Annotated in this window: 103 protein-coding genes and 1 pseudogene (1 of these 104 running past the window's edge); 53 read left to right on the forward strand and 51 right to left on the reverse strand. The window is 69.2% G+C overall.

Translation table 11 applies throughout. From position 1 onward, the window contains the following. Both NC595_RS00005 and tsaD read right to left on the reverse strand, forming a co-directional pair. The coding region (locus tag NC595_RS00005; protein ID WP_343214894.1) for an IS110 family transposase at positions 1-146 on the reverse strand (146 nt) is incomplete at its 3' end. A gap of 332 nt (positions 147-478) precedes the next feature. Continuing rightward, complete coding sequence (tsaD, locus tag NC595_RS00010) at positions 479-1,558, reverse strand: tRNA (adenosine(37)-N6)-threonylcarbamoyltransferase complex transferase subunit TsaD (RefSeq protein ID WP_425493030.1); 1,080 nt, start codon at positions 1,556-1,558, stop codon at positions 479-481. A 54-nt stretch (positions 1,559-1,612) separates the two neighbouring features. Between tsaD and rpsU the strand changes: the two genes are divergently transcribed. From rpsU to NC595_RS00025, 3 genes are all read left to right on the forward strand, one after another. Continuing rightward, positions 1,613-1,828 carry a 30S ribosomal protein S21 gene (gene rpsU / locus NC595_RS00015; RefSeq protein WP_017463750.1) on the forward strand — a complete coding sequence of 72 codons (216 nt, stop codon included), beginning with the start codon at positions 1,613-1,615 and terminating at the stop codon, positions 1,826-1,828. Between the two features lie 181 nt (positions 1,829-2,009). Continuing rightward, positions 2,010-2,456, forward strand: a complete 447-nt coding sequence (locus NC595_RS00020) for a GatB/YqeY domain-containing protein (protein ID WP_253564092.1) — start codon at positions 2,010-2,012, stop codon at positions 2,454-2,456. A gap of 135 nt (positions 2,457-2,591) precedes the next feature. After that, positions 2,592-2,762, forward strand: a complete 171-nt coding sequence (locus NC595_RS00025) for a DUF1328 domain-containing protein (RefSeq protein WP_253564093.1) — start codon at positions 2,592-2,594, stop codon at positions 2,760-2,762. On the opposite strand, the gene NC595_RS00030 is transcribed toward NC595_RS00025, so the two are convergent. Further along, positions 2,759-4,570: a S41 family peptidase gene (locus tag NC595_RS00030; RefSeq protein ID WP_253564094.1), complete on the reverse strand. Its 1,812-nt coding sequence runs from the start codon at positions 4,568-4,570 to the stop codon at positions 2,759-2,761. The two genes, NC595_RS00025 and NC595_RS00030, sit on opposite strands and share 4 nt — an antisense overlap. 81 nt (positions 4,571-4,651) lie before the next feature. On the opposite strand from NC595_RS00030, the gene dnaG reads away from it, so the two are divergent. After that, a complete protein-coding gene (gene dnaG / locus NC595_RS00035) occupies positions 4,652-6,385 on the forward strand; it encodes a DNA primase (RefSeq protein WP_253564095.1) in 1,734 nt (577 codons plus the stop codon). 39 nt (positions 6,386-6,424) lie between these two features. Beyond that, positions 6,425-7,039, forward strand: coding sequence for a DedA family protein (locus NC595_RS00040; RefSeq protein ID WP_253564096.1), 615 nt, complete (start codon positions 6,425-6,427; stop codon positions 7,037-7,039). 36 nt (positions 7,040-7,075) lie between these two features. On the opposite strand, the gene NC595_RS00045 is transcribed toward NC595_RS00040, so the two are convergent. Then, positions 7,076-9,829: an Ig-like domain-containing protein gene (locus NC595_RS00045; RefSeq protein ID WP_253564097.1), complete on the reverse strand. Its 2,754-nt coding sequence runs from the start codon at positions 9,827-9,829 to the stop codon at positions 7,076-7,078. Positions 9,830-10,019: 190 nt separating this feature from the next. Between NC595_RS00045 and NC595_RS00050 the strand changes: the two genes are divergently transcribed. After that, a complete protein-coding gene (locus NC595_RS00050) occupies positions 10,020-11,000 on the forward strand; it encodes a bile acid:sodium symporter family protein (protein WP_253564098.1) in 981 nt (326 codons plus the stop codon). Between the two features lie 97 nt (positions 11,001-11,097). Here NC595_RS00050 and NC595_RS00055 read toward each other — a convergent pair whose 3' ends face one another. The 13 genes from NC595_RS00055 to NC595_RS00115 form a co-directional block, all read right to left on the reverse strand. Beyond that, positions 11,098-11,757 (reverse strand): hypothetical protein, encoded by a 660-nt coding sequence (locus tag NC595_RS00055; RefSeq protein WP_253564099.1) that lies wholly within the window; start codon positions 11,755-11,757, stop codon positions 11,098-11,100. 21 nt (positions 11,758-11,778) lie between these two features. Continuing rightward, positions 11,779-14,433, reverse strand: coding sequence for a magnesium-translocating P-type ATPase (gene mgtA / locus NC595_RS00060; protein WP_253564100.1), 2,655 nt, complete (start codon positions 14,431-14,433; stop codon positions 11,779-11,781). Between the two features lie 159 nt (positions 14,434-14,592). Next, complete coding sequence (locus NC595_RS00065) at positions 14,593-14,766, reverse strand: hypothetical protein (protein WP_253564101.1); 174 nt, start codon at positions 14,764-14,766, stop codon at positions 14,593-14,595. 292 nt (positions 14,767-15,058) lie between these two features. Further along, the gene (locus NC595_RS00070) at positions 15,059-16,411 is read right to left on the reverse strand and encodes a TolC family protein (RefSeq protein ID WP_253564102.1); all 1,353 of its coding nucleotides are present in this window, start codon (positions 16,409-16,411) and stop codon (positions 15,059-15,061) included. Next, positions 16,408-16,719 carry a DUF3240 family protein gene (locus NC595_RS00075; protein WP_253564103.1) on the reverse strand — a complete coding sequence of 104 codons (312 nt, stop codon included), beginning with the start codon at positions 16,717-16,719 and terminating at the stop codon, positions 16,408-16,410. Before NC595_RS00075 ends, NC595_RS00070 begins: the two co-directional genes overlap by 4 nt. A gap of 21 nt (positions 16,720-16,740) precedes the next feature. Continuing rightward, positions 16,741-19,809, reverse strand: a complete 3,069-nt coding sequence (locus NC595_RS00080) for an efflux RND transporter permease subunit (protein WP_253564104.1) — start codon at positions 19,807-19,809, stop codon at positions 16,741-16,743. A gap of 1 nt (position 19,810) precedes the next feature. Next, positions 19,811-20,866 (reverse strand): efflux RND transporter periplasmic adaptor subunit, encoded by a 1,056-nt coding sequence (locus NC595_RS00085; protein ID WP_253564105.1) that lies wholly within the window; start codon positions 20,864-20,866, stop codon positions 19,811-19,813. Between the two features lie 61 nt (positions 20,867-20,927). Beyond that, complete coding sequence (locus NC595_RS00090) at positions 20,928-22,346, reverse strand: ATP-binding protein (protein WP_253564106.1); 1,419 nt, start codon at positions 22,344-22,346, stop codon at positions 20,928-20,930. Next, positions 22,330-22,995: a response regulator transcription factor gene (locus tag NC595_RS00095; RefSeq protein WP_253564107.1), complete on the reverse strand. Its 666-nt coding sequence runs from the start codon at positions 22,993-22,995 to the stop codon at positions 22,330-22,332. Before NC595_RS00095 ends, NC595_RS00090 begins: the two co-directional genes overlap by 17 nt. Positions 22,996-23,020: 25 nt before the next feature. Beyond that, the gene (gene cyoE, locus NC595_RS00100; RefSeq protein WP_253564108.1) at positions 23,021-23,923 is read right to left on the reverse strand and encodes a heme o synthase; all 903 of its coding nucleotides are present in this window, start codon (positions 23,921-23,923) and stop codon (positions 23,021-23,023) included. Next, positions 23,920-25,086 carry a COX15/CtaA family protein gene (locus NC595_RS00105; RefSeq protein WP_253564109.1) on the reverse strand — a complete coding sequence of 389 codons (1,167 nt, stop codon included), beginning with the start codon at positions 25,084-25,086 and terminating at the stop codon, positions 23,920-23,922. The genes cyoE and NC595_RS00105 overlap by 4 nt, the downstream gene beginning before the upstream one ends. After that, positions 25,086-25,682: a hypothetical protein gene (locus NC595_RS00110; RefSeq protein ID WP_253564110.1), complete on the reverse strand. Its 597-nt coding sequence runs from the start codon at positions 25,680-25,682 to the stop codon at positions 25,086-25,088. The genes NC595_RS00105 and NC595_RS00110 overlap by 1 nt, the downstream gene beginning before the upstream one ends. Before the next feature lie 10 nt (positions 25,683-25,692). Then, positions 25,693-26,430: an SURF1 family protein gene (locus tag NC595_RS00115; protein WP_253564111.1), complete on the reverse strand. Its 738-nt coding sequence runs from the start codon at positions 26,428-26,430 to the stop codon at positions 25,693-25,695. A 59-nt stretch (positions 26,431-26,489) separates the two neighbouring features. Here NC595_RS00115 and NC595_RS00120 point away from each other — a divergent pair, with 59 nt between their 5' ends. Then, the gene (locus NC595_RS00120) at positions 26,490-26,708 is read left to right on the forward strand and encodes a twin transmembrane helix small protein (RefSeq protein WP_063673129.1); all 219 of its coding nucleotides are present in this window, start codon (positions 26,490-26,492) and stop codon (positions 26,706-26,708) included. A 125-nt stretch (positions 26,709-26,833) separates the two neighbouring features. On the opposite strand, the gene NC595_RS00125 is transcribed toward NC595_RS00120, so the two are convergent. From NC595_RS00125 to NC595_RS00140, 5 genes are all read right to left on the reverse strand, one after another. After that, positions 26,834-27,721 (reverse strand): cytochrome c oxidase subunit 3, encoded by an 888-nt coding sequence (locus NC595_RS00125; protein ID WP_063673130.1) that lies wholly within the window; start codon positions 27,719-27,721, stop codon positions 26,834-26,836. A 77-nt stretch (positions 27,722-27,798) separates the two neighbouring features. Beyond that, complete coding sequence (locus tag NC595_RS20305) at positions 27,799-27,924, reverse strand: hypothetical protein (RefSeq protein ID WP_017463548.1); 126 nt, start codon at positions 27,922-27,924, stop codon at positions 27,799-27,801. A 54-nt stretch (positions 27,925-27,978) separates the two neighbouring features. After that, positions 27,979-29,592 carry a cytochrome c oxidase subunit I gene (gene ctaD, locus NC595_RS00130; RefSeq protein ID WP_063673131.1) on the reverse strand — a complete coding sequence of 538 codons (1,614 nt, stop codon included), beginning with the start codon at positions 29,590-29,592 and terminating at the stop codon, positions 27,979-27,981. 61 nt (positions 29,593-29,653) lie between these two features. Further along, complete coding sequence (gene coxB, locus NC595_RS00135) at positions 29,654-30,586, reverse strand: cytochrome c oxidase subunit II (protein WP_253564112.1); 933 nt, start codon at positions 30,584-30,586, stop codon at positions 29,654-29,656. 20 nt (positions 30,587-30,606) lie between these two features. Continuing rightward, entirely contained in the window at positions 30,607-31,047 is a 441-nt protein-coding gene (locus NC595_RS00140) for a DUF2244 domain-containing protein (protein WP_063673133.1), read from the reverse strand. A gap of 378 nt (positions 31,048-31,425) precedes the next feature. Between NC595_RS00140 and putA the strand changes: the two genes are divergently transcribed. The 6 genes from putA to NC595_RS00170 all read left to right on the forward strand — a co-directional run bounded on the left by putA (position 31,426) and on the right by NC595_RS00170 (position 42,279). After that, positions 31,426-34,581 carry a bifunctional proline dehydrogenase/L-glutamate gamma-semialdehyde dehydrogenase PutA gene (putA, locus tag NC595_RS00145; protein ID WP_253564113.1) on the forward strand — a complete coding sequence of 1,052 codons (3,156 nt, stop codon included), beginning with the start codon at positions 31,426-31,428 and terminating at the stop codon, positions 34,579-34,581. Between the two features lie 131 nt (positions 34,582-34,712). Continuing rightward, positions 34,713-35,792, forward strand: coding sequence for an AraC family transcriptional regulator (locus NC595_RS00150; RefSeq protein WP_253564114.1), 1,080 nt, complete (start codon positions 34,713-34,715; stop codon positions 35,790-35,792). Between the two features lie 125 nt (positions 35,793-35,917). Further along, complete coding sequence (locus tag NC595_RS00155) at positions 35,918-37,150, forward strand: parallel beta-helix domain-containing protein (RefSeq protein ID WP_253564115.1); 1,233 nt, start codon at positions 35,918-35,920, stop codon at positions 37,148-37,150. A 10-nt stretch (positions 37,151-37,160) separates the two neighbouring features. Further along, positions 37,161-38,303 (forward strand): SO2930 family diheme c-type cytochrome, encoded by a 1,143-nt coding sequence (locus tag NC595_RS00160; RefSeq protein WP_253564116.1) that lies wholly within the window; start codon positions 37,161-37,163, stop codon positions 38,301-38,303. 84 nt (positions 38,304-38,387) lie between these two features. Continuing rightward, on the forward strand, positions 38,388-40,862 hold the full coding sequence (locus NC595_RS00165; RefSeq protein WP_253564117.1) for a TonB-dependent receptor: 2,475 nt from the start codon (positions 38,388-38,390) through the stop codon (positions 40,860-40,862). Between the two features lie 7 nt (positions 40,863-40,869). Beyond that, positions 40,870-42,279 carry a coniferyl aldehyde dehydrogenase gene (locus NC595_RS00170; RefSeq protein WP_253564118.1) on the forward strand — a complete coding sequence of 470 codons (1,410 nt, stop codon included), beginning with the start codon at positions 40,870-40,872 and terminating at the stop codon, positions 42,277-42,279. Positions 42,280-42,348: 69 nt separating this feature from the next. Here the strand turns inward: NC595_RS00170 and NC595_RS00175 are convergent, their stop codons facing one another. After that, complete coding sequence (locus NC595_RS00175) at positions 42,349-43,848, reverse strand: OmpP1/FadL family transporter (protein WP_253564119.1); 1,500 nt, start codon at positions 43,846-43,848, stop codon at positions 42,349-42,351. Between the two features lie 265 nt (positions 43,849-44,113). On the opposite strand from NC595_RS00175, the gene NC595_RS00180 reads away from it, so the two are divergent. Both NC595_RS00180 and NC595_RS00185 read left to right on the forward strand, forming a co-directional pair. Then, positions 44,114-44,404 (forward strand): YcgL domain-containing protein, encoded by a 291-nt coding sequence (locus NC595_RS00180; protein ID WP_253564120.1) that lies wholly within the window; start codon positions 44,114-44,116, stop codon positions 44,402-44,404. A gap of 70 nt (positions 44,405-44,474) precedes the next feature. Then, complete coding sequence (locus NC595_RS00185) at positions 44,475-47,897, forward strand: ankyrin repeat domain-containing protein (RefSeq protein WP_253564121.1); 3,423 nt, start codon at positions 44,475-44,477, stop codon at positions 47,895-47,897. Positions 47,898-47,933: 36 nt separating this feature from the next. Here the strand turns inward: NC595_RS00185 and NC595_RS00190 are convergent, their stop codons facing one another. After that, on the reverse strand, positions 47,934-49,772 hold the full coding sequence (locus NC595_RS00190) for a monovalent cation:proton antiporter-2 (CPA2) family protein (RefSeq protein WP_253564122.1): 1,839 nt from the start codon (positions 49,770-49,772) through the stop codon (positions 47,934-47,936). A gap of 99 nt (positions 49,773-49,871) precedes the next feature. Between NC595_RS00190 and NC595_RS00195 the strand changes: the two genes are divergently transcribed. After that, positions 49,872-50,648, forward strand: a complete 777-nt coding sequence (locus NC595_RS00195) for a glutaminyl-peptide cyclotransferase (protein ID WP_253564123.1) — start codon at positions 49,872-49,874, stop codon at positions 50,646-50,648. Positions 50,649-50,690: 42 nt separating this feature from the next. Here NC595_RS00195 and hemB read toward each other — a convergent pair whose 3' ends face one another. The 6 genes from hemB to NC595_RS00225 all read right to left on the reverse strand — a co-directional run bounded on the left by hemB (position 50,691) and on the right by NC595_RS00225 (position 57,966). Continuing rightward, entirely contained in the window at positions 50,691-51,680 is a 990-nt protein-coding gene (gene hemB / locus NC595_RS00200; protein ID WP_253564124.1) for a porphobilinogen synthase, read from the reverse strand. 90 nt (positions 51,681-51,770) lie between these two features. After that, positions 51,771-53,006, reverse strand: a complete 1,236-nt coding sequence (locus NC595_RS00205) for an ABC transporter permease (protein ID WP_253564125.1) — start codon at positions 53,004-53,006, stop codon at positions 51,771-51,773. After that, the gene (locus NC595_RS00210) at positions 53,003-54,232 is read right to left on the reverse strand and encodes an efflux RND transporter periplasmic adaptor subunit (RefSeq protein ID WP_253564126.1); all 1,230 of its coding nucleotides are present in this window, start codon (positions 54,230-54,232) and stop codon (positions 53,003-53,005) included. Before NC595_RS00210 ends, NC595_RS00205 begins: the two co-directional genes overlap by 4 nt. Then, positions 54,229-56,145, reverse strand: coding sequence for an HlyD family secretion protein (locus tag NC595_RS00215; protein ID WP_253564127.1), 1,917 nt, complete (start codon positions 56,143-56,145; stop codon positions 54,229-54,231). The genes NC595_RS00210 and NC595_RS00215 overlap by 4 nt, the downstream gene beginning before the upstream one ends. Continuing rightward, positions 56,129-56,803 (reverse strand): ABC transporter ATP-binding protein, encoded by a 675-nt coding sequence (locus tag NC595_RS00220; RefSeq protein WP_253564128.1) that lies wholly within the window; start codon positions 56,801-56,803, stop codon positions 56,129-56,131. The genes NC595_RS00215 and NC595_RS00220 overlap by 17 nt, the downstream gene beginning before the upstream one ends. 74 nt (positions 56,804-56,877) lie before the next feature. Further along, positions 56,878-57,966, reverse strand: coding sequence for an ABC transporter ATP-binding protein (locus NC595_RS00225; RefSeq protein ID WP_253564129.1), 1,089 nt, complete (start codon positions 57,964-57,966; stop codon positions 56,878-56,880). A gap of 127 nt (positions 57,967-58,093) precedes the next feature. Here NC595_RS00225 and NC595_RS00230 point away from each other — a divergent pair, with 127 nt between their 5' ends. From NC595_RS00230 to NC595_RS00245, 4 genes are all read left to right on the forward strand, one after another. Continuing rightward, positions 58,094-59,446 (forward strand): GH1 family beta-glucosidase, encoded by a 1,353-nt coding sequence (locus tag NC595_RS00230; RefSeq protein WP_253564130.1) that lies wholly within the window; start codon positions 58,094-58,096, stop codon positions 59,444-59,446. Positions 59,447-59,527: 81 nt separating this feature from the next. Beyond that, complete coding sequence (glk, locus tag NC595_RS00235) at positions 59,528-60,547, forward strand: glucokinase (protein ID WP_253564131.1); 1,020 nt, start codon at positions 59,528-59,530, stop codon at positions 60,545-60,547. A 73-nt stretch (positions 60,548-60,620) separates the two neighbouring features. Continuing rightward, positions 60,621-61,304: an HAD family hydrolase gene (locus NC595_RS00240; protein WP_253564132.1), complete on the forward strand. Its 684-nt coding sequence runs from the start codon at positions 60,621-60,623 to the stop codon at positions 61,302-61,304. Positions 61,305-61,388: 84 nt separating this feature from the next. Then, positions 61,389-61,715 (forward strand): hypothetical protein, encoded by a 327-nt coding sequence (locus NC595_RS00245; protein ID WP_253565671.1) that lies wholly within the window; start codon positions 61,389-61,391, stop codon positions 61,713-61,715. An 80-nt stretch (positions 61,716-61,795) separates the two neighbouring features. Here NC595_RS00245 and NC595_RS00250 read toward each other — a convergent pair whose 3' ends face one another. The 3 genes from NC595_RS00250 to secB all read right to left on the reverse strand — a co-directional run bounded on the left by NC595_RS00250 (position 61,796) and on the right by secB (position 66,463). Then, positions 61,796-64,819: a DEAD/DEAH box helicase gene (locus NC595_RS00250; RefSeq protein WP_253564133.1), complete on the reverse strand. Its 3,024-nt coding sequence runs from the start codon at positions 64,817-64,819 to the stop codon at positions 61,796-61,798. 104 nt (positions 64,820-64,923) lie between these two features. Beyond that, a complete protein-coding gene (locus NC595_RS00255) occupies positions 64,924-65,949 on the reverse strand; it encodes an NAD(P)H-dependent glycerol-3-phosphate dehydrogenase (RefSeq protein WP_253564134.1) in 1,026 nt (341 codons plus the stop codon). Positions 65,950-65,956: 7 nt separating this feature from the next. Continuing rightward, positions 65,957-66,463 carry a protein-export chaperone SecB gene (gene secB, locus NC595_RS00260; protein WP_017463576.1) on the reverse strand — a complete coding sequence of 169 codons (507 nt, stop codon included), beginning with the start codon at positions 66,461-66,463 and terminating at the stop codon, positions 65,957-65,959. Positions 66,464-66,788: 325 nt separating this feature from the next. On the opposite strand from secB, the gene rpmB reads away from it, so the two are divergent. From rpmB to NC595_RS00280, 4 genes are all read left to right on the forward strand, one after another. Further along, positions 66,789-67,025, forward strand: coding sequence for a 50S ribosomal protein L28 (gene rpmB, locus NC595_RS00265; protein ID WP_253564135.1), 237 nt, complete (start codon positions 66,789-66,791; stop codon positions 67,023-67,025). 11 nt (positions 67,026-67,036) lie between these two features. Continuing rightward, a complete protein-coding gene (gene rpmG, locus NC595_RS00270; protein WP_017463578.1) occupies positions 67,037-67,204 on the forward strand; it encodes a 50S ribosomal protein L33 in 168 nt (55 codons plus the stop codon). A 74-nt stretch (positions 67,205-67,278) separates the two neighbouring features. Then, on the forward strand, positions 67,279-67,833 hold the full coding sequence (locus tag NC595_RS00275; protein ID WP_253564136.1) for a DUF4166 domain-containing protein: 555 nt from the start codon (positions 67,279-67,281) through the stop codon (positions 67,831-67,833). Then, positions 67,823-68,230 carry a thiol-disulfide oxidoreductase DCC family protein gene (locus NC595_RS00280; RefSeq protein ID WP_253564137.1) on the forward strand — a complete coding sequence of 136 codons (408 nt, stop codon included), beginning with the start codon at positions 67,823-67,825 and terminating at the stop codon, positions 68,228-68,230. The genes NC595_RS00275 and NC595_RS00280 overlap by 11 nt, the downstream gene beginning before the upstream one ends. A gap of 12 nt (positions 68,231-68,242) precedes the next feature. Here the strand turns inward: NC595_RS00280 and NC595_RS00285 are convergent, their stop codons facing one another. Next, positions 68,243-69,361 (reverse strand): saccharopine dehydrogenase family protein, encoded by a 1,119-nt coding sequence (locus NC595_RS00285; RefSeq protein WP_253564138.1) that lies wholly within the window; start codon positions 69,359-69,361, stop codon positions 68,243-68,245. Between the two features lie 99 nt (positions 69,362-69,460). Here NC595_RS00285 and NC595_RS00290 point away from each other — a divergent pair, with 99 nt between their 5' ends. Then, positions 69,461-69,985 (forward strand): DUF3016 domain-containing protein, encoded by a 525-nt coding sequence (locus NC595_RS00290; RefSeq protein WP_253564139.1) that lies wholly within the window; start codon positions 69,461-69,463, stop codon positions 69,983-69,985. Positions 69,986-70,058: 73 nt separating this feature from the next. Here NC595_RS00290 and NC595_RS00295 read toward each other — a convergent pair whose 3' ends face one another. Then, positions 70,059-71,249 carry a DesA family fatty acid desaturase gene (locus tag NC595_RS00295; protein WP_253564140.1) on the reverse strand — a complete coding sequence of 397 codons (1,191 nt, stop codon included), beginning with the start codon at positions 71,247-71,249 and terminating at the stop codon, positions 70,059-70,061. Between the two features lie 158 nt (positions 71,250-71,407). On the opposite strand from NC595_RS00295, the gene NC595_RS00300 reads away from it, so the two are divergent. The 6 genes from NC595_RS00300 (at position 71,408) to mutM (ending at position 77,229) form a co-directional block, all read left to right on the forward strand. Beyond that, positions 71,408-72,148, forward strand: coding sequence for an ABC transporter ATP-binding protein (locus NC595_RS00300; protein WP_253564141.1), 741 nt, complete (start codon positions 71,408-71,410; stop codon positions 72,146-72,148). After that, positions 72,145-72,930 carry an ABC transporter permease gene (locus NC595_RS00305; RefSeq protein WP_253564142.1) on the forward strand — a complete coding sequence of 262 codons (786 nt, stop codon included), beginning with the start codon at positions 72,145-72,147 and terminating at the stop codon, positions 72,928-72,930. The genes NC595_RS00300 and NC595_RS00305 overlap by 4 nt, the downstream gene beginning before the upstream one ends. Beyond that, complete coding sequence (locus NC595_RS00310) at positions 72,930-74,279, forward strand: GldG family protein (RefSeq protein WP_253564143.1); 1,350 nt, start codon at positions 72,930-72,932, stop codon at positions 74,277-74,279. Before NC595_RS00305 ends, NC595_RS00310 begins: the two co-directional genes overlap by 1 nt. A 3-nt stretch (positions 74,280-74,282) precedes the next feature. Continuing rightward, positions 74,283-74,777 (forward strand): DUF4340 domain-containing protein, encoded by a 495-nt coding sequence (locus NC595_RS00315; RefSeq protein WP_253564144.1) that lies wholly within the window; start codon positions 74,283-74,285, stop codon positions 74,775-74,777. Between the two features lie 70 nt (positions 74,778-74,847). Then, positions 74,848-76,257, forward strand: a complete 1,410-nt coding sequence (gndA, locus tag NC595_RS00320) for an NADP-dependent phosphogluconate dehydrogenase (protein WP_253564145.1) — start codon at positions 74,848-74,850, stop codon at positions 76,255-76,257. Between the two features lie 144 nt (positions 76,258-76,401). Then, positions 76,402-77,229, forward strand: coding sequence for a bifunctional DNA-formamidopyrimidine glycosylase/DNA-(apurinic or apyrimidinic site) lyase (gene mutM / locus NC595_RS00325; protein ID WP_253564146.1), 828 nt, complete (start codon positions 76,402-76,404; stop codon positions 77,227-77,229). A 117-nt stretch (positions 77,230-77,346) separates the two neighbouring features. On the opposite strand, the gene NC595_RS00330 is transcribed toward mutM, so the two are convergent. The 5 genes from NC595_RS00330 to NC595_RS00340 all read right to left on the reverse strand — a co-directional run bounded on the left by NC595_RS00330 (position 77,347) and on the right by NC595_RS00340 (position 79,939). Continuing rightward, positions 77,347-78,114 (reverse strand): hypothetical protein, encoded by a 768-nt coding sequence (locus tag NC595_RS00330; RefSeq protein WP_253564147.1) that lies wholly within the window; start codon positions 78,112-78,114, stop codon positions 77,347-77,349. 61 nt (positions 78,115-78,175) lie between these two features. Continuing rightward, complete coding sequence (locus NC595_RS00335) at positions 78,176-78,802, reverse strand: thymidine kinase (protein ID WP_253564148.1); 627 nt, start codon at positions 78,800-78,802, stop codon at positions 78,176-78,178. Between the two features lie 70 nt (positions 78,803-78,872). Beyond that, positions 78,873-78,998 carry a hypothetical protein gene (locus NC595_RS20310; RefSeq protein WP_256488825.1) on the reverse strand — a complete coding sequence of 42 codons (126 nt, stop codon included), beginning with the start codon at positions 78,996-78,998 and terminating at the stop codon, positions 78,873-78,875. Next, on the reverse strand, positions 78,999-79,133 hold the full coding sequence (locus NC595_RS20315; protein ID WP_256488826.1) for a hypothetical protein: 135 nt from the start codon (positions 79,131-79,133) through the stop codon (positions 78,999-79,001). Between the two features lie 149 nt (positions 79,134-79,282). Continuing rightward, complete coding sequence (locus tag NC595_RS00340; protein WP_253564149.1) at positions 79,283-79,939, reverse strand: hypothetical protein; 657 nt, start codon at positions 79,937-79,939, stop codon at positions 79,283-79,285. 164 nt (positions 79,940-80,103) lie between these two features. Here NC595_RS00340 and NC595_RS00345 point away from each other — a divergent pair, with 164 nt between their 5' ends. Beyond that, positions 80,104-82,083, forward strand: a complete 1,980-nt coding sequence (locus tag NC595_RS00345) for a UvrD-helicase domain-containing protein (protein WP_253564150.1) — start codon at positions 80,104-80,106, stop codon at positions 82,081-82,083. 17 nt (positions 82,084-82,100) lie between these two features. Continuing rightward, a complete protein-coding gene (locus NC595_RS00350) occupies positions 82,101-83,669 on the forward strand; it encodes a tetratricopeptide repeat-containing sulfotransferase family protein (protein ID WP_253564151.1) in 1,569 nt (522 codons plus the stop codon). Positions 83,670-83,673: 4 nt separating this feature from the next. On the opposite strand, the gene NC595_RS00355 is transcribed toward NC595_RS00350, so the two are convergent. Next, the gene (locus tag NC595_RS00355) at positions 83,674-84,708 is read right to left on the reverse strand and encodes an AI-2E family transporter (RefSeq protein WP_253564152.1); all 1,035 of its coding nucleotides are present in this window, start codon (positions 84,706-84,708) and stop codon (positions 83,674-83,676) included. 132 nt (positions 84,709-84,840) lie between these two features. Between NC595_RS00355 and NC595_RS00360 the strand changes: the two genes are divergently transcribed. The 7 genes and pseudogenes from NC595_RS00360 to NC595_RS00390 form a co-directional block, all read left to right on the forward strand. Next, a complete protein-coding gene (locus NC595_RS00360) occupies positions 84,841-85,749 on the forward strand; it encodes a 5'-nucleotidase, lipoprotein e(P4) family (protein WP_253564153.1) in 909 nt (302 codons plus the stop codon). Positions 85,750-86,002: 253 nt separating this feature from the next. Beyond that, a complete protein-coding gene (locus tag NC595_RS00365; RefSeq protein WP_253564154.1) occupies positions 86,003-86,959 on the forward strand; it encodes a hypothetical protein in 957 nt (318 codons plus the stop codon). A 10-nt stretch (positions 86,960-86,969) separates the two neighbouring features. Beyond that, on the forward strand, positions 86,970-89,642 hold the full coding sequence (gene plsB / locus NC595_RS00370) for a glycerol-3-phosphate 1-O-acyltransferase PlsB (protein ID WP_253564155.1): 2,673 nt from the start codon (positions 86,970-86,972) through the stop codon (positions 89,640-89,642). 62 nt (positions 89,643-89,704) lie between these two features. Next, positions 89,705-91,069, forward strand: coding sequence for a metal-dependent hydrolase family protein (locus NC595_RS00375; protein ID WP_253564156.1), 1,365 nt, complete (start codon positions 89,705-89,707; stop codon positions 91,067-91,069). A 53-nt stretch (positions 91,070-91,122) separates the two neighbouring features. Further along, positions 91,123-91,890 (forward strand): bifunctional demethylmenaquinone methyltransferase/2-methoxy-6-polyprenyl-1,4-benzoquinol methylase UbiE, encoded by a 768-nt coding sequence (gene ubiE, locus NC595_RS00380; protein ID WP_253564157.1) that lies wholly within the window; start codon positions 91,123-91,125, stop codon positions 91,888-91,890. Between the two features lie 44 nt (positions 91,891-91,934). Then, complete coding sequence (locus NC595_RS00385) at positions 91,935-92,348, forward strand: hypothetical protein (RefSeq protein ID WP_253564158.1); 414 nt, start codon at positions 91,935-91,937, stop codon at positions 92,346-92,348. Between the two features lie 10 nt (positions 92,349-92,358). Next, positions 92,359-92,982, forward strand: a pseudogene (locus NC595_RS00390) (Pr6Pr family membrane protein); the annotation flags it as partial. Between the two features lie 41 nt (positions 92,983-93,023). Here NC595_RS00390 and NC595_RS00395 read toward each other — a convergent pair. Beyond that, the gene (locus NC595_RS00395; protein WP_253564159.1) at positions 93,024-93,704 is read right to left on the reverse strand and encodes a glutathione S-transferase family protein; all 681 of its coding nucleotides are present in this window, start codon (positions 93,702-93,704) and stop codon (positions 93,024-93,026) included. 128 nt (positions 93,705-93,832) lie between these two features. Between NC595_RS00395 and acpA the strand changes: the two genes are divergently transcribed. Further along, complete coding sequence (acpA, locus tag NC595_RS00400; RefSeq protein ID WP_253564160.1) at positions 93,833-95,554, forward strand: acid phosphatase; 1,722 nt, start codon at positions 93,833-93,835, stop codon at positions 95,552-95,554. A gap of 185 nt (positions 95,555-95,739) precedes the next feature. Here the strand turns inward: acpA and NC595_RS00405 are convergent, their stop codons facing one another. Next, the gene (locus tag NC595_RS00405; RefSeq protein WP_253564161.1) at positions 95,740-96,657 is read right to left on the reverse strand and encodes a DMT family transporter; all 918 of its coding nucleotides are present in this window, start codon (positions 96,655-96,657) and stop codon (positions 95,740-95,742) included. A 124-nt stretch (positions 96,658-96,781) separates the two neighbouring features. On the opposite strand from NC595_RS00405, the gene NC595_RS00410 reads away from it, so the two are divergent. From NC595_RS00410 to NC595_RS00450, 10 genes are all read left to right on the forward strand, one after another. After that, positions 96,782-97,276: an Lrp/AsnC family transcriptional regulator gene (locus tag NC595_RS00410; protein ID WP_253564162.1), complete on the forward strand. Its 495-nt coding sequence runs from the start codon at positions 96,782-96,784 to the stop codon at positions 97,274-97,276. 29 nt (positions 97,277-97,305) lie between these two features. Then, positions 97,306-98,283 carry a prolyl aminopeptidase gene (pip, locus tag NC595_RS00415; RefSeq protein ID WP_253564163.1) on the forward strand — a complete coding sequence of 326 codons (978 nt, stop codon included), beginning with the start codon at positions 97,306-97,308 and terminating at the stop codon, positions 98,281-98,283. Positions 98,284-99,211: 928 nt separating this feature from the next. After that, a complete protein-coding gene (locus NC595_RS00420) occupies positions 99,212-99,454 on the forward strand; it encodes a hypothetical protein (protein WP_253564164.1) in 243 nt (80 codons plus the stop codon). A 101-nt stretch (positions 99,455-99,555) separates the two neighbouring features. Next, a complete protein-coding gene (locus NC595_RS00425; protein WP_253564165.1) occupies positions 99,556-99,912 on the forward strand; it encodes a transposase in 357 nt (118 codons plus the stop codon). After that, a complete protein-coding gene (locus NC595_RS20520) occupies positions 99,909-100,112 on the forward strand; it encodes an IS3 family transposase (RefSeq protein ID WP_425493033.1) in 204 nt (67 codons plus the stop codon). Before NC595_RS00425 ends, NC595_RS20520 begins: the two co-directional genes overlap by 4 nt. Positions 100,113-100,324: 212 nt before the next feature. After that, positions 100,325-100,639 (forward strand): EF-hand domain-containing protein, encoded by a 315-nt coding sequence (locus NC595_RS00430; RefSeq protein WP_253564166.1) that lies wholly within the window; start codon positions 100,325-100,327, stop codon positions 100,637-100,639. A gap of 85 nt (positions 100,640-100,724) precedes the next feature. Then, a complete protein-coding gene (locus tag NC595_RS00435; protein ID WP_253564167.1) occupies positions 100,725-101,366 on the forward strand; it encodes a glutathione S-transferase family protein in 642 nt (213 codons plus the stop codon). Between the two features lie 80 nt (positions 101,367-101,446). Then, positions 101,447-103,300 (forward strand): M1 family metallopeptidase, encoded by a 1,854-nt coding sequence (locus NC595_RS00440; protein ID WP_253564168.1) that lies wholly within the window; start codon positions 101,447-101,449, stop codon positions 103,298-103,300. 96 nt (positions 103,301-103,396) lie between these two features. Beyond that, complete coding sequence (locus tag NC595_RS00445; RefSeq protein ID WP_253564169.1) at positions 103,397-104,419, forward strand: alpha/beta fold hydrolase; 1,023 nt, start codon at positions 103,397-103,399, stop codon at positions 104,417-104,419. A 71-nt stretch (positions 104,420-104,490) separates the two neighbouring features. Continuing rightward, positions 104,491-104,823, forward strand: a complete 333-nt coding sequence (locus NC595_RS00450) for a hypothetical protein (protein ID WP_017463354.1) — start codon at positions 104,491-104,493, stop codon at positions 104,821-104,823. A 48-nt stretch (positions 104,824-104,871) separates the two neighbouring features. Here NC595_RS00450 and NC595_RS00455 read toward each other — a convergent pair whose 3' ends face one another. The 5 genes from NC595_RS00455 to ttcA all read right to left on the reverse strand — a co-directional run bounded on the left by NC595_RS00455 (position 104,872) and on the right by ttcA (position 109,737). Then, positions 104,872-105,450 carry a methyltransferase family protein gene (locus NC595_RS00455; protein WP_253564170.1) on the reverse strand — a complete coding sequence of 193 codons (579 nt, stop codon included), beginning with the start codon at positions 105,448-105,450 and terminating at the stop codon, positions 104,872-104,874. 108 nt (positions 105,451-105,558) lie between these two features. Then, a complete protein-coding gene (locus NC595_RS00460; RefSeq protein ID WP_253564171.1) occupies positions 105,559-106,329 on the reverse strand; it encodes a M48 family metallopeptidase in 771 nt (256 codons plus the stop codon). A 137-nt stretch (positions 106,330-106,466) separates the two neighbouring features. Next, positions 106,467-107,384 (reverse strand): recombination-associated protein RdgC, encoded by a 918-nt coding sequence (locus tag NC595_RS00465; protein WP_253564172.1) that lies wholly within the window; start codon positions 107,382-107,384, stop codon positions 106,467-106,469. A gap of 232 nt (positions 107,385-107,616) precedes the next feature. Further along, positions 107,617-108,816, reverse strand: a complete 1,200-nt coding sequence (locus NC595_RS00470; RefSeq protein WP_026107481.1) for an amino acid aminotransferase — start codon at positions 108,814-108,816, stop codon at positions 107,617-107,619. Between the two features lie 39 nt (positions 108,817-108,855). Continuing rightward, a complete protein-coding gene (gene ttcA, locus NC595_RS00475) occupies positions 108,856-109,737 on the reverse strand; it encodes a tRNA 2-thiocytidine(32) synthetase TtcA (protein WP_017463349.1) in 882 nt (293 codons plus the stop codon). A 97-nt stretch (positions 109,738-109,834) separates the two neighbouring features. Here ttcA and NC595_RS00480 point away from each other — a divergent pair, with 97 nt between their 5' ends. Both NC595_RS00480 and NC595_RS00485 read left to right on the forward strand, forming a co-directional pair. Then, positions 109,835-110,041, forward strand: coding sequence for a YdcH family protein (locus NC595_RS00480; protein ID WP_017463348.1), 207 nt, complete (start codon positions 109,835-109,837; stop codon positions 110,039-110,041). 7 nt (positions 110,042-110,048) lie between these two features. After that, positions 110,049-110,651 (forward strand): GNAT family N-acetyltransferase, encoded by a 603-nt coding sequence (locus tag NC595_RS00485; RefSeq protein WP_253564173.1) that lies wholly within the window; start codon positions 110,049-110,051, stop codon positions 110,649-110,651. A 6-nt stretch (positions 110,652-110,657) separates the two neighbouring features. On the opposite strand, the gene pssA is transcribed toward NC595_RS00485, so the two are convergent. The 3 genes from pssA to NC595_RS00500 form a co-directional block, all read right to left on the reverse strand. Further along, the gene (gene pssA, locus NC595_RS00490; RefSeq protein WP_253564174.1) at positions 110,658-112,058 is read right to left on the reverse strand and encodes a CDP-diacylglycerol--serine O-phosphatidyltransferase; all 1,401 of its coding nucleotides are present in this window, start codon (positions 112,056-112,058) and stop codon (positions 110,658-110,660) included. A gap of 96 nt (positions 112,059-112,154) precedes the next feature. Further along, positions 112,155-112,748, reverse strand: coding sequence for a hypothetical protein (locus NC595_RS00495; protein ID WP_253564175.1), 594 nt, complete (start codon positions 112,746-112,748; stop codon positions 112,155-112,157). Next, positions 112,745-112,829, reverse strand: the 3' end of a protein-coding gene (locus NC595_RS00500; RefSeq protein WP_253564176.1) for an RNA polymerase sigma factor. It continues 413 nt past the right edge of the window; the window shows 85 of its 498 coding nt (coding positions 414-498); the start codon falls outside the window, past its right edge — the gene reads right to left on this strand; its stop codon occupies positions 112,745-112,747. Before NC595_RS00500 ends, NC595_RS00495 begins: the two co-directional genes overlap by 4 nt.

Genomic DNA, 112,829 nt, shown 5'->3' on the forward strand with positions numbered 1-112,829 from the left:
TGTGGTGCGTGCTGGCGCAGCCATGCCAGCAGTTCGGCGAATCCGGCTGGCGTATTGGGCAGCTTGCCCTTGGTGCGGTATTTCCCCGGCCGGTCCAGCGGAACGGCCACATCGAAGCTGGCCTTGGCCACGTCGATGCCTACCATCGGTTCGGTCATGTCACGTCTCCTGGCAGTCGTTTCAGACGCTGACCATCGACGATCCGCACGGCCGATCCTTACGCGTTCAGGCTCTCGCCGACCGGCGGGCCTCCGATACCGTTCAGGCGCTGGCGGATGAAACGGAACGAGGGCGCGAATCTACTCGGCAGGCGCAAAGCCTCGGGAGCCCGTCGGCGTCACCTCGTCCCCTCCGATGATCAGTCGGGGATTCTCGTCCGTTGCCGGACCAGAATCGAGACATAAGGAGCCCGCTCGCGGGCGATGCTCTTGGCTTTGGTGTCGGATCAGAGCGAAGAGCATCGCCCGCGAGCGGGCTCCTACGATGCTGGCGGCAGGCTTTCCAGATCCCAGCGCGGAAACACCTGCACGGTGGCATCCTGGTGCTGGCCGTGGGCCAGCCGGATCGCTCCGGCCAGCGCGATCATCGCGCCGTTGTCGGTGCAGAACGCCAGCCGTGGGAAGTAGGTGCGGAAGCCGTCCTTGTCGCCGGCCGCGGCCAGTTCGGCGCGCAGGCGGTGGTTGGCGCCCACGCCGCCGGCGATCACCAGTCGATGCGCGCCGCTGGCCTCCAGCGCACGGCGGCACTTGATCACCAGCGTGTCGACGATCGCCTCCTCGAAGGCCAGCGCGATGTCGGCGCGGGTCTGCTCGCTCTGATCGCTGGCCTGCCAGGCCAGCAGCACCTGGGTCTTCAGGCCGGAGAAGCTGAAATCCAGGCCGGGGCGATCGGTCATCGGGCGGGAGAAGCGGAACGCGCCCGGTCGGCCCTGCCCGGCCAGCGCCGCCAGCGCCGGGCCGCCGGGATACGGCAGGCCCATCAGCTTGGCGGTCTTGTCGAAGGCCTCGCCGGCGGCGTCGTCCAGCGTGTCACCGAGAATGCGGTACTGGCCGATGCCGGCCACCTCCACCAGCATCGAATGGCCGCCGGAAACCAGCAGCGCCACGAACGGCGGCTCGGGCGGATCGGCCTCCAGCAGCGGCGCCAGCAGGTGGCCTTCCATGTGGTGTACGCCGATCGCCGGCACGCCCAGCGCCCAGGCCATCGCCCGCGCCGCCGAGGCGCCCACCAGCAGGGCGCCGGCGAGGCCGGGACCGGCGGTGTAGGCCACGCCGCCGAGATCGGCCGGGGTCAGCCCGGCCTCGGCCAGGGTCTCGCGCACCAGTGGCAGCAGCTTGCGCACGTGGTCGCGGCTGGCCAGCTCGGGCACCACGCCGCCGTAATCGGCATGCAGCTTGATCTGGCTGTACAGGGTGTGGGCCAGCAGGCCCTCGCCGGGAGCCTCCGGCTGCCAGCGCAGCAGGGCCACGCCGGTCTCGTCGCAGGAGGTCTCGATGCCGAGCACCGGGCCGGTGACGGCCCGCCCCGCGGCCACCTTTGAAAATTCTGTGGTACCCACGTTATACTTCGCGGCTCGCCCGATCAGACGGGCAGATTACCACCCGGAGATTCCATGCCCAACGTTAAAGTTCGCGAGAACGAGCCGTTCGAGCTTGCTCTGCGCCGTTTCAAGCGTACCTGCGAAAAGGCCGGTGTGCTTGCCGAGACCCGCAAGCGCGAGTTCTATGAAAAGCCGACCCAGGAGCGCAAGCGCAAGCGCGCTGCCGCGGTGAAGCGTCACCTGCGCCGCCTGTCGCGCGACACCACGCGCCGTACCCGCCTGTACTGAGCCACGGCGTCCGCCCCGCGCGGACGTCCGGACCGCGGCGCCTCAAGCGCCAGACGCGGTCCCTCGGCAGCTGGCGCGTCGATCCGCCGCCGCTGCGACAGCACCAAGCACTGGCCGACGCTGCTCCGCGCAGCGCCGGCCTTGTGCATTTGTGCCCTTTCCTCTGAACGGAGCCACCCGCATGTCGATCAAGCAACAGCTCACCGAGGACATGAAGGCCGCCATGCGCGGCGGCCACAAGCACAAGCTCGGCGTGGTCAGGCTGGTCCTGGCCGCGATCAAGCAGCGCGAGGTGGACGAGCGGATCGAGCTGGACGACGCCCAGGTGCTGGCCGTGCTGGAAAAGATGGTCAAGCAGCGCAAGGACTCGATCAGCCAGTACGAAGCCGCCGCCCGCGAGGACCTGGCCGAGGTCGAGCGCGCCGAGATGGCGGTGATCGAGACCTACCTGCCGGCCAAGCTCGACGACGCCGAACTGGACGCCCTGATCGACGCCGCCATCGCCGAAACCGGCGCCAGCTCCGCCCGCGACATGGGCAAGGTGGTCGGCGTGGTGAAGACCCGGGCCGCCGGTCGGGCCGACATGGCCGTGGCTTCGGCCCGCATCAAGGCGCGCCTGGCGGGTTGATCCCCGCCGCCCCGCGGGCCGGCGCACCCTCGTGAGCCGGTCCGTCACATGCCCCAGCGCCGGCCTTCACGGCCGCTCCCCTAAAAAGACGACTTTGTCGAACTATGATCGGCCCCCGGCCGAAGGGAGAGTTGCATGCTGAAGTGGGCAATCATTTTCGCCGTCATCTCGCTGATTACCGGCCTGATGGGCTTCCGCGGCGTCGCCGGCGTCACCGGCACCATCGCCAAGGTGCTGTTCGCGATCTTCCTGATCCTGTTCCTGATCGCCCTGCTGGCGGTGATCGGGGTGTTCCACATCCTCTAGGGTCCGCGCGCCCGGTCACCCGCGATCCGTGAGGCTCCCGGTTCGTCCGGGGACGGCCTCAAACGCCCCGCCCTGGCACGTAACAGCTGCGCGGCGCGCTCGATCACCGGATCGCGACCGCCACGGATATCCGCGACCGAGGGCGCCACCGGGACGTCCGGCGCAATGCCCTTACCGACGAACTCGCGACCGTCCGGATAGCTGTCCCACTTCACACAGATGCGGGCCGAGCCGCCGCCGGGCAGGTTGAATGACATCGGCATGCCGGTACTGCCACCGGTGCGCTGGCCCACCAGGATGCCGCGCTTGAGCGCGCCGAACGCCATCACGAAGTCCTCGGCGGCGGAAAAAGTGCGCGCGCTGGTCAGCACCGCCACAGGGCCATTGAAGATCGGACGGGTCCGGTGGGGATAGGAGGCGCCACTGCCGTCGAGCGGCCGCCACTCCATGCTCAGATGGCCATTGGCGCGCTCCACCGGCTCCACCGAAAGCTCGGTGGAGCGGGGGCCGGGAATCGGCGCGGCGGTCAGATGGGAAAGGATCTCGAATCCGTAGCGGTCCGAACCGCCACCATTGTTTCTCACATCCAGGATCAGCGCCTTGGCCTGCATGATCTGCGACAGGTGCTGCGTGAACGCCTCGCTGGAGGCCTTGGTCTCGAACTGGTCGAGCGAGAGATAGGCCACACCGCCAGGCAACTGCCGGAACACGAATGAAGGTGGCGAGCGGCGGTCCGGGTAGTTGTCGCGTGCGACGACCAGCGTCCGGTGGTGACCGCGCCCATCGTCCAGGTCGAGCTTCAGCGGCGCGTCCTTGTCCCCGGCCAGCAGCCCGTAGGTGTACATGCGCACCGCCATGTCCTGCGGCGTCGAGCTGCTCTCGTACGGCGCGACCCGCTCGCGTGCATAACGCTTCACCTCGATCCCATCGATCGCCGTGATCTCGTCGCCGACGCGGATCCCCTGCTTCGCCAGCAGCCCGCTTCCGACGAACGTCACCAGGACCTTGCCGCCGATCAGGGCCGTGCGCAGCGGAGGGCGCGCGTAGAAGCGCGGCTGCAGTTCCTTCGGCGGGTAGACGTTGGTGTGCCCGTCATGCAGCAGCGGGGCGAACCGCATCAGTACCTCGTAGTACTCGCGGGTGTCCCGGGACGCGATCACCTGAGGCAGGAAGTCGAGATAGGCACGGTCCCAGTCGAGCCCGGGAACGTTGTTGAAGTGCGCGAAGTTGTACTTGACCTCCGACCAGAACAGGGACAATCCGGCGATACGCTCGGCCTCGCTCAGGTAGTCGGTGTAGGGCGTGGCGATCGCCCGGGCTTGCCACAGGCGGCCCATCGCATCGGCCCGCTCCAGCATCGCCCGGTAGCGCGGCTCGCCCTGCAGCAGCGCCTGCGCCCGCTTGCTGCGATAGACGAGGTCCAACGGGGCGCTGTCCTCGGCCAGCATCTGCGCCATGACGTCGAGCGCCTGGGCCTTGTCGCCCTCGGCCAGGTACAGCTCGAACAGATCGGCGCGGAGGTTGTAGGCCCGGTAGCGGAGGAATTTGTTGCCCTCGGCCAGGTCGCGGATGTCCGGCCGCTGCATGCTCTCCAGCGCATCGCGCAGGATGGTCTCGGCCTGTTTGCGGGAAGCCGGCGAGTCCTTGTCCTGGTCACGCACGGCCTCGGCCTGTTCGCGTGCGGCACTGAGCCGGTCGTAGGCCTGCATCGCCGGCCCTTTTTGCGCCTGCGCCATGCCGGACGCAAGGCAGGCCAGTGCGAAAGCCGCCGCGGCGATCCCGCCATTCCATCGGTCCGGTCGTGACATGTGCGCCTCCGTGCGTTGATGTCCCAGCTTACCGGGCATCGGGCGCTGGCAGGACGCCCTATCGTCTAAACTTGCACGACTATGCGCGGCCGTATCCCCGACAGCTTCATCGATGAACTGCTTGCCCGCGTCGACATCGTCGACGTGATCGAGCGGCGCGTGCCGTTGAAGAAGGCCGGGCGCGAATGGACCGCCTGCTGCCCGTTCCACGACGAGCGCTCGCCGTCGTTCTACGTCAGCCCGGCCAAGCAGTTCTATCACTGCTTCGGCTGCGGCGTGCACGGCAGCGCGGTGAAGTTCCTGATGGAGTACGAGCGGCTGGAGTTCCCCGACGCGGTGGAGGAGCTGGCCCAGTCGGTCGGCCTCACCGTGCCGCGCGAGGGCGGCCGCGACGAGCGCCCGCGCGAGGACAAGACCGATCTCTACGCCCTGCTCGACGCCGCAGCGAACTGGTACCAGCAGCAGCTGCCGAAGAGCCCCGACGCACAGGCCTACTGCAGGAAACGCGGGCTCGACGCCGACACCATCGCACGCTTCCGCCTCGGCTGGGCGCCGGCCGGCTTCGACGGCGTGATCAAGGCGCTGGGTACCAACGAGAAGCGGTTGCAGCTGCTCAACGAAGCCGGCATGGTCGCCAGCAACGAGCGCGGCAACAAGTACGACCGCTTCCGCGAGCGGCTGATGTTCCCGATCCTCGACCGCCGCGGCCGGGTGATCGCCTTCGGCGGCCGCGTGCTGCAGAGCGAACAAGGCCCGAAATACCTCAACTCGCCCGAGACGCCGCTGTTCCACAAGGGCCGCGAGCTGTTCGCGCTGTGGCAGGTGAAGCAGGCCAACACGAAGCTCGAGCGCATCGTGGTGGTCGAGGGCTACATGGACGTGATCGCCCTGCACCAGGCCGGCCTGCCGATCGCGGTGGCCACGCTGGGCACGGCGACCACGCCCGAACACACCGAGGTGCTGTTCCGCGCCGCGCCCGACGTGGTGTTCTGCTTCGACGGCGACCGCGCCGGCCGCGCCGCCGCGTGGAAGGCGCTGGACGCCGCGCTGCCGCGCCTGCGCGACGGCCGCCAGGCCTACTTCCTGTTCCTGCCCGACGGCGAGGACCCGGATTCGCTGGTGCGCAAGGAAGGCAGGGACGGCTTCGAGAAGCGCATCCGCGAGGCCACGCCGCTGTCGGACTACTTCTTCGGCGAGCTGTCGCACGACGTCAACCTGTCCAGCCTCGACGGGCGCGCCCGGCTGGCCGAGCGCGCCCGCCCGCTGATCGCCCGTCTGCCCGACGGCGCCTTCCGCGACCTGATGGCGCAGGAGCTGGAGAAGCGCAGCGGCGCCCGAGCGCAGTTCGAAACGCCCGCGCCGCAGCGCGCGGTGCAGCGACCGGTGGCGGTACAGCGCTCGCTGGTACGCAGCGCGATCGCCCTGCTGCTGGGCCAGCCCGGCCTGGGGGACGAGGTGACCAAGCCGTATGGCTTCCTGCGACTGGACAAGCCGGGCGTGGAGCTGCTGGCCGAGCTGGTCGACCTGGCGCGCAGCCGGCCCGGCGCCAACCCGGTGAGTCTGGTCGAGCACTTCGCCGGCCGCCCGGAATACGCCGCCCTGCAGAAGCTGCTGGCCGCCGCCACGGTGGGCGAGCCGGAGGCGCAGCGGATCGAGTTCCTGGACGCGCTGGCGCGGATGGAGCAACAGGCGGTGGCGCAGCGTCGCGATGCGCTGGTGGCGAAGAGCCGGGACGGCGGCCTGAGCGACGCCGAAAAGACCGAGCTGCGCGCCCTGCTCGCGGCCAAGCATGTTCCCGTGGCTGCACCGGAATGAGTCCGGGGATGCCGGTGCCGGGCGGGCGATGGAGCGCTGATGAATCTGCTTGAGCGGCTGGTCGGCATCTTCGCCGAACACGGTTACCTGTCGGTGTTCATCGCGCTGCTGCTGTGCGGCGCGGGGGTACCGTTGCCGGAGGACATTACCCTGGTCGCCGGCGGCATCATCGCCGGCCTCGGCTACGCCAACGTGCACGTGATGGTGGGCGTGACCATGGTAGGCGTGCTGGTGGGCGACGCCACCATGTTCATGCTCGGCCACCATTTCGGCGGACGCATCCTGCGCCTGCGCCTGTTCGCCTGGCTGCTGCCGCCGGCCCGCTACGCCAAGGTGCAGCAGAAGTTCGAGCGCTACGGCAACCGCCTGATGTTCGTGGCGCGCTTCCTGCCCGGCATGCGCACTGCGGTGTTCATCACCGCCGGCGCCACCCATCGCGTTTCGTTCTGGCGCTTCCTGCTGCTGGACGGCCTGGCCGCACTGATCAGCGTGCCGCTGTGGGTATATCTGGGCTACCTGGGCGCCGACAACCGCGCCTGGCTGACCACCTGGATCCATCGCGGCCAGGGCGGCCTGTGGATCGTGCTCGGTGTCGTGCTGGTGCTGGCGGCATGGCTCTGGTGGCGCCGCCGCCAGCGCTGCAACGGAGAGTGAGGCGGGAGGCTGTCCACAGCCTCCCGCCCGAACCGCTTACTGCGTCTTCACGCTGACGTCGTCGACCACGAACGAGGTCTGCAGCGAACCGTCTTCCACGCCGTAGAAGTTCACCTGGATGGTCTGCCCCTTGTAGGCGGCCAGGCTGATCGTGTGCAGCGTGTAACCGCTGGCTGCGTTGGCGTTGGAGTAGGTCGCCAGGGTGACGTACGAGCCCGAGGCGGTGATCGCCTGCACCTTCAGCGTGTCGTAGGCGCTGCTGCCCGACTCGGCGGTGTCGATGTGCAGGTAGAAGCTCAGCGTGGCCGAGCTCACGCCGGACGGGATGGTGATGCTCTGCCGCACATAGTCGGTATGGCTCGAGCCGTAACCGTCCAGCCAGGCCTTCCAGCTGCCGCTGTGGGCAGCCTCGTTGCTGCTGCTGGTGATCACGCCGCTGGTCTGGGTCCACACCGTGGCACCGCCCTCGAAGTCGCCGTTGCCGATCAGCTCGGTGCTGCCGCCGCCGGTGCTGTTGGACACGCTGAAGCTCACCGTGCTGCTGGTACCGACGTTGCCAGCGGCGTCGTAGGCCTTGGCCACCAGGCTGTGCGAGCCATTGGCCAGCGTGGTCGAGTCGAGGCTGGCGCTGTACGGTGCGCTGGTGTCGGTGGCCTGCAGCGTGCTGTCGACGTAAAACTCCACCTTGGTCACGCCGACGTTGTCGCTGGCGCTGGCCGACAACGTCACCGTGCCGCTGCTGCCGCTCTCCGCGGCACTCACCGTCGGCGGCGTGGTGTCACCCCCACTGCCGCCGTTGGAGACGCTGAAGCTCACCGTGCTGCTGGTGCCGACATTGCCCGCGGCGTCATAGGCCTTGGCCACCAGGCTGTGCGAGCCGTCGGCCAGCGTAGTCGAGTCGAGGCTGGCGCTGTAGGGCGAGCTGGTGTCGGTCGCCTTCAGTGCGCCGTCGACGTAGAACTCCACCTTGGTCACGCCGACGTTGTCGCTGGCGCTGGCCGACAGGGTTACCGTGCCGCTGCTGCCGCTCTCCGAGGCGCTGACCGTCGGCGGCGTGGTGTCGCCACCGGTCCCTTCGGTCACCCATACCGGCGCCGACCACAGGCGCAAGCCGTCGTCCTGGGTGATCTTGGCGTAGTAGAAATGGTCGCCCGTGCTCGGTGTGATGGTGGTGGTCGCCGTCTGCGACAGCGTGCTGACGGTACCGTTGCTGCCCGGCACGCCCTCGAACACCTGCACGCGCTGTGCGGTATGGCCGGAGCTGCTGGCGTAGTTCACGGTGAGCGTCAGCGGACCGGAGTTGCTAAAGCGCTCGCCCATCACGTGGCCGTTGGCGGTGAGCACGATCTGCGCGGTCTTGTCCTCGGTGGCGAACACGCGGCGGGCGCGCAGCGCGTCGAGGAAATCTGCCAGGTTCAGTGCGGCGCCGTTGGGCAGCAGCACGCCGGTGCGGTTGGTAAAGCTGGCACCCCAGTTGGCGCAGTGGTTGTCCTGGTCCGAACTCGGCGCGACGTGGTAGCCGCGCTCCAGGATGGTGTCGAAGGCCGTCTCGTAGCTGGTACGGCTGCTCTCGGTCTCGGTGGTGTTGTTGGAGAACGCCGAGCTGTTGAGCACCTCGGCCAGCACCATCACGGCATCGCCGTCGGCGGTATAGCCGAAGTTGGTGCCGTTGACCACGAACTGGCCCGAGCTGGCCGGGTGGTTGAACTGGCCGATCCAGCCGTTCGTGTGCATCAGCGTATACAGCGACGCGTAGTCGCTCTTGGCGGTGTAGATGTCGCCGATCAGCTGGTTGGAGGAGTTGTATTCCCACTCCAGCAGGCTCGGCGTGTTGAAGATGTTCATGTGCCCGCCGTTGCTGATCACGCCCCACTCCAGGCCGTAGATGGCGAGGAAGTTGGCGTGCGCGGCGTTGAACGTGCTGGCCGCCTGCAGGCCCGACTGGAACAGGTTGTGCGCGGTGGTCGGGCTGGCCGAGCTGTTGGTGCCGGTCGAGCCGTCGTACATGTGGTTGTGCTCGGACGTCATCAGGAAGTCCAGGCCTTCGTTCATCGCGTACTGGTAGGCATCGGCCGGACCGTACGGGGCGCTCTGCGGCGGCTGCGCGTCCTTGCAGGTGGACACCACGCCGCCGCCGTCGCTGTGGTTGGTCTGGCTGTGCAGGTTGCCGTAGTAGATCGTGTACGGCAGGCCGCCGGTGGTGCTCACCGACTGCATGCTCGCCGCCTGGGTGACGATGCCCTGGGTGGCGGGCCGGTGCATCGGCAACGCATGGAAAGCCGGCATCGCCGGCTTGGCCACGCTGCCGACCATCACGTCGTAGCGCTGCTGCTCGATCAGCTCCGGCGCCTTCACGTGGGCCAGGTCCAGCGCCTGGCCGACCAGGCCGGAGCCGATCCGCGCGACCACCGTGTCGTCCATCGCCAGCGCGCGCAGGCGCACCGTGTAGTAGCCGGGCGCAAGCGCCTGGCGCTGGGCATCACGGCCATCCCAGTTCATGTGCACCAGGGTGTCGCGAGCCTTCGCCAGGGTGGTGCTGCCCTGCCAGTGCCGGCGCACCTGGCCACTGGCATCGAGCACGTCCACTTCCCAGGCAATCGGCGTTCCGGGGGCCGCGCCCGGGTACTCGAAGTGCAGGGTGATCGGGCGCGTGGCCGAGGCCGTGAACGGCACCTGCAACGCAACGCCGAATTCCTGGTGGTCCGGCAGCGGCATCGTCGCCAGCGCCGGGGTACAGAACACCGCGCCGGCCAGCACGAGGCTGCCAGCTATCCATGATTTTCTCTGCATGACTCCCTTTCCCCTACGTCAATGTAAGAAGTTCCCCCGCGCGGCGTTATATGGCAGTCCGACATGGCGCCGGTATGACCAAAGTTCCTAGGACGCCCGCAAGGGCTTGCGCTTTGGCGCCAGTGCGCGGCCTGCGCGGCACGGCGCCGGCCGGATAGACTTGCGGTTTTGCCAAACGCATCACGAGCGCATGCGCCGCCTGCCCATCGATCCGTTCACCCAGGCCCTGCTGGTCACCGTCGCACTGGCGTCGCTGCTGCCGTGCCGCGACGCGTGGGCCGTCGCCTTCGATCGCATCACCGATGCCGCGATCGCACTGCTGTTCTTCCTGCACGGCGCCAAGCTCTCGCGCGCAGCGGTGCTGCACGGCATGACCCACTGGCGCCTGCATGCCAGCGTGTTCGCCTGCACCTTCGTGCTGTTTCCGCTGCTGGGCTGGGTACTGCGGCCGCTGCTTGGCGCCATGCTGACGCCCGCGCTGCTGCTGGGCGTGCTCTACGTGTGCACCTTGCCTTCCACGGTGCAGTCGTCGATCGCCTTCACCTCGATGGCCGGCGGCAACGTGCCGGCAGCGGTGGTCAGCGCCTCCACTTCCAGCCTGGTCGGCACCGTGCTGACGCCGCTGCTGGTGGGGCTGACGGTGGCCACGCACGGCAGCGGCCACGGCTTCTCGTGGCACGCGGTGGAACAGATCCTCACCCTGCTGCTGTTGCCGTTCGCGGCGGGGCATCTGTTGCGCCCGTGGATCGGCGGCTGGGTGGACCGCCATCGACCGCTGCTGCGCTACACCGACCAGGGCACGATCCTGCTGGTGGTCTACACCGCCTTCAGCGCGGCGGTGGTGGAGGGCCTGTGGAAAACCACGCCGCCGCTGGCGCTGCTGGCCACGCTCGGCGCCGACGCCCTGCTGCTGGCGCTGGTGATGCTCGTGGCCTGGTTCGGTTCCGGCGCGCTGAAGTTCGCGCGCGAAGACCGCATCACCATCTTCTTCTGCGGCTCCAAGAAAAGCCTCGCCACCGGCGTGCCGATGGCCAAGCTGCTGTTCGTTGCCCTGCCCGGTGGACTCGGCGGCATCGTGCTGCCGCTGATGATCTTCCACCAGTTGCAGCTGATGGTCTGCGCAGTGATCGCGCGGCGCTTGGCGCGGGGCGCCAATATCGCCTCCATGTAGGAGCGCACCCTGTGCGCGACGCTTTCCGTCACGCGACGAAGAGCATTCGCGCACAGGGTGCGCTCCTACAGGCGAACAGGCAGCCGCCCGAAGGCGCTCAGCCTTCGCCGGGCGAATAGTTGAGGCCGAGCGTCAGCCAGCGGCCGTGCGGGTCCGTTCCCATCAGCAGATCGGCTGTGACACTGCGGCCAAGCGTCCGCCGCAGGCCGGCTTGCCACGCCGGGCCGGCGCCGCGCTGGACATAGCCTTCGGCGAGCAGCAGCCAATGCGAACCCAGCGGGTGTTCCAGGCCCGTGCCAAACGTTGGCGCGGGTGCGTGCCGCCGCGCCACGCTCCAGCCGGCATTGAGGTGGACCAGCCCAAGGCCCGGCACCGGCAGGCTGGCGATCAGGTTGGCGACCGCCGCGCCCGGCGCGCCGGCATGGCCGCTCCAGGCCGAGCCCACGGAGACTGCGAAACCGGGCGTTGCCTCGGCCACGTCGCGCAGCGTGTGTTTCAGACCGAAGCTCAGCTCGGCAGGCGTCGCCGTGGACACCACCGATCCGCCAAGGCTGTATTCGACGCCGCCCAGCGCACAGGCCGGGACGGCGCTGGCGTCAGCAGCGCCGGTCGGTGCCAGGCGCAGCCAGGATTCCAGCTGGCAGTGGCCATCCGGCGTGGTCCCGGCGTCGTCGACCAGCAGGCTGGCACCGGCCCGTGCAGCCAGCGACGGCAGCAGGGCGGATGCCAGTACGAGCGTACCGGCGAGGCGGCGCATGATCGGTTTTCCCGACCATCGTCACAGCCAGCGCCCGAAGCGCCGGATGTACAGCCGCTTCACCAGCTGGGTCAGCACGCTGTAGCTGACCAGGGTGAGCACCAGCCAGCCGAAGTAGGCCGGCGGCAGCGGCACCATGCCGAGCTTGGCGCCGATCGCGGTGAACGGGATCACCAGCCCCAGCGTGATGATCGCGGCGGTGAGCGCCAGCACCGGCGCCGAAGCCATGCTCTGCAGGAACGGGATGCGCCGGGTGCGGATCATGTGCACGATCAGCGTCTGCGACAGCAGGCCCTCGATGAACCAGCCGGACTGGAACAGCGACTGGTGCGCCGGCGAGTTCGCGCCGAACACGTGCCACATCAGCCAGAACGTGGTGATGTCGAAGATCGAGCTGATCGGCCCGATCCAGGCCATGAAGCGGCCGATGTCGCTGGCGTCCCACTTGCGTGGGCGACGCAGGTATTCCTCGTCGAGCCGGTCGAACGGGATCGACAGCTGCGAGATGTCGTACAAGAGGTTCTGCACCAGGATCTGCAGCGGCAGCATCGGCAGGAACGGCAGGAACGCGCTGGCCACCAGCACGCTGAACACGTTGCCGAAGTTCGAGCTGGCGGTCATCTTGATGTACTTCATGATGTTGCCGAAGGTGATCCGCCCCTCGATCACGCCCTCCTCCAGCACCATCAGGTTCTTTTCCAGCAGGATGATGTCGGCCGACTCCTTGGCGATGTCGGTGGCGGTGTCCACCGAGATGCCCACGTCCGCCTCGCGCAGCGCCGGCGCGTCGTTGATGCCGTCGCCAAGGAAGCCCACCGTGTGGCCCTGGCGCTGCAGCGACTTCACCACCCGCGCCTTCTGCAGCGGCGACATCTTGGCGAACACGGTGGTGCGCGCGACCAGCGCGTCCAGCGCCGCGTCGTCCAGCGGTTCGATATCGCGCCCCTGCGCCGAGTGCTCCACGTCCAGCCCCACTTCGCGGCAGATCTTGCGCGTCACCGCCTCGTTGTCGCCGGTGATCACCTTCACTGCCACGCCGTGCTGGTTGAGCGCGCGGATCGCGGTGGCAGCCGAATCCTTCGGCGGGTCGAGGAAGGCCAGGCAGCCGACCGCGGTCAGCCCGGCCTCGTCGGCCACGCCGTAGGGACGGCCGGTCGCCGGCTGCTGGCGGATCGCCACCACCAGCACGCGCAGGCCGTCGTGGTTGAGCTCGCGCGTCATCTCCTTGATCGCGGTGCGGCGCTCGGCCGTCATCGGCACCAGCTCGCCGCCGATGCGCGCGTGATCGCAGATCGCCAGCATCTCCTCCACCGCGCCCTTGCACACCAGCAGGTGCTCGCCGCCGGCGTCGCCCAGCACCACCGACATGCGCCGGCGCTGGAAGTCGAACGGAATCTCGTCCACCAGCCGGTACATGCCGGCGGCGGGCTCCAGATCGCGATGCTCCAGCACCGCCTTGTCCATCAGGTTCTTCAGGCCCGTCTGGAAGCGGCTGTTGAGGTAGCCGAACTCCAGTGCCTCGTCGGACTCCTCGCCAGCCAGGTCGAGGTGGCGCTCCAGCACGATCCGGTCCAGCGTCAGCGTGCCGGTCTTGTCGGTGCACAGCACATCCATCGCGCCGAAGTTCTGGATCGCGTTGAGGCGCTTGACCACCACCTTGCGCTTGGACATCGCCATCGCGCCCTTGCCCAGGTTGGCGGTGACGATCAGTGGCAGCATCTCCGGGGTCAGGCCCACTGCCACCGACAGCGCGAACAGCAGCGCCTCGAAGAAGTTGCCCTTGTCCCACCAGTTCAGCGCGAACACGATCGGCACCATCACCGCCATGAAGCGGATCAGCAGCCAGCTGACCGACTTCACGCCGCGGTCGAAGCTGGTCTGCACGCGCTGGCCGGTGAGGCTGCGCGAGATCGAGCCGAGGTAGGTGCGGCTGCCGGTGGCCACCACCAGCGCGCTGGCGGTGCCGCTGATCACGTTGGTGCCCATGTAGCAGACGCTGGAGAGATCCAGCGGGTTGGCGCTGCCGGCATCGAGCAGGTCGCGGCCGCTGGGCGCGGCCTTCTCCACCGGCAGCGATTCGCCAGTGAGGATCGCCTGGCTGATGAACAGGTCCTTGGCGCTGAGCAGGCGCAGGTCCGCCGGCACCATGTCGCCGGCGGCCAGATGCACGATGTCGCCGGGCACCAGCTCGACCACCGGCACCTCGATGCGCTCGCTGTGGCCGTCCGAGGCGCGGCGGGTGACGCTGGCGGTGTTGCGCACCATCGCCTTGAGCTTTTCCGCCGCCTGCGAGGAGCGGTATTCCTGGGTGAAGCTCAGCAGCACGCTGATCGCCACCATCACCATCACGATCACCGGACCGGTGAGGTCGCTGGCGTCGGTGGCCAGCTGCACCACGGCCAGCGACAGCAGCACGATGATGAACGGGTTGAGGAAGGCGTGCAGCAGCTGGCGCGACCAGTGCGGCGGCTTTTCGTGCGACACCTCGTTGGGGCCGTCGGCCTGCAGGCGCGCCTGGATCGCCTCTTCGTCGAGGCCGTCATGGCCGGTGGCAAAGCTGGCGAACAGCGCGTCCACCGGGCGCCACGCCTCGGCGGCAGCGGCGACGGTGGTCGGCAGGGGGGAGGTCTTGCCCGCGGTCTTGCGTGCCGCGTGGAGGGGGGGCTGCCGGGTCATAAAGAGGCTTCCGTGGTTGCGAGTCTGCGCTACGCCGGAAGCCCATGAGGAAGGATCAGCTGGCCGCCGGCACGAGAGGGCTCGGCCGCGATCGCCAGAGCGACCGCGGCGTTCGAGAGCCTGGCGGAGGCCAGCCCTTGCGGATGAAGCAGCAGCGCATCAGCGCAGGCCCGGCATCGCTGACGGGGTGATCACGGCGCGCTCGGCGACACGCGCCGTGAGGTTGCGCGGGGCCGGTACGGTCACGGTGTAGCGGCGCTCGGAACGCGCACGCACGCCGAACAGCTGGGGACGCAGCACACGCCAGCGGAGGGAATCGCGAAGGAGCTTCATGGGCCCATCTCCTCGGGTTACGGTGCCTGGCGCACCGTCGGGAGTGGGCCGGACGTTTCCTAGCGGAAAGCGTCGGCCGACCGCAGGCGGTCGCCGCAGGCGTTCGACTTGTTATGCAATGCCGGCACCCGATGCTCGCGGGAGTCGGCGCTGCGACTAGGGTAGACGTCCATATGCCTTGGGTTGGTAGGACTTGGGTTCCGTGACAGCGCAGCGCGCCGGACGGCGCGCGGATTGTTGTGCTGCAGCAGGCGGCTGTCAATGCCTGCGGCGACGAAAGTTTCTGCGCCGCTCAGCCGCCGGACGGCAACGCCGGCAGCGGCGGGTTGAGCGAGGCGTTCGCCGCTGCGCCGGCGGCCGGCGCATCCTCGTCGTGATCGCCCGGATCGTGGCGGTGCCACACCGCGTGCGCGTCGACCTTGACCCGGGTGACCGCCTCGATCGCGTCGATCTCGGCGCGGCTGGCCGCCAGCGCCGCCTCCTGCGCGGCGCGGCGCGCGATCAGCATTTCATCCAGCCCCAGCTCGCCGAGCGCGTAGCCGCGTTCGGCCTTGTCGGCGCTGCTCGCGGTGGCCGCAGCGGCCTGCTGCTGGCGCTGCCAGATGGTGTAGCGCGCGCGGGCCAGCGTCACCACCTGACGCGCGTCGCGGCCGACGTCGCGGCGGGTCATCGCCAGATCGGCCTCGGCGCCCATCGCATCGGCGCCGGCGGCGGCCGCTTCCGCGGCGCGGTAGGACACGCCCAGCGGCATCGTCACGGTGACCCCGAACGCCTGCTCGCGACCGCCGCGGTCGCTGATCATGCGCAGGCCGATCTGCGGATCGGGCAGGCGATCGGCGCGCGCGCGGCGCGCCTCGGCGTCCTTCTTGCGGGCGATCGCCGCGGCGGTGCCGATCTCGTGGCTGCGCTGCTGGATCAGTTCGACCCACGCGGTATCGCTGCCATCCAGCGCGGTCGGCGCGGCCGGCAGATGCACCGTTGCCGGCAGCGGCAGATCGGGAAAGGCAGAGGACAGCGCCAGCTTCGCGGTATCCGCGTCGGCCTGCGCCTGCGCCACCGCCGCCTCGGCCTGCGCCACCGCGGCGTCGAGCGTGATCCGGTCGCGCGCCGCCGCGTCGCCCAGCTGCACGCGGCGCGCGACGGCGCTGCGCTCGCGCTGCCACGCCGCCAGTTGGGCTTCGTGGAGCGCCGTGGCGGCGGCCGCGCGCTGCCAGTCCGACCACAGCGCGAGCAGGCGGCGCGCCGCCGCGTGGTGCGCATCCTCGAACGCGAGGCTGGCCGCCTCGCGACCGGCCGCACCGATCTCGCGATCCAGCCGCGCCTTGCCCGGCCAGCGCACGCCGCGGGAGAGATCGACTTCCCACTCGCGGTAGCGGCGGTCGCCGTCGATGCGGCGGGTCTGCGGGATCAGCGACAGCTGCGGCTCGTGCGGGCCGACCTGACGCATGCGCGCTTCCGCCTCGGCACGGCCCAGCCGCGCCTGCGCCGCCTGCACCTCGGGAGTGCCCTGGATCACCTTCAGTACCAGCTCCTGCGGCGGCAACGAGGTATCCGCGAGCGAGCTGTCCGCGGCGGCCGACTGCGCGAACGCCGCCGGAGTAGTGAGCGCGCCGGCCAGCGCGAGGGCAAGCAGTATGCGCTTCATGCCAGCTCTCCCATCGCTTCGACCGGCTCGACCCACCAGCGCAGCCGGCTGTGCGCGAAGCGCGCGGCCAGCAGATCGAGCACGCGCTTGACGTCGCCCTCCGGCAGCACGATCCACAGTTGCAGGCGGTCGATGCGACCGCGCACGCTTTCCTGCACCGAGGCGCGCGCGAAGCCCTCGCCGTGGCCGGCGACGAGCGCGGTGGTGAAGCCGGGCAAGGCCGGCTGCAGGTCGAGCAGGGCTTCGACCAGGGTCTCTTCCAGTTCACGCGCGGCGAGCAGGGTCAGCCGCTTGAGGATGAGCGTCATGGGAATCTCCTAGCGGCCCGGTCAGGCCTTCGACTCGCCGTAGCGGCGGAACAGCACCGGCAGCAGCAGCAGGGTGAGCGCGGTGCAGGTGACCAGGCCGCCGATCACCACGATCGCCAGCGGGCGCTGCACCTCCGAACCGGGGCCGCTGGCGAACAGCAGCGGCACCAGGCCCAGCGCGGTGATCGAGGCGGTCATCATCACCGGGCGCAGCCGGCGCAACGCGCCCTCGTGCACCGCCTCGGCCAGCGCCATGCCGGTGGCGCGCAGCTGGTTGAAATGGGTCACCAGCACCAGGCCGTTGAGCACGGCGATGCCGAGCAGCGCGATGAAACCCACCGAGGCGGGCACCGACAGGTACTGCCCGGTAACCCACAGGGTGATTACGCCACCGACCAGCGCGAACGGCACGTTGCACAGGATCAGCACCGCCTGGCGTACCGAGCCGAAGGTGGAGAACAGCACCAGGAAGATCAGCCCCAGCGCGATCGGCACCACCACTGCCAGCCGCGCGGCGGCGCGCTGCTGGTTCTCGAACTGGCCACCCCAGGTCACCGAGTAGCCGGCCGGAAGGTGTACCTGCTGCTGCACGCGCTGGCGCGCTTCCTCGACGAAGCCGACCAGGTCGCGCCCGGCCACGTTGGCCTGCACCAGCGCGAAGCGCGAGCCGTTTTCGCGGCGCACCTGCACCGGGCCCGTGCCGGGCTCGATCGTCGCCAGCTGGTCCAGCGGCACCTCGCCGGCGTCGCCGCGGGCCAGGCTCAGGCGCTCGAACTGCGCCGGCGTCTGCGCCACCCACGGCGCGCCGCGCACCAGCAGGGGCGTACGCCGCTGCTGTTCCAGCACCACGCCGGCGCCCTGCCCTTCCAGCTGGCCGCGCAGCTCGTCCTGCACGGCGGACACGTCCAGGCCGTAGCGGCCGGCGAGCATGCGGTCGACGCGCACGCGCAGGTAGCGCACGCCTTCCTGGGTCTGCGCGATCACGTCCTGGCTGCCCTGGGTCTGCTGCATGATCGCGGCGATGCGGTTGGCCAGCTGATTGAGCGTGGACAGCTCCGGGCCGAACACCTTCACCGCCACGTCGCCGCGGCTGCCGGTGAGCATCTCGGACACGCGCATCTGGATCGGCTGGGTGAAGCCGTACTCGATGCCGGGGAAGTCGGCCATCACCGCACGCAGTTGCTCCTCCAGCCAGGCATTGCTGGGCTCGCGCCACTCGGACTTGGGCTTGAGCTGCAGGAACATGTCGGTCTCGTTCAGGCCCATCGGGTCCAGGCCCAGCTCGTCCGAGCCGAGCCGCGCGATGACGTGCTCCACCTCGGGCAGCTTCGCCCTGATCGCGCGCTCGATCGCCAGATCCTGGTCGCGCGAGGCCTCCAGGCTGATCGACGGCTGCTTGACCAGCTGCACCAGCATGTCGCCCTCGTCCATGGTCGGCATGAAGGTCTTGCCGGTGCCCAGGTACGCGCCCACGCCGAGCAGCAGCACCACGCCGGCGCCGAGGCCCATCGCGCGGCCGTGGCCCAGCGACCAGTCCAGCAGCGGCCGGTAGCCGCGCTCGATCTGGCGCATCAGCCACGGCTCGCCGTGCGCCTGTTCGCGCAGCAGCAGCGAGCACAGCACCGGGATCACCGTCATCGACAGCGCCAGCGAGGAGGCCAGCGCAAACACGATGGTCAGCGCCACCGGCCCGAACAGCTTGCCCTCCAGCCCCTGCAGGGTCAGCAGCGGCACGAACACCAGGCAGATGATCACGATGCCGGCGGTGACCGGCTTGGCCACCTCGACCACGGCGCGGTAGATGCGGTGCAAGCGCGGCAGCTGCGCCGCACCGCTGGCCGGAGCGAGCTGGCTGACGGTGTTCTCCACCACCACCACGGCCGCGTCCACCAGCATGCCGATGGCGATCGCCAGGCCGCCCAGGCTCATCAGGTTGGCGCTCATGCCGAACAACTGCATCAGCATGAAGCTGCACAGCGCGGCCATCGGCAGCGTGAGCGACACCACCAGCGCGGCGCGCACGTCGCCGAGGAACAGCAGCAGCAGGATCACCACCAGCACGGTGGCCTCGATCAGCGCGTCCTTCACCGTACCGACCGCGCGCTCGATCAAGGCGCTGCGGTTGTAGAACGGCTCGATCATCACGCCGGAAGGGAAGCTGGCCTGCAGTTCGGCCAGCTTCGCCTGCACCTGGCCGACCACGCGCTGCGCATCGGCGCCGCGCAGGCCGACCACCAGCCCTTCGACCGCCTCGCCCTCGCCGTCGCGGGTCACCGCGCCGTAGCGGGTGAGCGCGCCGTAGCGCACCTCGGCCACGTCGCCCACGCGCACCGGCACCCCGTCGCGGCTGGCCACCACCACCTCACGCACATCGTCGAGCGAGCGCAGCGCACCCTCGGCGCGCACGATCAATGCGTCGTCGCCGTCGCGCAGGCGGCCGGCGCCGTCGTTGCGGTTGTTGCGCTGGAGCGCGTCGATCACGTCCTTGAAGTGCAGGCCGGTGGCCGACAGCCGTGCGCGATCGGGTTCGACCAGGAAGCTGCGCACCTGGCCGCCGAGCGCGTTGAGGTCGGCCACGCCGGGGATCGTGCGCAGCGCCGGGCGGATGGTCCAGTCCAGCAGCGTGCGCCGCTCGGCCAGGCTCAGGCCACCGCCCTCGATGGTGAACATGAACATGTCCGACAGCGGCGTGGCGATCGGTGCGAGGCCGCCGGAGATGTCCGGCGGCAGCGAGCCGGAGGCCGCAGCGAAACGCTCGGCGACCTGCTGGCGCGCCCAGTAGATGTCAGTGCCGTCGCGGAAGTCGAGGGTGACGTCGGCGATCGCGTACTTGGCGGTGGAGCGCAGCATCACCGCGTCGGGGATGCCGAGCAGCTCCATCTCCAGCGGCGTGACCACGCGCGCCTCCACTTCCTCCGGGGTCATGCCCGGCGCTTTCAGGATCAGCTTCACCTGGGTCGGCGCGATGTTCGGATAGGCGTCGATCGGCAGGCGCATGAAGGCCCACACGCCCCCGCCGGCCAGGGCCAGTGCGGCCAGCAGCACCAGCAGGCGCTGCGACAGCGAGAATTCGATCAGCCGGCGCAGCATGTCACTGGCCTCCGGCCGGCATCGCGTCCAGCCGTGCGGCGCCGCGCACCACCAGCTCGCTGCCGGCGGCGATCGGGCCGGTGATCACGCTCTCACCGGTGGTGGTCTGCGCCAGGCGCTGCACCGGCACGGCGACGAAACCGTTGCCGCGGGCCACGTACACGCGGGTCTGCCCCTCGCGCTCGACCACCGCCTCGGACGGCACCCGCACCGCGCCGGCCGGCGCCGGCAGCAGCAAGCTGGCGCGCACCTGCTGGCCGACCAGCAGGCGGCCCCCGTCGACCTCGGCGCGCACGCGCACGGTCTGGCTGGCCGGATCGACCGCGCCGCCGATCTCGCTGACCTGGCCCTCGCCGCCGCCAGCCACCCGCACCGGCAGGCCGGCGCGCAGGGTGCCCGCGTCGCGGGCGGGCACCTGCATTTCCAGCATCACCTGGCTACCCGCGGCCAGCACGTAGGCCTTGGCGAACATCGCCACCGGCTCGCCCAGCTGCAGCGCGCGCTCCAGCACGCGGCCGGCGATCGGCGCGTGCAGCTCGTAGGTGCCGGGCGCGGCACCCGACGGCGCCATCGCGCGCGCGGCCTGCAACTCGCGCAGGCGGGCCGCGGCGGCGGCGCTCCGGGCATCGTCGGCCTGCGCCCGCGCCGCCGGGATGATGCCCTCGGCGAGCAGCTGGCGATCACGCTCGGCCTGGGCACTGGCGACGCGGTACTCGCCCTGCGCGGCGGCGAGATCGGCGCCCAGCGTCATCGCCTCGCGGCTGCGGATACGCGCCAGCGGCTGGCCCTGTTTCACCGTCTGGCCCTCGCGCGCAAGCAGCTCGACCACCACACCCTCGTAGGGCGCGGTGACCACCGCGCTGCCGGTCAACGGCACGCTGACCCGGGCCGGCAGGCCGTCCAGCGGCACGTGTTCGGCGGGCTGGGCGGTACCGGTGCGGATGTCGAGCGCCTGCTTCTGCGCCGGGGTCAGGATCTTCACCACCTCGGCGGCCGTGGCCGGCGCGCTGGCCAGGACGGACAGGAGGATCAGCAGCGGCAGCAGCCGACGGGACATGGCGCACTCCAGGGCGTGACGGGTCTTCCGCCAAGCGTGGGGCGCGAAACTTCAGGGATGCTTAAGAGCCCGGGTCTTCCGGCAGGGCAATCGGTCGCAGGGGGCCGAGGCTGGCCCACAGCACGCCCTGCTCCAGCGTGAAGTCCAGGCGCTGGCCCAGCAGCCCGGCCAGCGTGCCGGAGAGCGCCAGGCCCAGGCCACCATGATTGCTCGCTTCGCGCGCGGCGGACTTGCGCCAGAATCGCTCGCCGAGACGGGCCAGGTCCTCCGCCGACAGCTCGGGCGCGGCGTTGCCGATGCGCAGGTTCCAGCCATCGGCGACCGACGCCAGTTCCACCCGCACGTCGCTGCCGGCCGGGGCGTACTCGGCGGCATTGAGCAGCAGGTTGTCGACGATGCGCTCGAGCAAGGCCGGATCGGAGATCACCCAGCACTCGTCCGGCAGTTGCGCCGCAACCGTCACTTCGCGCTTGCCAGCCGGCCCCGCGACCATCGCCAGCGAACGACGCAGCAGGTCCGCCAGCTCCAGTGGCTCGACCTGCGCCTGGTCGATCCCCGCCTCGTAGCGCGACAGCGACAGCAGGCCGTCGATGCAGCGCTGCATGCGGTCGATCGACGCGATCGCCCCGGCCAGCACCCCGGGCGAGGGCGCGCCACGACTGGCCAGTTCCACCGCCATGCGGGTCTCGGCGAGCGGCGTGCGCAACTCGTGGGCCACATCGCGGGCGAAGCGGCGCTCGCGCCCCAGGGCGGCCTGCAGCCGCGCGAACGCCGAATTGAGGGTGTTGGCGAACGGCTTCAGTTCGCTCGGCATGCGCGCCACCGGCAGCGGTTCCACGCGCGGCGCGCCGTCGGGCCCGGTATCGGCGGCAAACGCGAGCAGCGGACGCAACCCGCCGCGCACCGCCAGCACGGATAGCAGCGCCGCGAGCAGCCCCATGCCGAGTACGCCGATCACCAGCGCCAGGTGCACGTGGCGTTCGAGCTGGTCGACCTGCTCGCGCTCTTCGGCCACCACCAGGATCGCTTCATCGGCGCGCCCGAGCATGGAGAATCGCAAGCCGACCGCACGACCGCGATGGCCGTCCGGCAGGCGCAGGTCGTAGAACAGCGGCGCGTTCGCCGGCACCGGCGCCGGCGGGGGCTGCAGGTTGTTCGCCGCATTGCTGGCCGAGCTGAGCAGCGTGCCGCCGGCGGCATCCCAGATCTGCACGAAGTCGGTGTGGCCACCGGTGGCGTACTCCGGGCTCAGCTCGTGCAGCTCCTGCCAGGCGTCATCGCGCGGGTGCGATTCCAGCAGCACCACCACGCCGCGCGCGCGGCCGAGCAGGGTGGCATCGAGGCGACCGAAAATCTGCTTGTCGATGCTGAAGTCCAGCAGCAGGAACAGCGCGAACATCAGCGTACCCAGGCCGCCGAGCATGAGCAGCAGCAACCGCGCGCGGATCGAGCCGAACAGCAGGTTACGCGGCCACGACATAGCCGAAACCCCGCCGCGTCTCGATCAGCTGCTCGATCCCTGCCTGCGCGAGCTTGGCGCGAAGCGTGCTCACCAGCACCTCGATCACCTTGTCCGACGCCTCGCTGCGTGCGTCATACAGACCCTCGAACAGCGCGGTGCGCGAAAGCACGCGGCCACGGTGCGTCAGCAGCATCTCCAGCAGCGCGTATTCCTTCGGCGACAGCGGCAGCGGCGTGTCGCCGACGCGCGCGGTGCGTGCGCGGGGATCGACCACCAGCCGCCCGGCCCCCAGCAGCACCGGCGCACTCTCACCCCGGCGCATCAGCGCATGCAACCGGGCCAGCAGCTCGGCATAGGCGAATGGCTTGACCATGAAGTCGTCGGCGCCGAGGTTCAGCACATCAACGCGGTCCTCCACCTGCCCGCGGGCCGAGAGCACCAGCACGCGCGGGCGATCCGGCCGATCGCGCAGGCTGCGCAGGACGGTCCAGCCGTCGGCACGCGGCATCATCAGATCCAGCGTGACCACGTCGTAGCTGAAGCTGGCCAGGAAATGCATGGCCTGCTCGCCGTCGGTGGCCAGATCCACCACGTGGCCGTCGCGCACAAGCGCATCGCGCAGGTCGCGTCCCAGGGTGGGTGAGTCTTCGGCGATCAATATCCGCATGACCTCCCCCTTTCGCTCGCGCCGCTCAGCCGACCGGCTGCAACACCAGGCCGGACGAGGGCGCCGGCAGCAGCCAGTGATCGGCCAGCAGCAGGGCGAACAGCGCCATCAGATAGACGATGGAGTAATGGAACACGCGCATCGCGAAGTACTCGTCCGGTGGATTCATCAGGCGGATCGCGTAATACAGGAACACCACGTCGAGCACCGCCGCGCCACCAAGATAGACCAGGCCGGTGTAACCGGTGAGCGCTGGCAGCAGCGTCACCACTACCAGCAGCACCGTGTACAGCAGCACGTGCCAACGGGTGTAGGCCACGCCGTGGGTCACCGGCAGCATCGGCACCTGCGCGCGGGCGTAGTCCTCGCGGCGGAAGATCGCCAGCGCCCAGAAGTGCGGCGGCGTCCAGACGAAGATGATCAGGCAAAGCTGCAGCGCGAAGGCGTGCAGGTGGCCGGTCACCGCGGTCCAGCCGAGCACCGGCGGGATCGCGCCGGCCAAGCCGCCGATCACAATGTTCTGCGGCGTGGCCCGCTTGAGGTAAGCGGTATAGACCAGCGCATAGCCGATCAGGCCGCCGAAGGTGAGTACCGCGGTGAGTGTGTTCACCAGCAGCCCCAGCACCAGCATCGAGGCGATGCCCAGCAGAACCGCGAACACCAGCACCTGGCGCACGCTAAGCGCGCCGGTGGCCAGCGGGCGGCGTGCGGTGCGCGCCATCAGCTTGTCGATGCGCTCGTCGATCAGGTGGTTGAACGCCGCGGCGGAGCCGGAGGCCATCCAGATGCCCAGCGTACCGAACACCAGCGCCCGCCACGGCGGGATGCCGGGCACTGCCAGGAACATGCCGATGACGGCGCAGAACACCAGCAGCGCGACGACGCGGGGCTTGGTGAGCTGCAGGTACTCTCTGAAATGGGCGGTCATCCGGTCGATTCTACCAGCGGCGAACCGTCCACCCGGCGGCGCTGCGTGCGCGCCAGCGTCGCCAGCAGGGTGAACAGCAGCACCGCGGCGACGCCGTTGTGCGCGGTCGCCACCCACAACGGCAGGCCGAAGTGCACGTTGCTGATGCCCAGCAGCACCTGGGTCACCAGCGCCGCGCCGATGGCGATGCCGAACGGGCGCAGACCGGCGCGCGCCACCTTGTGCACCAGCCAGCCGAGGTAGCAGAACACCACCAGTGCGCCGATCCGGTGGGCGATCTGGATCGCGCTGCGGGCGGCCAGGTCCAGCACGCCACCCTCGTAGTTCACGCCGATCTCGCGCCACAGGACGAAGCCCTGGTGGAAATCCGTCGGCGGCATCCACTGGCCAAGGCACTTCGGGAAGTCCGTGCCGCAGGCCAGCGCGGCGTAATTGGACGAGGTCCAACCGCCCAGCGCGATCTGCACGGCCAGCAGCACCAGGCCCAGCACCACGAAACGACGCAGGCCGGCAAACCGGTCATCGTCGGAACCGACGCCGGCATAACGCAAGGCGGACCAGGCGAGCAGCGCGAAGGTGGTCAGGCCGCCCAGCAGGTGCCCCATCACCACGATCGGCTTCAGCAGCAGGGTCACCGTCCACATGCCGAGCATGGCCTGGAAGATGATCACCGCGAACGCCAGCACGCTGGCCCGCCAGGCGCCGGGCCGCGGCAGGGTCAGCGCCACCGCCAGCGGCAGGCCGATCGCCAGTGCCGATGCGGCGGTGGACCAGAGGAAGTCGTGATGCATGTAAAGCGTGATGCCGACCACGGCGAACCCGGCGGCCAGCAGCACCCCCACCGCCCGGGTGCGCTGGCGCCAGGCGGCGATCAGCGCCATCGCGAACACCGCGCAACCCAGCGTGCCCGCCAGCATGCGGTGCACCTGCTCGCGCCAGGCCTTGTTGTCCTCGAACGGACGCTGGGGGAACGCCGCGTCGGCCTTGGCCACCTCGTGCGGCGCGGTCGGCCAGGTCGCCTGGCCGTAGCAGGTCGGCCAGTCCGGACAGGACAGGCCGGCATTGGACAGGCGCACGAAAGCGCCGAACATCACCAGCCCGAAGGCGAATACCGCGGCCAACAACGACAGGCGGCGGAGCACGAGGGTCGAACGATCGGTCATCAGCGGATCACCTTCTGCAGGTCCTGGGCGAGCCCGGCGGCATCGAACCCGGTCGGATACAACGACAGCGCGGTGCCATTGGATTCCACCAGCAGCGCACTGACGCTGTCCGGCGTGCCGGGAGCGAATGCGGCGAGCTTGCCGCCGGTGTCGTGCCCGACGAGATACGAGGCATCCGGATTCGCACCGAGCTGCAGGCGATTGCCGTCCACCGCCTGTCCCGCCGGCAACGCACCGACCAGCAGCAGGCGCAGACGCGGCTGGTTGCGGTTGAGCATCACCCGGGCCTTGGCGATCGCCTCGAGCTGGCGCAGGCACCGGGCGGCGCACTGCGGCCCGGTAAGCGCAACCAGGGTCATCCGCGGCTTTGCATCGCGCCAGGCATACGCGGAGCCGTCGTCGAGCGTGACCGGCAGCGCTTCGTCGGCGAAATTGCGCTGCGGCAGGATCGGTTCGCCGTGCCCCTTGGTGCCGGGCTGCCAGCCGCCGAGCGTAAGCAGGCCGGCGGCCAGCATCGGCGCGGCGAACACCGCCGCGATCAGCAGGAGCTTGAGGCGACTGTTGCGCACGGCGCGGTCGGAAGAAGGAAGCGTCATGGTTCGGCTCTCAGGAGGATCGCGGCCGCGGTCGGCGCTTGCGGTGGAGCACCAGGAAGATCACCACTGCCGCGAGGGCAAAGGTGAACCACTGGAAGGCGTAGGCGCGATGCCGCGAGGGCGGCATCGAGGAGAAATCGGGCGTGCGCTTGCGCTCGTAGATCGCCGCCGGGTCCGGGTCCAGCGCCAGCAGGCGGGGATAGAGCGGGCGGCCGAGGTCGCGGGAGACCTGTCCAAGATCGAGATAGATTGTCTTCTTCGGGTACGCCTGCTGTCGGGCCAGCGCATCGCCGCCCATCTCCAGCGCCACGCCCGGAGGCGGCACGTACAGCCCTTGCAGGTCGACCTCGCCGGTAGGTAGCGGCGGCACCTGCGGTGTGGCGTCGGTGCCGTTGCCGCGCAGGAAACCGAGGTCGGCCAGCAGCAAGGGTGCGTGACCATCGAGCTCGACCGGCGCGTACACCTCCACGCCGCCGAGCGCGTCGTGCCTGGGGTTGTCCAGCAGATAGACACGGCCGGCCAGGTAACGACCGTGCACCTGCACGCGCGGATACGCCGTGGCCGGCGGCGATTGCGCCACACTATCGAAATCTTGCAGGGGCGCGGTGGCCGCCGTGGCATAGCGCCGCAGCAGGGCCTCCTTTTCCGCGGCACGGTGCAGCTGCCAGACGCCCAGGCGCACGAAAAGCAGCGCTCCGGCCACGGTCAGCAGCACCGACCACCAAGCGGGACGGCGAAACGCACTCACGCAGACGTCCCGCGGACGAACGCTATACTCGGGGCGTCGAAATCGTACGAGTCAGTCACGTGGAAACCGTCTACAAATATGCGCTGGTGGTTCTGCTGCTGGTAGTGCTGTTCAATCTCGGGCAGGCCCTGTACTTCATGATGACCGACCGGGACGGCAGCAGTCGTCGTACCGCCTGGGCACTCACCCGCCGCATCGGCCTGTCGGTGCTGCTCATCCTGATGGTGATCCTCGGTATCTGGATGGGCTGGCTGCATCCGCACGGGGTGAATGGCTGATACCGGTCCGGCATTGTAGCTGGAGCGTGTCTTCCAAACCCGGCCGATGCGGCGATGCGCCCGTCGCCTGCGTAAGAAAAAGCCCGCCATTCGGCGGGCTTTTTCATTTCCGGATCGCGGGCGACTCAGAGGATGTAGACGAACATGAACAGCCCCAGCCAGACCACGTCGACGAAGTGCCAGTACCAGGCGACCGCCTCGAAGCCGAAGTGGTGTTCCTTGTTGAAGTGGCCCTTGAGCACGCGGAACCAGATCACCGCCAGCATGATCGTGCCCAACGTCACGTGCATGCCGTGGAAGCCGGTCAACATGAAGAAGGTCGAGCCGTACACACCGCTGTGCAGCGTCAGATTCAGCTCCCTATAGGCCTCCATGTACTCGTGCGCCTGGCAGTACAGGAAGGTCGCGCCGAGCAGCACGGTCAGGCCCAGGAACACCAGCACGCGACCGCGGTGCGCCGACTTCAGCGCATGGTGCGCAATAGTCACGGTGACGCTGGAGGTCAGCAGGATCAGCGTATTGAGCAGCGGCAGGCCCCAGGCCGCCACCGTCTCGAAACCGCCACCGATGTGCGCCGGGCCGTTGCCGCCGGCCGCGCCCCAGCCGCCAGTGTAGGCCGGGTACAGGAACTGGTTGGTCAACACGCCATGGCCTTCGCCGGAGAGCCACGGCACCGCGAACATGCGGGCGTAGAACAGCGCGCCGAAGAATGCCCCGAAGAACATCACCTCGGAGAAGATGAACCACATCATGCCCATGCGGAACGAGCGGTCCACCTGGTCGTTGTAGCTGCCGGCCAGCGATTCGCGGATCACCGAGCGGAACCAGCCGAAGAACATCGCCAGCACGCCGACGATGCCGATGGTCAGCACGGTCTTGCCGAACGAGGTGTCGCTCGGCTGCGCGCTGAGCCAGTGGCTGGCGCCGAACATGGTGACGAACATCACCACGGCGGCGATGAACGGCCACGAGCTCTTGGTTGGTATGTAGTAAGCGCCTTGCTGCTGACCCATCGTGAAGGTTCCCGTGGATGTCTCTCTAACGACCACCCCGCCATGTCGCGCGGGGAACTTGCTCTAACAGGCCGGGCTCAACGCACCATCTGCAGGAACGACAAGGCGAATATCGCCAGGGCGATCCCCGCCACGATCAGCGCGGTACGCCGGGCGCCCCGGCGGCGCGCATCCATCATGGCCTGCTGCGAAGTCTCTTGCATGACCGGCTAACTCTCTCCGGTGCCGCCACCAGTGGTGACGGCACCCTGGCTGTTTCAGTGGTCGACGTGGCCGTGCGCCAGTTCGTCGTCGTTGATCACCGGCGGCACATCGAAGGTATGGAACGGCGCCGGCGACGGCACGGTCCACTCCAGGCCCTTTGCGCCTTCCCACACGCGGTCGGTGGCCTTCTTCTTCGAGCCCCACACCGCGTGGATCACCACGCCCACGAAGATCAGCTGCGAGGCGCCGAACAGGAAGCCGCCGATCGAGCTGATCATGTTGAAGTTGGCAAATGCCACGTTGTAGTCGGGAATGCGGCGCGGCATGCCGGCCAGGCCCAGGAAGTGCTGCGGGAAGAACAGCACGTTGACCCAGATCACCGAGTTCCAGAAGTGCATCTTGCCCCAGAACTCGGAGTACATCCGGCCGGTCCACTTCGGCAGCCAGTAGTAGGTGCCGGAAATGATCGCGAACACCGCACCGGTGACCAGCACGTAATGGAAGTGCGCCACCACGAAGTAGGTGTCGTGGTACTGGAAGTCGGCCGGGGCCAGCGCCAGCATCAGGCCGGAGAAGCCGCCGATGGTGAACAGGATGACGAACGCGATGGCGAACAGCATCGGCGTCTCGAAGGTCATCGAGCCACCCCACATCGTGGACACCCAGTTGAATACCTTCACGCCGGTCGGCACCGCGATCAGCATCGTGGCGTACATGAAGAACACCTCGGCGCCCAGCGGCAGGCCGACGGCGAACATGTGGTGCGCCCATACGATGAACGACAGGAAGGCGATCGAGGCGATCGCGAACACCATCGCCTTGTAGCCGAAGATCGGCTTGCGCGCGAAGGTCGGGATGACCTCCGAGATGATCCCGAACGCCGGCAGGATCATGATGTACACCTCGGGGTGCCCGAAGAACCAGAAGATGTGCTGGTACAGCACCGGGTCACCGCCACCGGCGGCATTGAAGAAACTGGTGCCGAAGTACTTGTCGGTCAGCAGCATGGTCACCGCGCCGGCCAGCACCGGCATCACGGCGATCAGCAGGAACGCGGTGATCAGCCAGCTCCACACGAACACCGGCATCTTCAGCAGGTCCATGCCCGGCGCGCGCATGTTGAGGATGGTGGCGATGATGTTGATCGCGCCCATGATCGAGCTGATGCCCATCAGGTGGATAGCGAACACCATCTGCGCCACCGAACCGCCCTGCAGCGCCAGCGGCGGGTACATCGTCCAGCCGCCCGCCGGCGCGCCACCCGCGGTGAACAGGGTGGACAGCAACAGCGCGAACGCGAACGGCATGATCCAGAACGAGAGGTTGTTCATGCGCGGCAGTGCCATGTCCGGCGCACCGATCATCAGCGGGATCATCCAGTTGCCGAGGCCGACGAAGGCCGGCATCACCGCGCCGAAGATCATCACCAGCGCATGCATGGTGGTCATCTCGTTGAAGAAGTACGGCTGCACCAGCTGCAGGCCGGGCTTGAACAGCTCGGCGCGGATCACCATGGCGAAGCTGCCGCCGATGAAGAACATCGTCAGCGCGAACACGAGGTACAGGGTGCCGATGTCCTTGTGGTTGGTGGACATGCACCAGCGCACGAAGAAGTTGCTCGGGGCACCGTGATGATCGTGGTGGTCGTGGGTGGCTGCGTGGGCCATGGCCTTGCACCTCTACCTGATACGTAATGACGTGGGACCGCGCCAGGCGCGGTCCGGAAAATCAACCCTGGTTGCCCTGGGCCGGAGTGGTTGCCTGTGCGGTGGCTGGAGCCGCAGCAGCCGGCTTCGGCGCATTGGCGGCCTCCTGCTGGGCCAGCCACTGCTCGAACTCGGCTTTCGGCAACGCCTTCACCACGATCGGCATGAAGCCGTGGTCCTGGCCGCACAGCTCGGCGCACTGGCCACGGTACACGCCCGGCTTGTCGATGTTGGTCCAGGCCGCGTTGACGATGCCCGGGATGGCGTCCATCTTCCAGCCCAGCGCCGGCACCCACCAGGAGTGGATCACGTCGCCGGCGGTGATCACGAAGCGGATCTTGGTGCCCACCGGCACCACCAGCGGCTTGTCGACATTCAGCAGATAGGTGTTCTCGCCGTCGGTCTGCACGGCGTTCGGATCCATGCCCGAATCCAGCTGGCGGGTTTCGTCGGAGAGACGGTCGAGCTTGGACATGAAGCCGACGTGGTCGATCGCCTTGCCCTTGTAGTCGACGTAGTCGTAGCGCCATTTCCACTGGTAGCCGGTGACCTTCACGGTCATCTGCGAGCCAGTGGTGTTGGCGAACGAGGTCAGGCCGCCGGTAGCCAGGTAGGCCAGCGTGATCAGGATGATCACCGGGACGGTGGTCCACACCACCTCGAGCATGGTGTTGTGCGTCCACTTCTCGGCCACGGCGCCGCGCGACTTGCGGAAGCGGAACATGGCAATGAACATCGCGCCGAACACCAGGATGCCGATGCCGACGCACACGCCCAGGGCGATGTTGTTCAGGTGGTAGGGCACCGACGACCACTCGCTGGCGCCGCGCGTCATGTTGAGCTGCCATGGCTTCGGATTGGCCATCGCCGAGCCGCCGAACAGGGCAAGCGCCCCGCCGAGGCCGACCAACACCGCGCGCTTGATACCGTGAGGCTTGATGCCGCCAGATGTCATGTCTTGCACCTTTGTTGAACCTACCTGCGCCACGGAGCCGTGGATTCGGCCAGCAGCACCTTGAGTTTCCCTGACAGCTCGGCACGCTCCTCTTCGGCGAGGAAAGCCCCGATTTCCAGCTCGCGACCATGCGATGCCAGCAGCAGACGTCGGCGCCCCGCACCCGGAACCAGCTTCACCCGCACCCAGTGCGACTGGAAACGGATGCGCCGCTGCCCCGGCAGCGATCGCACCTCCAGCGACGATTCGTCGAGGGTGATGCGCTCCCCACGGTCGCCCGCCCGCCAGGCCACGCTCAGCGCAACGGCCATCGCCACGGACTCGATCAGCGCGAACAGCGGAGCGAAGACATTCCCCTGCCACGCCCCCAGAGCGGCGGTCGTCAGCGCCAGCGCAGCCAGCACCAGGATCAGTCGACGCAAACCCTTGCGGCTCAGCACGCGATTGGGACGAAGCCACATCGCGCACGGCAAGCCTTCGGAGGCGGGTCGAAGCACGATCATGGCGAAACCGGCGTGCCTGGAACGCTCGAATCATAGGCCGCCCCCGTCCGGTGGGCAACATTGCCGCAGGGGACTGACGCGGATCAGCACGCGCATCCACGCCCGCCCGCAACAGCTGCGGCAAGGGCCCGCAGGACATGTCTATGCCCCGCATCCCCATCCGCGACGGAGGGATGGACGCGGGGTGCGACACTTTGCCCTATCGACGACACGCACTGCGTTGCGACGCAGCATCAGACAAGGCCTGGCGGCTTGGGTGGGGCCGGGACACACGCGTACAATGCGGCGCTTTCGCCTCTCCCCCACCCGCCCGTCAACCAACGGATCGAACGACCCGTGACCGCTCCCATCCTGAGTCCCGAACTCCCCGATCGCACCACGCCCGCGCGTGCGCGCATCACCGCCGCCTGGCTGCGCGACGAGACCGAGGCCGTGCTCGACCTGCTCGACCAGGCCAGCCTGCCCGACGACGAACGCGAGCAGGTCGTCGACCGCGCCGCCGCCCTGGTCACCCGCGTCCGCGCGCGGGCCAAGGACCAGAGCGTGGTCGAGTCCTTCATGCGCCAGTACGACCTGTCCAGCGAGGAAGGCGTGCTGCTGATGTGCGTGGCCGAGGCGTTGCTGCGCATCCCCGACACGCGCACCGCGGACAAGCTGATCCGCGACAAGCTCGGCGACGCCAACTGGCGCAAGCACCTGGGTCGCAGCGAATCGCTGCTGGTCAATGCCTCCACCTGGGGCCTGCTGCTCACCGGCCAGCTGGTGAACCTGGCCGACGGCACGCGCGACGACTTCACCGGCGCACTGCGCCGGCTGGTCGCGCGCATCGGCGAACCGACCATCCGCGGCGCGGTGCGCCAGGCCATGCGCATCATGGGCCACCAATTCGTGATGGGGCGGACCATCGAGGAGGCGCTGGACCGCTCGGTCAAGAAAGAGAACGCGGCCTACCGCTATTCGTTCGACATGCTGGGCGAGGCCGCACTGACCGCCGCCGATGCCGAGCGCTACCAGCAGGCCTACCGCGACGCCATCGCCGCGCTGGGCAAGCGGGGACCCTTCGCCAACCATACCGACGCGCCCTCGATCTCGGTGAAGCTGTCGGCGCTGTTCCCGCGCTACGAGGTGGCGCAGCGCGAGCGCGCCCGCGTGGCGCTCACCGAAAAGCTGCTGGAGCTGGCCCAACTGTCGATGAAGGCCGGCATCGCGCTGTCGGTCGACGCCGAAGAGGCCGACCGGCTGGAGCTGTCGCTGGACATCATCGGCGACGTCTTCGCGCACCCGTCGCTGGCCGGCTGGAACGGGCTCGGCATCGTGGTGCAGGCGTATGCCAAGCGCACCCCGTTCGTGATCGACTGGCTGGTCGAGATGGCGCTGATGCACGACCGCCGCTGGTACGTGCGCCTGGTCAAGGGCGCCTACTGGGACGCGGAGATCAAGAAGGCGCAGGAACAGGGCCTGTCCGGCTATCCCGTCTATACCCGCAAGCCCAACACCGACGTCTCCTACCTGGCCTGCGCGCGACGCCTGTTCGCCGCCGGCAGCCATCTGATCTACCCCCAGTTCGCCACGCACAACGCCCACACCATCGCCTCGGTGCATCACATCGCGCAGGGCCGTCCGTTCGAGTTCCAGCGCCTGCACGGCATGGGCGCGGACTTGTACGCCGAGGTGATCGGGCCGAAACGCTTCGACGTGCCGTGCCGCGTCTACGCACCGGTGGGTTCCCACGAGGACCTGCTGCCCTACCTGGTGCGCCGCCTGCTGGAAAACGGCGCCAACACCAGCTTCGTCAACCGCGTGGTGGACGAGGACGTACCGGCCCGCGACCTCGTCGCCGATCCCTGCGACACCGTGCGCGCGTTCGAATCGATTCCGCATCCGCGCATCCCGCTACCGGCCAATCTCTACGGTGAACTTCGGAAGAATTCCATGGGCGTCAACTTTGCCAACGACAACGAACTGACCGCGCTCGCCGAGGCAGTCAACGCATGCACCGGCCCCTGGACCGCCGGCCCGCTGGTGCCCGGTGCGGCCAGCCAGGGGGCGATGGTCGAGGTCACCAACCCGGCCGACCGTCGCCAGCGCGTGGGCAGCTATCTCAGCGCCGACGACGCCACCGTGCAGCAGGCGCTGGCCAATGCCCACGCCGCGCAGGATCGCTGGAACAACATGCCGGTATCCAACCGCGCCGCGATGCTGGAATACGCCGCCGAGCAGCTGGAGACGCGCCGCGCCGAGTTCATCGCGCTGTGCGTGCGCGAAGCCGGCAAGAGCCTGCCCGACGCGATCGCCGAGATCCGCGAGGCCGCTGACTTCCTGCGCTACTACGCCACCATGGCGCGGCGCCTGTTCGCCGAGCCGGAGCAGCTGCCCGGGCCGACCGGCGAGAGCAACCGCCTGTACCTTGAAGGTCGCGGTGTGTTCGTCGGCATCAGTCCGTGGAACTTCCCGCTGGCGATCTTCGTCGGCCAGATCAGCGCCGCGCTGGCCGCCGGCAACCCGGTGATCGCCAAGCCGGCCGAGCAGACCAGCCTGATCGGTTACCTCGCCACCCGCCTACTGCACGAGGCCGGCGTGCCGGAGGACGTGCTGCAGTTCGTGCCGGGCGACGGCGCCACCGTCGGCGCCGCACTGACCCGCGATCCGCGCGTGGCCGGCGTGGTGTTCACCGGCTCGACCGACACCGCCTGGGCGATCAACCGCGCGCTGGCCGCGCGCAACTCGCAGATTGCCGTGCTGATCGCCGAGACCGGCGGCCAGAACGCGATGATCGCCGACTCCTCGGCACTGCCCGAGCAGATCGTCAAGGACGTGATCGCCTCGGCGTTCCAGTCCGCCGGCCAGCGCTGCTCGGCCGCGCGCGTGCTGTACGTGCAGGACGACATCGCCGACAAGGTGATCACCATGCTGGCCGGCGCGATGGCCCAGCTGAAGGTCGGCGATCCCGGCCTACTCTCCACCGACGTCGGCCCGGTGATCGACGAAGACGCCAAGGCGATCCTGGTCGAGCACGCCGCGCGCATGGACAAAGAGGCGAAGAAGATCGCCGAGGCGCCGATGGATGCCGAGGTCGCCGCGCACGGCACCTTCTTCGCCCCGCGCGCCTACGAGATCCCCTCGCTCGACACGCTCAAGCGCGAGGTGTTCGGCCCGGTGCTGCACGTCCTGCGCTGGAAGGCCAGTGAACTGGATCAGGTGATCGCCGCGATCAACGCCACCGGCTACGGCCTCACGCTGGGCGTGCACAGCCGCATCGACGCCACCATCGACTACATCAGCCGTCATGCGCGGGTGGGCAACTGCTACGTCAACCGCAACCAGATCGGCGCGGTGGTCGGCGTGCAGCCGTTCGGCGGCGAAGGCCTCTCGGGCACCGGTCCGAAGGCGGGCGGTCCGCACTACCTGCTGCGCTTCGCCGGCGAGCGCACGCTCACCATCAACACCACCGCGGCCGGCGGCAACGCCTCGCTGCTGACCATCGGCGAGTGACACGCCCCGTACGGGCCGGCCTCCCGGTCGGCCCGTGCATGGTGCGCCGCGCCAACGCGGCAACGACGTGCGTGCTATAGAAATGGCTCCCACCTGGCCACGGCAGGCCACGACTCCGGAGCGATTCCACCATGGCTCGACCCGCCGGCATGCTCGGCATCCACCAAGGCGCCGTCCTGGCCGCCGACGATCCGCGCTACACCGCCGCCGAGTTTCCGCCGAACAAGCTGCTCTACCTGGTGCAACTGGCCGATGCTCGCGGCATCGATTGCCGCCCCTGGTTCGCCGGACTCGCACTCACGCGGGCACAGGTGGCCGATCCGGCGCTGCGGGTCTCCTACCGCCAGGCCAGCGTGCTGGTGCGGCGCGCGCTCGCGGCGCTGGACGTGCCCGATGCGGGGCTGCTGATCGGCAGGCAGGGCACGATCGGCGGCTTTGGCCTGCTCGGTCTGGCGATGATGACCTCGCGCACGCTGGGCGAGGCGATGCTCGCCGGCATCACCCACCACAAGATCTGCGGTTGCCTGCTCGATCTCAACTTCGAGGCTGTCAGCGAACGCGAGGCGGCGCTGGTCGCCTGGCCGCAGTTCGGCGACACCGAACTGCTGCCGTTCTTCTGCGAAGAGCTGTTTGCCAGCTGCCTGATGATCGCGCGTGAGCTGGTCGGGCCGGAGCTGCGCCCGCTGCGCGTGGAGCTGACCTATCCGGAGCCGCGCTACGCGCACGAGTACGTCCGGCTGTTCGACTGCGAGATCCGCTTCGGGATGCCGCAGAACCGCCTGCTGATCGATACCCACTGGCTGGCCCGGCCGCTGCCTGGATTCAACCCGCTCACCGCCAGGCAGGCACTGGCCCTGTGCGCCCAGCAGCGCACGCCGGACGGCGGCGAGCCGCACCAGGAGATCGTCGCCGCGGTCGAGCGCCTGCTGCGCTGCCAGCTGCGCCAGCAGCCGCGCCTCTACGACGTCGCGCGCGGACTCAACCTCAGCGAGCGCTCGCTACGCCGCAAGCTGGCCGAGAGCGGGCGCATCTTCCGCGAGATCCACGACCGGGTGCGCGCCGAGCGGGCGCTGCAGTTGCTGCAGGCCGGCAGCCTCAGCGTGGCCGAGATCGGCAGCGAGGTGGGTTTCAGTGATCCGCGCGAGTTCCGGCGCGCCTTCAAGCGCTGGACCGGCATGGCGCCCCAGGACGCCCGCCAGCCCGCCGGCTGAGGTCGTACGGCGAAAGCTGGCCGACTTGCCCCCCCTGCATTGGCCGTTTCCCCCTCCCCGGCCGGACCGGCTTGCGGGACAGTGAGCCATCCGCGGCATCCGCGTCGGGGGCAAGGGGACAACACATGCGCAAGACCATCATCACCGCCGCGCTGGCCGCGGCGCTCGCCGGTTGCGGCCAGCAGCCGGCCCAGCAGAGTGCCGGCGACGCCAGCTTCGAGGCGAGGCTGCAGGAGCAATTCCTCGACGCCAAGCCCGGCAGCGTGATCGAGATCCCCGCCGGCCACTACGCGCTCAGGCGCGGCCTGAGCCTGCGCACCGACGGCGTCACCATCAAGGGCGCCGGCATGGACAAGACCGTGCTCTCGTTCAAGGGCCAGGTGGTCGGCCCCGAAGGCCTGCTGGTCAACGCCAACGACTTCACCATCGAGAACCTGGCGATCGAGGACACCAAGGGCGATGCGCTGAAGATCAACCAGGGCCGCAACATCACCATCCGCGGCGTGCGCATCGAGTGGACCGGCGGCCCGAAGACCACCAACGGCGCCTACGGCCTGTACCCGGTGAAGACGCAGAACGTGCTGGTGGAGGATTCGGTGGTGATCGGCGCCTCCGACGCCGGCATCTACGTGGGCCAGTCCAACAACATCGTGGTGCGCAACAACCGCGCCGAGCAGAACGTGGCCGGCATCGAGATCGAGAACTCGGTCAACGCCGATGTCTACGGCAACACCGCCACGAAGAACACCGGCGGCATCCTGGTGTTCAACATGCCCAACCTGTCGCAGGCCGGGCACGCCACGCGGGTGTTCAAGAACAAGGTATTCGCCAACGACACGGAGAACTTCGCCGCCAAGGGCGCGGCCGTGGCCAGCGTGCCGGCCGGCTCGGGCGTGGTGGTGAACTCCAACGACAAGGTGGAGATCTTCGACAACGACATCACCGACAACCAGACGGCGAACATCATCATCTCCAGCTACTTTTCCACCAACTACTACAACACCCGTGGCGTGGCCGCCGACTACAACCCGTACCCGAAGGGCATCTACATCTACGGCAACCGCCTGAAGGGTGGTGGCGACTCCCCCGACGGGCTCAAGCTGAAGACACTCAAGACCGCCGTGTACGGGCTGGGTGGCCATTTCCCCGACGTACTGTGGGACGGCTACGTCGACGCCAAGTCGCTGGTCGACGGCCTGCCGCCGCCGAACGACCGCATCTGCATCCACGACGTCAACGGCGTGCTGAACGCCGACGGCCCGCACGACTACAAGAACCCCAGCACCGATACCAAGCCGTACCAGTGCGACCTGCCCAAGCTGCCCGCGGTGCTGCTAGACCCGGCACCGAAGGCCTGAGGGGGTGGGAATGACGTACCGCGCGATCCTCCTCGTCGTCGGACTGGCGGCACTGCTGGGCGGCTGCGATCGCCCGATGCAAGCGGTCGCCTTCCATGCCGAGGGCCGGCCGGCGAAGCTGAGCGACTGGCACGTGGTCGAAGTGCACGACGGCAAGCTCGAGCTCAACCAGGGCGTGGTGCCCTACGACCTCAACACGCCGCTGTTCACCGACTACGCGCACAAGCTGCGCACGATCTGGATGCCGAAGGGGGAATCGGCCAAGTACCAGCCGGTCGACACCCTCGACTTCCCGGTCGGCACGGTGATCAGCAAGACCTTCTACTACCCGCGCGCCGCCGACGGCACGTTCACTGACGTGCTGCGCACCGACGACTACTCGCACGATTTCGCCGGCCAGGGCCTGGACCTGTCCCGCGTGCACCTGGTCGAAACGCGGATCCTGGCGCGCCGCAAGGACGGCTGGGTGGCCTTCCCCTATGTGTGGAACGATGCGCAGACCGAGGCCACCCTGCAGCGTACCGGCGCGGTCGAACCGCTGACCCTGGTCGCCGCCGACGGCAGCCGCGAGGACTTCAACTACGTGGTGCCCGACGAGAGCCAGTGCGCCAGCTGCCACGCGCAGGATTGGGTCAGCCGCCAGGTGCACCCGATCGGACCCAAGGCACGGCACATCAACAAGGACTACGCCTATGCCGACGGCACGCAGAACCAGCTCGAGCACCTGGTCAAGGTCGGCTACCTGAGCGGCCTGCCGGCGATGGCCGAGGTGCCGCGCGACGCCGTGTGGAACGACCCGAAAACTCCGCTCGACGCCCGCGCCCGGACCTACCTCGACATCAATTGCGGGCATTGCCACAACATCCACGGCGCCGCCAACACCACCGGCCTGTCGCTGATCTACGGCACGCCGGAGGACCGCCACCTGGGCATCTGCAAGCCGCCCACCGCGGCCGGGCGCGGCACCGGCGACCACCTGTTCGACATCGTGCCGGGGCAGCCCGACGACTCGATCATCCCGTACCGCCTGTCGTCGACGGAACCGGGGGTGATGATGCCCGAGCTGGGGCGCAGCACGGTGCACCGCGAGGGCCTGGCGCTGATCAGGGCCTGGATCGCGGCGCAGTCGGGGAGCTGCACGCCGATCCACTGACACCGCCGGTCGTCGCGACCGGTCCATCGCGCGGCAGTGGGTAGCCGCGCGCATCCGATGCGTTGCATTAGGGGAGAGCAGGGCATGAGCATGCGTCCACGTCCACTGACCGTCAGCCTGCGCCGGCTGCTGCCGGGTATCGCACTGCTGGCGATGGCACCGGCGGTCGCGTTGGCAGACGAACCGCCCAGCGGCCGGCAGAGCGATGGCAACACCACCCAGGCCGCCAGCCCGGCCAAGGCCAAGCTGCTGGGCAACATCACGGTGACCGCACAGAGCCGCTCGCAGGAAATGCAGTCGGTACCGATCCCGCTGCAGATCGTCACTGCCAAACAGGTCGATACCCTCGCCGCCACCGACCTCAGCAAGATGAGCCTGTTCGTGCCGGGCCTGGTGGTCGGCGGCGACCAGCCGACCCAGCCCCGCTACGAGCTGCGCGGCATCAGTACCGACGACTTCGGTGTCGGCACCGATTCGGCCGTCGGCGTCTACATCGATGGCGTCTACGCCGCCCGCTCCGGCGGCGCCCTGCTCGCCTTCAACGACATCAAGCGGATCGAGGTACTGAAAGGGCCGCAGGGCACGCTGTTCGGTCGCAACGCGGCGGCTGGCGCGATCTCGATCATCACCAACGAGCCATCGGACCGCCTCGAGGCGAAGGCGCGGCTGCGCTTCGGCAACTACGGCAAGCGCTATGCCGACGCCCTGCTCAACCTGCCGCTGAACCGGGACATGGCGCTGCGGGTGAGCGTGCTGGACAACCAGAGCGACGGCTGGATCAAGGATGCGGCGACCGGCAGGCACTACGGCAAGGACGACGACTGGGGCAGCCGCGTCGCCTGGCGCTGGAACCTGGACAAGGACACGCGGGTGCTGCTGTCCTGGGATCACGAACGCCTGAACCAGCCGCCACAGCCGGCGATCGGCCTGGTCCGGCTGTCGAACGACACCCACCAGCGCCCGCCCTTCCCGGCCGACCCGTCCACCTACCTCGACCCGCTGCATGCGCCGCTCTACAACGATGCGGTCGGTGCGGCAGAGACCCGGCGCTTCGACGGCGCCACGCTGAATGTCGACCACGCCTTCGGCTGGGGCAGCCTGACCTCGATCACCGCATGGCGCCACTTCAACACGCTGAACCTGGGCGACTACGACGGCACCAACCACATCGTCAGCTACCTGGACACCGCGAACATCGAGCGCAACACGAGCTGGTACCAGGAGTTCAAGCTGGCCGGCACCACCGACCTGACCGACTGGGTCGCCGGCGTCAGCTACTACGACGAGCGCGCCCACCAGACCAGCCAGACCAACGTCACCACCGACAGCCTGGATACGCTGGCGCAGAACGTGATGGGCGTGGGCACGCCGCTGACCGACATCAGCGCCGCACTGGCCTCGTTCGGCCTGCCCTACACCCTGCTTGGCGACCCCTGGCATGAGGCGATCGACAACGTCGGCCACTTCAAGGCCTACGCCGCCTACGGCGACGTGATCTGGCACCTGGACGACCGCTTCGACCTGACCACCGGCATCCGCTACACCCACGACCAGAAGCAGTTCTCCTGGTACAACCGGCCGCGCAGCGCGCCGCAGTTCGACGCCACCGTGCAGGCGCTGAACGACGCCGGCGTGCTGGCGATGCTGCCGCCGCAGGCGCAGATGGCGCTCGCCGCGTTCGGCGGCAACGTGATCTTCACCGACGCCAGCGGCGCGCCGGTCGGGGTGCTGGTGCAGCGTCGCGACAGCTGGCAGGACCTCAGCCCCCGCGCGGTGCTCAGCTACAAATTCACCCCGGACGTGATGGGCTACGCCTCGGTCACCAAGGGCTACAAGGCCGGCGGCTACAACAGCGTGCAGATCGGCTCGCGCTTCGCGCCCGAGAAGGTCATCAACTACGAAGCCGGGATCAAGACCGTGTTCCCCGAGCAGAACCTGCTGCTCAACGCGTCGGCCTATGCCTACCGCTACGACAACCGGCAGGCGCTCACGCTCGATCCCAACAGCGCTGGCAGTGGAGTGCCGCGCTACCTGGTCAGCAGCACCGACCAGCAGGCCAAGGGGCTGGAGGTCGAGGCACAGTGGCAGCCGGTCGAGGCCTTCCGTGCCCACTTCAACGGCACCTACATCGACGCCACCTACCGTCATGCGACCGCGGCCTCGGGCGCCGACCTCAGCGGCCAGCCGACCGGCGAGCCCAAATACGCCTTCGCCGGCGGGCTGTCCTACACCTGGCAGGGCATCGCCGGCGGGGCGCTGACCTTAGACCTGTCGCACGCCTATCGCGGCAAGTCGCGCTGCAACCGCGACTCGCAGCTGCAGGGCAGCTGCCAGATCAGCCCGAACTTCACCGTCGGCGCCGCGCAGCAGCGCACCGACGCCCGGCTGGACTGGCAGTCGTCCGGCGGGCGCTGGGGGGTGGCCTTCTACGTCAACAACCTGTTCGACCAGCGCTACGTGACCGGCGTGAACAACATCAGCAGCAGCGTGTTCGGAACCCCGTATGCTTCGGTGACGCCGCCGCGCATGTGGGGCGTGGAACTGCGCACCAGACTCTGAGCATCCGATGACCGACAGCCCTGACCTCCCCGACCTGCTGCGGCGCCAGCGCGAAGCGCAAGCACGCGACCCGCAACCCTCCTGGCCGGTACGGTCGGGACGGTTGCGCGCGCTGGAAGCCCTGCTCCGGCAACATCGCGAGGCGATCGCCGAGGCCATCAGTGCCGACTTCGGCTTCCGTCCCGCCGAGGAGACCGATCTGCTCGAGGTCTTCCCGTGCCTCTCGGCGATCCGCCACGCACTGGCACATGGACGGCGCTGGATGCGCCCGCGGCGGCACCTCGCCGACCTGGCCTTCCTGCCGGCCCGCACCGAGCTGCGGCCGCAGCCGCTGGGTGTGGTGGGCATCATCGTGCCGTGGAACTACCCGCTCTACCTGGCGGTGGGCCCGCTGGTCGACGCACTGGTCGCCGGCAACCGCGCCATGATCAAGATGAGCGAGTACACACCCCGCTTCTCCGCACTGTTCGCCGGACTGGTGGCGCGTCACTTTCCCATTGAGGAAGTCGCCGTGGTCAATGGTGACGCCCGCGTGGCGCAGGCGTTCTCCAGCCTGCCATTCGACCACCTGCTGTTCACCGGCTCGACCGCCGTCGGTCGCCACGTCATGCGCGCGGCGGCCGACAACCTCACCCCGGTGACGTTGGAACTGGGCGGCAAGTCACCGGCGATCATCGGCCCTGGCGCGGACTTCGCCCACGCGGTGGAACGCATCGTGTTCGGCAAGCTGATCAATGCCGGCCAGACCTGCATCGCGCCGGACTACGTGCTGCTGCCCCGTCAGCGCCTGGACGAGTTCGTCCGCATCGCAGGTACCACGGTCGAGCGCTTCTACCCGGACATCGCCGGCAACCACCAGTACGCCAGCATCGCCTCCGATCGCCAGCATGATCGGCTGCGGGCGCTGCGCGATGCCGCGGTCGCGGGAGGTGCCTCGGCGCTGGTGCTGGGCAAGGAGGCAGCCGGCCCCGGTCCGCGCCGGCTGCTGCCGACCCTGCTGACCGGCGTCCGCGACGACATGGCGGTGATGCAGGAGGAGATCTTCGGCCCGCTGCTGCCGCTGGTGTCCTACGACACGGTGGACGAGGCGATCGACTACGTGGCCAGCCGCCCGCATCCGCTGGCCCTGTATCTGTTCGAGCACGATGCCGGCACCATCGAGAAAGTGCTCGGCCGGACGGCTGCCGGCGGTGTGACGGTGAACGATACGCTGTACCACATCGCCCAGCACCGCCTGCCGTTCGGCGGCGTGGGTCCATCCGGCATCGGTGGCTACCACGGCGAGGCGGGCTTCCGCACGTTTTCCCATCTCAAGCCGGTGTTCCGCCAGGCCCGCCTCAACGGCGCCGGGCTGCTCAATCCGCCGTACGGCGAGCGTTTCCGCAGGGTGCTCGGGCTGCTGCTGCGGCGGGGCTGAATCCGGATCCGGCCGAAAAAAAAAGCCTCCCCCTTGCAGGGGAGGCTTTTTCGTTCGCGTGAACGACGATCAGAACTTGTAGATCGCCGACAGGCTCAGCAGGTTGCCGTAATCGCTGTAGTTGCCGGAGATCACGTCACCGGTGGAGCTGGTGCTGTCGATGTGCGCGTTGTTCACGAAGATGTGCGCGTACGAGGCGTTGATCTCGAAGTGCTCGCTGGCCTTGTAGCCCAGGCCCACGGTAGCCAGCTTGCGGGTGGAGTCCGGCACGCGCACGTCGCGCACGGCGTTGTAGGTCGGCGAGGTGTCGACCGCAATGCCGGCGCGCAGTGTCAGCTTGTCGTTGAGGTAGTAGTCACCGCCGATCGAGGCGTAGATCGAGTTGCGCCAGTTGAACTCCTCGGCAGTGTCCGGCTGCCCGGGATTGCCGTACTTCACGCGCAGTTCCTTGAACACGTCCCACTTGGTCCAGGCCAGGTCGATGCCGAAGCCGAACTTGTCGGCCTGGTGCCAGTAGCTGCCGCTGAGCACGGCCGGCGTGGTGAAGTCGGCGGTACCGGTGGTGTTGGCGAACGGCGGCAGGCTGCCGGCCAGCGCCGGGTTCGTCAGCAGCAGCTGGTAGCCCGGCGTGGTGGTGAAGTTGCCGGTGCCGGTGAGGCGATGGCTGATCTTCGAGCGGTAGTTGACCGCCAGCTTGTCGTTCGGGGTGAGCTTCCAGAAGCCGCCGACCTGGTAGCCGTAGCCCCAGTCATCGCCCTTGATGCGGGCATAGCCGTCCACGCCCTGCGGGGTCAGCGCGGCGACGCCGGCAGCGGATGCCTGGCCCTGCTGCACGGCCGCCTGGATCATCGCGGCACCGGTGGCCGGCGGGATCTGGCCGGCGGCGATGCCGGCCTGAATCTGTGCCACGCCCGCAGCCACCTGCTGCTGGATGCCCTGCTGCACCTGCAGGCCGATCGCGTTGAAGTTGATCGCGCTGGTCAGCTCGGCCGAGGTGCGCTGCGCGATGGCGCTCACGCCCAGCGCGAAGGTGTCGGTCAGGTCGTACGAGGCCGACAGCGTGGCGTCGAGCGACTCGAACTTGGACTTGATGCCGTTGTAGCGGCCGATCCAGTCGCGGTCGTATTCGGTCTGGAAGCCGAACGGCACCGAGAAGCCGGCGCCGAGGTGCAGCTTGTCGTTGACCTTGGTGGCGAAGAAAAGTGCCGGTACCGGCAGCGTGGTGCCGGCGTCGCCGCCGTTGCCACCGCTGATCGGACGACCCAGCACGTCGTGCGCGCTGCCGCTGAACTTGGCGCTGAAATTGATGGCGGTGACGTCGGCCTGGAAATAGGTACCGTCCAACTCGCTCATCGCGGCCGGATTGTTCGCCACGACGGAAGCATCGCCGCCGGCGGTAGCGGAACCGGCGTAGGCGCGACCCATGCCCTTCGCGCTGTTTTCCTTGAGCTGGAACGCGCTTGCATGGGCGGCGTTCGGGGCCACCAGTGCGCCGGCGATGGCCAGGCTCAGCGCTGCCAGCGCGAGCGGCCGGGTGGCCACCTGGAAGGGACGGATGGACATCTGCATCGGTTGCTCCTGCTGTTCGTGGATGCGTCTCGGGACGAGTAGCGGGAACCCCTTCGCGTTGTTATTTTCATACGCGCGTTTGATGTCCCCGCGCGGCACTGTGCCGACTGCTTGCCGGGCATTGCAAGTGCGGTTGCAGCAAAACCTCCCGGTCGATGCCCGGTCTGCCGCGACCGCGCCGTTCGGGGCGCCCGAGGGGGGACTGCTAAGCTTGCCGGGCCGCTGCAGCGGTTTTCCTTAGCCTGTCCGCACGACGGTGATCGCCATGCATTGCTACGTCTACGCCAGTCTGCGCAAGGCAGACAGTTATCTCTGGCTGGCCCGCCGGGACGCCTTCGATCTGCTTCCCGCCGACCTGGCCGCGCTGCTCGGCCAGTTGCGCTTTGCGCTCGAAGTCGACCTGGACGAGCACCGGCGCCTGCCCCTGGAAGACGCGCGGCATGTGCTGGCCAACCTGCGCGAGCGCGGCTGGCACCTGCAGCTGCCGCCGACCGACGGCCTCGCCGGCCACCAGCCGGACTACCACCGCGGTCCGCGTGGCGACTCCACGCACTGAGCCCACCGCGACCGGTTTCCGTTAACACCGGGTTACCGCCGTTTCCTTCTCCGGTTTCTATACTCGCCCGATGACTCCTCCCAAGCTGCGGCGCCGGCCGCCACCCCTCCTGCAGGCTCTGGCCTGGTTCGTTCCCGGATGGATTGCCGTGGCGATCGCCGCGGCCACGACCCACCCGCTGGTGCTGATTCCCCTGCTGGCCGCCAACGCGCTGACCATGGCGGCGGTATGCCACGCCATCGGCTTCGACCCGGAGCCGCGTTTCGGGCGCACCGCGCTGCGTCGTGGCGCCGCGTACCTGGTGATGTTCAGCACCTACGTCGCGCTGGTTTTCCTGCTGGTCGCCTGGCCGATGCTGAGGTTGACTCAGGCGCCGAGCCTGAGCGCTGCGCTGCTGCTGGCGGCGGCGCTGGTGATCGCACTGAGCCTGCTATGGCGTCTGTGGCCGGCGTTCGGCCTGGTGTTCGTGTGGGACGATGCCTACCCGCCGCAGAGCGATGGTTCGTGGATCTTCACCGCCACCGCGCGGAGCATCGCGTTCGGCCGGCACCTGTCGCGCGAGGAGCGTTTCTTCTCGCATTTCCTGCCGGCCGCGCTTTCGTTGCTGGCGCTGGCGTTCCTGGCCCTCGCACTGACCGGCCTGTACGGCGTGCTGCCGCCGGAGCTGCGTACCGCCGCGATGGTTCTTTATGGCCTGGTGCTGCTGCCGCTGGGTTGCCTGGTGATCGCCAACCGTACGCTGCGCGCCCTGCTGTGCGAGCGCCACCGCCCGCGCATGGCGGCAGGAGCCGATCTGGACCGTCCCTCGCCGGTGAAGCGGACGCCGGTCGCGCCGCTGACCGAGGCCGAACGCACCGCCGGCAGCCCCGAGCAGTCCGCCGCACTCTTGGCTGCGATCCGCGACGGCGACATCGAGCGCGCACTGACGCTGGTGGAAAACGGCGCCGACCCTAACACCACCCCGGCCCCGGACGATCGCGACCAGCGCCCGGCGCTGTTGCTTGCCGCGCTGCTGCCCGACATCCGCCTGCTGCGCGCACTGATCTCGCGGGGCGCCGACGTGAACCGGGCACAGGGCGGACTTACCGCGCTGCTGGCGGCCACCCGCGACAGCCTGTCCGGACGCGCCGAGGCGGTCATGACGCTGATCTCCAACGGCGCCGACCCGACCGTCAGCGACGTCGACGGCAACACCCCGCTGCACGGCGCCGTGCTCAGCGAAGAGCCGATCGTGGCGGCGATGCTGCTGGATGCCGGCGCGGACCTCAACGCGCCGAACCACGCCCGCCTCACGCCACTGGCTGCCGCCTGCCGTGCCGCCAACTGGACGCTGGCGCGGTTCCTGCTCGAACGCGGTGCGAGGACCCAGTTGCCCGACAGCGAGCCCGCGCTGGTTGCCGCGGCCGCCATCGCCGACGACGACCCGGCCGGCGTGCGCCTGCTGCTCAAGCAGCGGGCAGGCGTCAATGCCACCGATGTCCGCGGCAGGACCGCGCTGATGGTCGCCGCGGCCGAGGGTCACGAGGAGATCGCTCGCGCCCTGCGCGCCGCCGGCGCGGAGGTCGATCTGGCCGACCGCAACGGCAGCACCGCCCTGATGGAAGCCGCCCGCGCCGGCGCGGTGGGCATCGTCCAGTTGCTGGCGCAGGCCGGGGCCGATGCCTCGCTGCGCGACCAGCACAGTCGCGACGCACTGACCCTGGCCTGCCAGTCGCCGCGTGCCCACGCGGACACCGTGCGGGCACTGCTTGCCCTGGGTGCAGATGCCAAGTCCACCGGCGCCGATGGCCACAGCGCGCTGGACCACGCCGCCGCCGCCGGGCGCTGGGACCTGGTCGCACTGCTCGACCCCGATACTCCGCTGCCGGCCAGCCTCAGTGCCGAGACGCTCGCCGCCGGCGAGGACACCCCGGGCCATCTGCTCGATGCGCTGCGCTTCGGCCATTGGGCCGTGGTCTCCAGCTTCGTCCAGCGCGTGCGCGAGTGGCCGGAATCGGAACTGGCGCGGTTGTACCAGGAGCTCGCCGAGCCGGGCCTGGGCGGTGCACGTCGCTGGCTGCTCGAGCACGGCCTGTCCGCCGAGGCGCGCATGGCCGGCGAAGAGGACAGCCGCGGCCCGCGCCTGTTCGACGCGCTGCTCGAACGGCTGCCCTCCTCGGCCGAGGCCATCGAGGACCTGCTGCTTGCTGGCGCCACCCCTGCCGGCGCTGGCCTGCTGGGCGTGGCGCTGGCCCACCTGGACGGCGACGCCCAGGCGCTCGGCCTGCCGCTGGCAATGCTCGAGCGCGGCGCCGATCCGTTCGGTCCGGACGCCCTCCAGCGCACCCCGCTGCACCTCGCGGCGGCGGCGGGACATCTGGCCATGACCGAGGCGCTGCTGGCTCGCGGCTGCGATCCGAACGCCCGGGATGCACACGGCCGCACGCCGCTGTTCGATGCACTGGCTGCGGGCGCCCGGGCGCTACCGGTGGTGAAGTCGCTGGTCGCACACGGCGCCGACCCCGAGGCCAGCGACGCCCGCGGCGAGACGCCGCTGGGCCTGTCGATGGAGCACTCCGAACTCAAACATTGGCTGGACTGGGGTCACTGGCCACTGCCGCGCCGTGCGCTGCGCGACAGCGACCTGCCGGCGGCGGCTGCAGCCGGTGCGGCGCAGGCGGTGGAACGACTGCTCGAGCTGGGCACGCCGGTGAACAGTCGCGACGCGCAGGGAGCCAGCGCCCTGCTGCACGCCTGCGGTGCCGGTCATCGCGACGTCGCCGCGCGGCTGCTCGACGCCGGCGCCGATGCCTCATCGACCGCACAGAACGGGATGACCGCGCTCGGCGCGGCCGTGGCGGCCCGACGCGAACCGCTGGTGTCGCTGTTGCTCGAACGCGGCGTCACCGTCGACCAGCGCCTGCCCGGCGAGAGCACCGCACTGATGGTCGCTGCGGCGATGGGTTACCCCGAACTGGTCGAACGACTGCTCGATGGCGAAGCCGATGTGCATGCGGTCGATGCCCGCGGCCGCAGTGCGCTGCACGCGGCGGCGCAGTTCGGCTTCGAGAGCCAGGACAGCCTGCGCGCACGCCGGCTGTTCGACGTGCTGCTCAAGCGCGGCGCCGACGTCAACCGCGCCGACCTCGAAGGCAAGACCCCGCTGCTGATGCTGCTCGGTGCCCAGCTGCGCCCGGGCAGCGAGTGCGACGCCACCCACATCGGTGCGCTGCTGCCGGTGTTGCTGGACGTCGGCGCACGGCTCGAACACGCCGACCAGCGTGGCGTGACGGCGCTGCATGCCTGCGCCATGCACGCCCTGCTGCCCGCTGCCCGCGTTCTGCTGGCCCGCGGGGCCGACCGCAACGCCGCCGACGGCTTCGGCCGCACCGCCGCCGACGTGGCCCGGCACCTGGGCTATGTGGACATCGCCCACGAGCTGGCCGCCCGCGGCGCGTCGATCGTTCCCAGCGTGCGCCAGACACTGCGCCAGCCGGCCCAGCCGGCGGAATGAAACAGGCCCGGAGCCCGGCGGCTCCGGGCCACCCGGCTAGTCGGGATCGACCGCCCCGACCGGCGCGGAGGTGCTTCGACGCTCTTCCTCGGCCTCGGGCGACATGTCGGCATCGAGCAGTTTCTGCAGGTCGTTCAGTGCCTCCAGCGATGTCTGCACCAGCCGGGTCTCGTCGTCGTAGACCAGGTACTGCGCCTTGAGCAGTTTTTCGTCGTGGCGGCGGAAGCGCTCGACCCGGTCGACCGCCTGCGCGGCGGGCATGCCCAGCGCCTCGAGCGTCTTGCGGGTCATCTTCAGGCTGGAATGGAAGGTCTCGCGTACTGGCTCGTCCACGCCCAGGTCCATCAGCCGGAAGGCGTGCTGGCGGTTGCGCGCGCGGGCGACCAGCTTGAGGTGCGGGAACTGCCGGCGCACCAGCCGTGCGATGCGCAGGTTGGCCTGTGGATCGTCGGTGGCCAGCACGAATACCTCGGCCTTGTCCGCCTGCGCCGCACGCAGCAGGTCCGGCCGTGCCGGGTCGCCGAAGAACAGCGAGGTGTTGGAGAAGCGACGCAGGGTGTCCATCTGCTCCACCGAGGATTCCAGCGCCACGAACGGAATGTTCTGCGCGCGCAGCATGCGGCCGACGATCTGCCCCATGCGCCCGAAGCCGGCGATGATGACGCGCGGCGGCGCGTCCGGCGTAATCGCGTCGTACTCGCGCTCGGGCGCCCGCGCCTTCACGTTCAGCAGCTTGGCCGCGGCGACCACCAGCAGCGGCGTGAGCGCCATCGACAGGGTGATCGCCAGCACCAGCACGCCATGCAGACCCGGCTCCAGCAGGTGGCGATCACCAGCCTGCTTGAGCACCACGAAGGCGAACTCGCCGCCGCAGGCCAGCAGCACCGCCAGTCGCAGGGCGTCGGCGCCGTCCAGCCCGCCCAGTGTGCGCCCCAGCGGCCACAGCAGCGCCCCCTTCATCAACAGGAGTACCGCCACCAGGCCGAGCACCAGCCACGGTTGGTGGAGCAGTTGCCCCAGGTCCATCGACATGCCCACGCTGATGAAGAACAAGCCCAGCAGCAGGCCCTTGAACGGCTCGATGTGCGATTCGAGCTCGTGGCGGTACTCCGAATCGGCCAGCAGCACGCCGGCCAGGAACGCGCCCAGGGTGGACGACACGCCGACCCGTTCCATCAGCCACGCCGTGCCCATCACCACCAGCAGCGCCGTGGCGGTGGACACTTCGATCGCGTTGGCCTTGGCGACGAAACGGAACACCGGGCGCAGCAGGTAGCGCCCCCCCACCATCACCACCACGATGATGCCGACGGTGCGCGCGATGCCGGCCAGGTCCACGCCGTGCCGCGCGGAGGAGCTGGCCAGCAGCGGCACCATCGCGATCAGCGGGATCGCCGCCAGGTCCTGGAACAGCAGGATCGAGAACGCCTGGCGGCCGTAGGCCGAACCGGCCTCCTTGCGCTCGGCGAGGATCTGCAGGCCGAACGCGGTGGAGGACAGCGCCAGGCTGCCGCCGACCACCACGGCCACCTTGCCGGTGAGCCCGCCGAGCACGTACCCGACGCCGCCGATCACCAGCGCGCTGGCGATCACCTGCAACGCGCCGGTGCCGAACACCGAGCGGCGCATCACCCACAGACGCTGCGGCGATAGTTCCAGGCCGATCACGAACAGCATCAGCACCACGCCGAATTCGGAGATCGTGGCCACGCCGTCGGTGTCGCGCACCAGCCCCAGCACCTGCGGCCCGATCACCACGCCCGCTCCCAGGTAGCCGAGCACGGCGCCGAGGCGGAAGCGCTTGGTCAGCGGTACGGCGATCACCGTGGCCAGCAGGAACACCAGCGCGGTCTCGAGATAGTGCGGACTGTGCAAGCGGAAGTGCTCCTCGGCAGGTCGCCGGATTATGTCACGCGTCCGCGGCGGCTCCGTGACCGCGACCAACACCACCGCAAGTGTGGAATCATCACGGGCATGAACGCTGCCGCACGCCTCCTGCTCGCCGCCTGCCTGGTCCTGACTGCCTGCGCCTGTGACGCCGCCGTCCCGGTCTACGGCTACAAGGTGGTGCACACCTATCCGCACGATCGGCAGGCCTTCACCGAAGGCCTGTTCTACCGTGACGGCTTTCTCTACGAGAGCACCGGCATGATCGGCGCCTCGTCGATCCGCAAGGTCGAGCTCGCCACCGGACACGTGCTGCAGCAGCGCGACCTGGCGCCACCGGACTACGGTGAGGGCATCGTCGCCTGGCGCGACAAGCTGGTCGAGCTGACCTGGCAATCGCACAAGGGCTACACCTACGAACTGGACAGCTTCCGTCCCACCGGCAGCTTCCACTACCCGGGCGAGGGCTGGGCGCTGACCGCCGACAGCCGGCACATCTACATGAGCGACGGCACGCCGTTCCTGCGCGTGCTCGACCCGGAGACCCTCGACCAGGTGGCCTCGATCATGGTCACCGCCGACGGCACGCCGGTGAAGAACCTCAACGAGCTGGAATGGGTGAAGGGGCAGATCTACGCCAACGTGTGGCTGACCTCGCGCATCGCGCGGATCGATCCGGTCAGCGGTCACGTGGTCGGCTGGATCGACCTGGCCGGCCTCGGCCCGAAACCGGACCAGATGATCGACCCGGCCAACGATGTGCTCAACGGCATCGCCTACGACGCGAAGGGCGACCGGCTGTTCGTCACCGGCAAGCAGTGGCCGAAGATCTACGAGATCCGGCTGACCGGCCCGAAGCGCTGAGCCTGCAGGCCGCCGGCGACGACGCGGGCTTTCCGGTGCGCCCTATTCGCCGCGCAGCCAGCGTGCGGCGTCGATTGCGAAATAAGTGAGGATGGCGTCTGCGCCGGCGCGCTTGAAGCAGGTCAGCGTTTCCAGCACCACCGACTTCTCGTCGAGCCAGCCGTTCTGGCAGGCCGCCTTGAGCATCGCGTACTCGCCCGACACCTGGTACACGAAGGTGGGCATGCCGAAGGCGTCCTTCACCCGGCGCAGCACGTCCAGGTACGGCAGGCCAGGCTTGACCATCACCGCATCCGCGCCTTCATGGATATCCAGCTCGACCTCCCGCAGCGCCTCGTCGGCATTGCCCACGTCCATCTGGTAGGTGTGCTTGTCGCCCTTGCCGAGGTTTGCGGCCGAGCCCACCGCATCGCGGAACGGGCCGTAGAAGCTGGAGGCGTACTTGGCCGAGTAGGCGAGGATGCGGGTGTGGATGTGGCCGGCGGCTTCCAGCGCCTCGCGGATCGCGCCGACGCGGCCGTCCATCATGTCCGAGGGGGCCACGAAATCCATGCCGGCCTCGGCCTGCGCCAGCGACATCTTCACCAGCGCCTCGATGGTCGGCTCGTTCATCACGTAGCCGTGCGCGTCGATCAGGCCGTCCTGGCCGTGGACGGTGTACGGATCCAGCGCCACGTCACCGATCAGCCCCAGCTCCGGATACTTCGCCTTCAGCGCGCGGCAGGCCCGCTGCATCAGGCCGTCGGGGTTCCAGGCTTCGGCGGCATCCTCGGTCTTCGGGGCGTCGGTGATCGGGAACAGCGCCAGGGCCGGGATGCCCAGGCGCACGCATTCGCCGGCCAGCTCCAGCAGCAGGTCGATCGACAGCCGCTGCACGCCCGGCATCGACGGCACGTCCACGCGCCGGTTCTCGCCCTCGATCACGAACGCCACCATGATCAGGTCGGTCACCTGCAGGGCGTGCTCGCGCATCAGCGCACGAGAGAACGCGTCGCGGCGCATGCGGCGGGGGCGGATCGCGGGGTAGCTCATGGATCGGTCCTGCAGGAAAGCTCGGCCATGCATTGTACCCCTGCGGCGGCTGGGCCCCGCGGGGCACGCAGCCGCAGCCGCCCGACTGGCTCACTCGTCGCGGATCGCGGCGATCGGATCCAGCGCCGCCGCCTGGCGCGCCGGATAGATGCTGAAGGCCAAGCCGATCAGCACGCAGGCCACCGCCGAAGCCAGCACCCCGACCGGCTGCCAGGCCACCTTCCAGCCGGCGAACAAGGCGATGGCGTAAGCCAGCAGGGCGCCGAACACCAGGCCAATCACGGCGCCAGAGGTGCAGATCACCACCGCTTCGCGCAGGAAGCGCTTGACGATGTCGCCACGCCGCGCGCCGATCGCGCGCAGCAGGCCGATCTCGCGCCGGCGCTCGAGCACGTTCGCCAGCATGATGTTCATGATGCCGATGCCGCCGACCAGCAAGCTGACGCCGGCGATCGAGCCCATCACGATCGAGAAGATGCGCTGGGTCTTCTGGTTCTGCCGGTACAGCTGCTGCGGCACGATCATGCGGTAGTCGGCGGCACCGGCGTGCCGCTGGTCGAGCACCTGGGTGAGCACGCGCGCACCGGCCGCCAGCGTGTCCGGATCCTTCAGCTGCAGCAGGAAGCGGTCGACCGGGTCCTCCATCGGCTGGAACCGGAAACGGGCGTGCGCGCTCTGCAGCGGCACGAACACGCGGTTGGCATCCGCTCCCAGCGAAACGCCCTCGAACTTGTCCTGGCCGAGATCCCGGTCGGCCAGCACGCCGACCACGCGCAACCACACCTGGTTGACCTTGACCAGCCGACCCAGCGCCTTGCCGTCGGGAAACAGGTCGTGCGCGGCCTGCGCCCCGAGCACGGCGACGGCGGCGAGCGAATCGTTGTCGCGGGTATCAAGTGCGCGCCCCTGAGCCAGGCGCAGCGCCGCCAGGCGGAAATAGTCCGGCGTGATGCCGCTGACTTCGGCCGTGCTCTGGCCGTCGTCGCTGAACACGGCCCAGCGATGCACCCGCTTTTCGGCGGCGTAGCGTTCCGCGCCGGGTACCACCAGCAGCGCGGCGCGGGCGTCGGCTTCGCTGAGGCCAAGGCTGCGTGCGCGGATCTCCTTGAGGCTGTCCTGGTCCTGCGGCTTGGCCTCGATGATCAGGTTGTGCAGGCCGAGACTCTCCACCAGCTTCAGGGCCTCGCGCCGGCTGCCCTCGCCCACGCCCTGCATGGCGACGATGGCGGCGACGCCGAAGATCATGCCGAGCAGGGTCAGCAGTGTGCGCAGCTTGCGCCGCGCCAGGGCGTCGACGGCCTCGCGCCAGGCGGGTGACAGCATCATGGCGCGGCTCCCTTGCCTGCCGGTGCGCCGTCACTGCCGGCCTGACCGAGCAGCACCTCGTCACCCTCGTGCAGACCCGACAGCACCTGGCTGCGGGACGATCCGCGCACGCCCAGCTGCAGGATGCGCCGCTCGACCTTGCCGTCGGCGAGCACCTGCACGGTGCTGGCATCGCCGTCGCTGGCCAGCGCCACGTTCGGCACCGCCAGGCCCTTGTCCGCGTGCAGCAGCACCACGGTGCCAACGAAACGCTGGCCCGGCGTCCAGCCGTAGCGACGCGCCACCTCGGCTGGCACGCTGGCTTTCATCATCAGGTACTTCACCGGATTCTGCCGACTGCGCGACTGTGCGGCCGCCGCCACCCAGCTGAGCCGCGAGGCGACTTTCTGGGTGGGCTCGCCCCAGGGATGCAGCTCGACCGCATCGCCCACCTGCACGCCCTGGGCCTCGATCTGCGGAACAGCCAATTGCACCTCCAGCCTGGAGAGGTCGGGCAGGCTGGCGAAGCTGTCGCCGGCGAAAAGGCGGCTGCCGACGTGGGGCACCTGGTCCATCCAGTCTCGCTCGAGCACGAGTACGCCGTCGTGCGGGGCGTGCAGTTCGAGCGCGTCGAGATCGGCCTTCTTCTGTCCGGCGACGGTGGCGTAGGTGTTGTGCTGCGCATCCAGCACGGCGAGCTCCGCCTTGCCGCGCACGCCGGACTGTTGCTCGCGCCACTCGAGGATGCGCTGGCGCACGGTGAGATAGTTGGCGTCCTGGATCGCATCGAGGATGTCGTTGCGGGCCATCGCCTCCGGGCTGGCGTTGGCGTAGCGGCGGGCGATCGACAGCTGTCCGGCAACCTGGGTCAGGTCCACGCCGAGCTGGCCGCGCTTGTCGTCCAGTTCGGCCTGCTTGGCGGCACGCGCGAGCAGGTTGCGCTCCAGGTCGATCTCGGCCTGATCCAGGTCCTGCCTGCTCTGCTCGGCGGAGAACCGCGCCACCAGTTCGCCCTTGGTGACGGGGCTGCCGTCCGGCAGCATCCAGGCCACCTGGCGCACCGTGAACACCTGGCCGGGAATCAGCAGGGGCGTCGCCTTCGCCGAACGCAGCTCCCCTTCTCCCCTGACGACGAAATCGAGCGGACCGGCGTGGACCCGTTCCAGCACCACACGTGCGGTGTCCGGCTTGCCGCAGCCGACCAGCGCGAGGGTCAGGCAGGCGAGCCAGGCGATACGGCGGCTCATGGTGCCTGCCTCGTGGATGCGGAGGTCGCGGCATCGACCGGGAAATCGACCCGCACCGCCTGCCCGGGCTTGAGCTTGAGATGGTTGGAATCGAGCGTAACCACCAGGTCGACCACCGGGATCGCCTCCACCCGCGACTTGCTGTGCACGGTACCGCCCACCGATGCCACGGTGCCGTCGACCGAGCGGTCGCCGCCGCCGGCCACCACCACGCGCACGCGCTGCCCCTGGTGCACGCGCTCGAGCTCGCGTTCCGGCAGCGAGGCACGCACCGCGAGCGTGGACAGGTCCGGCATCTGCGCCACCGACTGCCCCATCCACACCTGCGAGCCGGTATCGATCTTGTTGCCGTCCCAGGCGCTCTGGTGCAGCACGATGCCGGCGCGCGGCGCCTTCACCGTGAGCGAGGCGAGTGCCGCAGTGAGCACGCTGACCTCGTGCTTCGCCTGTTCGACGTCGGCATCGGCCACCTGCTGCTCGGCGCGACGCTCGGCCGCCGCCACCCGCTCGCGCTCGACAGTGAGGGCGAGCTTGCGCTCGGCCTTGGTCCGCGCGATCACCAGCTTGGCGTATTCCACGCCGGCGACGTATTCCTTCGGCTGGTTCGCCTTGCGGCGTGCCTTTTCCAGTTCGGCGCGGGCCTGCGCCGTGGCCAGTTCGGCTTCGCGCGCGCGGTCGGCAAGGTCCAGTCGGGTCTGCTCCTGCTTGCGCAGCTTCTCGTCCAGTTCGCTGCGCTTGGCGGTGAGCTGCTTCATCACCTGGCTGCCGTCGAACACCACTACGGTGCCTCCCTTCTCCACCGTCTCGCCATCGCCGACCATCTGGGTCACGGTCATCTGCCACAGGCCATTCACCGCCGGCGGGGAGATGGCGATGCTGTCGCGCGCGAACGTCTCTCCATCGGCATGCAATGGCTGGGTATCGGCGACGACCGGCCGATCGGCGGACAGGTCGGCCGGATCGGTGTCCGCGCGTACGCTCATGCCTGGCCGCAACGGCAACGCGTTGGCGTCAGCCAGATCGATGGCCAGTTCGAAATAGCGACCGTCGCCCCAGTCCTTGTGCGCGACCGACGCACCGGTGATGCTCCGGATGCGGCCGTGCAGCAGCCGCCCGGGCAAGGCGTCGACAGTCAATGCGACGGACTGTCCGGTCTTCAGCCCGGCTCGATCGGGCTCCAGCACCCAGGCGCGCACGTCGTAGTCGTGCCCACCGCCGACCACCTCGCCCACGGCCTGCCCGGGATAGCTGGAGGAGCCCTCCTCGTAGCGCCCGCCGTTGCCGAACATGTTGTCGAAGCCGTGCACCACGGTACCGGCACGGGTCGCCTTGACCACGGCGCGGGTGACCTGGCGGCGATCGAAATCCAGCTCGATCTGTTTCTTGCGCTGCTGCAAGGCCCCGTCCTCGCGACGGCGCTTCACCGCCGCCTCCGCTTCGTCGGCCTGCTCGTGCGCCACCGCCAGTGCGCGCTCGGTGCGCTGCATCTCGCTCTGGTAGCGGTCGTAGTTGAGTGCGGAAATCAGGTGGCGCGGCAGGGCGGCGTCCACCGCCGCGGTGTCGCGCTCGGCCTGCGCGTCGGCCAGCTTGAGCTCGGCATCGCTGGCCTTGAGCTCGAGCTGGGCGACCTCCTTGGCGTCCTTGGCCTGCTGTGCGGCCAGTTCCGCCTGCAGCTTGCGCACCTGCGATTCGGCCTGCCCGGCATCGATGCGCAGCAGCACCTCGCCCGGCTTCACGTGACTGCCGTCGGGCGCGTAGTAGCGCAGCACCACCGGCGAGCTGTTGGAGGGCGGCGTCTCGATGCGCTGGGCGCCCTCGAGGCGGATCTCGCCGGTGAACACCGTGGCGGACGCCTGCGCGAACGGCATCGCGAGCGCCATGGCGAGACCGAGCCACTCACGCCGCCGAATCATGCTCGATCCTCCCGTCGCGCAGGGTGATCTGCCGCTGCGCCCGCGCGGCGACATCGGCGTCGTGGGTCACCAGCACCACGGTCTGGCCATCGGCGTGCACCTCATCGATCAACGCCAGCACGTCGGCAGCACTCTTCGAATCGAGGTTGCCAGTGGGCTCGTCGGCCAGCAGCAGGGCCGGCTGCATCAGCAGGGCGCGGGCGATCGCCACGCGCTGCATCTGGCCACCGGACAGCTGGCCGGGACGATGCTCCAGCCGCTGGCCCAGTCCCATCCTCTCGAGCAGGGTGTGTGCGCGCTCCTCGAGGCTACCGCCGTCGCCGCGCAGGAAGCGCCGTGGCAGCAATACGTTTTCCAGCACGCTCAGTCGCGGCAGCAGATGGAAGGACTGGAACACGAAGCCGATGCGCCGGTTGCGGAAATCGCTGGCGCGCTCGTCATCGAAGGTGGACACGTCCACGTCGTCGAGCAGATAGCGGCCGCTATCGGGCCGATCCAGACAGCCGAGCATGTTCAGCAGGGTCGACTTGCCCGAACCGGACGGCCCGACAATCGCGGTGAACTGCCCCTTCGGGACTTCGAAGCCGACGCCATCCAGCGCGGCGATCGTCTGCCCGCCCACCCGGTAGTGGCGGGTAATCGCTTCCATGCGAACCATGGGCCTGGACCTTCCCCCTGAAGCCAAGTGTCCTTTTGTCAGTCTTGCGGGAAAAAAGTTCGCACCGCAAGCCTTCAGTCGCCGATGCGCTCTCCGCTGGCCGCGTCGAACAGGTGCAGCATCGACGGATCCGGCGCCAGGTGCACCAGCGTGCCGGGCTCGGGCAGCGTGCGCGGTGGCAGCCGCACCACCAGCGGCTTGCCGCCGGTACGCAGGTTGAGGAACACCTCGTTGCCGACCGGCTCGACCACCTCCACCCGCGCGCTCAGCGTGTGCAGACCGGGCGCATCCACCGGATGCAGGTCTTCCGGCCGCACGCCGAGGGTGACCTCGCGGCGATCCCACGACCCCGGCCAGCCGGCGACCCCGGGCAGGGTCAGCACGCCGTGCGGGCCGTCCAACGCCCAGCCGTCGGCCAGCCGCAGCGTGCCGGGCAGGAAGTTCATCGCCGGACTGCCGAGGAAACCGGCGACGAAACGGTTGGCCGGCCGCCGGTAGAGGCTCATTGGCGTGTCGATCTGCTGGATCACGCCGCCGTCGAGCATCACGATGCGCTGGCCCAGCGTCATCGCCTCGATCTGGTCATGGGTGACGTAGATCATCGTGGCGCCGAGCCGCCGGTGCAGCCGCGCGATCTCCAGGCGCATCGACAGGCGCAGCCGCGCGTCGAGGTTGGACAGCGGCTCGTCGAGCAGGAACACCCGCGGGTTGCGCACCAGCGCCCGGCCCAGCGCCACACGCTGCTGCTGGCCGCCGGACAGCGCACCCGGCCGGGCATCGAGCCAGGGCTCGATCTCCAGCAACCGCGCCACCTCGCGCACGCGCCGCGCCACCTCGTGGCGGTGCTGTCCACGCAGGCGCAGGCCGAAACCCAGGTTCTCGGCCACGGTCATGTGGGGGTACAGGGCGTAGTTCTGGAACACCATGGCGATGTCCCGGTCCTTCGGCGGCACCTCGTTCATCACCCGCCCGCCGATGGTCAGCGTGCCCGCGGTGATCGGCTCCAGCCCGGCGATCATCCGCAGCAGGGTGGTCTTGCCGCAGCCGGAGGGTCCGACCAGCACCAGCAGTTCGCCGTCGGCGATCTCCAGCGTCGCGTCAGCGACGGCGACGTGGCCGTCCGGGTACTCCTTGCGCAGCGCCTCCAGCCGAACGACCGCCATCGGGTTCTCCACTGATTGGGCCCGCCCCGGAGCCCGACGTCGTCATGGTGCATGCCCAAGGGGCGTTCGGCTATTCTCCCCGCGTAATCGTTTACAGCAAGCCGCGGTGCGGCCATCGGACCCGTCAATGTCAGGACGCTTTCTCTTCCCCGCGGACTTCGTCTGGGGCGCCGCCACGTCGGCCTACCAGATCGAGGGCTCGCCCCTGGCCGACGGTGCCGGACCGAGCATCTGGCAACGCTTCGCCCACACGCCGGGGATGATGGCCAACGGCGACCACGGCGACGTCGCCTGCGACCATTACCGGCGATACCGCGACGATGTGAAGCTGATGCAGGCGTTGGGGCTCACCAGCTACCGCTTCAGCATCAACTGGGCACGCGTCCTGCCGGAGGGCACCGGGCGGATCAACCCGGCCGGGCTGGATTTCTATTCGCGCCTGGTCGACACCCTGCTCGAACACGGCATCGCGCCGAACGCCACGCTGTTCCACTGGGACCTGCCGGCGGCGCTGGACGATCGCGGCGGCTGGCTCAACCGCGACAGCGCGCACTGGTTCGCAGAGTACGCCGAGGTCATGTTCAAGGCGCTGGACGACCGCGTGCCGATGTGGACCACGCTCAACGAACCCTGGGTGGTCACCGACGGTGGCTACCTGCACGGCACGGTGGCCCCCGGGCACCGCAACACGTACGAGGCACCGATCGCCGCGCACAACCTGATGCGCGCCAGCGGGGCGGCGATCCAGGCCTACCGCGCGGTGGGCCGCCAGCAGATCGGCGTGGTCTTCAACATCGAGCCGAAATATCCGGCAAGCGACCGCAACGAGGACGTGGCGGCCGCGGCCCGCGCCCACGCCTACATGAACCAGCAGTTTGCCGACCCGGCGCTGCTCGGCAGCTACCCGCCGCAGCTGAAGGCATGCTTCGGCGACGCGTGGCCGACGTTCCCGGCCAGCGACTTCGGGCTGACCCGGCAGACCGTCGATTTCGTCGGCATCAACTACTACACCCGCGCCGTGGTCGGGAACGATCCCGCCCAGCATCCGTTGCGCGCCTCGCCGGTGCGCCAGCCCAACCGCACGTACACCGAGACCGGCTGGGAGGTGTACGAACAGGGGCTGGTCGACACCCTCACCTGGTTCAAGGACCGCTACGGCGACCTCCCGCTCTACGTGACCGAGAACGGCGCCGCGTTCTACGACCCGCCGGTGGTCGAGGGCGACGTGCTTGAGGACCCGCTGCGCGTGGACTACTTCCGGCGCCACCTGAAGGCAGTGCACGCGGCGATACGCGCGGGCGTGAACGTCAAGGGTTACTACGCCTGGTCGCTGCTGGACAACCTGGAGTGGTCGCTGGGTTTCGCCAAGCGCTTCGGGCTTTATCACGTCGACTTCGCCACGCAGAAGCGCACGCCCAAGGCGAGCGCAAGGTTCTACGCCGACGTGATAGGCAGCGGCGGAGCCAGCCTGGCCCCGTGATGTCCATCCTGCCCGTCCCACTGGACTCGCGCCCTAGGGCAGGGCACCCTTACCTATTCGCTTGTGCTGAAGGTTTCGAGCATGCCGGCTGACGCCCACGCCTCCGTTCCCACCCTGCTGGTCGATCTCGGCGGCACCAATGTGCGCTTCGGCGTGGCCGATCCGTCGCGTGCCGATCCGCTGCTGAAGGAAAGCATCCGACGTTACCGCGTCGCCGAGCACGAATCGCTGGTCGCCACCGCCAGGCAGTACCTGGCCGACACCGGGCTTTCGGTGAAGCGTGCCGTGGTGGCCGCCGCTGGGCGCATCGAGGACGGCGAGACGGTCAAGGTGACCAACAATCCGTGGGCCATCTCGGCGCGCCAGACCGCCGAGGCGCTGGGCCTGGACGGCGTGCACCTGGTCAACGACTTCGCCGCCCAGAGCATGGCGGTGACCCTGCTCAAGGGCGATGACCTGGTGCCGGTCGGTCCGCTGCCGCTGCCGAGCATCGGCGCGCACGAGGAACAGACCTTCGCCATCGTCGGCCCCGGCACCGGCCTGGGCGTGGGCGGCCTGCTGGTGCGCCAGGGCCACTGCAGCGTGCTGCAGACCGAAGGCGGCCACGCCGGCTTCGCCGCGCACTCGCCCGAGGACATTGCCATCCTGGACTACCTCAACCACAAGTACGGCCGCGTCTCCAACGAGCGGCTGATCTGCGGCCAGGGCCTGGTCAACCTGTACGACGCGATCTGCCACATCACCGGTGCCACCCCGCAACCCTTGAAGCCGGAGGACGTCACCGCCCGCGCCAAGGACGGCAGCTGCCCGCTGTGCACGCGGACGGTGGAGACCTTCGCCGGCATCTTCGGCAGCGTCGCCGGCGACCTGGTGCTCACCCTCGGCGCGTGGGACGGCGTCTACCTCACCGGTGGCCTGATCCCGATCCTGCTGCCGTGGCTGGAGCGCGGGCGTTTCCGCGAGCGCTTCGAGGCCAAGGGCCGCTTCCGCGACATCATGGAAAAGGTGCCCACCCAGGCGATCATGAATCCGGAACCGGGCCTGCTCGGCGCCGCCGCGATCGCGATCATGGAATCGGGCCGGCCGCTGCTCGGCCGCTGACCCGTGCGACCGCGCGATGGCGCGCTCGTCACGCATGCCGTGGCACGGTGCGCGAGTGCCGCAGGAGAAGCCCATGCCTCGCAGTGATACCGCCTTCCTGTTCGACCTCGATGGCACCCTGGTCGACAGCGTGTATCAGCACGTGCTGGCCTGGAAGGAAGCGCTGGACGACGAGGGCGTGGAGCTGTCGGTGTGGCGCATCCACCGCAAGATCGGCATGAGCGGCGGCCTGTTCGCCAACATGCTGCTGCGCGAAACCGGGCTGGACATCACCGAGGACCGGCTGGAGCGGCTGCGCCGGCGCCACGCCGACGCCTTCAACCGCCAGCACACGCAGGGCTCGGTCAAGCCGCTGCCGGGCGCGCGGGAACTGCTGGCGTTCCTGACCGAGCAGCAGATCCCCTGGGCGATCGCCACCAGCGGCCGCATGGAGACCGCCGCGCACAACCTTGCCGCGCTCGGCGTCGATCCGGCGAAGGTGCCGGTGGTGACGCGCGACCAGGTGCGCCACGCCAAGCCGGACCCGGACCTGTTCGTCACCGCGGCGCACCGGCTGGATTTCGATATCCGCCACGCGCTGGTGGTCGGCGACAGCGTGTGGGACATGCTGGCCGCGCAGCGTGCGCGCGCCATCGGCATCGGCCTGCTCGCCGGCGGCTACGGCCGCGAGGAACTGCAGCATGCCGGCGCCCTGCGCGTGTACGACGACCCGGCCGACCTGCTGCGCCACATCGACGAGGTCGCGGCGCGCGCGTGAAACGCTTCTTCGCGTCGGCCTGACACGGGCTGAACGCGACACGGCTAGCCTCGGTACGCTCCCGCTCCCCACCGAGTCATGCCGATGCGCCGCCTGCTCGCCGCCAGTCTGGCCACCCTGCTCGCCACTGCCTGCTCCCCGTCGCCCCCCGCGCCCCCGGCCGGCTCCCCCACGTCGAGCACGCCCGACGATGCCACCCTCGGCTCACCCGCCTGGTACGAATGGGTTGACCGCTCGCTGGGAATTTCCAGCGACGGCCATGGCCCCGACCCCGGTTCGCCCGAGTGGAACCAGGCGGTGCAACGCAAGCTGGGACAGGAAGCTCCGCAGGCGCCCCCCGGTTCGCCGCAGTGGCAGCAGTCGGTCGATGCGCTGTTGCGTACACGCGGCAACCCTCCATCGTCGGGCTGAGCCGGAACGATCACACGGCCAGCGAGACGTCCAAGGCAGTCATCAACAGCAGGTAGCAATGCCATCGGCCTGGCGCGCGCTCAGCCCGGGGCAAGCAACGCGTCGAGATCTTCCTGGTCGAAGCTCAGCTTCTCGCGTGCGCCGCCGCCTTCCAGCACCGCATCGGCCAGCTCGGCCTTACGTGCCTTCATCTCCTCGATGCGCTCTTCCACCGTGTTCGCCGTGATCAGGCGGAACACGAATACCGGCTTGTCCTGGCCGATGCGATGCGCGCGGTCGGAGGCCTGCGCCTCGGCGGCGGGGTTCCACCACGGGTCGTAGTGGATCACCGTGTCGGCGGCGGTGAGGTTCAGGCCGACGCCGCCAGCCTTCAGCGAGAGCAGGAACAGCGGCACGTCGCCTTCCTGGAACTGCTTCACCGGCTCGGCACGATCGCGTGTCTCGCCGGTGAGCGTGACGTAGGGAATGCGGCGGCGGTCGAGCTCGTGGGCGATCAGCTTGAGCATCTCGGTGAACTGCGAGAACAGCAGCACCTTGCGGCCCTCGGCGAGCAGCGCCGGCAACATGTCCATCAACAGCTCGAACTTGGCCGAGTCGCGCACGCCACGCGCGGCTTCGAGCTTCACCAGCCGCGGATCGCAGCAGACCTGGCGCAGCTTGAGCAACGCGTCGAGCACCACGATGCCAGAGTGGGCGATGCCACGCTGGGCGATCACCTGGCGCAGTTCGTCGGCCAGCGACAGGCGCAGGCTTTCGTACAACTCGCGCTGGCGGCCATCGAGCACCACGCGGCGGGTGATCTCGGTCTTCGGCGGCAACTCGGCCGCCACCTGGCTCTTGGTCCGGCGCAGGATGAACGGCGCCAGCCGGCGGTTGAGCCGCACCTGGCAGGCCTCGTCGTGCTGCTTCTCGATCGGGCCGCGGTAATGGCGGCGGAACGCACCCTCGTCACCGAGCAGGCCCGGCACGGCGAGGTCGACCTGCGACCACAGCTCGCCCAGGTGGTTCTCCAGCGGCGTGCCGGTGAGGCAGATGCAGCGCGGCGCGCGCAGGCTGAGCACGGCGCGGCGCGCCTGCGTGCGCGGGTTTTTCACCTGCTGCGCCTCGTCCAGCACGATCAGCGCGAACGGGTGCTTGCGCAGCGCCACCACGTCACGCGGCAACAGCGCGTAGCTGGTCAGCACGATGTCCTGCTGGCCGAGCTGGGAGAAGTCGCCGCTGCGCTGCGGGCCGTGCAGCGCCAGCACCTTCAGCGCAGGCGCGAAGCGCGCGCACTCGGCCTGCCAGTTCGGGATCAGGCTGGTCGGCACCACCACCAGGGCCGGCTGGGTCAGCGCACCGCGCTCCTTCAGCGCCAGCAGGTGGGTGATCAGCTGCAGCGTCTTGCCCAGGCCCATGTCGTCGGCGAGCACGCCACCGACACCCGCTTCGGCGAGCGCGTTGAGCCAGCGCAGGCCCTCGCGCTGGTAAGGCCGCAGCTCCACCGTGAGTCCCTCGGGAATCGCATCGCTGGCGCGCTCGGCGGCATCGCGCAGGCGCGCGGTGAAGCCGCGCAGTGCCTCCGGGGCCTGCAGCTGGCCGCCCTCGGGCATCACGTCGACCAGCTCATCCAGCCGACCGGCCTGCACGCGTGGCAGGTGAAGCTGCTTGCGCGGCTTCTCCAGGTACTCGGCCAGCGGCGCCAGCAGGTCGCGCAGCTCCTTGAGCTTCACCGGTACTCGGCGGCGGTCGTCCACCGGCGCGTACCACACCGCGTCCTCCGGCTCGTTCGGCACCGGGCTCAGGCTGAGCTGGTGCTCGGCCAGCGCCTGCGCCACGGCCGGCAGCAGGTTGTGCCGCTTGCCCTCGACCTCGATACCGATCTCCAGGTCGAAGGCGTGGTCGTCGGCGTCCTCCGTGGCGTCGCCGTACCAGTGTACCGGCCCTTCCAGCACCTCGAACGGGAAGCTGGGCGCGTACTCGACCAGGTAACCCTCGCCTTCCAGCCGGCCGCGCAGGGCCAGCCAGCGCGCCGGCGTGTTCACCTCCAGCGCACCGGCGTAGCCCTTGCCGGGGAACAGCCAGGCGTCTTCCGGCAGCGTGTCGGCCAGGTCCCAGGGCAGGCCCTCGGTGTCCACGGCGGGAGTGAGTCCCGCGCGCTCGAGCTGCTCCATCGCCGCCAGTTCGTCGGCGCGACGACGCACGATCTCCACCAGCTGGCCCTGCCGCACACGTCGCACCAGTGGTTCGCCACCGCGACCGGGCAGGCGCTCGCCGGCGTAGTCGAAGGCCAGCCGCGCATAGGCCAGCGGCGGCGTGCCGGCCGCCAGCCGGGCGTGCCGGGTCAGTGCGTGCAGGGTAAGCACCGGCTTGGGAGCGAGATCTTCCCGGCGCAGATCCTCGAACACCTGCGGCAGCGGAACGCGCTGCGCCAGGCGGCTATGCGGCAGGACATCGCGCAGACGGTGACTGTCGTCATGCTTGAGCGCCGGCAGATCGAGCCAGGCGATCTCCTCGACCGGCGCCTCCAGATGACCCACCTCGGCACGTTCGGCATCCAGATACCACAGGCCATCGATGCGCAGCAGCCGCTGGCCGGTAGCCAGCGCCGGCAGCAGGCGCTGGCTGCCATCGCTCTCCAGGTGCCAGTGCCAGTTCAGCTGATGGGACTTGCCGCGCGACAGGCGCAGCCCGCCCAGGCCACCGAGGAAGCAGGGCGCGGTGTCGAGGATCTCGGCCAGCAGCGCGTCGCCGACGTGACCGGCCAGCCGGGCATAGCTGCGGCTCTTGCGCACGTTCTGCGGCAGACCCAGCACGGTGGCCGCCAGTCGCTGCTCGTGCGGCTCCAGCTGGGCGTTGACCAGATGCTTGCTGTCCAGTGGCGACGGACGCACGAAGCGGCCGTGCTCGGCCACCGCCAGCACGGCCGGCGCGACGTCGACGCGCCCATACGGCGCGCCATCCTCGTGGACGACGTCCAGGAAGAAGCCGAGCACACCGCGTTCGGCCGGCGCAGGGGGTACCGGCGGCTCCAGCACGCGGCGCCACACCGACGACAGGCCCGACACCGCAGGAACGCGCGCGCGGGCAGGATCGCCAGGCTTTCGGTCGTCCGGTTGCTGCATGGGCATGCGGTCCGTTGGGCGATCAAAACCTTGAGCTTAGCAAGGCTTGTCACGGCGTGCCCACGCCCGAGCCGCAAACTCGTGCGGCAGCCCGACCTGCACGCTCAGGTGCCGGGGAACAGGCCCTGCGGGTATTCCGGCTTCTGCTCGCGTGCCATCAGCGCGCGCAGGCCTTCGACCGGGGTGACCTCGCCGTGCAGCACGGCGCGCACGCCGCTGGCGATCGGCAGGTCCAGGCCGTGCTTGGCAGCCAGCCGCGCCACCTCGTCGGCGGTGAGCACGCTCTCGACCACCTGGCCGATCTGGCGCACCGCCTCGTCCAGCGCGATGCCCTTGCCCAGCGCCAGGCCGAGTCTACGGTTGCGCGACAGGTCGCCGGTGCAGGTGAGTACCAGGTCGCCCAGGCCGGACAGCCCCATCAGGGTTTCCGGCCGCGCACCGAGCGCCAGGCCCAGTCGCAGCATCTCGTTCATGCCGCGGGTGATCAGGCCGGCGCGGGCGTTGAGGCCCAGCTGCATGCCGTCGGCCACGCCGGTGGCGACCGCCAGCACGTTTTTCATCGCGCCGCCGAGCTCACCGCCCAGCACGTCGCTGCCGGTGTAGGCGCGGAAGTTGGGGGCGTGCAGCATGCCCGCCATTTCCCTGGCGAACACCTCGTCGTCCGAATGCACGGTGACCGCGCTGGGAAGGCCGGCCGCCACTTCCTTGGCGAAGGAAGGGCCGGTGACCACCGCCGCCGGCCGACCAGGCAGCTTTTCGGCGACCAGTTCGTGCAGGAACCGGCCGGTACCGGGCTCGAAGCCCTTGCTCGCCCAGGCGATCGCGGCGCCCGGCTCGAGCAGCGGAGCGATCTGGTCGAGCATCGCCGCAAATGCATGGCTCGGCACCACGATCAGCACGACCTGGGCGCCACGCAGGGCGGCGGCCAGATCGCTTTCGTAGTGCAGCTCGGCTGGCAGCTCGAGATCCGGCAGGTAGCGCTGGTTGCGACGGGTCTGCGCCATCGCCTCCAGCGCCTGCCGGTCGCGGCCCCACAGCCGGGTCGGCACGCCGTTGCGTGCCGCAAGCGCCGCCAGCGCCGTGCCCCAGGAACCGGCACCAAGTACCGCCAGGGTCGGTCGGGTGCTCATGGCTGGATCAGCTGTTCAGCGTCGGCGCGGTCTCGCCGCCCATGGCGTTGCGACGCATCTGCTCGGCATAGAGCGCGTCGAAGTTGATCGGCTGCAGCAGGAACGGCGGGAAGCCGCCTTCCAGCACCAGCTGCGAGATCACCTGGCGCGCATACGGGAACAACAGGTTCGGGCAGTAGCTGCCGATGATCCCGGCATGGTCTTCGGCCGCGAAACCGGCAATCCCGAACAGGCCGGCCTGGTGCACCTCCGCCAGGTAGGCGGTGCGCTCGCCGATGGTGCAGGTCAGGGTCAGGCTGAGCACCACTTCGTACAGGTCGTCACCCAGGTCGGTGGCACGCTGGCCGAGGTTGAGCTGCACCTGCGGCTGCTCTTCGGTAACGCCCATGTCCTGGAAGATCTGCGGCGCGTTGGGGGCCTCGAACGAGACGTCCTTCACGTAGATCTTCTGCAGCGCGAGCTGCGGCTGGTTGGCCTGGCCGTCGGCCTGGCCGTTGGTGGTCACGTCTGACATCGGAGGTCCTCTTCGAAAATACGGGCCGGCTCCATCCGCGGGCGGAAGGAAAACCGCAAAGAGCGCGATTGTTCCATACAAGCCGGCGCGCCGTCACTGGCGCCACCGCCCGGCTTACTGCTCAAGGATTGCGCAAGCGGATGAAATTCCGCGATAATGCGCGGCTCGACTCCTGCCGCCCGCTCATGTGGGCCGTCCGCGACGCGATGCGGACCTCACGGCAAGCCTAGAGAGCTGCACCCTCCAGCATCGCGTGACGCCAAGGCGTCGCTGGGCCGAAGTCGCCCTGGCCAACGGGCGTTACACCAAAAATACGGAGGTCATCATGGCCCGTGTATGCCAAGTCACCGGAAAGGGTGTGCAGACCGGCAACAACGTCTCGCACGCGAACAACAAGACCCGTCGCCGCTGGTTGCCCAACCTGCATGAGCGTCGCTTCTGGGTCCCCAGCGAGAACCGCTGGGTCAAGCTGCGTGTGTCCAACCACGCCCTGCGCACCATCGACAAGAATGGCATCGAGGCCGTGATTGCCGAGCTGCGTGCCCGCGGCGAGAAGATCTGAGGAGCTAGACCATGGCGAACAAGACCCAGGACAAGATCCGTCTGATCTCGTCGGCCGGTACCGGCCACTTCTACACCACGCAGAAGAACAAGAAGAACACCCCGGAAAAGTTCGAGTTCAAGAAGTACGATCCGGTCGTGCGCAAGCACGTGATCTACAAGGAAGGCAAGATCAAGTAATTGATCGCCATTCCGGAAGAAACCCGCCCACCGTGGCGGGTTTTTTCTTGCCCGCCCGTCGGACGACCGCGATCATGCGCGGCATGACCACGGACGAGTCGCTGTTTCCCGTACTGCTGGGCCCCGCCTGGGTCGGACTTGCAGCCCCGGTGCGTCGGGCACATGGCGGCCGCGGCAGCATCGCCCTGCGCGGCCAGGCCGACGTGGTCGGTAGCGACAACCGGGCGGCGCGCCTGCTGCGGCAGTTGCTGGGCGTGCCCGCGCCGGGAGCGGCGCAACCGTTGACCGTGGAAATCGAACGCGACGGCGACGGCGAGCAGTGGACACGCCGCTTCGCCCGTGGGCGTATGCGCTCGCGACTGAGCGCCGGGCCGGACCGGCTGCTGCACGAACGGCTGGGGCCAGTGCTGTTGCGCTTCCGCCTCGAAGCAGACGGTGGCGCGATCCATTGGCACCTGCTCGGCGCGCGTCTGCTCGGCCTGCCCCTGCCCCGTCGATGGCTCGGTGACGTGCTGGCCTGCAGCGGTGCCGAAGGCGACCGTTACGCCTTCATGGTCGAGGCCAGCCTGCCCGGCATCGGCCGCTGGATCGGTTACCGCGGCACGCTGGAGGTCGATGATGGCGCATGAACCGGACGTGGTGGTCTTCGACGGTGTCTGCGTGCTGTGCAGTCGCTGGGTGGACTTCATTCTCCGACACGATCGCGCCGGCCGGTTCCGGCTGGCGGCGATGCAGGGTCGGCACGGCCGTGCATTGCTCGCCGCGCACGGGCTGTCGCCGGACGATCCGGCCTCGCTGCTGCTGGTCGCCGACGGGGTCGGCCACATCGACACCGCGGCCATTGCCGGCGTGCTGCAGCGGCTGGACGGACCGTGGCGCATCCCGTCCATACTGTTGCGGTGGACACCGCGGTGGTTCGCGGATCCGGCCTATCGCTGGGTGGCGCGGCACCGCTACCGCCTGTTCGGTCAACGTGACGCCTGCCGCATGCCGGACCCCGCCGAGGCTTGGCGCTTCCTCGACTGAACACCCCACGCCTCAGGCAAGCACTTCGACTCCGCTGGTGACGGCGAACGGTGCCAGCGCCGTCATCAGCTCCTCCAGTTCCAGCAGGCCGACGCAGGGCGTCGCCCCGGTCGCCCGCAAGGACCGGTCGACCAGCCGCTGCGCCAGCATCAGCGCCGGTGTCACTGGCACCTCCGGTCCTTCGCCTGCCGCGGCCTCCAGCCACCAGCGCAAGCGGAGCGGGCACCCGGACGCATCTTCGCCGACGAGCTCCACCACCATGCCGCCGACATCGCTGCCCCGGCGCATGAAGCACTCGCTCCAGCGGCGCAGGCGTGCCGCATGGTGCGGCAGATCGCGAATCAGGCCCAACCGCACCAGCGCCGCCACCAGCCAGGTACCGCCGTGCAGCAGGGGCAACTCCAGCCCCGCACGGAACAGCACGGTGCGCACCCCCGGATAGCGATGGGGAAAGAGTTCGAGGTCAGGCACCTCGCAGATCCCGACGAAACGGCGCGACCGGGCCAGTCGCACGCGCCGCGTGTCCATCCAGCCGTGCAGCACCTGCCAGCGCGCGTCGCGCCAGACGCGGATCGGTCGCCCGCAATAGCCGAGAATCGACGCTACCGTGGCGTCGCCGCGCGGAGTCCGGTTGCCGGGGCTGATCGCACTCTCGATCCCGTCCAGCCTGGCGAAGCGGGGCATCAACGCATCGACCACCGCGCTGCTGATGGCCGGCACGCTGGACGCCCCGCTGACCACCAGGAGACCGGCGGCACGTGCGGCGACATCCAGGCGAGCGATACCGGCGACGAAATCCCGCCCATCGGCCAGGTCGACATAGTGGCTGCCACATCCCAGGCATGCCTCCGCCACGCGGTAGTCCTGGGCCTGGAACGGGCCGGCCGCATGGATCACCAGCCGGGGTTGCAGGGCTGCCAGCCGGGCGGCGAAGTCGTCGGCGAACACGTCGAGCGACGCGACCGTCACCGATCGACCCGCGGCGGCAGCGACCTCGTCGGCCAGCACCCGCAGCGCCCCCGGCGAGCGGCCGGCAAGAATCGGCTCGAAGCGCCCGTCGGACGCCAGTCGCCGCGCCAAACGCGCCCCGAACACCCCGGTCGCCCCCAGCAGCAACACCCTGAACGCCATACCCTTCCCCCCTCCCTGGCCGACGCGCCGAACCGCTCGCGCCGGGCTATTGTCGAACCTTCAGCCGCTCCCACCCTATCCCCGACCAGGAGAACTGCCATGAAAGTGCGGACTGCCCTGTTCACCCTGCTCGCCGTCAGTGGCCTGGCGACGCCACCGCTCGTCCTCGCCGACGCGGCTGCGCCGCAAAGCGTGACGGTCACCTACGACCACCCCGAGCATTTCACCGAGACCCGTGAAGAAAAGGCGCTCGCACCGACCCGCGCCAGCAACGACTACCTGACGACGCTCAAGGCCTACATCGAGAAGCGCGGCGCGAAGATGCTGCAACCCGGCCAACAGCTCGACGTGGTGGTGACCGACATCGACCGCGCCGGTTCGTTCGAGCCGTGGCGTGGCGGCGCACTGCGCGAGGTGCGGATCATCAAGGACATCTACCCGCCGCGCATCGACCTCAGTTTCAAGCTGCTCGATGCCGACGGCAAGGTGATCCGCGAAGGCACCCGCAAGCTGCGCGACCCCGGCTTCCTCACCAGCAACACCGCGCCGACCAGCGACGACAACCTGCGCTACGAGAAACAGCTGATCGACCGGTGGCTGCGCAAGGGCCCGGACCAGCTCTGAACCGCTCCGCCGCCCAACAGAAAAGCCCGCCGGGAAGGCGGGCTTTTTCTTTACGGGAACCGGGGATGCGACGTCAGCTGGCGATCGCGTAACCCTTGAGCTTGGCCGCGAACTCCTGCAGGGCGCGGATACCGCTCTGCTCGGCTTCGTGGATCCACTGCTGCAGACCCTTCAGCGCCTGGTCGGTGCCACGCTGCTCCATCAAGGCAGCGAGGCGGCTGCGGAAGTCGACCACGGTGCGCAGGGTCGGGCGCTTGGCCAGCACCGCCTGCAGGCGGTCATGGCCTTCGCCATCCAGCCAGCGGCCACCGTCGGCCAAGGCGCGACGCATGCGGCGCGGCACGGCCTTGATGCTCTCGCCGGCATGGGCCGCTTCCTCGCGCAGGGTCGGCACGATCACGCCGCGGTAGTAGTCGGTCATCGCCTGGAAGCGATGGGTGAGCACGGCCTTCAGCGTCTCCGCATCGGGCAGGCTGACGTTCGGACGCACGTCCAGCGTGGGCGCCACGCGCAGCACCTTGGCCAGGCCGACCGCGCGAAGGGCACAGATCACCGCCCAGCCGATGTCGAACTCCCACTTGCGCAGGGCGAACTTGGCCGAGCTGGGGAAGGCGTGGTGGTTGTTGTGCAGCTCTTCGCCGCCGATCCAGAAGCCCCACGGGATCAGGTTGGTCGCGGTGTCGGCGCTCTCGAAATTGCGGTAGCCCCACCAGTGGCCGATGCCGTTGACGAAGCCGGCGGCCCAGAACGGGATCCAGATCATCTGCACCGCCCAGAAGGCCACGCCGATCACGCCGAACAGGGCGAAGCTGACGATCAGCATCAGCGCCGGGCCCCAGTACGGATGGCCGGTGTAGAGCTTGCGCTCGATCCAGTCGTCCGGGGTGCCGCGGCCATACTTCTCGAGGTCTTCCTTCACTTCGCTGGCGTCGCGGTACAGCGCCACGCCGTCCCAGAACACCTTCTTGATGCCGTAGATCTGCGGGCTGTGCGGATCCTCGGCGGTCTCCACCTTGGCGTGGTGCTTGCGATGCACCGCCACCCATTCCCGCGTCACCATGCCGGTGGTGAGCCAGCCCCAGAAGCGGAAGAAGTGCTGCACCACCGGATGCAGGTCGACGCCACGGTGGGTCTGGCAGCGGTGGTAGTAGATGGTCACCGTGAAGATGGTGAGCTGGGTTACCACCAGCATGTAGACCAGCATGCCGACCCAGCTCATGTGGGTCAGCCCGTTGGACAGGAAGTTGAGTACGGCGTCGAGCATCGGAGTGCGTCTCTATGTCGTTGAAAAAACAGTCTAGTGCACGGGTCTCCGTACCCACCAGCATGGGCGGTGCGCGCAATGTCGCAGCGTGACGTGTGCACGCCTGGCGCAAATCCTTGCCGGTTGTCTGAAAGTGGGGGCGCCGTGACAATCATGCAATGACCACGCCGCCCCCGCTGCTTCAGATCGACCGGCTGACCCGCCAACGCGCCGGCCGAATGGCCCTGCAGGATCTGTGCCTGACTGTCGACCGGGGCGAGGTACTCGGCCTGCTCGGCGTGAACGGTGCCGGCAAATCCACCACCCTGGGCATGATCGCCGGCGCCATGCGGCCGGACAGCGGCAGCATCCGGCTGGACGGCGAGGATTTCCTGGAGCGCCCGGAGCTGGGCCGTCGTCGCATCGGCTGGCTGCCCGAACGCGCCCCGCTGTGGCAGGAATTGACCGTGCGCGAACACCTGCACGCCCACGGGCGCCTGCGCGGCCTGCACGGCGCGGCGCTGGCGAGCGCCTGCAACGGCATGCTGGAACGCCTGGAGCTGGCGCCGATGGCGCACCGCCTGGCAGGCGTGCTGTCGCAGGGCCAGCGGCAGCGCCTCGGCCTGGCCTGCGCGATGCTGCACCGGCCGGACCTGCTGATCCTCGACGAGCCGGCCAACGCGCTGGATCCGGTGCAGGTGGCGGCCCTGCGCCAGCTGATCCGCGAGGAAGCCTCGCGTGGCGCGGCGGTGATCCTGTCCACCCACCTGCTGGCCGAGGTCACGACGGTCTGCGGACGGGTGGCGATCCTGCACGAGGGCCGGCTGCGCCACACCGGCCTGGTGCAGGCCGCCGATTTGCCGACGCTGGAGCGCCAGTTCTTCGACATCGCCATGAACGGCCGGAGCCACGCCACATGAGCGCGCTGGCCGTGGCGCGCCTGGAACTCCGCCGCCTGTTCGTCCGCCCGCTGGGTTGGGTGCTCGGCGCCCTCACCCTGGGCGAACTGGCTTGGCGCTTCGTGCTGCTGCTGGGCAACTTCCTCGCCGCCCAGGTGCGGCTGGCCGCGCTGCCGGCCGGACCGGGCTACACCGATCTGGTGGCGGTGCCGCTGCTGAGCAGCCTGTTCACCGGCTCGCTGGTGCCTTTCGGGCTGACCGAGCTGGCGCTACTGGTGGTGCCGCTGCTGACCATGTCCAGCCTGGCCGGCGAGCGGGGCAACGGCACCCTGCCGCTGCTGCTGGCCACCGGCCAGTCCCCGCTGCGGATCGTGCTGGGCAAGTACCTGGCCACGCTGGCGTGGCTGGTGCTGTGGCTGGCACTGGTGCTGGCAATGCCGCTGTCGCTGGCCCACGGCACCACGCTGGACTGGGGCAAGCTGGCCGCCGCGACGATCGGGCTGGTGCTGGTGCTGGCGCTGCTGGCGGCGATCGGACTGGCCTGCTCGGCCTTCGCCTCGCATCCGGCGATCGCCGCCACCGCCGCGCTGGTGGTCGCGCTGGCGCTGTGCTGCGTGAACCTGGGCGCCCAGGCCGCCGGCGTGGACAGCGGGGTGATCCACTGGCTGGCGCTGGGCACGCACCTGGAGCCGCTGCTGCGCGGACTGGTCGATAGCGGCGACGTGCTGTGGTTCGTCCTGCTCACCGCGCTGGCGCTGGCGCTGGCCATCCGCCGCCTCGACGCCGACCGGGAGCGCGGCTGATGACGACGCTTCGACGCACCCTGCGCCGCCTCGACGGCTGGCTGTTCGCCGCACTGGCGATCCTTGCCTTCGCCGCCGCCGGCTACCTCGCCACCCGCTACCACCACGTGACGGACTGGACCCACGACGCCCGCGCCAGCCTGTCGAAGGAGAGCCGCGCGGTGCTGGCCCGGCTGGACGGTCCGGTCGAGATCACCAGCTACGCCAATCCCCAGGGTTCGCTGCGGCAGAGCATCGCCGGCTTCGTGGCGCGCTACCAGCAGGCCAAGCCGGACATCTCGCTGCGCTTCGTTGACCCGCAGCTCGACCCTGGCGCGATGCGCGAGAAGGGCATCACCGTCGACGGCGAACTGGTGATCCGCTACCACGGCCGCGAGCAGCACCTGGACGACCTGTCCTCGGAAGCGCCGATGACCAACGCGCTGGAACGGCTGGCCCGCGGCGGCGATCGCATCGTCGCCTTCGTCACCGGCGACGGCGAACGCGGCGCCGACGGCCAGGCCAATGCCGACCTCGGCACCTTCATGCACCAGCTCGAAGCCCGCGGCATGCGCGCGGTGCCGCTGAACTTCGCCCAGGTCACCGCCGTGCCGGAGCACACCGACCTGGTGGTGCTGGCCAGCCCCGCCGCGCCGCTGCCGCCGGGTGGCGTGCAGGCGCTGGTGAACTACGTGGCCGACGGCGGCAACCTGCTGTGGCTGACCGACCCGCAGGGCCGCCAGATGCTGGGCAACGACCTCGGCCTGCAGCCGCTGGCCGACGCGCTGGGCGTCACGGTGCTGCCGGGCACGCTGTCCGATCCGTCCGGCAGCGCGCTGGGCCTGCACGATCCGCACATGATCGCGCTGGGGGACTATCCCGCGCAGGCGATCACCCGCGGCTTCACCCTGACCACGCTGTTCCCCGAGGTCGCCGCGCTGGCGGCGCACCCGGGCACGGACTGGTCGGCGGTGCCGTTCCTGCGCTCGAACCCGCAGACGCGGATCGACACCGGCCAGCCGGACCTGGACAACCAGCCCGGCCGGGCGCTGGATTTCGGCTTCGCGCTCAGCCGCCTCTCGCCCAGCCCGGCCAAGCGCGAGCAGCGTGCCGCGGTGGTCGGCGACGGCGACTTCCTCTCCAACACCTATCTCGGCAACGGCGGCAACCGCGCACTGGGCGAGCGGCTGTTCGACTGGCTGCTCGGCGACGACGCGCTGGTGAACCTGCCGCCACGCGGCGCGCCGGACCGCTTCCTGCAGCTGTCGCAGGGCGGACTGAACGCGGTGACCTTCGGCTTCCTCGCCGGCCTGCCGCTGCTGCTGCTGCTGGCCGGCGGCGCGGTGGTCTGGCGCCGGCGGCGGCGCTGAGCGATGCGCCGCGCGGTCCGCCACCGGCTGGTGCTCCTGATCGCGGTCGCCGCGCTGGCGGCCGCGGCGCTGTGGCAATGGCACCACGATGCCGCGGCGTCGCCGGCCACCCTGCTGCCGCTGGATCCGGACGCGATCACCCGCGTCAGTCTGGTCCTGCCCGGCCAACCCGCCGAGCACTACGTGCGGCGCGACGGCCACTGGTGGCGGGACGGCGAGCCGCCGGTCGCCGCCGACGAGGGACGGCTGGATCAGCTCACCGGCATCGCCGCCGCCCAGGCCTTCCAGTGGCGCCCGCTGGCCGACTTCGACCCGGCGCGGATCGGCCTGACCCATCCGGTCGCCACGCTCACCCTGGACGACCGCACGCTGCGCTTCGGCGACACCAGTGCCACCGGCCCGCTGCGCTACGTGCAGGTCGGCGACCGGGTGGCGCTGGTGCCGATCCTCGCCACCCCGCGCCCGCCGAAGCGCGACGCGATCCAGCTCCAGCCCTGAGCCGCGCGGCTTGCCTGCGCGCCGGGACGCCCCATCTTCCCCCGCACTGACCTTTTCCGGAGCAAGCCCCATGAGCAAGCAGGCCATCGGTGTCGTCGGCATGGCCGTGATGGGCCGCAACCTGGCGCTGAACATCGCCAGCCGCGGCCACGCGGTGTCGATCTACAATCGCAGCCGCGAGAAGACCGACGAGGTCGCCGCCGAGTATCCCGACGCCGGCCTGGTGCCGACGTTCTCGCTGCAGCAGTTCGTCGACTCGCTGGAAAGCCCGCGCCGCATCCTGCTCATGGTCAAGGCCGGCAAGCCGACCGACGACACCATCGCCGCGCTGAAGCCGCTGCTGGCCGCAGGCGACATCCTGATCGACGGCGGCAACACGCTGTTCACCGACACCGTGCGCCGCGCGAAGGAGCTGTCCGAGGCCGGCCTGCACTTCATCGGCACCGGCGTCTCCGGCGGCGAGGAAGGGGCGCTCAAGGGGCCGTCGATCATGCCGGGCGGCCCGCGCGACGCCTACGACCTGGTGGCGCCGATCCTCAAGGAGATCGCCGCCCGCGCGCCGGACGGCACGCCCTGCGTCGCTTACATGGGTCCTGGTGGCGCCGGCCATTACGTGAAGATGGTGCACAACGGCATCGAGTACGGCGACATGCAGCTGATCGCCGAGAGCTACGCCCTGCTCAAGGGCGTGCTCGGCCTGTCCAACGACGAGCTGGCCAAGGTCTATGCCGACTGGAACGCCGGCGAGCTGGACAGCTACCTGATCCAGATCACCGCGCAGATCTTCGGCAAGCAGGACGAGGAAACCGGCCAGGCGCTGGTCGACGTGATCCTCGACCGCGCCGCGCAGAAGGGCACCGGCAAGTGGACCAGCCAGAGCGCCCTCGACCTCGGCGTGCCGCTGCCGCTGATCACCGAGTCGGTGTTCGCCCGCGTGCTGTCTTCGCTGAAGAGCGAGCGCGTGGCGGCGAGCAAGCAATTGGCCGGACCGGAGAAGCAGGCGTTCGCCGGCGACCGCGCCGCCTTCATCGAGTCGGTGCGCCGCGCGCTGTACCTGGCCAAGCTGATCTCCTACGCGCAGGGCTTCGCCCAGCTGCGCGCCGCCTCGGCCGAGTACGACTGGAACCTCGACTACGGCACCATCGCCAGCATCTGGCGCGGCGGCTGCATCATCCGCGCGCGCTTCCTGGAGGACATCACCCGCGCCTTCGCCGCCGATCCGTCGCTGGCCAACCTGCTGCTGGCACCGACCTTCGCCAAGGTCGCCACCGACTACCAGGCGGCGCTGCGCGAGGTGGTCACCACGGCGGTGCAGGCCGGCGTGCCGGTGCCGGGCCTGGCCTCGGCCATCGCCTACTTCGACGGCTACCGCAGCGAGCGCCTGCCAGCCAACCTGATCCAGGCGCAGCGCGACCTGTTCGGGGCGCATACGTTCGAGCGTATCGATCGCGAAGGGAGTTTCCACGCGGACTGGAATTGAGACACCACCTCGCTCTCTCCTACCCGTCATCCCGGCGAAAGCCGGGATCCAGCGTCTTTGTGCCCTGAGGCAAACACAGGCACTGGATTCCAGCGTCCGCTGGAATGACGGACATGTAGCCCTCGGTAACTCGAATCCTCACCCATGCCCGAACTCCCCGAAGTCGAAACCACCCGCCGCGGCATCGCCCCGCACCTGGTCGGCCGGCGTATCGGCGCAGTGACGCTGCGCCGGCCGGACCTGCGCTGGCCGATCCCGCGCGAGGTAGCCGAGCTGCTGCCGGGCCAGGTGATCGAATCGGTGGAGCGGCGCGCGAAGTACCTGCTGCTGCGCACGGAGATCGGCAGCGCCCTGCTGCATCTGGGGATGAGCGGCGTGCTGCGCGTGCTGCCGCCGGACACGCCGGTGAACACGCACGACCACGTGGACATCGCCATCGATGCGGCGCCGAACAAGCCGGCGCGCGTGCTGCGCTTCACCGACCCGCGCCGCTTCGGCTGCCTGCTGTGGCAGTGGCCGGGCGAGACCCACGACCTGCTCGCCGCGCTGGGACCGGAGCCGCTCACCGACGACTTCGACGGGGACCTTCTGTGGCGACTCTCGCGCGGCCGCAGTGCCGCGGTGAAGCTGTTCATCATGGACAACGCGGTGGTGGTCGGCGTGGGCAACATCTACGCCAGCGAGGCACTGTTCGCCGCCGGCATCGACCCACGCAAACCCGCCGGCAGCATCTCGCGCACGCGTTACGCGCGGCTCGCCGGAGAGATCAAGCGCATCCTTGCCTGGGCGATCGAGCGCGGCGGTACCACGCTGCGCGACTTCCTCAACCCGGACGGCGCACCGGGCTACTTCTTCCGCGAACTGTTCGCCTACGGCCGCGCCGGCGACCCGTGCCGGTCCTGCGGCGCCACGATCCGCCAGGCCACGCTGGGGCAGCGCTCCACCTTCTGGTGCCCGCGCTGCCAGAAGTGACCTCTGACGCGGTAGGTAGGAGCCCGCTGGCGGGCGATGCTCCTGCTCCTGATCCACATCGAAGCAAAAAGCATCGCCCGCGAGCGGGCTCCTACGTCCAGAAGCGGACGTACGGCGTCAGACTGGCCAGCGGAACTCGACGAAGCTGTTGTTGAAGTCCAGATGCTCCGGCCCGCCGCCCAGGCGGGCGACCAGGTCCTCGGGCAGGCCCGGGATCTCGACCTGCTGACCATCCTGGAAACGACCGCCCAGTACTTCCAGCTCCACCAGGCGCTCGCACAGGCTGCCGGCGAGGTTGACCTGGGCATCCGGCACGTCGCGCAGGCTGAAGTCGGGGCGACCGAACTTGCGCATGCCGCGGGTGTGGATCCAGCTGCGGCCGGCTTCGGACCCGGCGTCGCGCAGGATCAGCAGGTGGCTGCGGATCGGTGCGCCGTCCGGCACCAGGTAGCGGCGGCGCCAGCCTTCGGCATCGAACAGCGAGACGATCTGCGGATCGAGCACGGCCACGCCACCGATGTCGAGCAGACCGGCGATTACGCCCATCACGTCGCGCAGGTAGCCGGTATCCGGCTGGTCGGGCAGGCGACCGCGCACCACCAGCACCTGCGGTGCGTCCACGGCAGCACGGTAGGCCTCGGGCGCCTCCTCCTTGAACAGCTTGCCCATGCTGCCGCCCAGCGGATAACCCTCCCACGCGCGCAGCTCGTGGTGATGGTGGTTGGTGGAGGTGATGCCCTCGGGCAGGCCCGGGCTGCCGTAATCCTGCGACGGCACGCGCACCGCCTCGAAGCTTCCGAACACGTAGAACTGCAGGAGGATCTCCTCGTCGTTCGGCTGCCAGTGCGGGCGGGCCCAGGCGGGCAGGGACATCGTGGGGCTCATCGGAAATCCTTTCGGTAGACACGCAAGTGTGGGAGCAGCGATGTGGCCATCGCGCGAAGGCCTATTCGCCCAACGGCAGCACGCTCTGCTGCAGTTCGATGCTGCCGCTGCCTTCAGTAATCTTCTTGAACTCGGCGCGGCTCACCGAGACGTAGCGATCGTTGCCGCCGATCTCGACCTGGGGGCCCTCGGTCACCGCGCGGCCGCGCTCGTCCACACGCACCACCATCGTCGCCTTGCGGCCGCTGTGGCAGATCGTCTTGATCTCTTCCAGGTTGTCCGCCCAGGCCAGCAGGTAGCGGCTGCCCTCGAACAGCTCGCCGCGAAAATCGGTGCGCAGTCCATAGGCGAGCACCGGGATGTTGAGCCGGTCGACCACGTCGCTGATCTGCCAGACCTGTGCCTTGGTGAGGAACTGCGCCTCGTCGACGAACACGCAGTGCAGCGCACCGCGCGCGCCGATGTCGTGCTCGACCATGGCAAGCAGGTTTTCCTCGCCGCTGAAGCGCCGCGCGTTGGCTTTCAGGCCGATCCGCGAAGCCACCACGCCCTCGCCGTAGCGGTTGTCCAGCGCCGGCGTGAGGATCAGCGTGCGCATGCCGCGCTCGTGGTAGTTGTACGCGCTCTGCAGCAGCGTGGTGGTCTTGCCGGCATTCATTGCCGAGTAATAGAAGTAGAGCTTGGCCATGGACGCAGAATCGGGCGAAACGATCCGGCATGGTAGCCGACCGCGGCCGATGTCATCGGGTCAGCGGGATTCAGCCGGCCGGCAACCCGAACACGACCACCACCCCGGCCAGCTCCACCGCCAGCACGCACTGCAGCAGGTAGCACACGGCGAAGACCCGGCTGGCGATGGCGCTGATGCCGAACAGGTTGGCCATTCAGGTCAGGGCGATCGCCACCACCACGATCGCCACGTCGGCCCGGCGCGGTGACAGCCGTTCGGACAACTCGGCCAGCAAGCCACCCGCTCCGCCCATGTCCGCCAACAGCTGCGAGGCCACCGCCACCAGCATCGGCCCGAGCGGCGGCCCGATACCACCGAGGATGCGATGATCTCGCTCCCCTCCACCGCCGCGCCGGTGTGGCCGAGCGGCACGTGCGGCAGCAATAGCGCGATGAAGACGACTTAGATCCCGATGAACAGCCCCTGCGCCCGGCGCATCTAGCTCACGCGCAGCGCGGCCGGGTACTCGCGCCCGAGGAAGCGCGAGGTCTGGAAGACCTGCCCCAGGATCACGCAGCCCAGCAGCACGCGCAGCTCGTGCCAGCCGGGGTGCGTCGCCGGCTGGGTCACCGCGCGCACCGTCAGCTCCGCCAGCCAGACGGCAGCCAGCACCGCCAGCCTGAAGCTCACCGCGTAGATCTCCACCCGCCCCACCGCGCGGAAGCCGCGGAACCAGCCCAGCGCACCGACCCCGACGGGGATCGCCGTGGTCACCATCCGCGCCAGCTCCGGCGAAACCACGCCGAAGCCCTTCAGCAGGAAGGCGCCCAGCAGGTTCAGGTAATAGGCCACCGAGATGAAATAGGCCAGCACTAGGCCGAGTTCGGCCAGCCGGTCCAGCTGCGGCAATCGCGGCGCACGGACGCTGCCGTGCAGCGGCTCGGCGTGGACGATGTTGAAGCGCACCGCACTGCCGAACAGCCGGGCCAGCACGCACAGCCCGGCCATCGCCAGCGCCGTGCCACGACCGCCCACCCCGGCCAGGATCGGCCCCACCACCAGTATGCCCGAGCCGAAGATCGAGGCCAGCGGCGTGACCCTGGCACGCCAGCCGTCGCGGCGGCGCGTGCGCGGTGCCAGCAGCAGGGCGGGCACCGGAACCAGGACGATCAGCGCGATCGCATTGAGGAGATGGGGGTCATGAAGTGGCCGCCATTACGGGGAAATCATAGCGGCGACAACGGGTCGCCGAGGCGGCCGCGACGCTCTGTTACCATCCCCCCGCCCGCGCCGCGGCGCGTCCGCTGTACCCGAATCCGATGCTCAATCCCCAACAACTGGCCGCCGTCGAATACTGCGACGGCCCGCTGCTCGTGCTGGCCGGCGCTGGCTCCGGCAAGACCTCGGTGATCACCCAGAAGATCGCCCACCTGATCCAGCGCCGGAAGCTGGCCGCGGGCAAGATCGCGGCGATCACCTTCACCAACAAGGCCGCCCGCGAGATGCGCGAGCGCGTCGGCAAGCTGGTAAGCAGCGAGGATGCCGCCGCGCTCACCGTGTGCACCTTCCACGCGCTGGGCCTGAAGTTCCTGCAGATCGAGCACGAGCGCGCCGGCCTGCGCCGCGGCTTCTCGGTGCTGGACGCCGACGACAGCGAGGGCATCGTCAAGGAGCTGGCGCCGAAGGGCGCCAAGCCGGACGTGCTGTGGGGCATCCGCAACCTGCTCGGCCGCGCCAAGAACGCCGGCCTCTCGCCGGAGGAAGCGCTGGCCGCCGCGCGCAGCCCGAAGGAGCTGGAGGCGGCGACCATCTACGACCTCTACCAGCAGCGCCTGGCCGCGTTCAACGCGGTCGATTTCGACGACCTGATCCGGCTGCCGCTGCGGATCCTGGAGTCCGACACCGAGTGCCGCGACGCCTGGCGCGAGCGCCTGCGCTACCTGCTGGTGGACGAGTACCAGGACACCAACGACGCGCAGTACCGCCTGCTCAAGGCGCTCACCGGCGAGCGCGGCCGCATCACCTGCGTGGGCGACGACGACCAGTCGATCTACGCCTGGCGCGGCGCCAACCCGGAGAACCTCGACCAGCTCGGCCGCGACTGGCCGAACCTGAAGGTGATCAAGCTCGAGCAGAACTACCGCTGCGGCAAGCGCATCCTGCGCGCGGCGAACCGGCTGATCGCCAACAACCCGCACCTGCACGAGAAGAAGCTCTGGAGCGAGCACCCGGAAGGCGCGCCGATCCGCGTGCTGGAGTGCAAGGACGCCGAGCACGAGGCCGAGAAGATCGCCTCGATCGCCACCACGCTGGCCGAGAAGCACAAGGCGCGCTGGGAGGACATGGCGATCCTCTACCGCGGCAATTTCCAGGCCCGCCCGCTGGAGAAGGCCCTGCGCCTGGCGCGCGTGCCCTACCACCTCACCGGCGCGCTGTCCTTCCTCGACCGCGCCGAGGTGAAGGACCTGCTCTGCTACCTGCGGCTGCTGGCCAACCCCAGCGACGACGCCGCCTTCCTGCGCGTGGTGAACTGCCCTAAGCGCGAGGTCGGTTCGACCACGCTGGAGAAGCTCGGCCAGATCGCGCAGTCGAAGCACTGCTCGCTGCTCGAAGCCACCCGCAGCGACAGCGTGCTGCGCCAGCTCAGTCCGCGCCCGGCCGCGGCGCTGGCCTCGTTCTCCAGCCTGCTCGACGAGCTGCGCAGCGCCTCGTTGCACGAGAGCGCCGCCGACCTGGTCGAGCGCGTGCTCAAGCGCACCGGCTATGCCACCCACGTGGCCGCCAGCACCCCCGACGCCACCGTGCGCGACCGCAAGCTCGGCAACCTGAAGGAACTCACCGACTGGTTCCGCGCCATGCAGAAGGGCGGCAACAGCGCCGGCGACCTCGCCTCGCAGCTGGCCCTGCTCAGCCACGCCGACCGCGACGACCCGGGCAATGCCGTGCGCATGATGACCATGCACGCAGCCAAGGGGCTGGAGTTCCGCTTCGTCTTCATCGTCGGCTGCGAGGAGGGCACGCTGCCGCACGAGGGCGCCATCGACGAGGGCCGCATCGACGAGGAGCGGCGCCTGATGTACGTGGGCATCACCCGCGCCAAGGAAGTGCTCACGCTGTCGTGGTCGGCCAAGACCAAGCGCTATGGCGAGGTCAACGCCAACCAGCCCAGCCGCTTCCTGCACGAGTTGCCGCAGGACGACCTGCACTGGCAGGGCAAGGACCCCGAGGCCGACAAGGAGGCCGTGCGCGAGACCGCCGAATCGCACATGGCGAAGATCGCCGCGATGCTCGCCGGCTGAGTGAGCGAAGGTTACCGATGAATTCGCTCGAAGCCACCTACCAGCAGCTGCTCGATGCGTTCAATCGCATGGACTGGGCAGCAGCGGTACGCCTGTCCACACCGCTGCTCGCTGCCGCACCGGGGCATCCGCTGGTGCGTTTCGTGGCTGGTGTGGCGGAGCTCGAACAGGACCGGCCAAACCGCGCGGCGGAACATCTGGCGGCAGCCGTGCAGGGTGATCCGGCGCGGCTGGACTTTGCCGCCCACCATGCCCGCGCCCTGCTCGCCGCCGGTCGGGCCGATGAAGCCCGGGTGGCAGCGACGCAGGCTCCGACCTCACAGGCACGCGATCCGTTGGCACTCGATGTGCTCGGCCAGGTGTGGGTCCAGACCGGTGACTACGAGTCCGGATTGCAGGCGTTCTCACGAGCAGCCGAGCTCGCACCCCGGCAGCCGGTCCATCATCTCAACCGCGCGTCGGCGCTGATCGGACTGGGCCGCTTCGACGACGCCGAACGGGCCCTGGAGACCTGCCTTGCGCTGGCGCCGCACACCTGGCAGGCACACTACAGCCTGGCCCAACTGCGCCGCTGGACGCCCGGGCGTCACCATCTCGACCGGCTCGAGGCACTGCTGCCGCAAGCCGGCCGCGACCCGGCCGCGGGTACCTGCCTGCATCTGGCACTGGCCAAGGAATACGAGGATCTCGGACGTTATCCCGAAGCCATGAGCCACCTCGTCACCGGCAAGCGCGCGGCTCGCCCGACACGCTCCTATACCCCCGCGCGGGACGTGGCGCTGGTCGATGCACTGATCGAGCGCTTCGGCTCCGTTCCCGCCCCGACCGCCAACGCCGTGATGCAGGGGCCGGTCTTCGTGGTCGGCATGCCGCGCAGCGGCACGACCCTGGTCGACCGCATACTGTCCAGTCACCCACAGCTGCACTCGGCCGGCGAACTGAACACCTTCGGACTGGCGCTGGCGCAGGCGCTCGGTTCCCCGACCCCACACCTGTCAGCCGACACTGTGCGCTCCGGACCGACCGTGGACTGGAGCGCGCTCGGAACGGCGTACATCAAGCACGCCCGCGCCGCGACAGGCATCAGTGGCCGCTTCAGCGACAAGCTCCCGCACAACTTCCTGCATCTGGGTGCCATCGCACGGGCGCTGCCGGATGCGCGCATCGTCTGCCTGCGGCGCCACCCGATGGACACCTGCCTGAGCAATTTCCGGCAGCTGTTCGCGGCCAGCGCACCGATGATGGATTACTCCTACACGCTGGAGGACATTGGGCACTATTACGTGCAGTTCGACCGGCTGATGGCGCACTGGGAGCGTTGCCTGCCGGGCCGACTGCTCAGCGTGTCCTACGAGGCACTGATCGACGACCAGGAGGCCGTGACGCGCCAGTTGCTCGATTTCTGCGGACTCCCCTGGGACCGGGCCTGCCTCGCTTTCGAACGCAATGCCGCGCCGGTCACCACTCCAAGTGCGGTGCAGGTGCGCTCCGCCCTGCACCGCGAATCGCTGGAGCGCTGGAAGCGCTACGGGCCCGCAATGGACAGCCTGCACGCGATCCTCGCCGACGCCGGGCTGGTGGCCTGAGCGCTCAGATCAGGTCGCGCACTTCCAGCTCGCGCTTGAGGTAGGCGTAGTAGATCGGCGCGGCGACCAGTCCGGACAGGCCGAAGGCCGCCTCCATCACCAGCATCGCGACCAGCAGCTCCCACGCGCGCGAGCGGATCTGCGTGCCGACGATGCGTGCGTTGAGGAAATACTCCAGCTTGTGGATCAGCACCAGGAAGGCCAGCGCCGCCACGCCCACGCCCAACGACACCGACAGGCCGGCGACGGTCACCGCGGTGTTGGAGATCAGGTTGCCGATCACCGGCAGCAGGCCGACCACGAAGGTAATCACCACCAGGGTCTTGGCGAACGGCACGTGGATGCCGAACAGCGGCAGCGCGCCGAGCAGGAAGATGGCGGTGAACACCGTGTTGATCAGCGAGATCTTGATCTGCGCGAAGACGATGTTGTGGAACGCCTCGGCCAGATTCTGGCAGCGCGCCGACAGGGCCAGCGCCAGCGGCCCCTGCAGGTGCGCCGGGCGGGTCCGGCCCAACGCCACGATAGCGCCGAGCACCAGGCCGAGGATGATGTGCAGGATCACCCGCGCGGTCTCCTTGCCGGCCAGCTGCAGGCTGCCGGCATGCTTGCGGGTCAGCTCGACCGCCATCACCCGCAGCTCGTCCACGCTGTCCGGCAGCCAGGTGGTCAGCGCCGGCGGCAACTGCTGGCGGGCCTTCTCCACCAGCGGCATCAGCTGGTCCTGCCACAGCTGGGTCGGGTTGCCGATCTCGCTGCGCAGCAGACTCACGATGGCCAGCACCAGCAGCAGCAGCAGGCCGACGATCACCACCCCGAGCAGGGCGACCACCACCATCCTCGCGCGGTCGCCGGAGATGCGCCGGCCCAGCAGCGGACTGGCCGAGTACACCAGCTCGTACACCAGCAGGCCGGCCAGCAGCGCCGGCAGCAGATGCAGGCGCAGCACCAGGAACAGCGCCAGCGCGGCGAGCAGGTAGCTGGCCAGCTCGATCCGGCCGGGCGGTCGCGGCATCGGGGGGGTGGGGGACGGCGTCATCGGCATCCTTCCGCATCAGGGGAGTGCAGTCTGTCAGCGGCATCGCAGGACCGCCAGCGCCGGGGCCCGGACATGCAGCTGTCGTAAACTCGCCCGATGCTTGTCGATCCGATGTCATTGCCAAGGTTGCCCATGCGCCCACGCGTTCCCGCCCTCATCGCCGCCCTCGCCCTCGTCGCCGGCTGCGGTACCGCCCCATCCCGTCCCGCGACGGCCACCCCGCCGCCGGCACCGGTGACCACGCCGGCCCCGGCGCCCTCCGGCCCGGATGCGGACGACAACCTCAACGCCGTGGTGTGGTCGCAGACCGCGATCGAGCACGACCTGATCTTCCAGCAGACCTATCGCGACGCGCAGATGCAGCTGCTCAAGGCGCTGAAGGATCCGTCCTGGGACGCGCTGACCAGTGACGATCGCGTCGCACCGGTCAGCCACAAGCTAAAGCCGGCGGTGGTGCTGGACGTGGACGAGACCGCGCTGGACAACTCGCCCTACCAGGCTCGCCTGATCAAGAGCGGTGGCGAATACAACGAGGCCGACTGGGCCAACTGGTGCAAGGAGGAGGCCGCGCGCGCGCTGCCCGGCGCCGTCGAGTTCACCCGGTTCGCGGCGAAGCACGGCATCGCGGTGATCTTCATCTCCAACCGCGCCAAGGACCTGGACACGGTCACCCTGGCCAACCTGCGCAAGGTCGGCTTTCCGGTCTCGGGGCCCGACGCGTTCCTCGGCCTGGGCACCTTTGTCGAGGGCTGCGAGCAGATCGGCACGGAGAAGGGGTGCCGCCGCCAGCTGATCAGCCGCAAGTACCGCGTGCTGATGCAGGTGGGCGACCAGATCGGCGACTTCGCCGACGTCATCGCGAACAACGCCGCGGGCCGCGAGCAAGCCGTGGCGCCGTATCTGAAGTGGGTCGGCACGCGCTGGTTCGTGCTTCCCAACGCCACCTACGGCAGCTGGGAGCCGGCCCTGTTCAACAACGACTGGACCCAGTCCCGCGAGGAACGCCGGCGCCAGAAGGAAGCCGCATTGCGCGTGAAGTGATGTATAAAATCAAATACTTGCATCACAAAACAAATCCATTGCCTTAACTTCGGAGAGCCGTTACCATGGCTCTGCCGACACCTGCTGCTGACCGCAGATAAACACAGGCAAGGCCATTTCCCTTCCGGCTCTGCCGGGACTGACCCCGCGAGGCTCACGCCGGCGGGGTTTTCTTTTGCCCCACCGAGCGGCTGCCTTGTCCATGCAACGGGCGGTCCGTAGCCTCGGTGTCTCCGCCACTTCCGGCCCCGCGATGCCCCGACTGCCTCGCCGCCCCGTTCCACGCCTGCTCCTGCTGCTCGGCGCGCTGGTGCCGGTGTCCGGCTGTGGCCGCCGCCTGGGCGAGCCGCCGACTCCCGGCAACGGCGGAGCCGCCGCGGCACTGCGCGTACTGGTCGCGGACGTGCGCCATGACGATCTCGTGGCGTTCTGGAAGCACGGTCTGCCGCCGGCGACCTACGCCGCGGTCGAGCGGGACTGGCAGCGGCGCCAGCAGCAGGTGGCGACCGAGCGGGCGCGCGCGGGCTTCCACCGATTCATGGACGGGTTCGACAGGCCGCGGGCCGCGGCGACCCTGGCCGCGCAATGGCAGCCCACCCTCGTGCGCCTCGACCGGCAATACAGCGATCAGCTACCCGTCCTCATCGCCATCGGTGGCGGCATGGTGCGGCAGCTGGCAAGCCACGCGCTCGCAATGGACAGCGCGCACTCCCGCAGCCTGGAGCCCCTGCTGGCGCCATGGGTCACCTGGGCGGAACAGGCCCCCTGGCTCGACCTGGATCGCAGCCGGCAGACCGCGGGAATCGCCGTGGAGACCGTGCGATCGCTGCACCTGACGACGCTCTCGCAGGTCAGCGCCCTCGATTTCACCGCCGCCATGGCCCAGGCCTCGCGCCTGCTGGCCGGAGCCAAGCGGTGCCTGGTGCTTTACGGCCTGTCACTCGACGAGGTACTCGATTCCGTGCAGGTGAGCCTGGCATCCCGGAAGGGAGACCTGGCCTGGGTGCGCATCGACTACCTCCTGCAGGGCCAGCCCCGGCAGGCGGTGCTGAGGATGCAACGGGTCGACGGGCGCTGGTATCCCATGGCGCTCCCCCGACTCGCCGGGACCATCGATCCACCGGACTGGGCGGACTGGGCCCGGTTCGCGCCGGACCGGGCCGGTGTCGCGGCCAGGACCGGAGACCCCGGCGCTGTCCCGGTACAATAGGCGGATGCCCATGACCTCTTCGATGGACACGCCCCCCAGGAGCCGCGCGCCGTGGTGGTTCAACCTCCTCGGCCACCTGCTCGAGCCGTGGGTGAAACTGCGCCGCGACCCGGCCGAGCCCGCCGCCCTGCTCCAGGCCGGCGTGCCGGTGTGCTACGTGATCGAGCGCGACGGCATCTCCGACGCGCTGATCCTGGAACGCGCCTGCCGCGAGGCCGGCCTGCCCTCGCCGATGCAGCCGCTACCGGGCACCCGCCGGCGGCGCTCGGTGCTGGCATTGGGTCGCAGCGACGGCCTGGTGCTGGGCAAGAACCGCCAACGCTCGCCGAAAGATGCGCTGGGCCAGCTCACCCGTGCGCTGGAAGGCGATCCCGAACGCGATGTGCAGATCGTGCCCGTCTCGATCTACGTCGGCCGTGCGCCGAGCCGCGACAGCGGATGGTTCCGCGTGCTGTTCTCGGAAAACTGGGTGGTGGTCGGCCACTTCCGCCGCCTGCTGGCGCTGCTGCTGAACGGTCGCGACACCGTGGTGCAGTTCTCCGACCCGGTGTCGCTGCGCGAGGCGCTGGCCGATGCCGGCGAGGTGGCGCCGGAGCGCTTCGCCCGCAAGATCGCCCGCGTACTGCGCGTGCACTTCCGTCGCATCCGCGCCGCGGTGATCGGCCCTGACCTTTCGCACCGGCGCACCGTCGTCGACGCCGTGCTCAACGCCGAGCCGGTGCGCGCCGCGATCACGGCCACCGCGAACAAGGAGAAGATCTCCTACGCCAAGGCTTGGCGCCGCGCGCAGAAGCTGATGCTGGAGATCGCCGCGGACTACTCGCATCCGGTGGTGCGCTCGGCCTCGTTCGTGCTGTCGAACTTCTGGAACAAGCTGTACGACGGCATCGCCATGCACCACTTCGACAAGGCCCGCGCCGCCGCGCCCGGCTTCGAAGTGGTGTACGTGCCCAGTCATCGAAGCCACGCCGATTACCTGCTGCTGTCCTACCAGTTGCATGCCTCCGGCGTAGTGGTGCCACACATCGCGGCCGGCGTGAACCTCAACCTGCCGGTGATCGGGCCGATCCTGCGCCGCGGCGGCGCGTTCTTCCTGCGCCGCAGCTTCAAGGGCAACGCGATGTACTCGGTGATCTTCAACGAGTACATGGCGCAGCTGATCGACCGTGGCGTACCGATCGAATACTTCATCGAGGGCGGGCGCTCACGCACCGGCCGGCTGCTGGCGCCGCGCGCCGGCCTGCTGGCGATGACGGTGCGGGCGTTCCTGCGCGCGCCGCGCCGCCCGGTGCTGTTCCAGCCGGTGTACATCGGCTACGAGAAGCTGATGGAGGGCAAGTCCTACGCGGGCGAGCTGTCCGGCAAGCCGAAGGAGAAGGAATCGCTGATCGGCCTGATCAAGGGCCTGAAGGTGCTGCGCCAACGCTACGGCCACGTGGCGCTGAACTTCGGCGAGCCGATCGAACTGACCCCGATGCTCGACGCGGCCAGCGCACAGTGGCGTGCCGTCAGCGGCGATCCGGACGCCAAGCCGGAGTGGCTGGGCAGCGTGGTCGACCGGCTGGCCGAGCAGATCCAGGTCAACATCAACCGCGCCGCGGACGTGAACCCGATCAACCTGCTGGCGCTGGCCCTGCTGGCCACGCCCAAGCACGCCATGGCCGAGGCCGACCTGCTCACCCAGCTGGAGCTGAGCAAGGCGCTGATCGAGGAGCTGCCCTATTCCGACCGCGTCACGCTGACCCCGATGGACCCGGCCGGGATCATCGCCTACGGCGAGCAGATGGGCTGGATCCGCCGCGTCAGCCACTCGCTCGGCGACGTGCTGGTGGCCGACGACGAGCAGGCGGTGCTGCTGTCCTACTTCCGCAACAACGTGCTGCACCTGACCGCCACCGCGGCCTGGGTCGCCTGCTGCTTCCTCAACAACCGGCGGATGTCGCGCGGCTCGGTGGTGCGGCTGGGCAAGATCATCTACCCGTTCATCCAGGGCGAGCTGTTCCTGCCGTGGGACACCGAGGGCTTCGGCCAGCAGATGCAGGCGACGGTCGACTTCTTCCTGCGTCGCGGCCTGCTCGAAGCCTCGGGCGAAGGCCGCGTGCTCGAACGCGGTCCGGGCCAGGAGGATGCGGCGTTCCAGCTCAAGGTGATCGCACGCAGCCTGACCCAGGCGTTCGAGCGCTACTACATCACGCTGGCCGCGCTGGCCAAGAACGGGCCGCACACGATGACCGCGGCCGAACTGGAGAACGCCTGCACGCTCACCGCGCAGCGGCTGTCGCTGCTCAGCGAGCAGGCGGCGCCGGAGTTCTTCGACAAGGCACTGTTCCGCGGCTTCATCCAGAAACTGCGCGAGCGCAGGATCGTCTGGACCGACGAGGCCGGCAAGCTCGATTACGACCGTGCACTGGAGGAGATGGTGCGCGACGCACGGGTGATCCTGGCCCGTGAGGTACGCCACTCGATCCTCAAGATCACCCCGGGTGGCGAGGACAAGGCCGAGCACGACGCAGAGACCGCGGCGCTGCCGCCGGCCGAGGCCACGCCGCCGGACGCCTCGCCGGCCGATCTGCACGCGCGGCACGTGGAGGCGGCCCATCGCCAGCACGTGCACGAGCCGGTCGAGCCGGCCGCCACCGAGGCGGCGGCCGACGCCCTCCGCGAAGGCAAGTCCGACCAATAGCCACTGGCCGCCGGCGGCGGCCACTGCCTACCATGGCGCTTTCCCCCTGCCGGAGCGCCTCCATGACCGTCCGTCCCGTCACGATCGCCCTCGCCGCCGCGCTCGCCCTGCCCGCGGCCCGTGCCGATGCTCCCGCCGCCCCGGCCGGCAAGGGCCGCATCGCCGTGGTGACCTGCGGGCACGCCATCGATACCGCCGCCGGCAAGCTGCTGGGCGAGACCACGGTGATCGTCGAGAACGGCGTGATCCGCGAGGTGCGCCCCGGCGCGGTCGACCTGAAGGCGATGGGCGACCAGGCGCACGCTGATGGCAAGTCGTTCGAGGCGCATGTGCTGCCGACCTCCACCTGCCTGCCGGGCCTGATCGACGCGCACACCCATCTGACCAGCGAGACCAGTCCGACCGGCTATTCCGACCAGTTCCGGTGGAATATCGCCGACTACGCCGTGCGTTCGACCGTCTATGCCAGGCGCACGCTGATGGCCGGCTTCACCACCGTGCGCAACGTCGGCGACGAGCAGAACGACTCGGTCGCCCTGCGCAACGCGATCAATGCCGGCGTGCTGCCGGGGCCGCGCATCTTTACCGCCGGCGTGCCGATCGGCTCGACCGGCGGCCATGCCGATCCCACCGACGGCTATCGCAGCGACCTGGCCGGCAACCCCGGCCCGAAGGACGGCATCATCAACAGTCCGCAGGACGCGTGGAAGGCCGTGCGCCAGCACTACAAGAACGGCGACGACCTGATCAAGATCATGCCCTCCGGCGGCGTGCTGGACGAAAGCGCCAGCGCCGACAACCCGCAGATGACGCTGGATGAGATCAAGGCCGTGGTCGACGCCGCGCACGACTACGGTTTCACCGTGGCGGCCCACGCGCACGGCGCCGAGGCGATCCGCCGGGCGGTACTCGGCGGGGTCGACTCGATCGAGCACGGCACCTTCATGAGTGCCGAAGACATGAAGCTGATGAAGGAGCATGGCACCTGGTACGTGCCCACCATCATCGCCGGCAAGTACGTCGAACAGATGGCCGCCATCCCCGGCTACTACCCGGCGCAGGTGGCCGCCAAGGCCCGGCAGGTCGGCCCGATCATCCAGGCCACCGCCGGCAAGGCCTACCGCGCGGGCGTGAAGATCGCCTTCGGCACCGATGCGGCGGTCTACCCGCACGGCCAGAACGCGAAGGAGTTCAAGTACATGGTCGACGCCGGCATGCCGCCGATGTACGTGCTGCAGGCCGCCACCACCCATGACGCCGAACTGCTGCATCAGGCGAAGCGGCTGGGCCAGCTGGCGCCGGGCTTCGTCGGCGACGTGGTCGCCGTGCCGGGCAACCCGCTGGAGGACATCACAGTGATGCAGAAGGTCGGCTTCGTGATGAAGGACGGCGTGGTCTACAAGGACGGCGGCAAGCCGGTGCTCTGAGTGCGGCGACGCGACAGCGGAATTGGCCGTCCAATCCCTGTACGATTGCAGCGATGAACGAGTCCCCGAAACCCGACCCGGCACCGACCACGCATTTCGGCTTCCGCGACGTGCCCGTCGGCGAGAAGCAGAAGCTGGTCGGCCAGGTCTTCACCTCGGTCGCGCGCAGCTACGACCTGATGAACGACCTGATGTCGTTCGGCGTCCACCGGCTGTGGAAGCGCCATTTCGTGGCGATCAGCGGCATCCGCCGCGGCGACCGCGTGCTAGACCTGGCCGGCGGCACCGGCGACATCGCCGCGCTGCTCAAGCCGGTGGTCGGCAAGGACGGCGAGATCGTCGTCGGCGACATCAACGCATCGATGCTGCAGGTGGGCCGCGACCGGCTGACCGACCGCGGCCTGGTCGAGGGCCTGCGCTGGGCGCAGCTCAACGCCGAATGCCTGCCGTTTCCGGACAACAGCTTCGACGCGGTGACGATGGCCTTCGGCCTGCGCAACGTCACCGACAAGGACAAGGCGCTGGCCGACATCTGCCGCGTGCTCAAGCCGGGCGGCCGGGCGCTGGTGCTGGAGTTCTCCCGGGTGCAGAACGAGGCGTTCGGCAAGCTCTACGATTTCCATTCGTTCAACATCCTGCCGAAGCTCGGCAAGCTGTTCGCCGGTGATGCGGACAGCTACCAGTACCTGGCCGAGTCGATCCGCAAGCATCCGGACCAGACCACGCTCAAGGGCATGATGGAGCGGGCCGGCTTCGGCAAGGTCGAGGTGCGCAACCTCACCAACGGTATCGTGGCGATCCACAAGGGCTGGAAACTCTAGGCAAACCATGCGGCCCGGGGGCCGCCGCCGACAGGAGGATGCTGGTGATGTGGCTCGAACCGCTCCGGATGTTCTTCCTCACCCGCCCACTCACCTTCGCCACCGCCGGCCTGTTCCGGCTCTCACCCCTGGTCGGCGTGTCCGCGTGGCACGCGGTGGTCCGCCGCCCGCCCACACACGGCTGGTGGCTGGCCGCCTGGACAGCCAGCGCGGCGCTGATCGTGCTGATGGCCGTGGTCGAGCGGCGCTGCAGCACCCGCGACCGGTCCTTCCATGGCGGCATGCTGGTGATCGCCGCCTCCACCTCCTCGCGCTGGATCGTGCCGGACCTGCTGCTGGTGCCGGCCAGCCTGCTGTTCGCGCAGGCGATCGCCTGCCTGATCGCGCTGGGCAGTGATCCGGCGCAGGAGTTTCAGGAGCTGGTGCATGCGTTCTACCGGCACCGCCTGTCCTCGTGATCGTGCCCCGATGACATCCCGCGCCCCCGACCCACGCTCCGCGCCGACGGGTGGCCGCGCACGCGGACTGGCGCTGGTGGCGCTGCTCGCCGGCGTGTTCGCGCTGGGCCTGCAGTTCGCACTGACGCTGGCGACGGTGCACCGGCAGGGCTTCGGCGCCGAGCGGGCGCTGTGGATCTACCTCGGCTACTTCACCATCCTCACCAACGCGCTCGGCGCGCTCTCGCTGGCGCGGCTGGCGGCCGGCCACCGCGACGGCCTGTTCGCCCGCGACGAGGACGTCACCGCGATCGCCGCCAGCCTGCTGATCGTCGGCCTGGTCTACAACCTCGTGCTGCGCCAGACCTGGCACCCGACCGGCTGGGCCGAGGTCACCGACGAGCTCCTGCACGTGGCGATGCCGCTGCTCTACCTGGCGACCTGGTGGGTCGCCGGACGCGGCCAGGCCGTCTCGCGTTCGCGCCTGCTGGCCTGGATGGCTTACCCGATCGCGTACCTCGCGTACGCGCTGGGTCGTGCCGCGCTCGACGGCCGCTATCCCTACCCGTTCCTCGACGTCGCAACGCTGGGATGGCTACGGGTGCTGGGCAACGCGGCGCTGATCGGCCTCGCGTTCCTCGGGATTGGCGCCGCGCTGGCCTGGCTGGCCGCGCGGCGCCCCCCTGCGGCCGGCGCTCAGCGGGCGCGCAGGTCCGCCGTGATCGTGCCGACCTCGGCCGATTCCACGTCGTGCGGCGTATCGCGCCAGGTCTCGGCCAGCGCCTCGTCGTACCAGCGGCGCATCGAGGGCAACGCGAGCATGCGCTCGACCCAGCCGCTCGCCTCGGGTGAGAGCGACAGCCCGTAGGTCTGCACGCGGAACGCCACCGGCGCGTAGAACGCGTCCACCGCGGTGAAGCGGTCGCCTGCCAGGAACGGGCCACCGAAATGCTGCAGGCCCTCGCGCCACAGCTCGTCGATGCGTGCCACGTCGGCAGCCAGCTGCGGGCCGATCTCGTGCAGGCGGATGCGCAGGCCGCAGCTCATCGAGCACTGCTGGCGCAGCGCGCCGAAGCCCGAGTGCATTTCCGCCGTCGCGCAGCGCGCCCAGGTACGCGCGGCGGCGTCCTGCGGCCACGCCGGATAGTGCTCGGCGAGGTACTCGACGATCGCCAGCGAGTCCCACACCACGGTGTCGCCGTCGCGCAGGCAGGGCACGCGGCCGTTCGGCGAGAAGGCGCGGAAGGCCTCCCAGTTGGAACCGGGCGCGAACGGGTGCATCCGTTCCTCGAATGGCACGCCCAGCTGGTGCAGCAGCACCCATGGCCGCAGCGACCACGACGAGTAGTTCTTGTTGGCGATGTGCAGGGTGATCATGCGGAACATCCTCTTCGGTCACGGACAAAACGGAATTTCCTGCGGCGCGCGGGCCATATGACGCATGGATCGACGGAGACCGCGTGCGTATGCTCTCCGATCCTCAAACATCGCGCGCCCGATCCGCCATGACCAGCAAGCCACCCCGCGACGAAACCCCTTCCCGCACGCCCGACGCGCCGCGCGATCCGCAGCGGCGACGCCTGCTCGGCGGGCTGGCGGTGGCCAGTGCCGGCCTGGCGCTGGGTGGCGAGTCGGCGCGCGCGGCGATGGCCGCGACACCGTCCGGGACCGCGGTCGTCGACGACACCGCAATGGACACGCTGCTGCGCGAGCACATCGACCACGTGGTGGTGCTGTTCGCGGAGAACCGCAGCTTCAACAACCTGTTCGCCGGCTTCCCGGGCCTGGCCGAGCCTCTGCAGGCGCTGCCGCCGGAACGCGCGGTGCAGATGGATCGCGACGGCACGCCGCTGAAGACGCTGCCGCCGATCTGGCACGGCCTGGTGCCGCACGCACAGACGGTCAACCACCGCACGTATCACGTGCGCGAAGCCGACCTCACCGGCCTGCCCAATGCGCCGTTCGCGCTGCACACGCCCGATGGCGAGCCGCTGCCGCAGGGCGTGGTGACGCGCGACCTGATCCACGCGTTCTACCAGAACCAGATGCAGATCAACGGCGGACGCAATGACGGCTTCGCCGCGTGGGGCGACTCCGGCGCGCTGGTGATGGGCCACTACGGCGACAACGCGGTGAACCTGCGGCTGTGGCGACTGGCCGAGCAGTACACGCTGTGCGACCGCTTCTTCATGGGTGCCTTCGGCGGCTCGTTCCTCAACCACCAGTACCTGATCGCCGCGCAACCGCCGTTCTATCCCGACGCGGACAAGAGCCCGGCGCAATACAACATCGCGGTCACCGAGAGCGGCCGCGTCGACGATTCGCGTCTGAAGGTCGCCCACGACTCGCCGGCCAGCGCGATGGACGGCAAGCCGAAGTTCGAGGGACGCTCCACGCTGACCCCGGACTTCCATGCCGTGAACACCATCGGCCCCGCCTACGCACCGGCCTTCACCCAGGACCCCACCGATCCGACCCGTGCCGACCCGGCCAGCCCGAACACCCTGCCGCCGCAGCACCACAAGCACATCGGCGACATGCTCTCGGCCAAGGGCATCGACTGGGCCTGGTATGCCGGCGCATTCCAGGCCGCGCTGGACGGCCACGGCGACGGCCCCGAGGGCGAGTTCCCGGACCGGCCGAACTTCCAGGTGCACCACCAGCCGTTCAACTACTTCGCTTCGCTGGCTCCCGGCACCGCGACACGCAGGCAGCACCTGCGCGACGGCGGCCTGGGCGAGACCGCTCCGGGCAACAAGTTCATCGCCGATGCGCTGGCCGGCACGCTGCCGCCGGTGGCGTTCTACAAGCCGCAGGGCAACCTCAACATGCACGCCGGCTATTCCGACGTGGAGGCTGGCGACCGCCATCTCGCCCGCGTCGTGCAGACGCTGCAGAAGAGCCCGCAGTGGAAGAAGATGCTGATCGTCATCACCTTCGACGAGAACGGCGGCTGGTGGGACCACGTCGCGCCGCCGACCGGCGACCGCTGGGGCCCGGGCACGCGCATCCCGGCGATCATCGTCTCGCCGTGGGCGAAGAGGGGCCACGTCGACCACACCACCTACGACACCGGCTCGATCGCCCGCTTCATCACCCGCCGCTTCGGGCTGGAGAAGCTGCCCGGGCTGGCGCTGCGCGAGGAGGCCATGCTCGCCGCCGGCGGTCCGGCGCCCGGCGACCTCACCGCGGCGCTGGATTTCGGGCGAACGAAGCGCAACGGCTGAGTCGACGCTCTTTGGGTCAGGCGTGATGGCGCCCGAAGCTCTGGTGGTTTCGCGACACCGCGCGCGGGTCCCGATACGCCCGGAATTTACGCCGCGTCCATCGCGCACGGGGTGCGCTCCTACCACTGCCGGCGCGGTAGGAGCGCACCCTGTGCGCGACCGCCTTTCGAGCCGGCATGAATCGCTCAGGGCTCGCACGCCGCCACGTCGCGCGGCGCCGGCGGCAGCGCCCGCCGCCGGGTGTTCGCCAGCACCACGCCGGCCACGGTGACCACGCCGCCGACCAGGGTCAGCGGCCCCGGCCGCTCGCCCAGCCAGAACCAGCCGATCAACACCGCGATCGGCGGCGAGAAGTAGATGAAGCTGGACACCTGCGAGGCCGAGCTGCGGTGGATCGCCAAGTTCCACGCGATGTAGCCGACGAACGTCGGCGCCACGCCCAGCCAAACCAGCGACGCGATCGCCGGCCAGGGCGCAGCGGCCAGCGCCTGCGGCAGGTGCATGCCGAACGGCAGCGCGCCCAGCGTGCCGGCGAAGAAGCCGAACGCGGTGACACCCAGCGCGCTGCTGCGCGCGAAGTAGGGCTTCACGCCGACGAAGTAGATCGCCGAGGCCAGCACGCTGACCAATACCAGCGCGGCCATCGGCTCGAAGCGCACCTGCCTGCCGCTTGCCAACACCACCAGCACCACGCCGACCAACGCCACGCCGAGACCGACCAGCGTGCGCGCGGGCAACCGCTCGCGCAGCCAGATCGCCGACCAGGCCGCGGTCGCCGCCGGCACCAGCGAGATCAGGATCGATGCCGTTCCGCTGGCGATGCGCGTCTCCGCGTGATTCAGGCACAGGTGGTAGACGGTGAAGCCGATCACCCCCAGCAGCGCCAGGCCCGGCCATTCGCGCCGCGCCGGCAGCGGCACGCGGCGGACGGTGAGGAACAGGCCGAAGCACAGCGAGGCGATCGCCAGCCGTGCCAGCGCCACTTCGCCGGGGGTGAAGGCGGCCAGCGCGTAGGCGATCGCCGCATAGGCCGAGGACCAGGTGAGCAGGGCGACGCCAACCAGCGCCAGGGCGCGGGCATCGAGTCGTTCGGGGCTAGCCATGGTGAACAGATCCGGGGACGGGGAAGTGCGCATGCTAGTGAGCAGCCCCGTCGCCATGAATAATGGATCGACGGGGCTGACCGTGCCTCGCCATCGAATCAATGATTCTTCAGGGAGAGACACCGTGGATTCCAAACCCGATATCGACGCCAAGGACTGGCAACTGCTCGAGGCGCTGCAGGCTGACGCGCGCCTGGGCTACGCCGAGCTCGGTCGGCTGGTGCACCTGTCGGCGCCGGCGGTGGCCGAGCGGGTGAAGCGGCTGGAGGAGGCCGGGGTGATCCGCGGCTACCGCGCCGTGGTCGACCCCCGGCGACTGGGCTACAGCATCGACGCGATGGTGCGGCTGCGTTGCGATGGCGGCGTGTGCAAGCGCATCGGCGAGATCGTCGAGGACATCCCCGAGGTGCTCGACTGCCGGCGACTGGCCGGCGAGGACTCGGCCCTGCTGCACCTGGTGGCGATGTCGATTGCCCATCTGGAAACCGTGCTCGACCGCCTGCTGAAGATCCATCCCAGCATCAGCACCACCACCCTGGTGGTACTGCAGGCACCTCACGTGAACCGCCCGATCACCCGCACGATGTGGAATGCCGCCGCCGCCCTGCCGGTGGACTAGGCTGGTCGCCCACCCTCACGGAGCACGCCATGCGCACGCTGTATCCCGAGATCACGCCGTACGCCACCGAGCACCTGCCGGTAGACGGCCTGCATACGCTTTACGTCGAGCAGTGCGGCAACCCGGACGGGTTGCCGGTGATCTTCCTGCACGGCGGGCCGGGCGCGGGACTGTCGGACTACCACCGCCGCTTCTTCGATCCGGCGCGCTACCGCATCGTGCTGTTCGACCAGCGCGGCGCCGGCCAGTCCACGCCGTTCGCCGAGCTCACCGACAACACCACCTGGCATGCGGTGGCCGACATCGAGGCGATCCGCCGGCATCTGGGCATCGAGCGCTGGGTGGTGTTCGGCGGCTCGTGGGGCTCCACCCTGGCGCTGGCCTACGCGCAGACCCACCCAGAGCGCGCGCTGGCGCTGGTGCTGCGCGGCATCTTCCTCGGCCGCGACGAGGAGCTGCGCTGGTTCAACGAGATGGACGGCGGCTCGCGGCAGATTTTCCCCGAGCGCTGGGCACGCTTCGTCGCGCTCATTCCCGAAGCCGAGCGCGACTCCATGCTCGAGGCCTACTGGCGCCGGCTCACCAGCCCGGACGAAGCCACCCGGCTGGCCGCGGCGCACGCGTGGAGTGCCTGGGAAGGCGGCGGCACCACCCTGGTGCACGATCCGGACGGCGGCGGCGACTTCGACGATCCGCACCGCGCGGTAAGCCTGGCGCTGATGGAGGCGCACTACTTCCGCCACCGCATCTTCCTGGAGCCGGACCAGCTGCTGCACGGCGTCGACCGCATCCGGCACATCCCGACGACGATCGTGCACGGCCGCTACGACATCATCTGCCCGATGAAAAGCGCCTGGGACCTGTCCCAGGCCTGGCCCGAGGCCGAGCTGCGCGTGGTGCTGGCCGGCCACAGTGCCGCCGACCCGGCGATCGTCGATGCCCTGGTCACCGCCACCGACGCGCTGGCGGATCGTTTCGGTCGTGATGGGGCGATAGCGCGACCATGAGCACCTTTGGCAGGGACTCACTATGGGCGACCGATCGCTCCAGGCTCTGATCGTGCGGGCCATTGACCGGCCGGCAGCACTGCGGCCTCGGAACGGTCCAAGGCGCCTTCCCGGGACCGGGCATAGAACCTAATTGCCCCGTCCCCTTTTCAGAGATGCATGCCTGCTCCGTTCGCAGGCTGTAGTGCCGAAGCCGCAAACGCGGACGCACCTGATCCAGCAACCGCGGCGAATTCGCCTCTGTTACACCCTCGTTTCCGCCTGCGTAACTCATACACCCCCACATTCGCCGTGTAACACCGACATCGTGGGGCGCAATCCTCGCCAGGAATGTCACGCAAGCGCCTGATGGCGTTTAGTAATTTGCCGCTTGTCCGCCCTGTCGAGAGCCGTGCATACTCGGTGCAACACCCCGGATGTGGGGTCTACTAAGCGTTAGGGCTTATGCGGAAAGTCGTCGGAATATTCTTGGCAGTCTTTTTCGCGGCGCTTCTGCCGGCGATCTTCTTCGGCACGTCCCGCGTGGGCTTGCTTGCCTTTGTGCTTGCTTTGCTATGGATTGTTCTGCTCGGCCTTCCTACGTTCTTTATTTTCAACCGCCGCGGTTGGGTCCGCTGGTGGTCCGCAGCCATCTCTGGCTTCTTTCTAAGCGCTGTGCCCATGGCACTTGTCTCATGGCCTTATCATCCTGATCAAGGTTCCGGGTACAGTGCGTGGGACGGCCACAAAATGGTCGACTACGTCGTTCGAGGCGTACCTACACACGCTGGATGGGTTCAGTACTTCTTGAGCTCTGGCGGCATGGGGCTCGTGGGGGCAGCATCTGCTGTCACCTTTTGGGTGGTTTGGAGGCTCACGGTAGGCCCTAACCATTCGTCCAAGCGGACGCGCGTACCGCGCGCCGCTTAACTCCAGCGTTAGGCCCCGCATGAAGATTCCCAATTACGCCCATAAGATCTCTACTTTCCAGAAAGACGGCCAGTGGTTTGTACGCATTGAGCGCCTGCTTCCTGATGGCACATCCAATTGGCTCAATGACACTCCCCTTCCCGCGCCCAGCCAGCCTGAGGACTGGGATTTGTTCGAGTCCTTTATGGGCAACATCGGTAAGACTGTCGGTATAGACAGCCCTGGGGTCAGGGCTCATTTCCGCATTGACGGTGATGACTAATGGCTGGGTGCGCGCAGGCGGGCCCTAACAATTCATTCAAGCCGAAGCGATAGTTCCCACGGTTTAGTGGACACCCTGATCTAACTTTTCAGGAGTGCCCCATGCCCAAGCCAGGTCCCAAAACGACCACGCGTTACAGCGAGCAATTCAAGGCCACCGCCGTGCGTCTCAGCCGGCTCCCCGGCGTCCAGGTGCAGGACGTCGCCGCTTCGCTTTACATCCATCCCTTCATGCTGTCTCGTTGGCGAAAACAGGCGCGCGAGGGCACGATCATGGTCAAGGGTGTGGACGTCGATCCGGCCGTTTCGGCCGAGCTGAAGGAGCTGCGTCGGGTGAAGAAGGCCTACGAGCAGCTGAAGGTCGAGCATGACCTTTTAAAAAAAGCGATCGCGTTCACTTCCGAACGAAAAGCGAGCGCTTCGCCTTCATCCAGACCCAGCAAGAGCACTACCCGGTGAGGCGGCTGTGTCGCCTGTTCGGGGTCAGCGCCAGTGGCTTCTACGCTTGGTGCGCCCGCCCGCTCAGTGAGCGCGCGCAGGAGGATGAGCGGCTGATCGCAAGGGTTCGCCAGGTGCACCGGGAGAGCCGGGAAACCTACGGCAGCCCGCGCGTGCACGCCGCGCTGCGTCGACAGGGCGAGCCGGTCGGGCGACGATAGTTCCCACGGTTTAGTGGACACCCTGATCCAACTTTTCAGGAGTGCCCCATGCCCAGGCATGGTGCAGGAACCACCGCCCGCTACAGCGAGCGTTTCAAGGCTACGCCATCCACCCGAGCCAGTTCGCAGACGCAGGACGTCGGTCGACTACGCCGGCCGATGCTCGCTCACGAGTGGTGCGATACTCGCGGCGGCAACCCAAGGAGATCGCCATGCGCCATGCACGTCTGATCCTGGCTTCCTGCTTCGCCCTTGCCGCCTTGCCAGCCGCTGCACAGCACGGCATGGGTGGCCTGGCCAACGACGCCGCCGTCGCGATCAAGAACATGAAGATCGCCGACCGCAACCATGACGGCCTGATCTCCCGCGAAGAGGCGCAGAAGGGGCCGGTGCCGTTCATCCGTGCCCACTTCGACCAGATCGATCGCGAGCATCGCGGCGCGGTCTCGGTCGACGACGTAAAGGCCTACGTGCGTTCGCTGCAACCGAAGCCGGCGACCGCGTCTTCCGCCAACAGCGGCAGCTGATCGCCGGGTTGCGCAAGAAGCGGATGGCGCTGGCGGCGGCGGGCTGGCGACACTGGGCTCCCCCCGATCCCCGGAGCCCGCCCGCATGCTGACCCTGTTCGACTACCTGCCCTCGCAGAACGCCTGGAAAGTCCGCCAGCTGCTGCAGCACCTGCAGCACCCGTACCGCACGGTGGAAGTGAGCATCTTCGAGGGTGACGGCCAGCAGGCCGACTACCTGCGGATCAGCCCCACCGGCACCGTGCCGGCCATCCGATTGGAGGACGGCCGCGCGCTGGCCGAGTCCAACGCGATCCTGATGTACCTCGCCGAGGGCACGCCCTACCTGCCCGACGACGCTTTCGGCCGCGCCCGGGTGTGGCAGTGGCTGAGCTTCGAGCAGGAACGGGTGGAGTCGGTGATCGGCGCGCTGCGTCACTGGACCCTCACCGGCAAGCTCGCGCGGCGTGCACCGGCGATCGTCGAGGCCAAACGCGCGGCGGCGCGGCGGACGCTGGCGATCCTCGAACGCGAGCTGGCGGAGCGCTCGTTCCTCGCCGGCGAGCGCTACACCATCGCCGACATCGCGGTGTTCGCCTACGGCAGCCGCGCCGACGAGGCGGGGTTCCTGCTCGACGGCTATCCGGCGATCCGCGGCTGGATCGGCCGCGTGCGGGCGCAGGCCGGGCATCTGGCGACGATGCATCCGTACGACGTGGATCCGCATTCGTCCGGCGAGCTGCCCTGAGCCACCGGGCCTTCGGGCACGGGTCGGCGCGGGGGGGCCAATGGCATACTCGGCGTTTTCCGTTTGCCGGAGTGGCCCCGATGCGCCTGTTGTCCACGCTCGCCGCGAGCGCCCTGCTGCTGCCGTTGGCAGCCCATGCGACCGATCCGTACTCGTACGCGCAACCCGACCAGGTCAAGGTCACCCACCTCGACCTGGATCTGAAGCTGGACTTCCCGCACAAGGAGCTGCACGGCCGCGCCACGCTGAGCCTGCACTGGGTAAATCCCAAGGCGAGCTCGCTGGTGCTGGACACGCGCGACCTGAAGATCGCCACCATCGAGGGCATCGACGCCAAGGGCCACGCCCACGCACTGACCTACGCGCTGGCGCCGCGCGACAAGCAGCTCGGCAGCAAGCTCACCATCGCCGCGCCGAACCACCCGGCCAAGGTGCGCATCGTCTACGACACCTCGCCCGAAGCCACCGGCCTGCAGTGGCTGACCCCGGCGCAGACCGCCGACAGGAAACTGCCCTTCATGTTCTCGCAGAGCGAGTCGATCCACGCCCGCTCGTGGGTGCCGCTGCAGGATTCGCCGGCGATCCGCATCACCTATGACGCCCACGTCACCGCACCGAAGGGCGTGCGCGTGGTGATGAGCGCACTGAACGACCTGCACCACCCGCTCGACGGTGACTTCCGCTTCGACCAGCCGCACCCGATCCCCTCGTACCTGCTGGCGATCGCCGCCGGCGACATCGCGGCCGAGGCCACTGGCCCGCGCAGCGCGGTGTATGCCGAGCCGTCGATGGTGCACAAGGCGGCGCACGAGTTCGAAGACACCGAGAAGATGATCGCCACCACCGAGAAACTCTACGGCCCGTACCGCTGGGGCCGCTACGACCTGATCGTGCTGCCGCCGTCGTTCCCGTTCGGCGGCATGGAAAACCCGAACATGACTTTCGCCACGCCGACGATTGTCGTGGGCGACAAGAGCCTGGCCTCGGTGATCTCGCACGAGCTGGCGCACTCGTGGTCGGGCAACCTGGTGACCAACGCCACCTGGCGCGACGGCTGGCTCAACGAGGGCTTCACCACCTACGTGCAGGGCCGCATCACCGAGGCGGTGTACGGCAAGACGCTGGCCGACGAGGAGGCCCTGCTGTCCGCGCGCGCGCTGGAGAAGAGCATCGGCACGATGCCGGCGAACAGCCAGAAGCTGGCGCCCGTGCCGGGCGACGTGGATGCCGACGACGCGCTGTCCGACGTCGCCTACGACAAGGGCTCATGGTTCCTGCGCACGCTGGAGCAGCGCTACGGCCGCGCCGCGTTTGACCCGTACCTGAAGAGCTACTTCGACCACTTCGCGTTCCAGAGCATCACCACCGAGCAGATGCTGGCCTTCCTCAAGGCCAACCTGATCGACAAGTACCCCGGCAAGATGAGCATGGCCGAGGTGAACGAGTGGGTCTACGGCACCGGCATTCCCAAGGACGCCCCGCTGCCGACCTCGGCGCGCTTCGACATGATCGACGCGAAAGTGAAGGCTTTCACCGCCGGCACGCTGGCCGCCGACAAGCTCGACGCGAAGGACTGGAACACGCAGGAGTGGATGTACTTCCTCGACCGCCTGCCCGACGTGCCCAAGCTCGGGCAGATGCAGGCGCTGGACGCCGCCTGGCACCTCACCGGCACGCCCAATGCAGAGATCGGCATGCGCTGGTACATCCACGCCATCGCCGCCGGCGACAAGGCGGTATGGCCGGCCGCGCGCGAGCACATGACGCGGATCGGCCGCATCTACCTGACCACGCCGGTGTACCGTGCCTTCGCCGCCACGCCCGACGGCCTGGCCTACGCCGAGGCCGCCTACGCGAAGGCGAAGGACGGCTACCACCCGCTGACCCAGCAGGCGATCGAGGGCATCTTCGCCAAGGCGGGGAAGGCCAAGTGATCGACCGGGGCGGAGCGTCAGCGCCCCGCCCCCGTCGAACCGGCGCCCACCGCAAGCTGTCACACCCCGGTTGTTTCCGATCGTCAGGCTTCTTCCATGGCTAAGCAGACCCCTCCCTCCCGCTCCGTCGCACCGGCCCCGGCCGCCCCCGGCGGCCGTCCGCTGTGGCAGCGCCTGCTGATCCGGCGGGTGAAATTCCTCGCTGCCGTGGTGGCGATGATCGGCCTCGGCCTCGGCGCGTGCTACCTGTTCGCGCCACAGTGGCTGATGCGCGCGGATGCGACGCGCCAGGCGATGGCCGCGCACCTGGACGAGAAATCCGTACAGGCGGGCGGCGCCCACTGGTCCTACTACGAAGGGGGGGAAGGCCCGACCCTGGTGCTGCTGCACGGCTACGACTCGAACAAGGCGGTGTGGCTGAAAGTGGCGGCGCAGCTCAGCCCGCACTTCCATCTGGTGATCCCGGACCTGCCCGGCTGGGGCGACTCGTCGCGCGACCCGGCCGCCGACTACGACATCGACACCCAGGCCGCCCGACTGGACGGCTTCATGCAGGCGCTGGGCCTGCACAACGTGACCCTGGTCGGCCACTCGATGGGTGGCGCCATCGCCGGCGTCTATGCCGCCGAACATCCGGAGCGGATCAACCGGCTGGTGCTGGTCGACTCCTTCGGCCTCAAGCAGAAGGAGAACGCCTTCGCCCGCGAGGCGCTGGCTGGCACCAACCCGTTCGACTACGACGATCGCGCCGGTTTCCAGCGCGCGTTCGCACTGGCATTCGAAAAGGTACCGGACCTGCCCGGGCGGTTCATCGACGTGTTCATCGCACGCAACAAGCGCGATCGCGCGTTCCTCGACAAGGTGTTCAACGAGCTGCGCCAGCCCTCGCAGTACCTCTCCGTGCAGCGGCGGCTGGACCAGCTGACCATGCCGGTGATGGGCCTGTGGTGCGCCGGCGACAAGATCAGCGACATCTCGGCGATGGACAGCCTGCGCGACGGTCTCGTGCACGCCTCGGCGATCAGCAGCACCACGCTGGTCGGCTGCAATCACATGCCGATGCTGGAGAAGCCCACGCAGACCGCGCAGGTGCTGACGGCGTTCGAACTGTCGCACTGAGGCCTCTTTACCTCGCAAGATTTCACGGCGACACTCCCCGGCTCCATTGACGGAGCAGACAGGGGAAGGGGATGGCGTTTCTGAAAGTGGTATTCCTGCTGGCAGCGCTGGTGGCGCTGCTGATCGCACCGGTGATGTACACCGCACGCGCACTCGGGGCGCAACGCACCACGATCGGGCCGGTACTCGGTTCGCTGGTGCTGCAGGTGATCCTGTCGCGGATGCTCAACGCGCTGCACTTCGGCGGCATGTTCGTGCACTTCATCCTGGCGCTCGCCGGCGGCGCGCTGATCTACCAGTGGGTGCTGGAGACGACGTTCCTGAAGGGCGTGGCGATCAGCCTGATCAGCAGCGTGATCATGCTGGTCGGAGCCCTGGTCATCCTGAAGATGGCGATCGGGTGAGGCGGGAACCGCACCCGCGTCCCGTCGGGAGGCGCGGGTGCGGTGTCCTCAGAGCAGGCCCGGCACCAGCGCCTTCGTCCGCCGCATGTAGGCCTGGTAGCGTTCGCCGAACTGCTCGCGCATCCAGCGCTCCTCCAGCCGCAGCTTGAACCAGAACGAGACGCCCACGATGGCCGTGCCGAGCAGGCCGCGCCATTCGCCCTGCGCCAGCGCGGTGCCGAAGAAGGCCAGCAGCAGGCCGGTATAGATCGGATGGCGCACCCAGCGGTACGGACCGCGCTCCACGAGTTCGTGATCCTGCTTGACCTGCACCACGGCGCTCCAGTTGCGGCCGAGGATGGTCCGCGCCCAGATCGCGAACAGCACGCCGGCCCAGACCAGCAGCGCGCCGAGGATCGACAGCGCCGCCTCGGGCGGCACGAAGCGCAGGCGCAACAGCGAGTCTTCGCCGCCGCGCCAGGGCAACACCAGCGCCGTGCCGACCATCAACGGCAGCCAGTGCTTGAGCAGGCGAAGCACGAACGGCTCGCTGCGAACGGCGGCCTTCGCGTCCCGGGCGCGGATCGCCCAGTACAGCAGGAACACCAGCCAGCCGGCCTTGATGATGTCGCCGAGGGGGAGCTGCATCGTCGTTGCCTGGAACCATCCGGGAGGGATGATCAGCTTGGCCGCCGCCGACCGGAGCGGCAAGTTACACCCGTCATCCAACGGCGCGGCCCGCGCGCCGAAGCCGGGTCAGTCCGCCACGTCGGCCACCAGCCGGTCCAGCTCGGCCTTCAGCACTGCACCGTTCTGGCGCAGCCAGTCGCGCTGCTCCTGCCAGTTCGGGTACAGCGTCTCGACCTGCGCCCAGAAGCGCGGGGAGTGGTTGCGCACCTTCAGGTGACACAGCTCATGGGCCAGCACGTAGCGCAGCGCAGCCGGCGGGGCCAGCGCCAGCGCAAGGTCGAGGTTGATGCGGTCGCGGGTGTCCAGGCTGCCCCACAGGCTCTTCAGCGGACGCACCTTCAGTGCCGTGGGCGCCAGCCCCAGCTGGGGCACGTACTGCGCCAGCCAGCGCGACACGTCACGGCGGATCAGCGATTCCAGATGCGAGGCGAGCAGCCCCCGCGCCACCGGCAGCGCGCGGGTGTGCGGCCGCGGCAGGATCAGCGTGAGCACGCCCTCGCCGCTGGCGATGCGCGGGTACGGGCCCTCGTCCCAGTCCAGCCAGACGCGCTCGCCGCGCAACGGGATCTCCACCGGCTGGCCGACCCGCAGCGGCGGCAGCGGCTTCACCAGCAGGTTCAGCTCGTCGAGCTTCTGCTCCAGCCAGTCGGCGTGGCTGCGCAGGAACGCGCTGACCTGGGCCGGATGGGTGCCGCGCGGATAGCTGACCCGGGCACCCTTGGGCGTGACCGTAAGGCGCAGGCGACGCGCGCGCGGGTGGACGGCCTTGAGCACGCGGATCGTGCTGCCGCCCGTGGTCGCCAGTTCCAGCCAGTCGCCTTCCAGTTGCTGCGCCATGCGGTGTTGCCTGCCGGTGGGGCCCGGGCCGCGTCGGACCCGGGAGAAAGATTCTGGCAGGGATTGGCGACGGGGAGGTGATGATTCAAGCGGTGGCGTGCCGGACCGCGAAAATCATCACCATACGGCCGCGTACGTCAGGCGTCGGCCGGCCGCGGCAGGCCGAACCACTCCTCCAGCTTGGCCAGCAGCCGCTCGATCTCCAGGGTCAGCAGGGCGAAGCTCGCGTCGGCCTCGGCGGCGGCGTCCTGGTGGCTATCGCCCATTTCGTCGAGCACGACATCGAGGAACTTCAGCTTGCGCACCACCAGGTCCTCGCCGAGCACGAAGCTCATGCGGTCGTCGAACACCAGGCCGAGCTGGAACACTTGCTTGCCGTTGCGCAGGTGCTCCTTGATCTCCTCGCTGTCCAGGTCCTGGCGGCGGCACTTGGCGATCGCGCCGGTGGCGCTGCCCGGATCGCGCAGTTCGACCTCGTCGCCCAGCGCCAGCCCGGCCGGCAGGGTGCCGTTGGCCAGCCAGTCGGTCATCAGCACGCGTGGGCCTTCCTCCGGCGCCAGCGGCACCGCCGGGAAGCTGCCCAGCGCTTCGCGCACCTGGCTCAGCGCGTTCTCGGCCGACTTGCGGCTGGCGGTGTCGATCACCAGCCAGCCGTGCTTCTTGTCGACATAGGCCGAGAGCCGCGAGCTGCGCACGAAGGCGCGCGGCAGCAGTTCGTTGAGCAGGTCCTCCTTGATCCGCTTGCGCTCGCGACCGCCGACCTTGCGGCCTTCCTCCTCGGCGATCTTCTGCACCTTGCGCTGCAGCTCGTCGTTGATCACCGCCGCCGGCAGCAGCTTGTCCTCGCCGCCCACGGTGAGCCAGGTGCAGGCGTTCACCGCATGGGTGAGCGCCGCCTCCTCGCCACGGCCCACCGGCGGCACGAAACCGCGGGTGGACATCTCCATCGGCCCGCACGGGCGCAGGCGGTGCTCGGCCAGCACCTCGTCCAGGCGGCTCAGGTCGTCGGCGACGGCGGGGGAAAAGCGGAACAGAGTGAGATTGCGGAAGAACATGGAGTGTCCGTGTTGGGGCGGCAGGGAGAGACGCCCTGACCGCTGAATGAAAGGGTGTGGCTTGGCGCTGTGGAGCGCCCGAAGAGGCTCCGCCCCCCTCACCGTCATCCCGGCGAAAGCCGGGATCCAGTGCCTCTGCTGTGCCGCCCGAAAGTCGCTGGATCCCGGCTTTCGCCGGGATGACGGCCATGGAGAGTAAGGCGTCTCCGAGTCACCGTCTGCGACAACGCCCTCAGCCCACGACCTTCGCGATGGCGTCGGCCACATAGCCAAGATTCTGCGTATTCAGCGCCGCCACGCAGATGCGCCCGGTGGTCAGCGCGTAGATCGCGAACTCCTCGCGCAGGCGCTCGACCTGCGGCTTGCTCAGGCCGGAGTAGGAGAACATGCCGGCCTGGCGCTGGATGAAGCCGAACTCGTGGCCGTGCGCGGCCAGCTTCTGCACCAGTCCCGCGCGCATGGCATGGATGCGCTCGCGCATGCCGCCCAGCTCGCTCTCCCACAGTGCACGCAGCTCGCTGCTGGCCAGCACGCCGGCGACCAGCTGGCCGCCGTGGGCCGCCGGGCTGGAGTAGTTGGCGCGGATGGTCTGCTTGATCTTCGAGCGCAGGCGCGCGGCCTCGTCGCGGTCGGCGCCGACCATCGACAGCACGCCTACGCGCTCGCCGTACAGCGAGAACGACTTCGAATACGAGCTGGCCACCACGAACGCCTCGATGCCCGACTCGGCGAACATGCGCACCGCGGTGGCGTCGGCGTCGATGCCCTGGTCGAAGCCCTGGTAGGCCATGTCGACGAAGGGCAGCAGGCCGCGCTCCTTCACCAGCTCCACCACCTGCGCCCACTGCGCCGGCTCCAGGTCGACGCCGGTCGGGTTGTGGCAGCAGGCGTGCAGCAGCACCACGGTGCCCGGCTCCAGCTTGCCCAGATCCTCCAGCATGCCGGCGAAGTCCAGGCCGTGGGTGGTGTCGTCGTAGTAGCGGTAGTCCTGCAGCTGGAACCCGGCGGTGCGGAACACCACGTGGTGGTTGCCCCAGCTCGGGTTGCTGATCGCGATGCGCGCCTTGTCGCCGGCCACCTGCTTGATCAGGTCCGCCGCCACGCGCAGCGCGCCGCTGCCGCCGATGGTCTGCGCGGTGGCCACGCGGCCGGCTTCGAGCAGCGGCGAACCCTCGCCGAACAGCAGCTGCTGGCTGAGCTTGTTGTACGCCGGCAATCCGTCGATCGGCAGGTAGCCGCGCGGCTGCGTGTCGCGCGCCAGCGCCTGCTCGACCTGCTGCACCGCTTTGAGCACCGGCACCCGTCCCTGCTCGTCGGTGTAGATGCCCACGCCGAGGTTCACCTTGTTCGGACGCGGGTCGGCGAGGTAGGCCTCGGTCAGGCCGAGGATCGGGTCGCCGGGAGCCATTTCAACGGAAGCAAAGAAGGACATGTCGGTACTCGAAAAGGTGGAAATTGGAAGTATGGACGTCTAAACCGCATCATCCGTGGCGGGTTCGCCAGCATACCCGGCCAGCCAGCCGTGTGCATCGGCCCGCGTCGTACCCTCGCGCGAACCGAGCGAGGCGAAGTCGAACAGCGTGCGGTCGGCCAGCTGCGAGGGCGCCACGTTGCCCAGCGCGCGGAACATGGTCTCGGCACGGCCGGGGAACTGGCGTTCCCACTCGGCCATCATCAGCCCGACCTGCTTGCGCTGCAGGTTTTCCTGCGAGCCGCACAGGTTGCACGGGATGATCGGGAATTCGCGCTGGGCCGCGTATTCGGCGATGTCGCTCTCCCTGCAGTAGGCCAGCGGGCGGATCACCACGTGGCGGCCGTCGTCCGAGCGCAGCTTCGGCGGCATCGCCTTCAGGCTGGCGTGGTGGAACAGGTTGAGGAAGAACGTGGCGAGGATGTCGTCGCGGTGGTGGCCCAGCGCGATCTTGGTGATGCCGTTCTCGGCCGCCCACGAGTACAGCGCGCCGCGGCGCAGCCGCGAACACAGGCTGCACATGGTCTTGCCGGCGGGAATCACCCGGGTGACCGTGCTGTAGGTGTCCTGCTCGATGATGTGGAACGGCACGCCACGCGCGGTGAGGTAGTCCGGCAGCACGTGCTCGGGAAAGTCCGGCTGCTTCTGGTCCAGGTTCACCGCGATCAGCTCGAAGTGCACCGGCGCCTTCGCCTTGAGCGACAGCAGGATGTCGAGCAGGGTGTAGGAGTCCTTGCCGCCGGACAGGCACACCATCACCTTGTCGCCGTCCTCGATCATGTTGAAGTCGGCGATCGCCTGGCCAACCTGGTGGCGCAGGCGCTTGGCCAGCTTGCCGGCCTCGTAGGCCTGCTTGCGGGAAGATTCGGGAGTGGCGGACATCGGGGCGTGAACCGGATTGGAAGCGCGACATTGTAGCCCGCTGACCGGCGCCGGGCCGGAGGCGTACACTGCGCGCCTACCTCCTCGTGCGCGTGCCATGACGGAACCGGATCAACCCTCGATCGCCCAGACCCTGTTCGAACTGCGCCGGGAGCACCGCGAGCTGGACGCGCTGGTGACCCATCTGCAGGCAACCGGCTTCCGTGACGAGCTGCAGGTCACCCGCATGAAGAAGCGCAAGCTGCTGCTCAAGGACGCCATCGCGCGGCTGGAGAGCAAGCTGATCCCCGACCTCGACGCCTGAGCCCCGCATGACGACGCTCGCCCCGGTCCACCTGGAAGACGACCACGTCCTGCTCGAACCCCTGCACACCGATCACGCTCCCGCGCTCGAGGCCGCGGCCGCCGATGGCGAGCTGTGGAAGCTGTGGTTCACCAGCGCACCGCCACCGGGCACCTCCAGCGACTATATCGCCGCGGCGCTGGCCGGCCAGGCCACCGGCCGGATGCTGCCGTTCGCCGTGCGCGAAAAGCGCTACGGCGAGATCGTCGGCTCCACCCGCTATTACGACTTCGACCCGGCGCTGCCGCGCGTGGCGATCGGCTACACCTGGTACGCGAAGCGCTGGCAGAAAAGCCACCTCAACACGGCGTGCAAGCGCCTGTTGCTGGGCCACGCGTTCGAGCGGCTCGATTGCGTGGCGGTGGAGTTCCACACCGACCACCGCAACCTCGACTCGCAGCGCGCGATCGAGCGCCTGGGCGCCCATCGCGACGGCGTCCTGCGCGCCCACAAGCGCCGCCCGGACGGCAGCCTGCGCGACACGGTGTGCTATTCGGTACTGGCCGGCGAATGGCCGGACGTGCAGCGCTGGCTGGCGATGCGGCTGAGCCGGCTGGCCACCTCGGCGTGAGCGCCGCTACAGCAGCCGGTTGACCAGCCGGTCCAGCCGCACCCGGCTCAGCCGACGCAGCAGCTTGCGCACCGGCGCGGGGTAATGCCGTGAGGTCTCGAGCGCGTGGTAGTCCTGCACGCGCTGTGCATGGCGGAGCAGAGATGCCCATTCCCTCGCATGCTGTTCTCGCAGCAGGCCATGCGGGTCGCGCAGCACCAGCGCGTTCTCCAGGTCCAGCGCCCAGGCGCGCGGATTGAGGTTGTTGCCGGTCAGCACGGCCACATCGTCGTCGATGAACAGCCCCTTGAGGTGGTAGCTGTTGTCGGCATGCCGCCACAGGTGCAATGCCAGCTGGCCGCTGGCCAGCTGACGCTGGTGGCGCCGGGCGAAGCGGCGCAGGTTGCTCTCGTAGAGATACGGCAGCACGCCGATGGTGCGGAACGGCTGCTCCGGCGGAATGTAGAAATCGTTGGCGACCTTGTCGCCGACCATGATCTCCACTGTGCAGCCGCGCCGCAGCAGCTGCCCGATGGCAGCGCGCACCGGCCGCGGCAGGTTGAAGTACGGGGTGAGCAGCACCACCCGCTCGCGCGCGCCGGCCAGCAGCGCGAGCAGGGTGTCGTTGAGTGCGTTGTCGGCGCGACCGAAACCGGCTAGCGGCGTCACCGCCACGGCACCCTCGCCCGCCGGCTCGTCCGGCACCTCGTAGCGCGCCCCGGCCAGTTCCTGGCGCAGCGCGCGGATCGCCGGCAGCAGGCTGGCGGTGGTCGGCACCTCCGGCACGTTCAGGCGCGGCACCGCCGGCCGACCGAGGAAATGCCGCTGCACGAAGCCGGCCATCGCGTCGGCCAGCGGCGCGTGGCGCAGCAGGTGGTAGCGGTCCAGCCGGTAGCGATCGTGGCGGCACAGATAGACGTTGTTGAGGCTGGCGCCGGAGTACAGCACGGTGTCGTCGATCACCATGCCCTTCAGGTGCAGCACGCCGAACAGCTCGCGGTTCTGCACCGGCACGCCGTAGATCGCCACGCCGTCACCGCGCTCGCGTGCCCAGGCGCGGTACATGCCGGCGTTGCCCTCGCTGCGCGCCTTGCCGATCAGGCCGCGCTGGGCGCGGTGCCAGTCGACGAACACGCTGATCTCCAGCGCCGGCCGGCGCGCCTTGGCCGCATACAGCGCCTCGAGCACCTCGCGACCGCCCTCGTCGTCCTCCAGGTACAGCGCCACGATCACGATGCGCCGCTCGGCCGCGGCGATCGCCGCCAGCAGCCGCTCGCGGTAGGCCGCCGGGCCGTCCAGCGTCTCGATCGCCGCCGCCGGTACCGCGAACGCCGGCATGCCGTCCAGCCGCGCCTGCAGGCGCGCGGCGCGGCCGAACGGCAGCAGCCGCCGCACCACGCGGGCGGGAAGTCGGGTCAGTCGTTTCATCGCGGACAAGGATCGCGCCCCCGGCGTCGTCACAAAGTGGCGAGCATGCCGGGAACGCCGTCGCAGGAAAAGGCGATGCGTTCAGGCCTGCGTCGATCAGACCATCCCGAGTTCCGCCGTCAGCTGCGCGATACGCGCCAGCCGACGGCGCTGGCGGCGGATGTACCAGAGGCAGAAGACCACGCCGCCGAGCACGATCGGCGCATTGGCGCCGATCTGCACCAGCAGCAGCCGGCGCAGGGCTTCATCGTGCATCCACGCCGAGGGTTGCAGCGATGGCCACGCCAGCACCGCGACGCCCACCAGCAGCGCGGCAAACCCCCACAGCTGCGCCTGCGCCAGACGGATGCCGGCCCGCGCGCGGCGCGCGTCGAGCCGCAGGAGTTCGGCCACGCGAGAGCCGGCAGCCCGCCACGTGCCCCGGCGCAACCACAGGGTGATCGACCACATCACCACCACCAGCACCGTGCCGCCGGTGGCAAACAGCTTCCAGCGCAGCCCCAGCCCCGGGTGGGCGAACAGCCAGCCGGTCTGGACCAGCGCCCCGATCGCCGTGACGGTTTCGAACACCACCATCGCCAGCATCCGCCACCGCTTGGCCAGCGTGCGGCGGCGCAGGCGCTCGATGTCCACCACCGGCTGGGTGCGCCACTGCGCGGCCCAGTCGCTCCACTCGTCATGCGTGCTCATGCCGACTCTCCCAGCTGTTCGCGCAGCGCCTGGCGCGCCCGGCTCAGTCGCACGTCGACGGCATTGACCCGGATACCCAGC

Origin of the sequence: Dyella lutea, from assembly GCF_024158035.1 — a bacterium.
Taxonomy (GTDB): domain Bacteria; phylum Pseudomonadota; class Gammaproteobacteria; order Xanthomonadales; family Rhodanobacteraceae; genus Dyella_A; species Dyella_A lutea.

Excerpts from the sequence above, each read along its gene's own strand:
- NC595_RS00290 (WP_253564139.1), top strand. The coding sequence starts at position 69,461 with ATGAAAGTGCGGACTGCCCTGTTCACCCTGCTCGCCGTCAGTGGCCTG.
- NC595_RS00285 (WP_253564138.1), bottom strand. The coding sequence starts at position 69,361 with ATGGCGTTCAGGGTGTTGCTGCTGGGGGCGACCGGGGTGTTCGGGGCG.
- NC595_RS00310 (WP_253564143.1), top strand. The coding sequence starts at position 72,930 with ATGACGACGCTTCGACGCACCCTGCGCCGCCTCGACGGCTGGCTGTTC.
- ttcA (WP_017463349.1), bottom strand. The coding sequence starts at position 109,737 with ATGTCCGCCACTCCCGAATCTTCCCGCAAGCAGGCCTACGAGGCCGGC.
- NC595_RS00065 (WP_253564101.1), bottom strand. The coding sequence starts at position 14,766 with ATGAAGCTCCTTCGCGATTCCCTCCGCTGGCGTGTGCTGCGTCCCCAG.
- ctaD (WP_063673131.1), bottom strand. The coding sequence starts at position 29,592 with ATGGCCCACGCAGCCACCCACGACCACCACGATCATCACGGTGCCCCG.
- NC595_RS00280 (WP_253564137.1), top strand. The coding sequence starts at position 67,823 with ATGGCGCATGAACCGGACGTGGTGGTCTTCGACGGTGTCTGCGTGCTG.
- NC595_RS00255 (WP_253564134.1), bottom strand. The coding sequence starts at position 65,949 with ATGAGCACCCGACCGACCCTGGCGGTACTTGGTGCCGGTTCCTGGGGC.
- NC595_RS00160 (WP_253564116.1), top strand. The coding sequence starts at position 37,161 with ATGACGTACCGCGCGATCCTCCTCGTCGTCGGACTGGCGGCACTGCTG.
- mgtA (WP_253564100.1), bottom strand. The coding sequence starts at position 14,433 with ATGACCCGGCAGCCCCCCCTCCACGCGGCACGCAAGACCGCGGGCAAG.
- NC595_RS00080 (WP_253564104.1), bottom strand. The coding sequence starts at position 19,809 with ATGCTGCGCCGGCTGATCGAATTCTCGCTGTCGCAGCGCCTGCTGGTG.
- ubiE (WP_253564157.1), top strand. The coding sequence starts at position 91,123 with ATGAACGAGTCCCCGAAACCCGACCCGGCACCGACCACGCATTTCGGC.
- coxB (WP_253564112.1), bottom strand. The coding sequence starts at position 30,586 with ATGACATCTGGCGGCATCAAGCCTCACGGTATCAAGCGCGCGGTGTTG.
- NC595_RS00220 (WP_253564128.1), bottom strand. The coding sequence starts at position 56,803 with ATGGTTCGCATGGAAGCGATTACCCGCCACTACCGGGTGGGCGGGCAG.
- NC595_RS00455 (WP_253564170.1), bottom strand. The coding sequence starts at position 105,450 with ATGCAGCTCCCCCTCGGCGACATCATCAAGGCCGGCTGGCTGGTGTTC.
- NC595_RS00495 (WP_253564175.1), bottom strand. The coding sequence starts at position 112,748 with ATGAGCACGCATGACGAGTGGAGCGACTGGGCCGCGCAGTGGCGCACC.
- NC595_RS00395 (WP_253564159.1), bottom strand. The coding sequence starts at position 93,704 with ATGATCACCCTGCACATCGCCAACAAGAACTACTCGTCGTGGTCGCTG.
- NC595_RS00025 (WP_253564093.1), top strand. The coding sequence starts at position 2,592 with ATGCTGAAGTGGGCAATCATTTTCGCCGTCATCTCGCTGATTACCGGC.
- NC595_RS00305 (WP_253564142.1), top strand. The coding sequence starts at position 72,145 with ATGAGCGCGCTGGCCGTGGCGCGCCTGGAACTCCGCCGCCTGTTCGTC.
- hemB (WP_253564124.1), bottom strand. The coding sequence starts at position 51,680 with ATGAGCTACCCCGCGATCCGCCCCCGCCGCATGCGCCGCGACGCGTTC.
- NC595_RS00300 (WP_253564141.1), top strand. The coding sequence starts at position 71,408 with ATGACCACGCCGCCCCCGCTGCTTCAGATCGACCGGCTGACCCGCCAA.
- NC595_RS00465 (WP_253564172.1), bottom strand. The coding sequence starts at position 107,384 with ATGTTCTTCCGCAATCTCACTCTGTTCCGCTTTTCCCCCGCCGTCGCC.
- NC595_RS00420 (WP_253564164.1), top strand. The coding sequence starts at position 99,212 with ATGAAGATTCCCAATTACGCCCATAAGATCTCTACTTTCCAGAAAGAC.
- NC595_RS00425 (WP_253564165.1), top strand. The coding sequence starts at position 99,556 with ATGCCCAAGCCAGGTCCCAAAACGACCACGCGTTACAGCGAGCAATTC.
- NC595_RS00155 (WP_253564115.1), top strand. The coding sequence starts at position 35,918 with ATGCGCAAGACCATCATCACCGCCGCGCTGGCCGCGGCGCTCGCCGGT.
- gndA (WP_253564145.1), top strand. The coding sequence starts at position 74,848 with ATGAGCAAGCAGGCCATCGGTGTCGTCGGCATGGCCGTGATGGGCCGC.
- dnaG (WP_253564095.1), top strand. The coding sequence starts at position 4,652 with ATGCGCGGCCGTATCCCCGACAGCTTCATCGATGAACTGCTTGCCCGC.
- NC595_RS00350 (WP_253564151.1), top strand. The coding sequence starts at position 82,101 with ATGAATTCGCTCGAAGCCACCTACCAGCAGCTGCTCGATGCGTTCAAT.
- NC595_RS00095 (WP_253564107.1), bottom strand. The coding sequence starts at position 22,995 with ATGCGGATATTGATCGCCGAAGACTCACCCACCCTGGGACGCGACCTG.
- NC595_RS00110 (WP_253564110.1), bottom strand. The coding sequence starts at position 25,682 with ATGACGCTTCCTTCTTCCGACCGCGCCGTGCGCAACAGTCGCCTCAAG.
- rpsU (WP_017463750.1), top strand. The coding sequence starts at position 1,613 with ATGCCCAACGTTAAAGTTCGCGAGAACGAGCCGTTCGAGCTTGCTCTG.
- NC595_RS00435 (WP_253564167.1), top strand. The coding sequence starts at position 100,725 with ATGCTGACCCTGTTCGACTACCTGCCCTCGCAGAACGCCTGGAAAGTC.
- NC595_RS00030 (WP_253564094.1), bottom strand. The coding sequence starts at position 4,570 with ATGTCACGACCGGACCGATGGAATGGCGGGATCGCCGCGGCGGCTTTC.
- NC595_RS00330 (WP_253564147.1), bottom strand. The coding sequence starts at position 78,114 with ATGAGCCCCACGATGTCCCTGCCCGCCTGGGCCCGCCCGCACTGGCAG.
- NC595_RS00205 (WP_253564125.1), bottom strand. The coding sequence starts at position 53,006 with ATGATGCTGTCACCCGCCTGGCGCGAGGCCGTCGACGCCCTGGCGCGG.
- NC595_RS00485 (WP_253564173.1), top strand. The coding sequence starts at position 110,049 with ATGACGACGCTCGCCCCGGTCCACCTGGAAGACGACCACGTCCTGCTC.
- NC595_RS00215 (WP_253564127.1), bottom strand. The coding sequence starts at position 56,145 with ATGATTCGGCGGCGTGAGTGGCTCGGTCTCGCCATGGCGCTCGCGATG.
- NC595_RS00045 (WP_253564097.1), bottom strand. The coding sequence starts at position 9,829 with ATGCAGAGAAAATCATGGATAGCTGGCAGCCTCGTGCTGGCCGGCGCG.
- secB (WP_017463576.1), bottom strand. The coding sequence starts at position 66,463 with ATGTCAGACGTGACCACCAACGGCCAGGCCGACGGCCAGGCCAACCAG.
- NC595_RS00245 (WP_253565671.1), top strand. The coding sequence starts at position 61,389 with ATGCGCCGCCTGCTCGCCGCCAGTCTGGCCACCCTGCTCGCCACTGCC.
- NC595_RS00090 (WP_253564106.1), bottom strand. The coding sequence starts at position 22,346 with ATGTCGTGGCCGCGTAACCTGCTGTTCGGCTCGATCCGCGCGCGGTTG.
- rpmB (WP_253564135.1), top strand. The coding sequence starts at position 66,789 with ATGGCCCGTGTATGCCAAGTCACCGGAAAGGGTGTGCAGACCGGCAAC.
- NC595_RS00140 (WP_063673133.1), bottom strand. The coding sequence starts at position 31,047 with ATGTGGCTTCGTCCCAATCGCGTGCTGAGCCGCAAGGGTTTGCGTCGA.
- NC595_RS00470 (WP_026107481.1), bottom strand. The coding sequence starts at position 108,816 with ATGTCCTTCTTTGCTTCCGTTGAAATGGCTCCCGGCGACCCGATCCTC.
- acpA (WP_253564160.1), top strand. The coding sequence starts at position 93,833 with ATGACCAGCAAGCCACCCCGCGACGAAACCCCTTCCCGCACGCCCGAC.
- NC595_RS00295 (WP_253564140.1), bottom strand. The coding sequence starts at position 71,249 with ATGCTCGACGCCGTACTCAACTTCCTGTCCAACGGGCTGACCCACATG.
- NC595_RS00250 (WP_253564133.1), bottom strand. The coding sequence starts at position 64,819 with ATGCAGCAACCGGACGACCGAAAGCCTGGCGATCCTGCCCGCGCGCGC.
- cyoE (WP_253564108.1), bottom strand. The coding sequence starts at position 23,923 with ATGACCGCCCATTTCAGAGAGTACCTGCAGCTCACCAAGCCCCGCGTC.
- NC595_RS20315 (WP_256488826.1), bottom strand. The coding sequence starts at position 79,133 with ATGCTGGTGGCGGTGGCCTCGCAGCTGTTGGCGGACATGGGCGGAGCG.
- NC595_RS00355 (WP_253564152.1), bottom strand. The coding sequence starts at position 84,708 with ATGACGCCGTCCCCCACCCCCCCGATGCCGCGACCGCCCGGCCGGATC.
- NC595_RS00315 (WP_253564144.1), top strand. The coding sequence starts at position 74,283 with ATGCGCCGCGCGGTCCGCCACCGGCTGGTGCTCCTGATCGCGGTCGCC.
- NC595_RS00335 (WP_253564148.1), bottom strand. The coding sequence starts at position 78,802 with ATGGCCAAGCTCTACTTCTATTACTCGGCAATGAATGCCGGCAAGACC.
- pip (WP_253564163.1), top strand. The coding sequence starts at position 97,306 with ATGCGCACGCTGTATCCCGAGATCACGCCGTACGCCACCGAGCACCTG.
- NC595_RS00360 (WP_253564153.1), top strand. The coding sequence starts at position 84,841 with ATGCGCCCACGCGTTCCCGCCCTCATCGCCGCCCTCGCCCTCGTCGCC.
- NC595_RS00345 (WP_253564150.1), top strand. The coding sequence starts at position 80,104 with ATGCTCAATCCCCAACAACTGGCCGCCGTCGAATACTGCGACGGCCCG.
- NC595_RS00225 (WP_253564129.1), bottom strand. The coding sequence starts at position 57,966 with ATGGCGGTCGTTCGGCTGGAGGCGCTGCGCAAGGAGTACCCGGACGGC.
- NC595_RS20310 (WP_256488825.1), bottom strand. The coding sequence starts at position 78,998 with ATGGCCAACCTGTTCGGCATCAGCGCCATCGCCAGCCGGGTCTTCGCC.
- NC595_RS00480 (WP_017463348.1), top strand. The coding sequence starts at position 109,835 with ATGACGGAACCGGATCAACCCTCGATCGCCCAGACCCTGTTCGAACTG.
- NC595_RS00040 (WP_253564096.1), top strand. The coding sequence starts at position 6,425 with ATGAATCTGCTTGAGCGGCTGGTCGGCATCTTCGCCGAACACGGTTAC.
- NC595_RS00365 (WP_253564154.1), top strand. The coding sequence starts at position 86,003 with ATGCCCCGACTGCCTCGCCGCCCCGTTCCACGCCTGCTCCTGCTGCTC.
- NC595_RS00070 (WP_253564102.1), bottom strand. The coding sequence starts at position 16,411 with ATGAAGCGCATACTGCTTGCCCTCGCGCTGGCCGGCGCGCTCACTACT.
- rpmG (WP_017463578.1), top strand. The coding sequence starts at position 67,037 with ATGGCGAACAAGACCCAGGACAAGATCCGTCTGATCTCGTCGGCCGGT.
- NC595_RS00020 (WP_253564092.1), top strand. The coding sequence starts at position 2,010 with ATGTCGATCAAGCAACAGCTCACCGAGGACATGAAGGCCGCCATGCGC.
- NC595_RS00445 (WP_253564169.1), top strand. The coding sequence starts at position 103,397 with ATGGCTAAGCAGACCCCTCCCTCCCGCTCCGTCGCACCGGCCCCGGCC.
- NC595_RS00170 (WP_253564118.1), top strand. The coding sequence starts at position 40,870 with ATGACCGACAGCCCTGACCTCCCCGACCTGCTGCGGCGCCAGCGCGAA.
- NC595_RS00450 (WP_017463354.1), top strand. The coding sequence starts at position 104,491 with ATGGCGTTTCTGAAAGTGGTATTCCTGCTGGCAGCGCTGGTGGCGCTG.
- NC595_RS00125 (WP_063673130.1), bottom strand. The coding sequence starts at position 27,721 with ATGGGTCAGCAGCAAGGCGCTTACTACATACCAACCAAGAGCTCGTGG.
- NC595_RS00175 (WP_253564119.1), bottom strand. The coding sequence starts at position 43,848 with ATGCAGATGTCCATCCGTCCCTTCCAGGTGGCCACCCGGCCGCTCGCG.
- NC595_RS00180 (WP_253564120.1), top strand. The coding sequence starts at position 44,114 with ATGCATTGCTACGTCTACGCCAGTCTGCGCAAGGCAGACAGTTATCTC.
- NC595_RS00375 (WP_253564156.1), top strand. The coding sequence starts at position 89,705 with ATGACCGTCCGTCCCGTCACGATCGCCCTCGCCGCCGCGCTCGCCCTG.
- NC595_RS00460 (WP_253564171.1), bottom strand. The coding sequence starts at position 106,329 with ATGGCGCAGCAACTGGAAGGCGACTGGCTGGAACTGGCGACCACGGGC.
- NC595_RS00405 (WP_253564161.1), bottom strand. The coding sequence starts at position 96,657 with ATGGCTAGCCCCGAACGACTCGATGCCCGCGCCCTGGCGCTGGTTGGC.
- mutM (WP_253564146.1), top strand. The coding sequence starts at position 76,402 with ATGCCCGAACTCCCCGAAGTCGAAACCACCCGCCGCGGCATCGCCCCG.
- glk (WP_253564131.1), top strand. The coding sequence starts at position 59,528 with ATGCCGGCTGACGCCCACGCCTCCGTTCCCACCCTGCTGGTCGATCTC.
- NC595_RS00230 (WP_253564130.1), top strand. The coding sequence starts at position 58,094 with ATGTCAGGACGCTTTCTCTTCCCCGCGGACTTCGTCTGGGGCGCCGCC.
- NC595_RS00105 (WP_253564109.1), bottom strand. The coding sequence starts at position 25,086 with ATGACCGATCGTTCGACCCTCGTGCTCCGCCGCCTGTCGTTGTTGGCC.
- NC595_RS00075 (WP_253564103.1), bottom strand. The coding sequence starts at position 16,719 with ATGACGCTCATCCTCAAGCGGCTGACCCTGCTCGCCGCGCGTGAACTG.
- NC595_RS00085 (WP_253564105.1), bottom strand. The coding sequence starts at position 20,866 with ATGTCCCGTCGGCTGCTGCCGCTGCTGATCCTCCTGTCCGTCCTGGCC.
- NC595_RS00150 (WP_253564114.1), top strand. The coding sequence starts at position 34,713 with ATGGCTCGACCCGCCGGCATGCTCGGCATCCACCAAGGCGCCGTCCTG.
- NC595_RS00240 (WP_253564132.1), top strand. The coding sequence starts at position 60,621 with ATGCCTCGCAGTGATACCGCCTTCCTGTTCGACCTCGATGGCACCCTG.
- NC595_RS00165 (WP_253564117.1), top strand. The coding sequence starts at position 38,388 with ATGAGCATGCGTCCACGTCCACTGACCGTCAGCCTGCGCCGGCTGCTG.
- plsB (WP_253564155.1), top strand. The coding sequence starts at position 86,970 with ATGACCTCTTCGATGGACACGCCCCCCAGGAGCCGCGCGCCGTGGTGG.
- NC595_RS00055 (WP_253564099.1), bottom strand. The coding sequence starts at position 11,757 with ATGCGCCGCCTCGCCGGTACGCTCGTACTGGCATCCGCCCTGCTGCCG.
- NC595_RS20305 (WP_017463548.1), bottom strand. The coding sequence starts at position 27,924 with ATGCAAGAGACTTCGCAGCAGGCCATGATGGATGCGCGCCGCCGGGGC.
- NC595_RS00195 (WP_253564123.1), top strand. The coding sequence starts at position 49,872 with ATGAACGCTGCCGCACGCCTCCTGCTCGCCGCCTGCCTGGTCCTGACT.
- NC595_RS00430 (WP_253564166.1), top strand. The coding sequence starts at position 100,325 with ATGCGCCATGCACGTCTGATCCTGGCTTCCTGCTTCGCCCTTGCCGCC.
- NC595_RS00210 (WP_253564126.1), bottom strand. The coding sequence starts at position 54,232 with ATGAGCCGCCGTATCGCCTGGCTCGCCTGCCTGACCCTCGCGCTGGTC.
- NC595_RS00050 (WP_253564098.1), top strand. The coding sequence starts at position 10,020 with ATGCGCCGCCTGCCCATCGATCCGTTCACCCAGGCCCTGCTGGTCACC.
- pssA (WP_253564174.1), bottom strand. The coding sequence starts at position 112,058 with ATGAAACGACTGACCCGACTTCCCGCCCGCGTGGTGCGGCGGCTGCTG.
- NC595_RS00440 (WP_253564168.1), top strand. The coding sequence starts at position 101,447 with ATGCGCCTGTTGTCCACGCTCGCCGCGAGCGCCCTGCTGCTGCCGTTG.
- NC595_RS00275 (WP_253564136.1), top strand. The coding sequence starts at position 67,279 with ATGCGCGGCATGACCACGGACGAGTCGCTGTTTCCCGTACTGCTGGGC.
- NC595_RS00185 (WP_253564121.1), top strand. The coding sequence starts at position 44,475 with ATGACTCCTCCCAAGCTGCGGCGCCGGCCGCCACCCCTCCTGCAGGCT.